Origin of the sequence: Pseudomonas sp. PDM03, assembly GCF_014852385.1 — a bacterium.
GTDB classification, from domain to species: domain Bacteria; phylum Pseudomonadota; class Gammaproteobacteria; order Pseudomonadales; family Pseudomonadaceae; genus Aquipseudomonas; species Aquipseudomonas migulae.
This window is the reverse complement of sequence record NZ_JACVBM010000011.1, coordinates 1-115,343: the sequence shown is the minus strand read 5'-3', so window position 1 is coordinate 115,343 and position 115,343 is coordinate 1. Positions and strand designations below refer to the sequence as shown.

81 protein-coding genes and 1 riboswitch (1 of these 82 running past the window's edge) are annotated in these 115,343 nt (G+C 60.0%); of the genes, 60 read left to right on the top strand and 21 right to left on the bottom strand.

All coding sequences use genetic code 11. The annotated features are described in order from the left end of the window. Together IB254_RS16765 and putA are read right to left on the bottom strand one after the other, a co-directional pair. On the bottom strand, positions 1-1,252 hold the 5' portion of the coding sequence (locus IB254_RS16765) for an acyl-CoA dehydrogenase (RefSeq protein WP_192226890.1). Its footprint begins 551 nt before the window's first position; only the first 1,252 of its 1,803 coding nucleotides appear in the window; it begins with the start codon at positions 1,250-1,252; its stop codon lies beyond the left edge, outside the window. A gap of 265 nt (positions 1,253-1,517) precedes the next feature. Further along, positions 1,518-5,471, bottom strand: coding sequence for a trifunctional transcriptional regulator/proline dehydrogenase/L-glutamate gamma-semialdehyde dehydrogenase (putA, locus tag IB254_RS16760; RefSeq protein ID WP_192418131.1), 3,954 nt, complete (start codon positions 5,469-5,471; stop codon positions 1,518-1,520). A gap of 463 nt (positions 5,472-5,934) precedes the next feature. On the opposite strand from putA, the gene putP reads away from it, so the two are divergent. The 7 genes from putP (at position 5,935) to IB254_RS16725 (ending at position 17,403) form a co-directional block, all read left to right on the top strand. After that, positions 5,935-7,419 (top strand): sodium/proline symporter PutP, encoded by a 1,485-nt coding sequence (gene putP / locus IB254_RS16755; RefSeq protein WP_192418130.1) that lies wholly within the window; start codon positions 5,935-5,937, stop codon positions 7,417-7,419. Between the two features lie 357 nt (positions 7,420-7,776). Further along, a complete protein-coding gene (locus IB254_RS16750; RefSeq protein ID WP_192418129.1) occupies positions 7,777-9,693 on the top strand; it encodes a type VI secretion system tip protein VgrG in 1,917 nt (638 codons plus the stop codon). Beyond that, positions 9,683-10,420 carry a DUF4123 domain-containing protein gene (locus IB254_RS16745; RefSeq protein ID WP_192418128.1) on the top strand — a complete coding sequence of 246 codons (738 nt, stop codon included), beginning with the start codon at positions 9,683-9,685 and terminating at the stop codon, positions 10,418-10,420. The genes IB254_RS16750 and IB254_RS16745 overlap by 11 nt, the downstream gene beginning before the upstream one ends. Next, positions 10,420-15,204: an RHS repeat-associated core domain-containing protein gene (locus tag IB254_RS29900; protein WP_192418127.1), complete on the top strand. Its 4,785-nt coding sequence runs from the start codon at positions 10,420-10,422 to the stop codon at positions 15,202-15,204. The genes IB254_RS16745 and IB254_RS29900 overlap by 1 nt, the downstream gene beginning before the upstream one ends. A 10-nt stretch (positions 15,205-15,214) precedes the next feature. Continuing rightward, the gene (locus IB254_RS16735) at positions 15,215-15,631 is read left to right on the top strand and encodes a hypothetical protein (RefSeq protein ID WP_192418126.1); all 417 of its coding nucleotides are present in this window, start codon (positions 15,215-15,217) and stop codon (positions 15,629-15,631) included. Between the two features lie 494 nt (positions 15,632-16,125). Then, positions 16,126-16,449 (top strand): hypothetical protein, encoded by a 324-nt coding sequence (locus tag IB254_RS16730; RefSeq protein WP_192418125.1) that lies wholly within the window; start codon positions 16,126-16,128, stop codon positions 16,447-16,449. Between the two features lie 117 nt (positions 16,450-16,566). After that, positions 16,567-17,403 carry a 23S rRNA (adenine(2030)-N(6))-methyltransferase RlmJ gene (locus IB254_RS16725; RefSeq protein WP_008025084.1) on the top strand — a complete coding sequence of 279 codons (837 nt, stop codon included), beginning with the start codon at positions 16,567-16,569 and terminating at the stop codon, positions 17,401-17,403. 620 nt (positions 17,404-18,023) lie between these two features. Here IB254_RS16725 and msrA read toward each other — a convergent pair. From msrA to aceE, 5 genes are all read right to left on the bottom strand, one after another. After that, on the bottom strand, positions 18,024-18,671 hold the full coding sequence (gene msrA / locus IB254_RS16720) for a peptide-methionine (S)-S-oxide reductase MsrA (RefSeq protein ID WP_008025083.1): 648 nt from the start codon (positions 18,669-18,671) through the stop codon (positions 18,024-18,026). Positions 18,672-18,873: 202 nt separating this feature from the next. Next, positions 18,874-21,567, bottom strand: coding sequence for a putative bifunctional diguanylate cyclase/phosphodiesterase (locus IB254_RS16715; RefSeq protein ID WP_192418124.1), 2,694 nt, complete (start codon positions 21,565-21,567; stop codon positions 18,874-18,876). Positions 21,568-22,227: 660 nt separating this feature from the next. Next, positions 22,228-23,622 (bottom strand): alkaline phosphatase D family protein, encoded by a 1,395-nt coding sequence (locus IB254_RS16710; protein ID WP_192418123.1) that lies wholly within the window; start codon positions 23,620-23,622, stop codon positions 22,228-22,230. Positions 23,623-23,893: 271 nt separating this feature from the next. Continuing rightward, a complete protein-coding gene (gene aceF / locus IB254_RS16705; RefSeq protein WP_192418122.1) occupies positions 23,894-25,858 on the bottom strand; it encodes a dihydrolipoyllysine-residue acetyltransferase in 1,965 nt (654 codons plus the stop codon). 11 nt (positions 25,859-25,869) lie between these two features. Further along, positions 25,870-28,515 carry a pyruvate dehydrogenase (acetyl-transferring), homodimeric type gene (gene aceE / locus IB254_RS16700; protein WP_008027850.1) on the bottom strand — a complete coding sequence of 882 codons (2,646 nt, stop codon included), beginning with the start codon at positions 28,513-28,515 and terminating at the stop codon, positions 25,870-25,872. Positions 28,516-28,899: 384 nt separating this feature from the next. Between aceE and glnE the strand changes: the two genes are divergently transcribed. The 16 genes from glnE to IB254_RS16620 all read left to right on the top strand — a co-directional run bounded on the left by glnE (position 28,900) and on the right by IB254_RS16620 (position 47,918). Further along, positions 28,900-31,839 (top strand): bifunctional [glutamate--ammonia ligase]-adenylyl-L-tyrosine phosphorylase/[glutamate--ammonia-ligase] adenylyltransferase, encoded by a 2,940-nt coding sequence (glnE, locus tag IB254_RS16695; protein WP_192418121.1) that lies wholly within the window; start codon positions 28,900-28,902, stop codon positions 31,837-31,839. A 282-nt stretch (positions 31,840-32,121) separates the two neighbouring features. Then, the gene (gene waaF, locus IB254_RS16690) at positions 32,122-33,156 is read left to right on the top strand and encodes a lipopolysaccharide heptosyltransferase II (protein ID WP_192418120.1); all 1,035 of its coding nucleotides are present in this window, start codon (positions 32,122-32,124) and stop codon (positions 33,154-33,156) included. Position 33,157: 1 nt separating this feature from the next. After that, positions 33,158-34,219 (top strand): lipopolysaccharide heptosyltransferase I, encoded by a 1,062-nt coding sequence (gene waaC, locus IB254_RS16685; RefSeq protein WP_192418119.1) that lies wholly within the window; start codon positions 33,158-33,160, stop codon positions 34,217-34,219. Beyond that, complete coding sequence (locus IB254_RS16680; protein WP_192418118.1) at positions 34,219-35,343, top strand: glycosyltransferase family 4 protein; 1,125 nt, start codon at positions 34,219-34,221, stop codon at positions 35,341-35,343. The genes waaC and IB254_RS16680 overlap by 1 nt, the downstream gene beginning before the upstream one ends. Further along, positions 35,340-36,146: a lipopolysaccharide core heptose(I) kinase RfaP gene (gene rfaP, locus IB254_RS16675; RefSeq protein ID WP_192418117.1), complete on the top strand. Its 807-nt coding sequence runs from the start codon at positions 35,340-35,342 to the stop codon at positions 36,144-36,146. Before IB254_RS16680 ends, rfaP begins: the two co-directional genes overlap by 4 nt. Continuing rightward, complete coding sequence (locus IB254_RS16670; RefSeq protein ID WP_008040356.1) at positions 36,146-36,880, top strand: lipopolysaccharide kinase InaA family protein; 735 nt, start codon at positions 36,146-36,148, stop codon at positions 36,878-36,880. The genes rfaP and IB254_RS16670 overlap by 1 nt, the downstream gene beginning before the upstream one ends. Next, positions 36,877-37,629 carry a lipopolysaccharide kinase InaA family protein gene (locus IB254_RS16665; RefSeq protein WP_192226900.1) on the top strand — a complete coding sequence of 251 codons (753 nt, stop codon included), beginning with the start codon at positions 36,877-36,879 and terminating at the stop codon, positions 37,627-37,629. Before IB254_RS16670 ends, IB254_RS16665 begins: the two co-directional genes overlap by 4 nt. Continuing rightward, the gene (locus IB254_RS16660) at positions 37,629-39,080 is read left to right on the top strand and encodes a lipopolysaccharide kinase InaA family protein (protein ID WP_192418116.1); all 1,452 of its coding nucleotides are present in this window, start codon (positions 37,629-37,631) and stop codon (positions 39,078-39,080) included. Before IB254_RS16665 ends, IB254_RS16660 begins: the two co-directional genes overlap by 1 nt. 206 nt (positions 39,081-39,286) lie before the next feature. After that, a complete protein-coding gene (locus IB254_RS16655; RefSeq protein ID WP_192418115.1) occupies positions 39,287-39,622 on the top strand; it encodes a YceK/YidQ family lipoprotein in 336 nt (111 codons plus the stop codon). Between the two features lie 174 nt (positions 39,623-39,796). Further along, positions 39,797-41,554, top strand: a complete 1,758-nt coding sequence (locus IB254_RS16650) for a carbamoyltransferase (protein ID WP_008027860.1) — start codon at positions 39,797-39,799, stop codon at positions 41,552-41,554. Further along, positions 41,538-42,668, top strand: coding sequence for a glycosyltransferase (locus IB254_RS16645; RefSeq protein WP_008027861.1), 1,131 nt, complete (start codon positions 41,538-41,540; stop codon positions 42,666-42,668). Before IB254_RS16650 ends, IB254_RS16645 begins: the two co-directional genes overlap by 17 nt. Then, positions 42,668-43,564, top strand: coding sequence for an antimicrobial resistance protein Mig-14 (locus IB254_RS16640; protein ID WP_192226904.1), 897 nt, complete (start codon positions 42,668-42,670; stop codon positions 43,562-43,564). The genes IB254_RS16645 and IB254_RS16640 overlap by 1 nt, the downstream gene beginning before the upstream one ends. A gap of 8 nt (positions 43,565-43,572) precedes the next feature. Then, positions 43,573-45,003 carry a PIG-L deacetylase family protein gene (locus IB254_RS16635; protein ID WP_192226905.1) on the top strand — a complete coding sequence of 477 codons (1,431 nt, stop codon included), beginning with the start codon at positions 43,573-43,575 and terminating at the stop codon, positions 45,001-45,003. Beyond that, a complete protein-coding gene (locus IB254_RS16630) occupies positions 45,000-45,956 on the top strand; it encodes a glycosyltransferase (protein ID WP_008027864.1) in 957 nt (318 codons plus the stop codon). Before IB254_RS16635 ends, IB254_RS16630 begins: the two co-directional genes overlap by 4 nt. 38 nt (positions 45,957-45,994) lie before the next feature. Continuing rightward, positions 45,995-46,762, top strand: coding sequence for a glycosyltransferase family 2 protein (locus IB254_RS16625; protein WP_192226907.1), 768 nt, complete (start codon positions 45,995-45,997; stop codon positions 46,760-46,762). A 4-nt stretch (positions 46,763-46,766) separates the two neighbouring features. Beyond that, positions 46,767-47,918 (top strand): O-antigen ligase family protein, encoded by a 1,152-nt coding sequence (locus IB254_RS16620; protein ID WP_008040383.1) that lies wholly within the window; start codon positions 46,767-46,769, stop codon positions 47,916-47,918. Positions 47,919-47,960: 42 nt separating this feature from the next. Here IB254_RS16620 and IB254_RS16615 read toward each other — a convergent pair whose 3' ends face one another. After that, positions 47,961-48,602: a hypothetical protein gene (locus IB254_RS16615; protein WP_008040384.1), complete on the bottom strand. Its 642-nt coding sequence runs from the start codon at positions 48,600-48,602 to the stop codon at positions 47,961-47,963. Positions 48,603-48,717: 115 nt separating this feature from the next. Between IB254_RS16615 and msbA the strand changes: the two genes are divergently transcribed. The 4 genes from msbA (at position 48,718) to hldE (ending at position 53,532) form a co-directional block, all read left to right on the top strand. Beyond that, positions 48,718-50,517, top strand: coding sequence for a lipid A export permease/ATP-binding protein MsbA (msbA, locus tag IB254_RS16610; RefSeq protein WP_008040387.1), 1,800 nt, complete (start codon positions 48,718-48,720; stop codon positions 50,515-50,517). A 185-nt stretch (positions 50,518-50,702) separates the two neighbouring features. Further along, entirely contained in the window at positions 50,703-51,407 is a 705-nt protein-coding gene (locus tag IB254_RS16605) for a sulfotransferase family 2 domain-containing protein (protein WP_192418114.1), read from the top strand. Beyond that, positions 51,400-52,005 carry an adenylyl-sulfate kinase gene (gene cysC / locus IB254_RS16600; protein WP_192418113.1) on the top strand — a complete coding sequence of 202 codons (606 nt, stop codon included), beginning with the start codon at positions 51,400-51,402 and terminating at the stop codon, positions 52,003-52,005. Before IB254_RS16605 ends, cysC begins: the two co-directional genes overlap by 8 nt. Before the next feature lie 102 nt (positions 52,006-52,107). Continuing rightward, complete coding sequence (gene hldE / locus IB254_RS16595) at positions 52,108-53,532, top strand: bifunctional D-glycero-beta-D-manno-heptose-7-phosphate kinase/D-glycero-beta-D-manno-heptose 1-phosphate adenylyltransferase HldE (protein WP_008040393.1); 1,425 nt, start codon at positions 52,108-52,110, stop codon at positions 53,530-53,532. 137 nt (positions 53,533-53,669) lie between these two features. Here hldE and IB254_RS16590 read toward each other — a convergent pair whose 3' ends face one another. The 4 genes from IB254_RS16590 to IB254_RS16575 form a co-directional block, all read right to left on the bottom strand. After that, positions 53,670-54,638: a hypothetical protein gene (locus IB254_RS16590; RefSeq protein ID WP_008040396.1), complete on the bottom strand. Its 969-nt coding sequence runs from the start codon at positions 54,636-54,638 to the stop codon at positions 53,670-53,672. A 33-nt stretch (positions 54,639-54,671) separates the two neighbouring features. Then, positions 54,672-55,484: an aldo/keto reductase gene (locus IB254_RS16585; RefSeq protein ID WP_008027882.1), complete on the bottom strand. Its 813-nt coding sequence runs from the start codon at positions 55,482-55,484 to the stop codon at positions 54,672-54,674. After that, complete coding sequence (locus IB254_RS16580) at positions 55,481-56,656, bottom strand: NAD(P)/FAD-dependent oxidoreductase (protein WP_192418112.1); 1,176 nt, start codon at positions 56,654-56,656, stop codon at positions 55,481-55,483. The genes IB254_RS16585 and IB254_RS16580 overlap by 4 nt, the downstream gene beginning before the upstream one ends. Positions 56,657-56,809: 153 nt before the next feature. Then, positions 56,810-57,142 carry a DMT family transporter gene (locus IB254_RS16575; RefSeq protein ID WP_084320936.1) on the bottom strand — a complete coding sequence of 111 codons (333 nt, stop codon included), beginning with the start codon at positions 57,140-57,142 and terminating at the stop codon, positions 56,810-56,812. A 102-nt stretch (positions 57,143-57,244) separates the two neighbouring features. Here IB254_RS16575 and IB254_RS16570 point away from each other — a divergent pair, with 102 nt between their 5' ends. Continuing rightward, positions 57,245-58,165 (top strand): LysR family transcriptional regulator, encoded by a 921-nt coding sequence (locus IB254_RS16570; protein WP_192418111.1) that lies wholly within the window; start codon positions 57,245-57,247, stop codon positions 58,163-58,165. After that, positions 58,158-59,435: a lipid IV(A) 3-deoxy-D-manno-octulosonic acid transferase gene (gene waaA, locus IB254_RS16565; protein WP_192418110.1), complete on the top strand. Its 1,278-nt coding sequence runs from the start codon at positions 58,158-58,160 to the stop codon at positions 59,433-59,435. Before IB254_RS16570 ends, waaA begins: the two co-directional genes overlap by 8 nt. A gap of 270 nt (positions 59,436-59,705) precedes the next feature. On the opposite strand, the gene IB254_RS16560 is transcribed toward waaA, so the two are convergent. Continuing rightward, on the bottom strand, positions 59,706-61,145 hold the full coding sequence (locus IB254_RS16560; protein WP_192418109.1) for a TolC family outer membrane protein: 1,440 nt from the start codon (positions 61,143-61,145) through the stop codon (positions 59,706-59,708). Between the two features lie 192 nt (positions 61,146-61,337). Continuing rightward, a riboswitch (TPP riboswitch) is annotated at positions 61,338-61,443 on the top strand. Positions 61,444-61,606: 163 nt separating this feature from the next. Between IB254_RS16560 and thiC the strand changes: the two genes are divergently transcribed. Then, positions 61,607-63,496: a phosphomethylpyrimidine synthase ThiC gene (gene thiC, locus IB254_RS16555; protein WP_192418108.1), complete on the top strand. Its 1,890-nt coding sequence runs from the start codon at positions 61,607-61,609 to the stop codon at positions 63,494-63,496. Between the two features lie 151 nt (positions 63,497-63,647). Further along, entirely contained in the window at positions 63,648-64,940 is a 1,293-nt protein-coding gene (cytX, locus tag IB254_RS16550) for a putative hydroxymethylpyrimidine transporter CytX (protein WP_008027897.1), read from the top strand. On the opposite strand, the gene IB254_RS16545 is transcribed toward cytX, so the two are convergent. Beyond that, positions 64,909-65,655, bottom strand: a complete 747-nt coding sequence (locus IB254_RS16545) for an RsiV family protein (RefSeq protein ID WP_192418107.1) — start codon at positions 65,653-65,655, stop codon at positions 64,909-64,911. The genes cytX and IB254_RS16545 overlap by 32 nt on opposite strands. Before the next feature lie 229 nt (positions 65,656-65,884). Between IB254_RS16545 and IB254_RS16540 the strand changes: the two genes are divergently transcribed. The 9 genes from IB254_RS16540 to IB254_RS16500 all read left to right on the top strand — a co-directional run bounded on the left by IB254_RS16540 (position 65,885) and on the right by IB254_RS16500 (position 75,287). Next, positions 65,885-66,502 (top strand): NUDIX domain-containing protein, encoded by a 618-nt coding sequence (locus IB254_RS16540; protein ID WP_192418106.1) that lies wholly within the window; start codon positions 65,885-65,887, stop codon positions 66,500-66,502. Then, entirely contained in the window at positions 66,493-66,945 is a 453-nt protein-coding gene (locus tag IB254_RS16535) for a DUF1249 domain-containing protein (RefSeq protein WP_008027902.1), read from the top strand. Before IB254_RS16540 ends, IB254_RS16535 begins: the two co-directional genes overlap by 10 nt. Before the next feature lie 107 nt (positions 66,946-67,052). Next, complete coding sequence (cpdA, locus tag IB254_RS16530; protein ID WP_192418105.1) at positions 67,053-67,868, top strand: 3',5'-cyclic-AMP phosphodiesterase; 816 nt, start codon at positions 67,053-67,055, stop codon at positions 67,866-67,868. A 187-nt stretch (positions 67,869-68,055) separates the two neighbouring features. Next, positions 68,056-68,664: a YqiA/YcfP family alpha/beta fold hydrolase gene (locus IB254_RS16525; RefSeq protein ID WP_008040411.1), complete on the top strand. Its 609-nt coding sequence runs from the start codon at positions 68,056-68,058 to the stop codon at positions 68,662-68,664. Positions 68,665-68,706: 42 nt separating this feature from the next. Next, positions 68,707-70,611, top strand: coding sequence for a DNA topoisomerase IV subunit B (gene parE, locus IB254_RS16520; RefSeq protein ID WP_008027908.1), 1,905 nt, complete (start codon positions 68,707-68,709; stop codon positions 70,609-70,611). Beyond that, positions 70,611-71,600 carry an esterase-like activity of phytase family protein gene (locus IB254_RS16515; protein WP_192418104.1) on the top strand — a complete coding sequence of 330 codons (990 nt, stop codon included), beginning with the start codon at positions 70,611-70,613 and terminating at the stop codon, positions 71,598-71,600. The genes parE and IB254_RS16515 overlap by 1 nt, the downstream gene beginning before the upstream one ends. Further along, on the top strand, positions 71,597-72,121 hold the full coding sequence (locus tag IB254_RS16510) for a TIGR02281 family clan AA aspartic protease (RefSeq protein ID WP_008027912.1): 525 nt from the start codon (positions 71,597-71,599) through the stop codon (positions 72,119-72,121). Before IB254_RS16515 ends, IB254_RS16510 begins: the two co-directional genes overlap by 4 nt. A 7-nt stretch (positions 72,122-72,128) precedes the next feature. Beyond that, positions 72,129-74,396, top strand: coding sequence for a DNA topoisomerase IV subunit A (gene parC, locus IB254_RS16505; protein ID WP_192418103.1), 2,268 nt, complete (start codon positions 72,129-72,131; stop codon positions 74,394-74,396). Between the two features lie 177 nt (positions 74,397-74,573). Further along, entirely contained in the window at positions 74,574-75,287 is a 714-nt protein-coding gene (locus IB254_RS16500; protein ID WP_008027916.1) for a membrane integrity-associated transporter subunit PqiC, read from the top strand. Positions 75,288-75,524: 237 nt separating this feature from the next. Here IB254_RS16500 and IB254_RS16495 read toward each other — a convergent pair whose 3' ends face one another. Further along, positions 75,525-77,045, bottom strand: a complete 1,521-nt coding sequence (locus tag IB254_RS16495) for an AhpA/YtjB family protein (protein WP_192418102.1) — start codon at positions 77,043-77,045, stop codon at positions 75,525-75,527. A gap of 135 nt (positions 77,046-77,180) precedes the next feature. On the opposite strand from IB254_RS16495, the gene serB reads away from it, so the two are divergent. Beyond that, positions 77,181-78,395, top strand: coding sequence for a phosphoserine phosphatase SerB (gene serB, locus IB254_RS16490; RefSeq protein WP_192418101.1), 1,215 nt, complete (start codon positions 77,181-77,183; stop codon positions 78,393-78,395). Between the two features lie 135 nt (positions 78,396-78,530). Here serB and IB254_RS16485 read toward each other — a convergent pair whose 3' ends face one another. From IB254_RS16485 to IB254_RS16470, 4 genes are all read right to left on the bottom strand, one after another. After that, complete coding sequence (locus IB254_RS16485) at positions 78,531-80,318, bottom strand: molecular chaperone (RefSeq protein ID WP_192418100.1); 1,788 nt, start codon at positions 80,316-80,318, stop codon at positions 78,531-78,533. 204 nt (positions 80,319-80,522) lie between these two features. Next, entirely contained in the window at positions 80,523-81,383 is an 861-nt protein-coding gene (gene asd, locus IB254_RS16480; protein WP_192418099.1) for an archaetidylserine decarboxylase, read from the bottom strand. Positions 81,384-81,401: 18 nt separating this feature from the next. After that, positions 81,402-82,217, bottom strand: coding sequence for a rhodanese-like domain-containing protein (locus IB254_RS16475; RefSeq protein WP_008040417.1), 816 nt, complete (start codon positions 82,215-82,217; stop codon positions 81,402-81,404). A gap of 39 nt (positions 82,218-82,256) precedes the next feature. Then, entirely contained in the window at positions 82,257-83,795 is a 1,539-nt protein-coding gene (locus IB254_RS16470; protein ID WP_008040419.1) for an HDOD domain-containing protein, read from the bottom strand. A 166-nt stretch (positions 83,796-83,961) separates the two neighbouring features. On the opposite strand from IB254_RS16470, the gene motA reads away from it, so the two are divergent. Beyond that, positions 83,962-84,813: a flagellar motor stator protein MotA gene (gene motA / locus IB254_RS16465; RefSeq protein ID WP_008027935.1), complete on the top strand. Its 852-nt coding sequence runs from the start codon at positions 83,962-83,964 to the stop codon at positions 84,811-84,813. 3 nt (positions 84,814-84,816) lie between these two features. After that, a complete protein-coding gene (gene motB / locus IB254_RS16460) occupies positions 84,817-85,845 on the top strand; it encodes a flagellar motor protein MotB (protein WP_192418098.1) in 1,029 nt (342 codons plus the stop codon). A 703-nt stretch (positions 85,846-86,548) separates the two neighbouring features. Here motB and rsgA read toward each other — a convergent pair. Then, entirely contained in the window at positions 86,549-87,580 is a 1,032-nt protein-coding gene (gene rsgA / locus IB254_RS16455; protein ID WP_008035286.1) for a small ribosomal subunit biogenesis GTPase RsgA, read from the bottom strand. Positions 87,581-87,687: 107 nt separating this feature from the next. On the opposite strand from rsgA, the gene orn reads away from it, so the two are divergent. From orn to IB254_RS16430, 5 genes are all read left to right on the top strand, one after another. Next, a complete protein-coding gene (gene orn / locus IB254_RS16450; protein ID WP_008035288.1) occupies positions 87,688-88,230 on the top strand; it encodes an oligoribonuclease in 543 nt (180 codons plus the stop codon). 154 nt (positions 88,231-88,384) lie between these two features. Then, positions 88,385-88,996, top strand: a complete 612-nt coding sequence (locus tag IB254_RS16445) for a trimeric intracellular cation channel family protein (protein ID WP_008035291.1) — start codon at positions 88,385-88,387, stop codon at positions 88,994-88,996. A 125-nt stretch (positions 88,997-89,121) separates the two neighbouring features. Then, entirely contained in the window at positions 89,122-93,081 is a 3,960-nt protein-coding gene (locus IB254_RS16440; RefSeq protein WP_192418097.1) for a leucine-rich repeat domain-containing protein, read from the top strand. A gap of 150 nt (positions 93,082-93,231) precedes the next feature. Continuing rightward, positions 93,232-94,227: a hypothetical protein gene (locus IB254_RS16435; protein ID WP_192418096.1), complete on the top strand. Its 996-nt coding sequence runs from the start codon at positions 93,232-93,234 to the stop codon at positions 94,225-94,227. Between the two features lie 93 nt (positions 94,228-94,320). Further along, positions 94,321-99,090, top strand: a complete 4,770-nt coding sequence (locus IB254_RS16430) for an RHS repeat domain-containing protein (protein ID WP_192418095.1) — start codon at positions 94,321-94,323, stop codon at positions 99,088-99,090. Positions 99,091-99,109: 19 nt separating this feature from the next. On the opposite strand, the gene queG is transcribed toward IB254_RS16430, so the two are convergent. Continuing rightward, a complete protein-coding gene (gene queG / locus IB254_RS16425) occupies positions 99,110-100,180 on the bottom strand; it encodes a tRNA epoxyqueuosine(34) reductase QueG (protein ID WP_008043118.1) in 1,071 nt (356 codons plus the stop codon). 63 nt (positions 100,181-100,243) lie between these two features. Here queG and IB254_RS16420 point away from each other — a divergent pair, with 63 nt between their 5' ends. The 12 genes from IB254_RS16420 (at position 100,244) to IB254_RS16365 (ending at position 115,248) form a co-directional block, all read left to right on the top strand. Beyond that, positions 100,244-101,743, top strand: coding sequence for an NAD(P)H-hydrate dehydratase (locus IB254_RS16420; protein WP_192418094.1), 1,500 nt, complete (start codon positions 100,244-100,246; stop codon positions 101,741-101,743). Continuing rightward, on the top strand, positions 101,731-102,201 hold the full coding sequence (tsaE, locus tag IB254_RS16415) for a tRNA (adenosine(37)-N6)-threonylcarbamoyltransferase complex ATPase subunit type 1 TsaE (protein ID WP_008035315.1): 471 nt from the start codon (positions 101,731-101,733) through the stop codon (positions 102,199-102,201). Before IB254_RS16420 ends, tsaE begins: the two co-directional genes overlap by 13 nt. A gap of 48 nt (positions 102,202-102,249) precedes the next feature. Beyond that, a complete protein-coding gene (locus IB254_RS16410) occupies positions 102,250-103,629 on the top strand; it encodes an N-acetylmuramoyl-L-alanine amidase (protein ID WP_404943243.1) in 1,380 nt (459 codons plus the stop codon). Then, positions 103,626-105,536: a DNA mismatch repair endonuclease MutL gene (gene mutL, locus IB254_RS16405; RefSeq protein ID WP_008035318.1), complete on the top strand. Its 1,911-nt coding sequence runs from the start codon at positions 103,626-103,628 to the stop codon at positions 105,534-105,536. The genes IB254_RS16410 and mutL overlap by 4 nt, the downstream gene beginning before the upstream one ends. Next, positions 105,536-106,507 carry a tRNA (adenosine(37)-N6)-dimethylallyltransferase MiaA gene (gene miaA / locus IB254_RS16400; protein WP_008035319.1) on the top strand — a complete coding sequence of 324 codons (972 nt, stop codon included), beginning with the start codon at positions 105,536-105,538 and terminating at the stop codon, positions 106,505-106,507. Before mutL ends, miaA begins: the two co-directional genes overlap by 1 nt. Positions 106,508-106,601: 94 nt before the next feature. Beyond that, on the top strand, positions 106,602-106,862 hold the full coding sequence (gene hfq / locus IB254_RS16395) for an RNA chaperone Hfq (RefSeq protein WP_007902656.1): 261 nt from the start codon (positions 106,602-106,604) through the stop codon (positions 106,860-106,862). A 12-nt stretch (positions 106,863-106,874) separates the two neighbouring features. Next, entirely contained in the window at positions 106,875-108,176 is a 1,302-nt protein-coding gene (gene hflX, locus IB254_RS16390; protein ID WP_008035321.1) for a ribosome rescue GTPase HflX, read from the top strand. Between the two features lie 96 nt (positions 108,177-108,272). Beyond that, positions 108,273-109,445, top strand: a complete 1,173-nt coding sequence (hflK, locus tag IB254_RS16385) for an FtsH protease activity modulator HflK (protein WP_008035322.1) — start codon at positions 108,273-108,275, stop codon at positions 109,443-109,445. Continuing rightward, positions 109,445-110,314 (top strand): protease modulator HflC, encoded by an 870-nt coding sequence (gene hflC, locus IB254_RS16380; protein WP_008035323.1) that lies wholly within the window; start codon positions 109,445-109,447, stop codon positions 110,312-110,314. The genes hflK and hflC overlap by 1 nt, the downstream gene beginning before the upstream one ends. 316 nt (positions 110,315-110,630) lie before the next feature. Then, a complete protein-coding gene (locus tag IB254_RS16375; protein ID WP_008035324.1) occupies positions 110,631-111,818 on the top strand; it encodes an ATP phosphoribosyltransferase regulatory subunit in 1,188 nt (395 codons plus the stop codon). A gap of 55 nt (positions 111,819-111,873) precedes the next feature. Then, on the top strand, positions 111,874-113,163 hold the full coding sequence (locus tag IB254_RS16370; RefSeq protein WP_008035326.1) for an adenylosuccinate synthase: 1,290 nt from the start codon (positions 111,874-111,876) through the stop codon (positions 113,161-113,163). Between the two features lie 150 nt (positions 113,164-113,313). Further along, a complete protein-coding gene (locus tag IB254_RS16365; RefSeq protein ID WP_192226926.1) occupies positions 113,314-115,248 on the top strand; it encodes a methyl-accepting chemotaxis protein in 1,935 nt (644 codons plus the stop codon). The last annotated feature ends 95 nt before the right edge of the window (positions 115,249-115,343 follow it).

The following is a 115,343-nucleotide window of genomic DNA, read 5'->3' as shown; positions in this document are numbered from 1 at the left end:
CGAGAATCTGGATCGCCAGTTCGTTGGCCTTCAGGCAAAACTCCGACGGCCAGGATTTGACGATTGGCGTCAGCAAATCCAGCAGCTCATGGGCCTGTTTGCGCTCTGCTTCGGTCGCAAGCGTCGTGGTGTCATCGAACAGTCGCGCTGCGTACAACCCAAGATCGAACGAGCCTTCGACGTAGGCTTTTTGCGTGAGCAACATGCGTTTGACGTCGGCGTGCTGAATGATCGCCACCGGCGCGGTGTTCGGGTCTTTGCTGTCCGGGACGCGGCCTTGCGGGCGCTCGCGGGCGTACTCCAGCGAATACAGGTAGCCGGCGTAACCGAGCATCACCGCGCCCATGCCGACGCCGATCCGTGCTTCGTTCATCATCTGGAACATGTAGCTCAAACCGTGGTGCGGCTTGCCCACCAGATAACCGACGCACTCACCGTTATCACCGAAGTTCAGCGCGGTGGACGTCGTGCCGCGCCAGCCCATTTTGTGGAACAGCCCGGCCAGCAACACGTCGTTGCGCTTGCCGAGGCTGCCGTCATCGTTGACCAGGAACTTGGGCACGATAAACAGCGAAATCCCCTTCACTCCGGCCGGTGCATCCGGCAACTTGGCCAGCACCATATGCACGATGTTTTCCGACAGCGGGTGATCGCCGCCGGAGATGAAGATCTTGTTGCCCTTGAGTCGATAGGTGCCGTCAGAAGCAGGCTCGGCGCGGGTACGAATATCCGACAACGACGAACCGGCATGCGGCTCGGTCAGGGCCATGGTGCCGAAGAAACGGCCGTCGATCATCGGTTGCAGGAAGCGCTGCTTCTGCTCCTCGGTGCCGAAGCTTTCGATCAGGTTCGCCGCACCCATGGTCAGGAACGGGTACGAAGTCGAGGCCGCGTTGGCTGACTGGAAGTGCGCGAAACACGCCTGGGACAGCAGTGTAGGAAGTTGCATGCCGCCGGCGTCGAAACTGCGCGCAGCGTTGAGGAAACCGGCTTCAAGGAAGGCATCCACCGCCGGTTTCACTTCCGGAATGAGAATCGCCTGACCGTCCTCGTAGCGAGGCTCGTTCTCGTCGCCCTTGCGGTTGTGCGGGGCGAAAAACTTCTCGGCAATGCTGCGAGCGGTGCCGATGGCGGCGTCGAAGGTCTCGCGATTGTGCTCGGCGAAACGCTCTCGCTGGGTCAGGCCTTCGGCGTCGAGGACTTCATACAGCTCGAAAGCCAGATTGCGGGAACTGAGCAACGTCTCGGACATGGCGGCCTACCTTTTTTTGGAATGGACCGAGTCTAGGCGTGGGGATAGAGGCTGAACAGGATGATTGATAACGGTGATAGACAGGCCAAACACGACCCTGTAGGAGCCGGCTTGCTGGCGATAGCGGTGCCTCAGATACACCGCGTTGAACTGATCGCCAGCAAGCCGGCTCCTACAGGGCCTGTGCGGTATTGCGGTTTAGTGGTTCAGGTAAAAAAATGGGCGCCGGTGAGGGCGCCCATTTTTGCAGCTGACACTCGGCGGTTTAGCCGATGGTCATCAAGCTCGCATTACCCCCCGCCGCAGCGGTGTTAACGCTCAACGCTCGCTCGATCACCAGACGCTCCAACGCAATGTTGGTCTCGCCCAGCGACAACCCGTGAACCCCGACAATCGCCCCGGCACGCTTGGCCACTTGCTGGCACACCGCACGCAACTGATCGGAATGGCCGTGATGCAGAACCGCATCAAACACCACTTCGTCCTTGTTCCAGTCGGCAACCAGCTTGATACGCGCCTGAACTTCCTTCGGCAGGCGTGCGAACAAGGCTTTGGTCAGGTCAGCTTCCGGCCATACCGCTGAGCCGCCGACAGCCAATACTGCCGCCAGTTGCGTCAGCAGGTCGCCTTCAGCTTCGGCCAGGGACAGCACGTGCTCACGCGGCAGGATCGCGTAGCTGTTGCGCTCGCCGGTCGGGCCCGCCAGCACACGGGTGATGCCGCTTTGCGATTGCGCCGCGAACTGCACGCACAAGGCGCTCAGGTCGGCAAACTTGTTGCTGTCGGCCCAGGCTTGCAGCGCGGTCAGCGGTTTGCTCATGGCATCGCGCAGACGAACATCCGGTGCAGTGGCGGCATCGCCACGAGCGAAGGATTGTTCGATTGCATCGGCAGGACGCGTCGACAGCAGGCGGTACAGGTACAACGGACCACCGGCTTTCGGGCCGGTGCCCGACAGGCCTTCGCCACCGAACGGTTGCACGCCAACCACAGCACCGACGATGTTACGGTTCACGTAGACGTTACCGGCATTGACGTTGTCGATCACCTTGGCGATGGTCTCGTCGATGCGCGTATGCACGCCCAGTGTCAGGCCGTAGCCGGAAGCGTTGATCTGACCGATCAACTGGTCGATGTCTTTGCGCTTGTAGCGCACCACGTGCAGCACCGGGCCGAAGATTTCGCGTTGCAGCTCATCGAAGCTTTCCAGCTCGATCAGCGTCGGCATCACGAAGGTGCCGCGTTTGACTTCTTCGCTGTTGGCGATGGCCACCTGGTACACGTTGCGACCTTTGTCGCGCATGGCCTGGATGTGTTTCTCGATGCCGGCCTTGGCTTCGGCGTCGATCACCGGGCCGATGTCCACGGACAGGCGCTCCGGGTTGCCGAGTCGGCATTCAGCCATGGCGCCCTTGAGCATTTCGATGACACGGTCAGCGGAATCTTCCTGCAAGCACAGCACACGCAGTGCCGAGCAACGTTGACCCGCGCTGTCGAAGGCCGACGACACCACGTCGATCACGACTTGTTCGGTCAGTGCCGAAGAGTCGACGATCATCGCGTTCTGGCCACCAGTCTCAGCGATCAACGGAATCGGACGGCCCTGTGCATCCAGGCGACCGGCAACGTTGCGTTGCAGCAGACGAGCGACTTCGGTGGAACCGGTGAACATCACGCCTTTGACCCGATCGTCACCGACCAGACGGGCGCCAACGGTTTCGCCACGGCCCGGCAGCAGTTGCAGCACGCCTTCCGGAATCCCTGCTTCGAGCATCAGGCGCACGGCTTGGGCGGCGACCAGCGGGGTTTGTTCCGCAGGCTTGGCCAGTACCGGATTACCGGCGGCCAATGCGGCAGCAACCTGGCCACTGAAAATTGCCAGCGGGAAGTTCCACGGGCTGATGCACACCACCGGACCCAACGGGCGGTGGGCGTCGTTGGTGAAATCGTTGCGGGCCTGCACTGCGTAATAACGCAGGAAGTCCACGGCCTCGCGCACTTCGGCGATGGCGTTGGCGAAGGTCTTGCCGGCTTCGCGAGCCAGCAGGCCCATCAGCGGCTGGATCTCGCCTTCCATCAAATCGGCGGCACGTTCCAGAATCGCAGCACGTTCGGCGGGCGGGGTGGCCTGCCAGATCGGCGCTGCGTTCAGGGCGCACTGGATCGCGTTGTCGACGTCTTCGACATTCGCTTCCTGTACGTAACCGACCACGTCACGCAAATCGGACGGGTTCAGAACAGGCGCAGGGGTTTCGGTGCTGGAGACGCAACCGAGCATCGGCGCGGCTTTCCAGTGGTTGTGAGCAGTGGCCAGCAGAGCGCACGACAGCGAAGCCAGGCGATGTTCGTTGGCCATGTCGATGCCGCTGGAGTTGGCGCGCTCGGCACCATAAAGATCGCGCGGCAGCGGGATACGCGGGTGCGGCAGGCCGAAGCCGCCTTCCAGCGTCGCCATCTGCTCGATGCTGGCCACTGGATCGGCCACCAGCTCCTGAATCGAAATGGACTGGTCGGCGATACGGTTCACGAACGAGGTGTTCGCACCGTTTTCCAGCAGACGACGTACCAGGTACGCCAGCAGCGTTTCGTGAGTCCCGACCGGTGCGTACACGCGGCACGGACGGTTCAGCTTGCCTTCGGAAACTTTACCTACAACCTGTTCGTACAGCGGTTCGCCCATGCCGTGCAGACACTGGAACTCGTACTGGCCCGGGTAATAGTTCTGACCGGCGATGTGGTAAATGGCCGACAGAGTGTGGGCGTTGTGCGTGGCGAATTGCGGGTAGATGACTTCCGGCACCGACAACAATTTGCGGGCGCAAGCGATGTAGGAAACGTCGGTGTACACCTTGCGGGTGTAGACCGGATAGCCTTCCAGGCCTTCGACCTGGGCGCGCTTGATTTCGCTGTCCCAGTACGCGCCTTTCACCAGGCGGATCATCAGGCGATGACGGCTGCGGCGAGCCAGGTCGATCACGTAATCGATCACGTACGGGCAACGCTTCTGGTAAGCCTGGATCACGAAACCGATGCCGTTCCAGCCGGTCAGTTGCGGCTCGAAGCACAGGCGCTCCAGCAGATCCAGCGACAGCTCCAGGCGGTCGGCTTCTTCGGCGTCGATGTTCAGGCCGATGTCGTATTGCTTGGCCAGCAGGGTCAGCGACAACAGGCGCGGGTACAACTCGTCCATCACACGCTCGTACTGCGCACGGCTGTAACGCGGGTGCAGTGCCGACAGCTTGATGGAAATGCCCGGGCCTTCATAAATCCCACGACCGTGGGACGCTTTGCCGATCGAGTGGATGGCTTGTTCGTACGACGCGAGGTACTTCTGCGCGTCGTGCTCGGTGAGGGCGGCTTCACCGAGCATGTCGTAGGAATAGCGGAAACCCTTGGCTTCGAACTTGCTCGCGTTGGCCAGGGCTTCGGCGATGGTTTCGCCGGTGACGAACTGCTCGCCCATCAGGCGCATGGCCATGTCGACGCCCTTGCGGATCATCGGCTCGCCGCTTTTGCCGATGATCCGGCTCAGTGACGAAGTCAAACCCGCTTCATTATGGGTGGCGACCAGTTTGCCGGTCAGCAGCAAGCCCCAGGTTGCGGCGTTGACGAACAGCGACGGGCTGTTGCCCAAGTGCGGCTGCCAGTTACCGGTGCTGATTTTGTCGCGGATCAGTGCGTCACGAGTGCCCTTGTCCGGGATGCGCAACAGCGCTTCGGCCAGGCACATCAGTGCCACGCCTTCCTGGGACGACAGGGAAAATTCCTGCAACAGGCCCTGAACAATTCCGGCACGGCCACCGGCGCTCTTCTGATTGCGCAGTTTCTCGGCAATCGAAGCAGCGAGCTTGTTGGTGGCGTCAGCCATGGCGACTGGCAGGCGAGCCTGTTCGATCAGCATCGGCACCACTTCCGGCTCAGGGCGACGGTAAGCAGCGGTAATGGCGGCGCGCAGCACCGATTGCGGCAAGATGCTTTCGGCGAACTCAAGGAAGCACTGGTGCGCGTGGTCGACGTGGACGTCGCCACTGTCGTCGGCTTCTTTGGCCGTCAGGCCATTGAGCTCGGTCAGGGTTGCACCACCCTCGAGTTTTTCCAGGTAATTGAAAATTGCCTGCTTGATCAGCCAGTGCGGCGTGCGATCAATCGAAGTCGCGGCGGCCTTGAGGCGCTCGCGGGTCGGGTCGTCAAGTTTGACCCCAAGGGTGGTGGTAGCCATATTTTTATCCTCATGTTTGCCACGACCGCGTGGCATCAGCTGGCGGCAAGATTAGCTGCGCGCTCTCCGAGGTGCAACCGGGTGCAACCCTTTTTTTGTCGGAATAATAGGCAGCTCGTCAGGAATTAAATTCCGGTACGAACGTACCGCTCCTGCTTGGTGCTTTTGCTTCTAGTAAACGCTCATGACTGCTCTAAAAGGGAGCAAAAACAGGCCTTTTCAAGCTAAATCCGACTAGGTGCAACTTATTCTCAAAAAATGGGTTGCACCTTATTTGTGTTGTTGAATAGGATTCGCGCCCAAGGTGCAACCGGTCAAAAAGACAGGTGCACCGGCTGATGGCTTTCCTGGGGAAACATCAGTCCTAAATGCGCGGACCCGCAAATCGTTTGATCAAACATTGTCGTTTGTCGGCGTTTTCACACTCTGCCGCTACATAAAAACAAAGCCAGGGCATCACTTAATGAGCGTTAGCAATCCAACCCTGATCACGTTCGTGATCTACATCGCAGCAATGGTGCTGATCGGCTTCATGGCCTATCGCTCCACCAACAACCTTTCTGACTACATTCTGGGCGGTCGCAGCCTGGGCAGCGTCGTGACTGCATTGTCCGCTGGTGCCTCCGACATGAGCGGCTGGTTGTTGATGGGTCTGCCGGGCGCCATCTACATGTCCGGTCTGTCCGAAAGCTGGATCGCCATCGGTCTGATCGTCGGTGCTTACCTGAACTGGCTGTTCGTCGCCGGCCGTCTGCGTGTGCAGACCGAGCACAACGGCGATGCGCTGACGCTACCGGACTACTTCTCCAGCCGTTTCGAAGACAAAAGCGGCCTGCTGCGGATCATCTCGGCGGTTGTGATCCTGGTGTTCTTCACCATCTACTGCGCGTCCGGCATCGTTGCCGGCGCCCGTCTGTTCGAAAGCACCTTCGGTATGTCCTACGAGACCGCGCTGTGGGCCGGTGCTGCGGCGACGATTGCCTACACCTTCGTCGGTGGTTTCCTGGCAGTCAGCTGGACTGACACCGTACAAGCCACGCTGATGATCTTCGCCCTGATCCTGACACCGATCATCGTGCTGCTGGCCACCGGTGGCGTCGACACCACGTTCCTGGCCATCGAAGCACAAGACGCCAGCAACTTCGACATGCTGAAAAACACCACCTTCATCGGCATCATCTCGCTGATGGGCTGGGGCCTGGGCTACTTCGGCCAGCCGCACATCCTGGCGCGTTTCATGGCGGCGGATTCGGTCAAGTCGATCGCCAACGCACGTCGCATCTCCATGACCTGGATGATCCTGTGCCTGGGCGGCACCGTCGCTGTTGGTTTCTTTGGTATCGCTTACTTCTCTGCGCACCCAGATGTGGCCGGTCCTGTGACCGAAAACCACGAGCGCGTGTTCATCGAACTGGCCAAAATCCTCTTCAATCCTTGGATCGCCGGTGTCCTGCTGTCGGCCATTCTGGCTGCTGTCATGAGCACCCTGAGCTGCCAGTTGCTGGTGTGCTCGAGCGCCCTGACCGAAGACTTCTACAAAACCTTCCTGCGTAAAACCGCCTCCCAGGTTGAGCTGGTCTGGGTCGGCCGCGCCATGGTGTTGCTGGTTGCCCTGATCGCCATCGCATTGGCCGCCAACCCGGAAAACCGTGTGCTGGGTCTGGTCAGCTACGCTTGGGCCGGTTTCGGTGCTGCGTTCGGTCCAGTAGTCCTGATCTCCGTGATCTGGAAAGACATGACCCGCAACGGCGCACTGGCAGGCATCCTGATCGGCGCGATCACCGTGATCGTGTGGAAACACTTCGAGCTGCTGGGCCTGTACGAAATCATCCCTGGTTTCATCTTCGCCAGCCTGGCGATCTACATCGTCAGCAAACTGGGCGCGCCGACTCACGGCATGCTGCAGCGTTTCGCAGCTGCCGAGGCTGATTTCCGCCTGAACAAGTGATGGGGATGAGCTGAGGCTCAACCCTTTCGCCGAACATGAAAACGGCCCGCTTCCTTTGGAGGCGGGCCGTTTTTTTTGTCTTTGGTTTGTGTTGGAGATCCCTGTGGGAGCGAGCCTGCTCGCGATGGCGTCGTGCCAGTCGACATCAAAGTTGAATGATCGGTCGCTATCGCGAGCAGGCTCGCTCCCACAGGAGGGCAGTGGTGGTTTTGAAAGGAATGTCTGTAGCCAAACATCCCGATTTTTGAAGGAAGAATCTTTAAAAAAGCACGACAAATCTGAGTTTCCTGTCCCTTCGTCAACACCCCTTGCCGCTCATGCAGAATCGCCCGCCTTCACTCTGCAGAGACACATCGGATGTTCGCTCTTGCTAATCAACCGCGTTTCACGCTGACCGTCGACGGTGACCAGCATGACCTCAAGGTGCTTGAGTTCACCGGCAAGGAAGCCATCAGCCAGCCTTATCGCTTTGACCTGGAGCTGGTCAGTGAACGGCCGGACATCGAGCTCGAAAGCCTTCTGCATCGTCAGGCATTTCTGAGTTTCGATACACAAGGCAGCGGTATTCACGGTCAGATTTTTCGGGTTGGCCAGGGCGATTCCGGTAAGCGTCTGACGCGCTATCAAGTCAGCCTGGTCCCGCGTTTGACCTACCTCGACCAGCGCATCAATCAGCGGATTTTCCAGCACAAAAGCGTGCCGCTGATCATTGCGCAAATCCTTGAGGATCATGGCATCCAGCGCGATGCGTTCGTCTTTCAGCTCGGCAGCGATTACCCCGATCGCGAGTACTGCGTGCAATACGCGGAAAGCGATCTGGCGTTCATCCAGCGCTTGTGCGCCGAGATCGGCATTCACTACCACTTTCAGCACAGCCCCGACGGGCACTTGCTGGTGTTTGGTGACGACCAGACGGTTTTCCCCAGGATCGACAAACCGACACTTTTCTCGCCTGACACCGGAATGGCGGCCGACGCGCCCGCGATCAATCGCTTCAACGTGCGGCTGGAAACCCGCACCACTTCGGTAGCCCGTCGCGACTACGACTTCCACAAACCCGGACTGCAACTTGAAAGCCGAAGCGACAACGGACAACTGCCGACGCTTGAGGATTATCACTTTCCTGGCCAGTTCACGGATCGCGAATCCGGCAGGGCGCTGTCTCAACGAACACTGGAGCGCCACAACGCCGACTACCGTCAGGCTGAAGGTCGCAGCGATGAGCCCGCGTTGGTGACAGGTCACTTCCTGGCGTTGTCGGAACATCCACGCCAGGCATGGAATGACCTGTGGCTGATCACCCAAGTCGAACACCATGGCCGTCAGCCGCAGGTGCTCGAAGAGTCAGTCAGCAGCGACGGGGCGGATGATTTCCAGGGCTATCGCAATACCTTTCTGGCGACACCGTGGGATGTTTTGTTTCGCCCACCCCTGATCGGGAAACCCTCTTTCACCGGTTACCAGACCGCCGTAGTCACTGGCCCGACCGACAGTGAAATCCACTGTGACGAGTACGGCCGCGTCAAGGTTCAGCTCGCCTGGGATCGTGACGCAAAGCGCAATGAACATTCCAGTTGCTGGTTGCGCGTCGCCACCGGCTGGGCGCATGACGGCTACGGCATCGCACTGATTCCTCGGGTCGGCATGGAAGTGTTGGTGGGGTTCCTCGATGCCGACGTCGATAAACCGATGGTCATGGGCTGCGTGCCCAATGGCGCCAACTCGATACCACTGAATCTGCCCGCCGACAAAACCCGCAGCATTTTCCGCAGCCAAAGCAGTCCCGGTGGCGGTGGTTACAGCGAATTACGCATCGAGGATCGCAAAGGCGCCGAGGAAATCTACCTGCGGGCCCAGCGAAACTGGACTCAACACGTGTTGAACGACCTGCACGTCCAGGTCGGAAATCAGCGCAGTGCGGTGATTGGTGCCAACGATAACCTGCACGTTCACGGTGACCGCTCCATCACCGTCAGCAACCAGACCCTCAAGGCGAGCGGGCAATTTCACGCCAGCGCGGGCCAGCAAATTGTCATCGACGGTGGTGCCAACGCGACCATTCAGGCGGGCGGCCACTGGATCAACATCGGCCCCGCCGGGATCTTCAGCAGCGTTCCGATTGAGTTGGGCGGTGCACCGATGCCGGCCGTGGGCGCCGCGACCAATCAACAAACACTTCTGGCGCTCAGCGCAGCACAGATTCTGACCCTGAAAAGCGACGCCCCATTCTGCGAAGAATGTGAACGCTGCAAGGGTGGTGTCTGTGCAGCCTGAGAGCTTGTCACCCCTCACTTGGCTGGAGCGCCAACCACTCGAACCTTCCGAGCAGTTGTTCGCAGTGTTCGGCAATGCCAGTTCCGCTGAGCCGTTCAACGCCTGGCAGAGATCAAGTCCGTTGCATGCGCCGAGCCCAATTTGGGCCGACACGCCTTACGCCGAGTGGGAACCGGTCATGCCCTATGTCGGAATCGTCGCTGCTGGCAGTGAGTTTCTGGACTGGGTCGCCACTACTGAGTCTCGCGATTGGGGTTGGCTGGCGGTTTCTTCTTCGTCTCAATACGTGTTGATCGAGCATCTGCGCAGCCTCACGCAAGTGTTTTTACCCAATGGCAGCGCGGTGTTTTTTCGCTTCTGGGATGGGCGTTACTTGCTGCCGATTCTTCAGTCTGCGGAGGTCGATGTCGCTCAACTGCTACCGGTCGTGGGGCGGTGCCTGATCAATGGTCAACCGCTCGACATCGGTGGAACTGCACTGAAAACCGCCGGGGTTTTTCCATGGTGGGAAATTTCCACAACGCTGTTGAAGCACCTCTGCGAACACTCAAACACCACTCGGCTGAACAACTTGCTCACGTGGTTGAGCGAGGACCGTCCTGATCTTTTCGAGGCGTTTTCCGAAAGCGTGTTGCGGCACAAAGTCGCGATCTTTCTGGAAGAGCCGGGCCTGTCGCCAGCCCCGAAATCAGCCTTGGTGGATTACCTGTCGATGGAGCTGGACTGATGGATCAGATCATACGGATCGAGCAGGAGCTCGACGGTTTCAAGGACACGCTGAGCGTGTATCGCCAGCAACTCAAGGGCTTTTTAAGTCGTAACGCCGACAAGGTCAGCCGGGCAATGGACCTGCCCTCGCTGATGGACATGGACCGGCAGATCAAACTGGGCAACACCACTACGTCGGTGAGCCGCAGTGATGACGACTTTTTCTCCAGTGTTGCGCAGTGTCCGCTAAACGGAATTCTGCAGATCGAGAGCAAGTTCGAATCGGTTTATGACGTTCCACTGGGGAACATTGATGTTGATGTGATTGCCGTTGATGGCGGCGAAAAAATCACCGTCACGCTCGATGAAAACGGCAAGGGACAATTCAGGGGCGTTGCCGGGAAGTTCTTCCGCGTGCATGTCCACAGCGCGGTGACTTCGGATCAGGTTGATGAGCTTTTCAAGTCTTATGACGGCCTGACCGGACAGCTGGAAGACTGGCTGCGCACTGAGTGGCAAGGCTTCAAGCCGCAGTGGTCACAGCAATCCGCATCCGCTTCGCTGACCGCAGCGGGTAACGGAACACTGGCAGGTGGTTGGGCAGCGATTCAGGCGGTTTGGGATGGCATCGGTGAACTCACTGACATTCTGAAAGACCCCAATGCCTTTGCCGAGAAGCTGGGTGAAAGCGCTGGCGAACTGGCCAAACTCGCAGAAAGCGCGCCAGACATGATGGAAAAAGCCATGTTGCTGGCCAGTGACGAGGCCGCATTGTGTTTGCTGGTGCGCACCGCGACGCTGTGGCTGGAGATGCTCCCGCCGACGCAACTGGCCGAGTCATCGGCCGAGGCCATTTCCAAAGTTGTCGTCGGGCTGGTCATCGACCTACTGATCGGTTTGGTGCTGAGTGTGGTCGGGGTTGGCGTTGCCTGGTTGGCAGTGCGCCTGACCAAGTACAGCGCACAGATTTTTCAGGCTGCGATGGCATTCGTGAAGTCGATGGTCACGATCATCAACAACTTCATGGGCTATGTAAGCCGCTACAAAAAAGTCGCTGCGCGGGGCGTCGCGGCCGGACCGAAAAATGGCGCCATGCACTTGCGCTGGAATGCTCGCAAGAACACCACGCTCAAACAAAACGAACACCACGACGACGCTTCGAAGCAGGCCACAAATCCCAACGGCGACAGCGCCGATTCCGCCGATAAAACCGCCACCAACAAATGCCCGGTGTCGATGGTCACCGGCGAAGAACTGCTGACCCTCACCGACGGTTCATTGAATGGAATTCTGCCATTCGACTTCACGCGGCTCTATCGCACCAGCGCCGTCGAGATTGATTGCGGCCTCGGTTTCGGCTGGAGTCACAGCCTTGCGCATCGACTGGAAATCGATGGCGATGGCGTCGTCTGGATCGACCATGAAAACCGTCGCACCGCCTTCCCGCTGCCTGGCAATGAGCGCCCGGCGATCCACAACAGCCTCTCGCGTGCAGCGATTTACTTGGGCGATGTCCCGGAAGAACTGATCCTCGCCCAGGCTGGCGACGACACGCGTTTCTATCATTTCATCAACGGTCGATTGGCTGCGATCAGCGACGGTTACGACAACCGGTTGCGCATCACTCACGACCGCCGCGACCGTATCCAGCACCTCGACAACGGCGCCGGTCGCGCCTTGTTGTTGCGCTACGACCAGCACCATTTGATTGCCGTCGACTACCAGCGTTTTGTCCCGGCGGACACGTCGGATGAAGCCTGGATAACCGAACAGACACTGGTCAGCTACCGCTACGACGAACGCGCCCGTTTGATCGAAGCGACCAACGCCGCCGGGGAAAGCGAGCGCTACGACTACGACGACCAGCACGTCATCCAGCAGCGGCAACTGGCCGGTGGGGCGAGTTTCTTCTGGGAGTGGGAAAGGTCCGGCAAGGCTGCGCGATGCGTCCGGCATTGGGCGTCGTTTGCGCAGATGGAAGCGCGCTATGTCTGGGATGACGAGGGCAGTGTCACCGTCCACAACATCGACGGCAGCGAAGAGGTTTACCAGCATGACGACCGGGCGCGACTGGTGCGCAAGGTCGAGCTGGATGGCGGCGAACACCTCAAGGCCTACGACGATAAAGGGCGGTTGATTGCCGAGCAGGATCCGCTCGGCGCCGTCACCGAATACCACTACGACGAAGTCGGACGTTTGGTGGCGCTGATTCCGCCGGAAGATGAGCCCACGTCCTACGAGTATCGCAACGGTTTCCTGCATGCCCGGTATCGCGGCAAAGCGGTCTGGAAATATCAGCGCAACGTTCAGGGCGACATCACCGAAGAGACTGATCCCGACGGCCAGGTCACCCATTATCACTACGATGAAAAAGGCCAGTTGCTGTCGATCCGTTACCCGGATGGCGGTCGCCATCTCTTCGTCCGCAATGCTTTAGGGCAACTGGTTGAAGAAACTTTGCCGGACGGTGGGTTGCGGCGGTTTTCCTACGACGCGCTGGGTCGACGGATTACCGATCAGGATGAACACGGATCGCTCACTCACTACGGGTGGGACGCCGTTGGGCGACTGGTTCAGACGACACTTCCTACGGGTGCCACCCGCGCCTTCAGCTACAACGCCTACGGAAAAATCACCGCTGAACGCGACGAGCTTGGCCTCGTTACCCGCTACGAATACGTCGATGGTTTGCATTTGGTCAGCCGCCGAATCAACCCCGACGGCACGCAGCTCAACTATCGCTACGACAACGCGCAGCTGTTGCTCACAGAAATCGAAAACGAATCCGGCGAACAATATCGCCTGGACTACACGCCTGGCGGATTGATCCGACAGGAAACCGGATTCGATGGCCAGCGCACGGCGTACACCTACGACCTCAACGCAAACCTGCTGGAAAAAACCGAATTCGGCGACGACGGCTCGCAGCGGGTTACCGTTTATGAGCGAGATTCGGCAGGGCGGTTGCTGGTTAAAACGCTGCCCGACGACATCAAGGTCGAATACCGCTACGACAACCTCGGACGGCTGATCAGCGTCGACGACGGTCACGATCATCCGCTGGAATTCGAGTACGACCGACAAGACCGTTTGATCACCGAGCACCAAGGCTGGGGCACCTTGCGTTACGGCTACGACGCCTGCGGCCAACTCAACCGCATGCGCCTGCCGGATGGCAGCAAACTCGATTACCACCACGCCAAGGGCGGCGCGCTGACCGCCATCGACCTCAACGGCGCGCCGCTCACCGCCCACCAATTCACGTTTGGCCGCGAACAACAGCGCCAACAAGGCCAGCTCACCAGCCGCTACCACTACGACGAACAGGGCCGCCTGCAAGCGCACGCCATCAATCAACAAACCCGGCCGTTGTACCTGCGCCACTACACCTACGCGGTCAACGGCAACCTGGCGACCGTCGCCGACAGCCGCCACGGCCAGCGCAGCTATTACTACGACACCCTCAACCGCCTGACCCGCGTGCGCCACACCCGCGACGACCCACCGGAAAGCTTCGCCCACGACCCGGCCGGCAACCTGCTGATGCAAAACCGCCCCGGTGTGGCTGCCGTAAAAGGCAATCGCCTGCTCATGCAAGGCGACCGCCATTACGACTACGACGCCTTCGGCAACCTCATCCGCGAACGTCGCGGCACCGGGCAAAAACTCGTCACTGAATATGCCTACGACTGCCAGCATCGCTTGGTCAGCGTCACGACCCCGGACGGACGTTGCGCGAGCTATCGCTACGACGCCTTTGGCCGACGCATCGCTAAAACCGTCGACGGCAAAACCACCGAGTTCTTCTGGCAGGGCGACAACCTCGTTGCTGAAAGCAGCCGCGAGCACTACCGCAGCTATGTTTACGAACCGGGCACCTTCCGTCCCCTGGCCATGCTCGACGGCAAAGGCCCGCGCAAGGCTTGCCCGTTTTACTACCAGCTCGATCACCTGGGTACGCCGCAGGAACTGACCGATTTTGGTGGCGAGATTGTCTGGTCTGCGAAGTACAACGCCTACGGAAAAGTTACGCGGTTAGCGTTTGGTGGGGGCGAGCAGCTCGAACAACCGTTGCGGTTTCAAGGGCAGTACTTCGATGCCGAGAGCGGCCTGCACTACAACCGGCATCGGTACTATGATCCGGAGGTGGGGCGGTACCTGACGCCGGATCCGGTCAAGTTGGCGGGCGGGCTGAACGGGTATCGGTACGCGCTGAATCCGACGGGGTGGGTTGATCCGTTGGGGTTGAGCTCGACCAACTGTCCACCGCCGAATAATAAGAAAAAGGCAGGCTGTCCGTCACCCGCAGATCCCAATAATCCTTCCGTAAATCAGGGCGTTCCAGTGCTCCCTAAGGCGACTCTCCCTGAGCCTAAAACAGAGGAGGAAGCGAAGCGTCAGGTATTAAAGTGGGAGAGAGAATATAGAATGCATTCGGTGGGAAAGCATGGTCCAGAAATAAGTGATAAAGCGATAAAGCAGAGGTCAATTGATGGGACTCATCCGACGAAGAGAGGTGTGAGAGGCCCGATCAGACCAAGCTCTCAGTTCAGTAGCTGGATGATGCAATTTCGCGCGATAGATTATGCTTTGTCTAAGATGCAAGGTGATGTACCCGAGCCAACTGGTTATGACGGTGAGCAAAATCCTTATGTTCGAATGAATTTGCCGGGTGCAGGACGTGGATACAAGCCTAATAACAAGGATTTAAATAATCCTCGTTATGTAGAAACCCTTGATAGTGCAGAAATAAAGTTTGATAGGAAGAATGTGAAGCGTCCGTTTACGGCATTTCCTCGATAGGGTAAATAAAATGTTAACGCATCCGTATGTAGATACCCCATATGAGCCTCAGCTTTCCTATATTCTTGCCGGAATATCGATCTATGACAGAGAAGAAACGCTTGGCGAAGTTTTGTGGACTTACAATCCTAATAAGCAGGAAGACAGAGAGGAGATAATAAGAAAATTCATAATTTCAGATTTTGACTATTTAACCTATCGTCACAGGTTCTTAATTTTTAAGATGCTTGACGAAATTTTGCATCAGCCAGATTTTGATTTTTCTACACAGTTCGAAAGCGACTATGACGAGTATCATGCTCTCGCTTGGGATGAAACAGAAATAGATGATCCTCGGGGCTTTTTTGAAGACATATATAGATTGGCAAGCGAAGAGTGGAAGGACGACCTTCATAAGGCCAGCCTTGAAGATCAATCAACGTGGTAAAGCTTGTTATCTCTGAGTCCGACAAATTTTATGACCGCTTCGCAGTCAATTCGCGGGCAAGCCTCGCTCCTACAGGATTGGGGTTGTTCCCATTTTTGGCGGTGTGCCTCAATTCTGTAGGAGCGAGGCTTGCCCGCGAAGGCGGTCTTACAGGCTGCGAAATTTCTGGGCAAGGTTGTCGGAAGTTTCCTTCAAGTTGTAGCGGTTTCCATGAACTGGTGCGCAGTGAGTTCCATCGATAGTCTTTGGCTGTCGCTGCAAATGCAGTGGCAGGGTGTAGGAACCCTTTGGTATTCACCGTGCATCAGCGCTGTCGGTTGATTGCGGCACTTTATTCGTGTCCGTAAGATCGTTCGCGGCGGCTGTGCGCGGGACACGCTTCGGTGTGGCTGAGTTGGTGGATCCTCAGTTTCCTACTCCCGCGTACGGCTGCCACCCAAGCCCGTAGGAAAGGCCGTTGGTAGCTTGAACTTATCCGCCGAGGTCTCTAGTAAATGAAAAATCTTCATCCCGACCCACCCTACGAAAAACCAGCCCCACCACCCGAAAACCGCTTCATGGCGCTCACCAGCAACTGCGACGACATGCCCACGCTGTTCGTCGATACCCGCGCACCGCTCGATGTCTTGTACGACGCCGCCAGCTATCGAATCCGCGCTGTCACCCAGGTGCTCGAAAACCTGTCGATGCGCGGCTCTATCGAGTGCCAGTCCTTCATCCTCAGTGACTTTGCCCTGCTCTGCGCCATTCCGTTGCGCGATGGGTGTGATGTGCTGGACGTGTTGGGGCGGCGGTTGAAGGCTCGGCCTTCCGCGTAACGCCGCTGAATGATCGTTTCCATGCGTTGCGTGGGAACGATCACTGCCCGCTCAGTCGCGAAGCCCTGACGTTCGCCTCGGTACAAGGTAAACTTCCCGGCCTTCGCAGGAGCAATCATGAATTATCGTCACGCCTTCCATGCCGGCAATCACGCCGATGTGTTCAAACACCTGACCTTGACCCGCCTCATCGCCCTGATGTCGCGCAAGGAGCAGCCGTTTGCCTATCTCGACACTCACGCCGGCATTGGTCTGTATGACCTGCAAGGCGATCAGGCGAGCCGTACCGGTGAGTACCTGGAAGGCATCGCGCGGTTGTGGGATCAGCCGGATCTGCCGGAACTGACCGCCGATTACATGAAGGTGCTGCACGACATGAACCCGGATGGCCAATTGCGCTATTACCCGGGGTCGCCGGAGTTGGCGCGCCGTCTGACGCGGCCGCAGGATCGGGTGATGCTCAACGAGAAGCACCCCGAAGACGGTGTGTTGCTCAAGGACAACATGGCCGGTGACCGTCGGGTGAAGGTGCACTTGGGCGAAGGCTGGCATGTGCCGCGTGCAATGTTGCCGGTGCAGGAGAAGCGGGCGGTGATGTTGATTGATCCGCCGTTTGAACAGCTCGATGAGATGCAGCGTTGTGCGGCGTCGCTGAAAGAAGCGATTGGCCGGATGCGCCAAACCGTGGCAGCGATCTGGTACCCGGTGAAGGACCAGCGCATGTTGCGTCGTTTTTATCAGGATCTGGCCGGCACGGGCGCGCCGAAGTTGTTGCGGGTGGAGTTGCTGGTGCATCCGCTGGACACGCCGAACAGTCTGAACGGTTCCGGGTTGGCGATCGCGAACCCGCCGTGGGGGCTGGAAGAGGAACTGCGTGAGCTGCTGCCGTGGTTGTCCAAGAAGTTGGGACAAACCCAGGGTGGGTGGCAGATGGATTGGTTGATCGCCGAATAACCACGGCAACCCCAAACCCTGTAGGAGCCGGCTTGCCGGCGATGGCGGCCGGGAGGTCAACGCTGGATTTTCCGCCGCCATCGCCAGCAAGCCGGCTCCTACAATTGGATCTGTGTCAGATCGGATTCGGTGGGTAACACCAATCAGTTGAGCGCCGAGCGCAATATCGTGACTGACACACAACCTGTAGGAGCCGGCTTGCCGGCGATGGCGGCCGGGAGATCGTCGCTGGATTTTCCGCCGTCATCGCCAGCAAGCCGGCTCCTACAATTGGATCTGCGTCAGAACAGATTGAGCGGGTAACGCCAATCAGTCCGTGTGCCGAGCGCAATCTTGTGACTGACACACAACCTGTAGGAGCCGGCTTGCTGGCGATGGCGGCCGGGAGATCGTCGCTGGATTTCCCGCCGCCATCGCCAGCAAGCTGGCTCCTACATTTTGATCTGCGTCAGAACAGATTGAGCGGGTAACGCCAATCAGTCCGTGTGCCGAGCGCTATCTTGTGACTAACAAATAACCTGTAGGAGCCGGCTTGCTGGCGATGGCGGCCGGGAGATCTTCGCTGGATTTCCCGCTGCCATCGCCAGCAAGCCGGCTCCTACATTTTGATCTGCGTTGGGTCAGATTGGGCAGGTGACGCCGGTGCCGCCAATTCCGCAGTAGCCTTCAGGGTTTTTCGCCAGGTATTGCTGGTGATAGGCCTCGGCGAAGTAGAACGTCGGCGCTTCTTCGATTTCGGTAGTGATGGTGCCTTTACCCGCCTTGGTCAGTTCGGCCTGGAACACTTTCTCGCTGTTCTTGGCCGCTTCCAGTTGCGTCGGGTTGGTGGCGTAGACCACCGAGCGGTACTGAGTGCCGATGTCGTTGCCCTGGCGCATACCCTGAGTCGGGTTGTGCAGTTCCCAGAACATTTTCAGCAGTTCTTCATAGCTGACTTTCGCCGGCTCGTAGACCACCAGTACCACTTCGCTGTGGCCTGTCAGGCCCGAGCAGACTTCTTCATACGTCGGGTTCGGCGTGAAGCCACCGGCGTAACCCACCGCGGTACTCACCACACCTTCGCGCTGCCAGAACTTGCGCTCCGCACCCCAGAAGCAACCCAGGCCGAAGATCGCAAAATCCACGTCCATGGCGAACGGGCCCAGCAGCGGGGCGTCGTGGACGAAGTGTTTTTCCGGCACGGTCATCGGGGTTTCGCGGCCAGGCAGAGCTTGTTCTTTAGTCGGGAGCACGTTTTTGTTCACCAGAATTTCCGAGCGCAGAACCATGATCAGTCCTCTCAGTCAGGTTGAAATGTAGATAGTCAGACCGCCAGTTTGCCCAATGCTGCCTGGTTACGCACTACCCAATGTGGGAGCGGGCTTGCTCCGGGCGGCGTTCCGACGAATGCGGTGTGTCAGATGACACTGTTGGTGACTGATACACCGCTATCGCGAGCAGGCTCACTCCCACAGGGATTGCGGTGTGCTGTCAGGCGAGTGGGCCGCGTGGGTAGCGCTTGAGCTTTTCGATCAGCTCGGAGCCCGGAATCGGTCGGTCGAACAGGTAGCCCTGGCCGACGTCGCAGCGGTGGCGGCGCAGGAAAGCCAGCTGTTCGGCCGTCTCGATGCCTTCAGCCACGACCTTGAGTTTCAGGTTGTGGGCCATGGCGATCACCGCGGAGGTGATTTCCATGTCGTCCTGGTTGTCCGGGATTTCGTGAATGAAGCTTCGATCAATCTTAATGATGTCGATGGGGAATTTTTTCAAGTAACTAAGCGACGAGTAACCGGTGCCGAAGTCGTCCATGGCCAGGGTCAGGCCCAGGCGCTTGAGCTGGTCGAGCTGCAAGTGGGTGTCTTCGGTGGCTTCCAGCAGCAGGCCTTCGGTCAGTTCCAGCTCCAGCAGGCTCGGCGGCAGCGCTTCTTCCTTGAGGATGTTGGCAATCGACGACACCAGGTCCGGGTCGGAGAACTGCTTGGGCGACAGGTTGATCGCCACTTGCAGATTGCCCAGGCCGGCGGCCGTCAGGTCTTTGCTCATGCGGCAGGCCTGGCGGGCGATCCATTTGCCGATCGGGATGATCAACCCGGTTTCTTCGGCGACGCTGATGAACTGGTCCGGGCGGATCATGCCTTTTTCCGGATGGTTCCAGCGCAGCAACGCTTCCATGCCCAGCAGGCGACCGCTGCGCAGGCACAGTTTCGGCTGGTAGAACACGTCCAGCTCGTTCTGCGTCAGGGCGCGGCGCAGGTTGTTCTCGACGAACAGTTTGTAACTGGCCTCGGCGTTCAGCGCTTCGGTGAACACCTGAACCTGATGCTTGCCGTTGGCTTTGGCCTTGTGCAGCGCGAGTCCGGCGTTACGCATCAGGGTTTGCGGATCGCGGCCGTGCAGCGGCGCGCAGGCGAGGCCCACGGAGCCGGTGACGCTGATCAGCTGGTTGTCGACGAACATCGGTTTGTCGAGGGTCGCCAGCAGTTGGTTGGCGACTTGCTGGCCCATCGCGAGGTCGGTGTTGTCCAGCAGCACGGCGAATTCGTTACTGGCGAAGCGCGCCAGGCTGCCGCTCGGGATCAGGCTGTTGCGCAGGCGTCGGGCCAGGCTGATCAGCAGTTTGTCGCCGGTCTGGTGGCCGAGGCTGTCGTTGATCCGCTTGAAGTTGTCGATGTCCACCAATAGCAGGCTGATCGGGGTATCGCTGTCTCGGGCGAAGCGCTCATCGAGATTACGGATGAACGCCGGGCGGTTACCGAGGTTGGTCAGGTTATCGGTGTAGGCCAGGCGCTCGATGCGCTGCTGGGCGAGTTTGGTCTGGGTGATGTCTTCGTAGATGCCGATGTAGTGCGTCAGCTCGCGGTTGTCGCCGTACACCTTGGAAATCGACAACTGGCCCCAGTAGGGTTCGAGGTTTTTGCGGCGGCTCTTGAATTCACCCTGCCAACTGTTGCTCTTGGCCAGCGCCGAGGGCGCGTCGAACAGCAGTTCGCTGAGGTTTTCCAGGGCCGGCAGTTCCGACAGCCGCTGGCCGTGGACTTCTTCGGTGGAGTACTGGGTGATCGCGGTGAAACTCGGGTTGACGTATTCCACCACGCCGTCGCAATTGACCAGCAAAAAGGCGTTGGCACTTTGCTCGACCGCACGCTGGAACAGGTGCAGGGCGCTGGTGGCGGTGCGACGGTTGTGGTTGTTGATGACCTGGGCGAACTGGTCGGCCAGCTCGCCGGCGAAGGCGATTTCATCGGACTGCCAGGCGCGGGTCGCACCGGTCTGCTCCAGACAGAGCACGCCGACCACTTGGCCATCGACACGAATGCTGGCGTCGAGCATCGCGTTCACATCACGCGGGCGCAGGCTTTCGGCCATTTCCCGGGTGCGCGGATCGCGAATCGCATTGTGGGCATCGATTGCACGGCTGCCGTGCAGCGCGTCCATGTAATCGGGGAAGCCGCTGATGTCGATTGGCGCCGGCAGGGCGTATTCCTGGGTGACGCGGTGATACGCCGAGATCGGCACCAACATCGAACCTTCGAGGTTCCACAGGCTGGCGCAGTCGATTTCGTAGATGTCACAGGCGCTGCGGGTGATCAGTTCGGCGGCTTCTTGCAGGGAATTGCCGGTGCTGTAGCGCTGGCGGGTCAGCAGCAGGATCAAGTCTTGCTGGGCGCGCACGCGGTCCAGGTGCAGGAGCTGTTCCTGTTGGGCGCGCTGATTGAGCTCCAGGGCGATCTGCAAGCGCGAGTTCTGGGTTTCGAGGTCCAGCGCCGGCAGCAACGGATCGCCTTCGAACATGCCATCGACCACCAGCAGGTAGCCGCGCAGCAGGTGTCGATTGTGTTGTTTGTAGGCTTCGCCCAGTTCCAGCAGGCTCAAGGTGCCTGCGGCGGTGTGCAAGGTGTAGCGGATCAGATAATGCGGGTTTTCGGTGAGTTGGTGCTGGACCGCGTCATGCAGCTGATAGCGCGCTTCGGGCTCCATCAGGCTGGCATAGGGCGAACCGACCAGCGCACAGAGTTCCACTGCCGGCAGGCCGAACTGTCGCTCGCAATTGGGATCGAGAAACAGCAGCGCCCAGCTGGGTTCATTCAGCCGTTCGAAACGCAGCATGCCGAGCCGCGAGGGCACCGGCAACTGCGTCACTACCTCGGCCACCATACGGCTGGCGGCATCGGGTTGGCTTTTCATGGAGGGAAACTCGCTTCGAATGTGCTGATCGCGCCGGGCTCTCGCCCTCTTTACTGTTGCCTGCGGCAAGGTTGCATCATTGCGACACCGACTGACAAGAGACATGAAGGCCAAGTGCTATAAGAATATGTCGGCCGGCGTGAACTTTTCTTCAGTAATGGCTGAAAACTAACGTATTTCGCTGGAAAAAGGGTTGCGGCTGATCGCCAGCAGGCTGGCTCCTACAGGGGAGGTGGGGGGATTTTCGATCTGCGGGGCGACACCGGACCTGTAGGAGCCTGGCTTGCCAGCGAAGGCGGCCTGAAGGGCGGCGCAGAGTTTGAGGCCGCTATCGCCAGCAAGCTGGCTCCTACAGGGGAGGTGGGGTAATTCTCGATCTGCGGTGCGACACCGGACCTGTGGGAGCCTGGCTTGCCAGCGATGGCGGCCTGAAGGGCGGCGCAAAATTTTAGGCCGCTATCGCCAGCAAGCCGGCTCCTACAGGGGAGGTGGGTAATTCTCGATCTGCGGAGCGACACAGGACCTGTAGGAGCCTGGCTTGCCAGCGATGGCGGCCTGGAGGGCGGCGCAAAATTTGAGGCCGCTATCGCCAGCAAGCTGGCTCCTACAGGGGGTCGCGTAATTTCTGTAGGAGCCGGCTTGCTGGCGATGTTTTCGGCATCACCGCAACGTAATGCTCGTCGACTGTAAAAGTTTGCCGTCGCGGTCGTGATAACTGACGCGGATCTGTTCCGGCTCAACGATCAGGTGCGCGAAATTGTCCTGGCTGATGACCTGGCTGGTCAGTTCATGCCGATAATCACCGGCGGCAGTCCGCACCAATGGCTGATCAAGGATGAAGGTGGAGGCTTTGGCGTAGGGCAGCAATTTGCTGTTGCACAGCGGCGAGGAGACGATGGTGTGCACCTCGAAGTCCGGGTCTTCGCTGTGGGTCAATCGACTGGTCAGGGAGCCGTGCACATCACCGGACACGAAGAACACGTTCTTGATGCGGTGTGTACGAATAGTCTCCAGCAGCCGTAGTCGTTGCTCCGGAAAGGCTTTCCAGGCGTCATCGCCCAGGCGTTTTCGGTCGGGGTAGAACATTACGCTGGTGACCACGAATTTGACCCGGGCCGGGCTGTGGATCAGCCATTCGCACAGGGCCTGCTCCTGCTCTTCGTCGAGAATGCGCCGGTCGCCGGCCGACAGGTTGCGTCGAGTCCGGCTGTCGGTGACAAACCATTCGATATCCCCGTTGGTGAATTGATACCAATAGCGTTTCAGGGGGGGACGGATGTTTCCATCTTCAAGCAACTCATGGGCCGGGCTATGGCTGGCTTGATACAACTCATAAGCGGCGATGGCATTGTTATAGAGAAGGTCATCGTTTTTGTTTTTGTTGGCGGGCCAGTTGTCTTCGATTTCATGGTCGTCAAGGATCATGTAAGTCGGCGTACCGGACATCAACTTTGAAATGTGCGGCTGGGAAAAAGCCATGCGGTACTTGCTGAGTATTTCCTTGTATTCCCGATCAGGTGCGATGATGTTCAAGTCATCGATATAGACTTGGTCGCCAGTCATCAACAGGGCGCTGATGGGCGTTTCGGCGCGCTGCGCCAGGTTCGTGATGGAGGCAAAGATCCGGTCGCCCAGGTGCGGGAACGAAGGTGCGCCGACCGTCATCCGCAGGTAACGGCATGACCCGACGATGTAAGCCCGTGGCGCTGCGGGATTGCTCGACTGAGTGCTGAAACGGTAGACATGCCTGGGCCATTGCAGCGGCAGTTCCTGAACCGTCTCTACGGTGTGCACGGGGCTCATGGGGCTGAACCAGCCTGCCTGGTATTCGTACTCGGTATCGGTGGCGAGATCGTTGAGGGCAAAGACGTCGCACATGTCTCGCGTGCTTGTCAGTTGTTTGAATATTGCTTTGGACCACGGTGTATCACCGCTGCGTCGATAACGAATTCCACCAAACACCAAAGTGTCTTTTTGTAACTCGCCACGTAAAAAGATGCGGGCATGTTGAGTTGTAGTGTGGCCAATAATCGGGCCGACTGTAGGTTTAAACATATTCGAATCCATTCGAGGGGGTATTAACTAAATAAGTAAGCCGACTAAATCTTTAGTTAGTCATTTGTATAACCAAGCCTAGTGGGAGGCCGGCAAAAAATATCGTGCCGAAGTGGATTCGAGTTGTGGGCTAACTCAACCACGAACGTAGGAAAGTGACTTTCTTCAAGTCAAAAAAAGCCCCGCCAAATTGGCGGGGTTGAGGTACGAGCGTGGCGCTCGGAAAACGTGAAACGCGAACGGCCCTCCGGTGAAGGAGGGCCGGCCGGTGTTACAGCAAGATGGTGCGGATGTCCGCCAGCAGGCTGCTCAGACGCTGGGTGAAGCGTGCAGCAGCGGCGCCGTTGATCACACGGTGATCGTAGGACAGCGACAGCGGCAGCATCAGTTTCGGCTGGAAGGCTTTGCCGTCCCAGACTGGCTGGATGGTTGCCTTGGAAACACCGAGGATCGCCACTTCCGGCGCGTTGACGATCGGCGTGAAGCCGGTGCCGCCAATGTGGCCGAGGCTGGAAATGGTGAAGCAGGCGCCTTGCATGTCGTCAGCGGTGAGCTTCTTGTCGCGGGCTTTGGCAGCCAGCGCAGCGGCTTCGGCTGCCAGTTGCAACAGGCTCTTCTGGTCGACGTTCTTGATGACCGGTACCAGCAGGCCTTCAGGAGTGTCGACGGCGAAGCCGATGTTTACGTACTTCTTGCGGATGATCGCCTTGCCGCTTGGTGCCAGCGAACTGTTGAAGTCCGGCAGTTCCTTGAGCATGTGCGCGCAGGATTTGAGCAGCAGCGGCAGGATGGTCAGCTTGACGCCGGCCTTCTCTGCAACGGCTTTCTGAGCGATACGGAACGCTTCCAGCTCGGTGATATCAGCCGAATCGAACTGAGTCACGTGCGGGATGTTCAACCAGCTGCGGTGCAGGCTCGACGCGCCGATCTGCATCAGGCGAGTCATCGGCACTTCTTCGGTTTCACCGAAGCGGCTGAAGTCCACGACCGGAATCGGCGGGATGCCCGCGCCGCCGGTTGCGCCGGCAGCTGCGGCCGGTGCTTCCTTGGCCTTCTGCATCATGGCTTTGACGTAAACCTGCACGTCTTCTTTCAGCACACGACCGTGCGGGCCGCTTGGGCTGACCGCGCTCAGCTCGACGCCGAATTCGCGGGCCAGTTGGCGTACCGCAGGACCTGCGTGAACCTTGGCGCCCGACTTGGCCGGAGCCGCCGCAGGTGCTGGAGCAGCAGGAGCAGCGGCGGCTGGCGCAGGAGCGCTCGGTGCCGCAGCGGCTGGAGCCGACGCCGCAGCCGGGGCAGCAGCAGGCGCAGCGCCTTTGACTTTCAGCTTCAGGATCAGGTCGCCGGTACCGACTTCGTCATCCAGCTTGATGGAAATGCTTTCCACCACGCCAGCGGCAGGCGATGGGATTTCCATGCTCGCCTTGTCGGATTCCAGGGTGATCAGCGACTGGTCGGCGGCGACGGTGTCACCGGCCTTGACCAATACTTCGATGATCTTGGCCTTGCCCGCCGAGCCGATGTCCGGGACGTGAATGTCCTGAACGCTGTCGGCAACCGGTGCGGCCGGGGCGGCAGCGGCTGGCGCAGGTGCCGCGGCAGGAGCAGCCGCCTGAGCTGGTGCGGCAGCAGCAGGAGCCGCAGCACCTGCCACTTCCAGGTCCAGAATCAGGTCGCCGGTGCCGACTTCGTCGTTGAGCTTGACGCTGATGGCTTTGATCACGCCAGCGGCAGGCGATGGAATTTCCATGCTCGCCTTGTCGGATTCCAGGGTGATCAGCGACTGATCAGCCTCGACGGTGTCGCCGACCTTGACCTGGATCTCGATGATCTGGGCCTTGCCTGCCGAACCGATGTCCGGCACGTGCACTTGCTGAACCGAAGCGGCAGCTGGCGCAGCAGCAGGAGCGGCCGGCGCTGGAGCAGCGGCCGGTTTCTCTGCGGCTTTGGCTGCAGGCGCGGCAGCCGCAGGGGACGATGCAGAGGCTGGGGCAGCGGCACCTTCGACTTCCAGCTCCAGCAGTTCGTCGCCTTCTTTCAGGCGGTCGCCCAGCTTCACTTTCAGGCTCTTGATGATACCGGCCTTCGGCGCAGGCACTTCCATGCTCGCCTTGTCCGACTCAAGTGTCAGGATGCTCTGGTCGGCTTCGATACGGTCGCCGACCTTCACAAACAGTTCAATTACTTCACCTTCACCGCTGCCGATGTCAGGTACGCGAATGAGTTCGCTCACAGAATCTCTCCTCAGCAGTCCAGTGGGTTGCGTTTTTCCGGGTTGATACCGAACTTGGCGATGGCTTCAGCCACCACTTTAGGTTCGATGTCACCACGGTCAGCCAGTGCTTCCAGGGCTGCCAACACCACGAAATGACGATCGACTTCGAAGAAGTGACGCAGCTTCTTGCGGCTGTCACTGCGGCCGAAACCGTCGGTGCCCAGGACTTTGAATTCCTTGGACGGGACCCACTGACGAATTTGCTCAGCGAACAGCTTCATGTAGTCGGTAGACGCGATGACCGGACCTTGACGGCCATTCAGGCACTCTTCGACGTAGCTCAGTTTAGGCTTCTGGCCAGGGTGCAGACGGTTGGTGCGCTCGACGGCCAGGCCATCGCGACGCAGTTCGTTGAAGCTGGTAACGCTCCACACGTCGGCGCCAACGTTGAACTGCTCACGCAGGATCTTCGCCGCTTCACGGACTTCACGCAGGATGGTGCCGGAGCCCATCAGCTGAACGTGGTGCGCCGCTTCGCGGGTGTCTTCTTCGAGCAGGTACATGCCCTTGATGATGCCTTCCTCGACACCGGCCGGCATGGCTGGCTGCTGGTAGGACTCGTTCATCACGGTGATGTAGTAGAAAACGTCCTGCTGCTCTTCGGTCATCTTCTTCATGCCGTCCTGAATGATCACCGCCAGCTCGTAGCCGTAGGTTGGATCATAGGTGCGGCAGTTCGGGATGGTGGCAGCCAGGATGTGGCTGTGACCGTCTTCGTGTTGCAGGCCTTCGCCGTTCAGCGTGGTCCGGCCGGCGGTGCCGCCGATCAGGAAGCCACGGGTGCGGCTGTCGCCGGCAGCCCAGGCCAGGTCGCCGATACGCTGGAAGCCGAACATCGAGTAGAAGATGTAGAACGGCAGCATTGGCTGGTTGTGGCTGGAGTACGAAGTACCGGCAGCGATGAAGGAGCTCATGGCGCCCGCTTCGTTGATGCCTTCTTCGAGGATCTGGCCCTTTTTGTCTTCCTTGTAGAACATCACCTGGTCTTTATCGACTGGCTCGTAGAGCTGGCCGACGGAGGAGTAGATGCCCAACTGACGGAACATGCCTTCCATACCGAAGGTACGGGCTTCGTCCGGGATGATCGGAACGATGCGCGGGCCGATTTCCTTGTCCTTGACCAGCTGCGCGAGGATCCGCACGAAGGCCATGGTGGTGGAAATTTCACGGTCGCCCGAGCCGTCGAGGATCGCCTTGAGCGTATCCAGCGATGGCGTCGGTACGCTGAAGCTCTGCGCGCGGCGCTGTGGCACGAAGCCGCCCAGTGCAGTGCGGCGCTCGCTCAGGTAGCGGGCTTCGGCGCTGTTTGGCTCTGGCTTGAAGAACGGCAGGTTTTCCAGCTCGTCGTCTTTGACCGGAATGTCGAAACGATCACGGAACAACTTCAGGCTGTCGACGTCGACTTTCTTGGTGTTGTGCGCAGTGTTTTTCGCTTCGCCGGCACCGGTGCCATAACCTTTGATGGTCTTGGCCAGGATGACGGTCGGTTGTTCTTTGTGGTTGACCGCTTCGTGGTACGCCGCGTAGACCTTGTACGGGTCGTGGCCGCCACGGTTGAGTTTCCAGATCTCGTCGTCGGACAGGTCTGCAACCATCGCCTTGAGTTCTGGCGTGTTGAAGAAGTGTTCACGCACGAACGCGCCGTCTTTGGCTTTGTAGTTCTGGTACTCGCCGTCGATGACTTCGTCCATGCGACGTTGCAGGATGCCGTCGACGTCTTTGGCCAGCAGTGGGTCCCAGAAACGGCCCCAGATGACTTTGGTTACGTTCCACTGAGCACCGCGGAACACGCCTTCGAGTTCCTGGATGATCTTGCCGTTGCCGCGAACCGGGCCGTCGAGGCGCTGCAGGTTGCAGTTGATGACGAAGATCAGGTTGTCGAGCTTCTCGCGGCCAGCCAGCGAGATCGCGCCCAGGGATTCCGGCTCGTCGCACTCGCCGTCGCCCAGGAAGCACCAGACTTTCTGCTTGCCTTCCGGGATGAAACCACGGGCTTCCAGGTACTTCATGAAGCGCGCCTGGTAGATCGCCTGGATTGGGCCCAGACCCATGGATACAGTCGGGAACTGCCAGAAATCAGGCATCAGCCAAGGGTGCGGGTAGGACGACAGGCCCTGACCGTCCACTTCCTGGCGGAAGTTGTTCATCTGGTCTTCGGTGATGCGGCCTTCCATGAACGCACGGGCGTAAACGCCTGGCGAGGTGTGGCCCTGGAAGTAGATCAGGTCGCCGCCGTGTTCGTCGGTCGGGGCCTGGAAGAAATAGTTGAAGCCGATGTCGTACAGGGTCGCGCTGGAAGCGAAGCTGGAGATGTGACCGCCCAGGTCAGAATCTTTCAGGTTCGTGCGCATCACCATGGCCATCGCGTTCCAGCGTACCAGCGAGCGAATGCGGCGTTCCATGAACAGGTCGCCAGGCATGCGTGCTTCGTGGGTAACGGGAATGGTGTTGCGGTATGGCGTGGTGATGGCGTAAGGCAATTGCGAACCGCTGCGGGTTGCGAGTTCGCCCATACGGGTCATCAGATAGTGAGCACGGTCTTCGCCTTCTTTGTCGAGAACCGATTCCAGGGCGTCCAGCCATTCCTGGGTTTCGACGGGATCGAGGTCTTGCATGGCTTGCTCCAGGGCGGAAAGGCTTCCAGAATCGGTTGCCTGAGTTTGCGACTGGCCTTGTGGGCAGACGATATAAATTCTTGGATTGCCGAGAGGTAGGATTCGGCGGCGTGTAGTTTTACTACAAATCTTCGGGCATTTCAGCTATTCGAATGTATATACGAGTAGTAAAACTACAGATGAGCGGCTTGTGGCCTCCGGCTACGTTGTGAGAATAATCGTTAAGGTTGGTCTTTTGCCAACCGAAAAAGGTGAAAGCTTGATGCTGCCTGCCAAAAATAAAGAAATTTCAGCTATTTCTAACCTTTGTTCGACAGTCGATCAGGTAGTGCAATTTGAAAATTCACTACATGCAGCCTCCTACACGCCGATCAAGGATAGACCATGAGCCTCCCTACGCTTGCTGAACTGCCCGGCATTCTCCTGCCGTTTGTCACCCGCGCCGAGCAGTCGTTCCGTGCGGCCGTCGAGGCTCTTGATGATGATCATGGCCTGTCCGCCTGGACGCCTGAGCGCTGGGCGCAATTCGCCCGCGTCACCGCCGCCAGCGACTTCGTGATTGAACAGAGCGTACGTGACCCTTTGATGTTGCTGGCGCTGGTGCAGTCCGGCGAGCTGGACCGTGGCTATGCTCCCGGCGAACTGTGCGCGCAGATTGCGGCAGCGGTGAACGCGGCTGAAACCGAAGACGAGCTCGGTCGCGCCCTGCGTCGCCAGCGCACCCGCCATCAAGTGCGGATCATCTGGCGCGACCTGACCCGTCAGGCCGATCTGGTCCAGACCTGCCGCGACCTCTCGGACATGGCCGATGCGAGCATCGATCAGGCCTATCAGTGGTTGTACTCGCGGCATTGCCAGCAGTTCGGCGTGCCCACCGGCCGGCGCAGCGGCGAGCCGCAGCAGATGGTCATCCTCGGCATGGGCAAGCTCGGCGCGGTCGAGCTGAACCTGTCGTCGGACATCGACCTGATCTTCGCCTACCCCGAGGGCGGCGAAACCGTCGGCGTGAAACGCTCGCTGGATAATCAGGAATTTTTCATCCGCCTCGGTCAGCGCGTGATCAAGGCGCTGGACCCGATGACCGTTGACGGCTTTGTGTTCCGCGTCGACATGCGCCTGCGCCCTTACGGTTCGTCGGGTGCGCTGGTGTTGAGCTTCAACGCGCTGGAGCAGTATTACCAGGATCAGGGCCGTGACTGGGAACGCTACGCGATGATCAAGTCGCGGGTGGTGGCCGGCGACCAGGTGGCCGGCGCGCAACTGCAAGACATGCTGCGCCCGTTCGTTTACCGGCGTTACCTGGACTTCTCCGCCATCGAAGCGCTGCGCACGATGAAGCAGCTGATTCAGCAGGAAGTCCGGCGCAAGGGCATGGCCGACAACATCAAGCTCGGCTCCGGCGGCATCCGCGAAGTCGAGTTTATCGCCCAGGCGTTCCAGCTGATCCACGGTGGCCGCGACCTGAGCCTGCAACAACGTCCTCTATTAAAAGTACTGAGCACGCTGGAAGGTCAGGGTTACCTGCCGCCGGCGGTGGTCAGCGAGCTGCGCGAAGGCTACGAATTCCTGCGTTACACCGAGCACGCGATCCAGGCGATTGCCGACCGCCAGACGCAGATGTTGCCGGACGGGGCGCAGGATCAGGCGCGCATTGCCTTTATGTTGGGCTTCGCCGATTGGGACGCCTTCCATGAGCAGCTGATGTATTGGCGCGGTCGCGTGGCCTGGCACTTTGGCCAGGTGATCGCCGACCCTGATGAAGAGGAAGGCACTGAAAGCGAAGTGGTGGTCGGCGGTGAATGGCTGCCATTGTGGGAGGAGGCGCAGGACGAAGAGGCCGCTTGCCGTCAGTTGGAGGAGGGCGGTTTCGCCGATGCCACCAAAGCGCTGAAAGCCTTGGCCAGCCTGCGCAGCAGCCCGCAATTGCGCGCGATGCAGCGTTTGGGCCGCGAACGCCTTGATGCGTTCATTCCGCGGTTGCTGGCCCAGGCGGTCGAGCACGCCAACCCGGATCTGGTGCTGGAGCGCGTGCTGCCACTGGTCGAAGCGGTGGCCCGACGCTCCGCGTACCTGGTGCTGCTGACTGAAAACCCCGGCGCGCTGCGACGTTTGCTGACCTTGTGCGCCGCGAGCCCGTGGATCGCTGAACAGATCACGCGCTTCCCGCTGCTGCTCGACGAATTGCTCAACGAAGGCCGGTTGTTCAAGCCGCCCTTGGCGCCGGAACTGGCCGCCGAGTTGCGCGAGCGCCTGACACGAATCCCCGAGGATGACCTCGAACAGCAAATGGAAGCCCTGCGCCATTTCAAACTGGCGCACCGTTTGCGCGTCGCCGCGTCGGAAATCGCCGGCAGCCTGCCGCTGATGAAAGTCAGCGATTACCTGACCTGGCTCGCTGAAGCGATCCTCGAACAAGTGCTGGCCCTGGCCTGGCGCCAGACCGTGGCCAAGTACGGCACGCCGCAGCGCACCGATGGCACCTTGTGCGATCCCGGCTTCATCATTGTCGGTTACGGGAAAGTCGGCGGTCTGGAACTCGGGCATGGTTCGGACCTGGACCTGGTGTTCATTCACGATGGCGATCCGCAGGCAGAAACCGACGGGCCGAAACCGATCGACGGTGCGCAATTTTTCACCCGGCTGGGGCAGCGGATCATTCACTTGCTCACCGCCCAGACCAACTCCGGTCAGCTGTATGAGGTGGACATGCGCCTGCGACCATCCGGTGCTTCGGGCTTGCTGGTGAGTTCGCTCGGGGCGTTTGCCCGTTATCAGGAAAACGAAGCCTGGACCTGGGAGCATCAGGCGCTGGTACGGGCGCGGGTGCTGGTGGGCAGTCAGGATGTCGGCCAGGCGTTCGAGAAGGTTCGCGCGGCGATATTGGGCAAAGTTCGGGATTTGCCGACCTTGCGTCAGGAGGTCAGCGAGATGCGCGCGAAGATGCGCGATAACCTTGGCAGCAAGAGCACCGCGGCCGGCACCGGGGCGAATGCCTTCGAAGCCACGGCGCCGTTCGATCTCAAGCAGGACGCAGGAGGTATCGTCGATATTGAATTTATGGTGCAATACGCGGCTCTGGCGTGGTCCGAAACACACCCGCCATTGCTGCGCTGGACCGACAATATCCGCATTCTGGAAGAGCTGGAACACGAAGGGCTGATGCCCGCCGAAGACGCCAGCCTGTTGCGCGAGGCCTATAAAGCCTACCGCTCCGCCGCGCACCGGCAGGCCTTGCAGAAGGACGCCGGGGTGATACCGGGCGACCAGTTCGCGGACGAGCGGCGGCAGGTATTGCGGATCTGGAAAGAGTTGGGACTAAGCTGAAACCGGACAGTGGCAGCACCGAATAACCCTGTAGGAGCAAGCTTGCTCGCGATGGCGGAGTGTCAGTCACCATCAATGTTGAATGTGATGGCCTCATCGCGAGCAAGCTTGCTCCTACAGTAGATCTGCGTTGTTTTGTAAATTGAGGCAGCTAAGCTGCACCGCACTGGATGTGCACCAATACCCAATGTGGGAGCAAACTCCCACAGTAGATCTGCAGTGTTTTGTAGAATTCTCGAGGCGGGGAGGCGTATGCCTCCCCGGTTCGTTTTTGGAAACCACATGAAAATTCTGATCGTTGGGCCCAGTTGGGTCGGTGACATGGTGATGGCGCAGACACTGTTTCAGTGTCTCAAGCAACGCCACCCGCAATGCGAAATCGACGTGCTGGCCCCCGAGTGGAGCCGGCCGATTCTTGAGCGCATGCCCGAAGTTCGCCAGGCCTTGAGCTTTCCGCTCGGCCACGGCGCACTGGAACTGGCGACGCGTCGGCGCATCGGCAAATCCCTGGCCGGTCAGTACGACCAGGCGATCCTGCTGCCCAATTCCCTGAAATCGGCGCTGGTGCCGTTCTTCGCCGGCATTCCGAAACGCACCGGCTGGCGTGGCGAGTTCCGCTACGGCTTGCTCAATGACGTGCGCACGCTGGACAAAGAACGTTACCCGCTGATGATCGAGCGCTTCATGGCGCTGGCGTACGAGTCCGGCCTTGAACTGCCGAAACCGTATCCGCGCCCGAGCTTGCAGATCGATCCGGTCACCCGCGAAGCGGCGCTGGCCAAATTCGGCCTGAGCCTCGACCGTCCGGTGTTGGCGCTATGCCCTGGTGCCGAGTTTGGCGAGTCCAAGCGCTGGCCGTCCGAGCATTACGCCCAGGTCGCCGAAGCGAAGATTCGCGAAGGCTGGCAAGTCTGGCTGTTCGGTTCGAAAAACGATCACGCCGTGGGCGAAGACATTCGCGCGCGGCTGATTCCCGGCCTGCGTGAAGAGTCGGTGAACCTCAGCGGCGGCACGTCCCTGGCCGAGGCTATCGACCTGATGTCCTGCGCGGACTCGGTGGTGTCCAACGATTCCGGCCTGATGCACGTCGCCGCGGCCCTCAATCGCCCGTTGGTGGCGGTGTACGGCTCGACGTCGCCGGGTTTCACGCCGCCGCTGGCCGAACATGTCGAGATCGTGCGCCTGGGCATCGAATGCAGCCCGTGCTTTGATCGCACGTGCCGCTTTGGTCATTACAACTGCCTGCGCCAGCTGATGCCGCAAGCAGTGAACGAAGCCTTGCAGCGGTTGCAGGGCACTGTGGTCGAGGTCAAATAGTTTGCGGGTTCTGCTGATCAAGACTTCTTCGCTGGGCGACGTGATTCATGCGTTGCCGGCGTTGACCGACGCATCCCGGGCGATTCCCGGCATCACGTTCGACTGGGTGGTGGAAGAAGGTTTCGCCGAGATCCCGACCTGGCACCCGGCCGTGGGCAAGGTGATTCCGGTGGCGATCCGTCGCTGGCGCAAGAACATCTGGCAAACCATCAAGAGTGGCGAGTGGAAGCGCTTCAAGCAAAGCGTTCGCGCCACGAAATATGATCTGGTCATTGACGCGCAAGGCCTGTTGAAAAGCGCGTTGCTGACCCGCTACGTCAAGGCGCCGGTGGCGGGCCTGGATAAAGGATCGGCGCGAGAGCCGATTGCTGCGCGTTTCTATGATCGACGCCTGGCGGTCGCCCGTGGTCAACACGCGGTGGAGCGAGTGCGTCAGCTGTTCGCCATCGCCCTGGGGTACGACTTGCCGAAAGGTCTGGGCGATTACGGCCTGAACGTCGAGCGCCTGGTGGAATTGCCGCGCAAGAATCCGTATGTGCTGTTCCTGCACGGCACCACCTGGGACACCAAACACTGGCCTGAAGCCTATTGGCGCGAACTGGCCGAGCGCGTTGGCTATCTGGGCGTCGGCGTGAAGCTGGCGTGGGGCAATCCGGCCGAGAAGGCCCGGGCTGAACGCATCGCCAAAGACATGCGCCACGTCGAAGTGCTGCCCAAGCTGAACCTGGCGGGCATCGGCAAAGTGCTGGCCGGCGCGCAAGCGTGCGTGGCGGTGGACACCGGTCTTGGTCACCTCGCGGCCGCACTCGATGTGCCAACGCTGTCGCTGTTCGGTCCGACCAACCCAGGCCTGACCGGCGCGTATGGCAAGGCACAGATTCACATGGCCAGCGATTTCCCCTGCGCACCCTGCCTGCAAAAGAAATGCACCTATCAACCGACGGCCGAAGATGCCCGCCGGTTTGACCTGAAATGCGAGTCGCCACTGTGCTTCACGCGTTTGAATCCCGAGCGTGTCGCGACCCGACTGAGCACGTTGTTACTGGCTGAGGAGCTGCGCTGATGCAATTGGCATTCGTCTTGTACAAGTACTTTCCGTTCGGGGGCTTGCAGCGCGATTTCATGCGCATTGCCCTGGAATGTCAGCAGCGCGGTCATCAGATTCGTGTCTACACGCTGATCTGGGAAGGCGACATCCCGCCGGGTTTCGAAGTGCTGGTGGCGCCGGTCAAGGCGTTCTTCAATCATCGTCGCAACGAGAAACTCAGCGAGTGGATGGAGGCCGATCTGGCCAAGCGTCCGGTGGACCGCCTGATCGGTTTCAACAAAATGCCAGGCCTGGACGTCTACTACGCCGCCGACGGCTGCTTCGAAGACAAGGCGCAGAACCTGCGCAACTCGCTGTACCGTCGTTGGGGCCGCTACCGGCACTTCGCCGAGTACGAGCGCGCGGTGTTCGCCAAGGACGCCAAGACTGAAGTGCTGATGATCTCCGAAGTCCAGCAGCCGCTGTTCATCAAGCATTACGACACGCCGCTGGAACGCTTCCATTTGCTGCCGCCGGGCATTTCTCAGGACCGTCGTGCACCACCGAATGCGGCTGAGATTCGTGCCGGGTTCCGTCGTGAATTCAACCTGCAGGACGACGAGTTGTTGCTGGTGCAGATCGGCTCCGGGTTCAAGACCAAGGGCGTGGATCGCAGCCTCAAGGCGCTGGCCGCATTGCCCGCTGACCTGAAGAAACGCACCCGGCTGTTTGTAATTGGCCAGGATGACCCCAAGTTGTTCCAGGTGCAGAGTGCCGCCTTGGGGCTCGGTGACAACGTGACGTTCCTCAAGGGGCGTAGCGATATCCCGCGTTTTCTGCTGGGTGCCGACTTGTTGATCCACCCGGCGTACAACGAAAACACCGGGACCGTGTTGCTCGAAGCCCTGGTGGCCGGGTTGCCGGTACTGGTCAGCGCCGTGTGCGGTTACGCCCATTACATCGCCGAGGCCGACACCGGCCTGGTGCTGGACGAACCCTTTGATCAGGCGCAACTGACGCAATACCTGACCAGCATGTTGAACGACGCTCAAGCACGGGCGGCCTGGAGCCGCAACGGTCTGGCCTTCGCCGAGACGGCCGACCTCTACAGCATGCCGCAACACGCGGCCGATGTGATTCTGGCGGAGCACGCTAAATGAAGTTGATGCTGGCTGAACCGTTCAAGAGCCTTTGGGCCGGACGCGACCCGTTCGCCGAAGTCGAAGGCTTGCAGGGCGAGGTTTATCGCGAGCTGGAAGCGCGCCGGACCTTGCGCACTGAAGTGAACGGCAATGGTTTTTTCGTGAAGATCCACCGTGGCATTGGCTGGGGCGAGATCTTCAAGAACCTGCTGACCGCCAAGCTGCCGGTGCTCGGTGCGGGCCAGGAGTGGAAAGCCATTCAGCGCCTGCAGGAGGTCGGTGTGCCGACCATGACTGCCGTCGCCTACGGTGAAAAGGGCAGCAACCCGGCGGATCAGCATTCGTTCATCGTTACCGAAGAGCTGGCGCCGACCGTCAGCCTCGAAGATTTCAGTATTGACTGGGTCAAGCAACCGCCGGAGCCCAAACTCAAGCGCGCGCTGATCGCCGAAGTCGCGCGCATGACCGGCATGATGCACCGCGCCGGGGTCAACCATCGCGACTGCTACATCTGCCACTTCCTGTTGCACACCGATAAACCGGTGACCGCCGACGATTTCAAACTTTCGGTGATCGACCTGCACCGCGCCCAGACCCGCCCGACGATTACCCAGCGCTGGCGTAACAAGGATCTGGCAGCGCTGTACTTCTCGGCCCTGGACATCGGCTTGACCCAGCGCGACAAGTTGCGTTTCCTCAAGGTCTACTTCCAGCAACCGCTGCGCCAGATTCTGTCGGAAGAAGCGGGGCTGCTCGCCTGGCTGGAAGGCAAGGCCAACAAACTCTACGACCGTAAACAGCGATACGGGGATGCGCTCTGATGTCGGGCTGGAAACTGGAACCAGCTTATAGCGAGCTGGCAGAAGATTTCGGCAGCCTTGAAGCGGTGTTTGCGCTGAAGGGCGAGCGACTGACTCACGACCCGTTGTCCGAAGTCATCCGCGTCAATCGCAATGGCGTCAACTATTACGTCAAGCGTTACGTCGGCGCGGGCAAGGGCTTGCGCCGTTATCTGGGCAAGCCACGGGTGAAAATGGAGTGGCAGAACCTCAAGCGCTTCGCCAAATGGGGCATTCCCACTGCTGAAGTGGTGGCCTGGGGGCTGGAGCGGCGCGGTGCCGCGTACGCTCGCGGGGCGATGATTACCCTTGAACTGCCGCAAACCGTAGACCTGTCCATCCTGGCTGAACGGCATGATCCAAAACTGGCGGACCGCGCCTGGGTCGATCATGTCAGTCGGCAATTGGCCGGTTACACCCGGACCATGCACGACCACCGTTTCACCCATAACGATCTGAAGTGGCGCAACCTGTTGATCGACGACCAGGCCCGGCTGTTCCTGATCGATTGCCCAAACGGTAATTTCTGGCGCGGCTTCTGGCTCAAGTACCGTATCACCAAGGATCTGGCGTGCCTGGACAAGGTCGCCAAGTATCAGCTGTCGGCGACTCAACGCCTGCGCTTTTACCTGCAATACAGCCAACGGACACGACTCAATGCCGCCGACAAAAAACGGATCCGGCACGTGGTTAGATTTTTTGAGGGACGCGAATGACTGATTTTCTGGCTGCTGAAGACCGTGCGCTACTGGAGCGCCACGGCCTCGGCAACTTCGATGCGCTTTGGGCCAGGCAGCTTGATGCTGTGGATGAGCCCAACACCGTGCGCGGTGGCTGGAGCAGCGTGTTTCGGCTGGATCTTGAAGGTCACGGCTTCTACCTCAAGCGGCAAAGCAACTACCAGATGCGCACGTTGCATGCGCCGTTTGGCGAGCCCAGTTTTGCCCGGGAATTTCGCAACATCAGTCGTTATGAAAAGCTTGGCATTCCGGCGCTGAAAGCGGCGTTCTTCGGTGAGCGCAAAGTCGATGGCGAAGTCAGGGCGATTCTGCTGACCCGTGCGCTGGACGGTTGGGATGACCTGGATTCGCTGTTGCAGCGCTGGTCGGAGTTAAGTGGCGCGCAGCACTCGGCGATTTTGCAGGCGTGTGGCGAGCTGGCTCGGCGCCTGCACGCGGCGCGTCAGGTTCATGGCTGCTTCTATCCCAAACACATTTTTCTACGGGCCACGGGCGACGGTTACCAGGCCCAATTGATCGACCTGGAGAAAACCCGGCCGCTGCTGTGGGGCCGGCGTGACCGGGTCAAGGATCTGGAGCCGTTGACGCGGCGGGCGCCCGAGTGGAGCGATGCGCAGGTACGTGAATTGCTGGCCGCTTACCTGGATCAATCGCAGGACAGTTCGCTGATCGACAGCTGGCTGGCGCGACTGACTGCGCGGCGCAGCCACAAGGAGGCGCGCTGATGCGTTTGTCCGAACTGAAAAACACCGGCCGTAGCCCGGCTCTGCCGCTGAGCGTTTCACTGGCCGATGCCGCCGGCCCTGCCGAGTTGCAATTGTTGAGTCTGTTGCGGGTGTTGCCGGGCCAGCGTTATGTCGGCGCCGGTGTCTGGCGTGGCCGCCCGGTGCTGGCCAAGTTGTTGGTCGGCACCAAGGCGGCCCGGCATTTCCAGCGAGAACTGGACGGTGTGCGCTTGCTCGCCGCTCAAGGTCTGACCACGCCGCAGCTGCTGGCCGACGGCTTGAAGGACGGCGAGGGCAGCTGGTTGCTGTTCGATTTCCTTGAAGGCGCCGAGAGCCTGGGGGATACCTGGAAACAGGTCGAGCACTTGCCGGTGCTCGCGGATGGACAAGGAGCCGTGTTGGCCGAGGCGTTGGGCGCGATCGGCCAGATGCACCGCAAAGGGCTGTGGCAGGAAGACCTGCACCTGGACAACCTGCTGCGTCAGGGCGGTCGACTGTATCTGATCGACGGCGCCGGGATCTGCAGCGAAACCCCCGGCCAGCCATTGTCGCGGCAGAAAGTCCTGGAAAACCTCGGGGTGTTTTTCGCCCAGTTGCCCAAGGCGCTGGAGCCTTTCACCGAAGAATTGCTGGTGTATTACCTGTTGAGCAATGGCGAGCATGCCTTGCCCATGGAAGCGTTGCAGAAGCAGATCGACAAGGTCCGCAGCTGGCGCCTCAAGGACTTCCTGATCAAGGTCGGACGCGAATGCACGCTGTTCAGCGTGCAGCGCGGGGCCTTCGGGTTGCGGGCGATTCGCCGCGAGGAAGAAGCGGCGATGTTGCCGGTGCTGGAGCAGGCCGATGCATTGCTCGATCAGGGCCATCTGTACAAGACCGGCGGCGCGGCGAGTGTCGGAAAAGTCGCGGTGGACGGTCGGACGCTGGTAATCAAGCGCTACAACATCAAAGGCTTTGCCCACTGGCTCCAGCGCTTCTGGCGCCCGAGCCGTGCCTGGCACTCATGGCGCGAAGGCAATCGGCTGGCATTCCTCGGTATTGCCACGCCGAAACCGCTGGCCGTGCTGGAAAAACGTTTTCTCTGGTTGCGCAGCCGGGCGTATCTGGTGACCGAGCATTTGCCGGGGCCGGACATCATCGAGCGGTTTGCGCCGTACGTTGAAAGCGGTGAAGCGCCCGAGGCAGAGCTGGTGGCGCTGGATCATTTGTTTGCAGAGCTGATTCGCGAGCGAATCAGTCATGGCGACTTCAAGGGCCACAACCTGTTCTGGCAGGAAGATCGCTGGGCGCTGATCGATCTGGACGCGATGCGTCAGCACGGCTCGCTCGCCAGCTTCGCCCCGGCGTATGCGCGGGACCGGGCGAGGTTCATGCGCAATTGGCCTGAGAGCAGCGCGCTGTATCAGGTCATCGATCAGCGGCTGCCCAAAGAAATCGCCAGCGCTGCTTGAGTTTTCTGCAGGGTCTGCGGCAAACACACATTCTGTGCCCGCTGCAGATCCTGTAGGAGCAAGCTTGCTCGCGATGGTGCCGGCACAGCCACCGGAGATCAGGCGGACAAGTTCTTATGAAATGTCCTACATGATCCCCAGACCCCATGAACTGTGCCCTGAATAGCCGCAATGCTAGTTTGCCTGACGTTCATGGAGGGCAAATCTTGACGATTAAAATGGCTGTTCTGCTCGGCACATTCTCACTGGCGCTATCTGGCTGCGGCACCGCCGTCACCGTCCTGCAAAATGACGAAGACGCGGCGCGTGACCTGCGCAAACAAAAAACCTACTGCCAGTCCATCCCGCGTATCTACAGCGGGATGGCCTACGATTTTTGTGTGCTGAATGCACCGCCGGACCCCACGGGTTTTCTTGTACCGCTGGTTTTGCTGGACCTGGCGTTGTCCGGTGCGCTGGACACCGTTGTCTTGCCGTACACGATTTACCGGCAAGGGGCCGATGGCAATCTCAGGATTTACTGGCGGCCGGGTCGCGGATGATCCTGGCCATGCGTCCTGGCCTTGGGTCATGTTTACGCCGCTGATAACCGTAGGGTCATTCCCGGCATGTTTACGCTATAATCCCGCCCTTTAGCTGTCTCTCGCCCCTTGCGAGGGCACATTAATTTTTGAGGCGCGTTGCGCCTGCATGCAGACTAAAGAGGCTAGACCCCTGTGGCATTGACGATTCTTGGCCTGTCCGGCGCCCTTAGCCATGATCCTTCCGCAGCCTTGTACATCGACGGCAAGCTGGTCGCGGCGGCTGAAGAAGAGCGCTTTGTGCGCGATAAACATGCAAAGAACCGCATGCCATACGAATCGGCGAAGTTCTGCCTCGAGCAGGCGGGCATCAAGCCGTCCGACGTTGACGTGGTTGCGATTCCGTTCGCGCCGATCAGCTTGTTCGGCAAGGCACGCTGGCATTACGCCAAGCGTTACTGGTACGCCCCGGACCGCGCCCTCGACGCGATCCTGATGGGCAACCGTCGCTACAAGCGCTATCGCAACAAGATCGTCTGGTGCCTGGAGCAACTGGGCTTCGACCCGAAAAAAATCAAGATCGAGCCCGTCGAGCATCACCTGGCTCACGCTTCCAGCGCTTACCACTGCTCCGGTTTCAAAGAGAAAACCGCGATCCTCGGCATCGACGGCAAGGGTGAGTACGCCACGACCTTCTTCGGTTACGGCGAAAACGGCAAAATCCACAAGATCAAGGAATTCTTCGATCCGGACTCCCTGGGCGGCCTGTACGGTGCGATCACCGAGTTCCTCGGTTTCGAGATGCTCGACGGCGAGTTCAAGGTCATGGGCATGGCGCCGTACGGCGACGCCAGCAAGTACGACTTCTCCCGCCTGGCCTCGTTCGAGAACGGCGAGCTGGTGATCAACACCGACTACGCCAACGTCATCGGCCTGCGCCGTTATAAAGAGAAGGGCAAGGGTTTCTACTTCTCGCCGAAGCTGATCGAGTGGCTGGGTCCCAAGCGAGAAGGCGACATCGCCGACGAGCCGTACATCCACTACGCCGCGAGCATGCAAGCGCTGTTCGAGAAACTGGCGTTGCAGATGATCGACCATTACCTGGGCGACGTGCTCAAGGAAACCGGCAAGCTGGCCTTCGCCGGCGGCTGTGCGTTGAACGTCAAGCTCAACCAGAAAATCATCGCCCGTGACGACGTCAAAGAGCTGTTCGTCCAGCCTGCGTCCGGCGATGCCGGCACCGCGGTCGGCGCGGCGGCCTACGTGTCTCACGCCCGTGGCGTGCCGGTCGAGAAGATGGAACACGTCTACCTCGGCCCGTCGTACAGCAACGAAGACGTGCTGGCAGCATGCGCCCGTCACCCGAGCAAGCCGGTATGGCGCAAGCTCGAGAACATGCCGGAAAACATTGCCAAGATCATGGTCGATGGCAACCCGGTTGCGTGGTTCCAGGGTCGCATGGAGTTCGGTCCGCGTGCCTTGGGCGGTCGTTCGATCATCGGTTGCCCGAGTGCGACCGGCGTGGCTGACCGCATCAACCACCAGATCAAGTTCCGCGAGCGCTGGAGGCCTTTCTGCCCGTCGATGCTCGACACCGTCGCACCGCAGATGATCAAGATCGATCACCCGGCGCCGTTCATGACCTTCACCTTCGAAGTGGCTGAAGAGTGGAAAACTCGCGTGCCGGAAGTCGTCCACGAAGACGGCACGTCCCGGGCCCAGGTGCTCAAGCGCGAATACAACCCGCGCTACTACGACATGATGAAGGCGCTGGAAGTGCTGACCGGAAACGGCGTGTCGCTGAACACTTCGCTCAACCGTCGTGGCGAGCCGATGATCTGCTCGCCGACGGATGCCCTGAACATGTTCTTCGGCTCCGACCTGCAGTATCTGATCATGGAAGACATCCTGGTGGTCAAAGAGGGCGCGGACGCATATGACACGCTCGGCTGAACGCCATGTGCTGCAGTTCTGTCACGGCTATGACGGGCCGTTTCTGGACTGCGCCCGGCAGTACGCCAGCCTGTTCGCGGGGACCGGATATCGAGTGACCACGGTGTTTCTGACCGGGGTTGCAGACAGCGAGGTTGCCGCGGGCTGTGCTTCCGATGAAGTGTTGTTCATGGAATACAGCTCCAAGGCCATTCGTGGCCTGAAGCTGGGTGCCATCGGCGATCTGCGCAAGATCGCCGCTTCGCGCAACTTCAGCTTCTGCATCGCTCATCGTTTCAAGCCGATCTACATCGCCTTGTTGGGCACTTCGTTGCCGGTGATCGGCGTGCATCACGCGTTTGATGACTACAAGCGCGGCACTCGCAAACTCTTCGCCCATATTTTCCGAAAGCGTCTGAGCCTGCTCGGGGTTTCCGACGCGGTGCGCGACGACATGCGCAGTTGCTTGCCGAAATGGCCGGCCGGGCGGATTCAGACACTCTATAACCGCATCGATGTGCAAACCTTGCAAGACAGCCAGGTGTCCGTTCGTGAAGCCCGGGAAACCCTGGGGTTGTCGATGGATGCCTGGGTTGTCGGCAACGTCGGGCGGCTGCATCCGGACAAGGATCAGGCCACGTTGCTGGAAGGTTTTGCGACGGCTCTGCCGGGTTTGCCGGCTAACAGCCAACTGGTCGTTTTGGGTACCGGTCGGCTGGAGCAGGACCTCAAGGCCCAGGCCCGCGAACTGGGCATTGGCGATCGCGTACTGTTCCTTGGGCAGGTGCCCGAGGCTCGGCGTTATTTCCGTGCCTTCGATGTGTTTGCCCTGAGTTCCGATCACGAGCCGTTCGGCATGGTGCTACTGGAGGCCATGGCTGCCGGCGTGCCGTTGCTCGCCACGGCGTGTGGCGGCGCGAAGGAAGTGGTGGAAGGCGTTGGCATTCTGTTCCCGTTGGGCGATGCCGGGCACCTGGCTCAAGGGCTGCACCATCTGGCCGCAATGGATGAGCAACAACGTCGCCAGTGCGCCGAGCTGATGCTCGACCGCCTGCGTGAACGCTTCTCCGACCGTGCCGTACGCGATGCTTTCTGGCGTTTGCCACACGTTACCGAACTGGCGCCGAGGGGCTGATGCTCAACCGACTACAAGGCTGGCGCGAGCGTGGCTGGGCGGTGGTCGATGCCTCGACATACGCCGAGGCCTGGCACCGTTATGGCGGCAGCGTCGCGACGCATCCGATGGTCGTCGAACGACTGGCTCATTTGGCCGGCATTCCCGTGCGCTATCTGGCCTGGGCGCAAAACGGTGACGTCCAGGCGGCCATCCCGACCTGGGGGCGCGACCTTGCCTTGTCCAAGGACGTGCTCAAGCGCAACGGTAAAAAAGGCCTGTTCGACCTCGGCAATGCCGAGCTCATCCTGCCAGCCGCTGCTGATACCCAAGCGCCCCTGCGCCATCGCGCCCGTTATCTGTCAGCACTGAATGAAGGCCGCTTCGCAGGCATCAGGTTGCAGGCTGAACAATTGGCCATGGCCCGCACTCCGGAAGAGCTGTCGAAAAAGTTTCGCTACAACCAGCGCCGCGAATTGCGCTTGCTGGAGGAGGCAGGCGGCGTGGTGCGGCCGGTCAGCGAGTTTTCCAGCCGAGAACTGGCCGCGATTTATTGCGACCTGTTTCAGCGTCGCTGGGGCTTTGCGGCCACCGGCGCCGAGCGCATGGGCGAAGTGATCGAGTTGTTGCGTGATTTGTTGATCGGCTCGGTGATTTTCCTCAACGACGCGCCGATCGCGATTCAACTGGTTTACCGCGTCGAAGCGCCGCAATGGATCAGTGTCGAGTACATCAATGGTGGCGTGGACCCGCAAACCCGTGAATTCAGCCCTGGCAGCGTGCTGAGCTTTCTCAATACGCAAAGTGCCTGGGAGCATGCGCGAGCGCTGGACAAGCCCCTGCGCTTCTCCTTCGGTCGCGCCGATCGTGAATACAAGGATCGCTGGTGCAATCCTGTGCCAGTCTTCACCGTATGAGCCAATCCATGAGCCGTAAACAGCAATTGCTCAAGCGCCATCGGCGCCAGAAACGCATCGGCCTGCTGGTCGCGCTGGTGCTGTTGATTGCCATCGGCGTGCTGGTGGCCTGGTGGTTGCCGCTGATTCTGGCGGTCCTGGGCTGGATCGCTCACGAAGCATGGTTTGCCGACCATTTGTTTTATTCGCCCAAAGACGATTACGAGTACAGCTTCCCGCCCTATACCCAACAACCCAAGGTTCACCTGGACGGTGAGCATTTGCGGCTGGATGACGGCGTCATGCTGGTGGACGACGCGACCCTGGTGCTGGCGTTACGGATCAAAAGCACCTGGCTGGGGCGCTTTCTCGACCCGATAGTGGAATTGTCGGGTGGCGACAGTCCGGACCGGCAAGTCTTTGAGCGTGGTGTGAGCGGTCTGCGTTACCTCAATCTCAGCGGCCAGGCGCAGGTTCTGTCCAAAGGCGAGCTGCGTCTGCGCGGGCGTTTCTGCCGATTGCTCGGCGAACCGGTACTCTGGGCGTTCGAACATCCGGATTACAGCAATCGGCGGGTGATGGTAATCGCGCCCCATGCCGACGATGCCGAACTGGCCGCGTTCGGCTTGTACAGCAGTGCCAGCGAAAGCTGGATCGTGACGTTGACCGCCGGTGAAATCGAGGCCGAACACTATCAGCAGATGGGGCTCAAAGGCGTCGAAGCATCCCGGTTGAAAGGTTCGCTTCGCGCCTGGGACAGTATCAGCGTGCCATTGTGGGGCGGCGTACCTCAGGAACGCTGTGTCCAGCTGGGCTACTTCTGTCTACAGTTGCCTGCCATGCAAAACGCGCCGGCCGAGGCCGTGTTGTCCCGCGAGGCGCAACTGGGCGATACCCGTTATTTTCGACGGTTCAATCCGTTCGCCCTGGGCAGTGACGTGGATGGCGTGCCGTCCTGGAACAACCTGCTGGCCGACCTGAAAGAGCTGATCGAGCGCATTCAGCCCCAGGTCATTGTCTTGCCGCATCCGCGCTTCGACCCGCACCCGGACCACCTATGTTCGCAACAAGCAGTGATGCAGGCGCTGGGTGGTACAGCCTGGCAGCCCGAGACTTTGTTGCATTACGCCAATCACCTGCACGATAACGATCGCTGGCCAATGGGTGATGCCGGTGCGGGTGTGGCGATGCCTCCGCAAATCAGTGCCGAAGAGCCATTGCGCCCTTGGTCGCTTTGCCTGTCGACCGAAAAACAGTGGCACAAGGCCATGTCGTTGGGCATGATGCACGACCTTCAGCCGCGACTACCCCTCAAGCGTTTACTCCGCCGGGCGATACAACGTTGCCTGGCTGCCAGGCAATGGCCGGCTTTCGGCGAAAACGAGTTCTTCCGTAAAGCGGTGCGACGCCATGAATTATTCTGGGTCCATGAGCTGTCGGGAAAGAGAGAGACCAATTGAAAGTTCTGTTTCTGGTGCAGAAAGAGCAGCGAGCGATCCTCGACCGGCTGTATGACGGTATCGCTGAGCAGTGCGAGTGTGACAAGCGCGAATTGACCAGTGAGGAACAGGACGACTTGCGTGGCTACTTTCGCAAGCACGTAGATGTCTCTCGCTATGACCGGATCGTGTTCTTCCTGCGCTTCAAAAAAGAAATCAGACAGGTGAGGTTCATACAGACCCTGCCCAATCTGGTTATTCTGGAACACGATGCGTACCAGAATTACATTCCGTGCAAGTACACCGGAAAGTTCAGCGCCCATTACCGCAAGTTGCCCTGGGCGCGGGTGATCAGCTCGGGTTACATGGTCAGCCAGCGCCTGTGCGATGAAGGCTTTGACGCGCATTTCGTGCCCAAGGGCTACGATCAGGCGCTGTTGCAGAACCGTCAGCGTGAACGTGACATCGAGCTGGGTTTCGTCGGCAGCCTGAACAGTGTTGCCTATGCCGGACGCAGGGCGATGCTCGAGTCCGTGGCCGAAGTCGAAAACCTGCTGATCACGCGCACCAAGTCGGGTGAGGAATACTGCGAGACGTTGAGCCGGATCCGTTATTTCGTGAGTGCCGATGTCGGCATGGGCGAATACATGATCAAGAATTTCGAGGCCATGGCCTGTGGTTGTGTGTTGTTTGCTTACGATCAGGGCGAAGAAGAGAATCGCGCATTGGGCTTTGTCGATATGCACAACATTGTGCTTTATCGAACGCGCGATGAATTGAGGGAAAAACTCGCGGTGTTGCGTGAGTCCCCGCAACTGACCGAGTCCATTTCATTGGCCGGGCAGGCTCTGGTAGAGCAGCGTTACACCTTCCGCGCCGTTGGGCATGCGATTGTCGACGCCCTGCGCGCGCCGCTACGCGAGCACGTTCCGCTGGGCTGGAAAGAAAAAATACGCTTAACGCTCGGGCTGTGAAGCCGGCGGTCAAACCACTAATGGAGCGGTGTAAATAAATGCTGTTCAGCGAGACTAGCGACATTTCGGTCGTCATCACCAGTTGCGGTCGCTTCGATCTGTTGAAGCGAACCCTGGAGACGTTTGACCGGTTCAATACGGCTCCCATCCGCAGGGTATTCATTACCGAGGACTCCGGCGACAGCGCCGTCGAGGCCTGCATTCCGGAGCACTGGCGGGCGCATACCCGGTTCTTCATCAACAATCCGCGACTGGGGCAGCTACGATCCATCGATGCGGCCTATGCCGAGGTGCAGACCTCGTGGATTTTCCACTGCGAAGATGACTGGGACTTCTACCGCGAAGGCTTTATCGAAGAGTCCCAATGCTTGCTGGAAGAAGATCCGCAAGCCTTGCAGGTGTGGCTGCGCAGCTTCAATCATGACCTCAAGGTTCACAGTCCTTATGTGTTTTTGAACGAGCGCAAAGTCAGCCACGGCATTCCTTTCTATGTGCTGGGCTCGCACAAGGCCGACTGGCAGGGCTTCTCCCTGAACCCGGGCTTGCGACGCCGTGCCGATTACCTGATTCATGCACCGTACTCCGCTTTTTCCGGAGAGAAAGACCTGTCGCGCCTGTATGCCGGCGAAAACCGCTATGCGCTGATTCTGGAGAACGACGCGGTACTGCACACCGGTTTCGGTGAGCACGTGGTGGTACCACAGGAACGGCAAAACAAGTTAAGGCGTAAACGTCTCGATCGAATCAAGCTGGTCGTGGCCCTGATTCTTGGTGTGGCAATAGGTTGGGTAGTCAATGGAATTTAGCGGCATGAAGCCAGGGAAAATCACCATCACGTCGTACTTCGGGGCAGCACTTTGCTTGTTCCTGTTGAGTTTTGTGGTGGGCTGGTCTTCGAAGTGGACCAACAACCTGTATTACGGCCTGATGGTTTTGCCTGGGCTGGTCTTTCTGGTCAAGGAGCGCGGGGCAGGCCTGTTCAAGCTCCCGTTGGCGCTGGGGTGGCTGGCGTTCCTGTTGTGGTTTCTGGTTCCGGCGACGATTGCCGGACATGCGCAGTTCTTCAAGCACATTTTCTATGTGCTGATGTTCGTGATGGTCGTGGGCGCCCTCACCAATCCACAGTTTTTCCGCAGCTCGGCCTTCGTTCGTGCGCAGTTCTGGGTCCTGACGTTGTACGTATTCAGTTCGGCGATCTACGCCTGGGTGACCGGTGAGTATGCCGTCGGCATCCGTGTCGGACTGCTTCCAGGGCGTCTGGAAAATGTCATCTATGCCAGTATCTGGCTGTTCTGTGCATTGGGGCTGGCGCTGCCGATGTGGGTCAAGGAGCGGAGGCTGATCGAAGGTGGCCTGGCTGTCTTCCTGGCGGTGTTCGCCGTGGTCTTTGTCATGCAGACACGCACCGCGTTGGTGGGCGGAGCCTTCCTGTTGGGCGCCTGGCTGCTTTACGCGCTTTACAAGAAGCCGCGGCTGGTGGGCAGTGCGATGGCGGTTGGCCTGGTGATTCTCGGTCTGTTGTTCTGGATGGTGCACAACGAGCTTTGGTTCCTGTCCCTGTGGAACCGGGGTGATTCGTACCGCATCGAAATCTTCCACATCATGATCGGCGAGTGGCGCAACTGCGGTTGGGCGCTGGGCTGCGGCATCGGTTTCCATACTGAACAGTTGCTCGATGGCACGATGCCGATCCAGCATCCGCATAATATCTTCGTGGCCATGGGACTTTACGGCGGTGCGGTGGCGTTGCTGCTGTTTGTCGGGTTGATGGTGGCTTCGCTGTGGCAAGCCTGGCGTCTGCGCGATGCGTGGGGTGTTTACCTGGCGTGTGCGTTGGTGATGTTGAACTTCGATGGAAGTTTGCTGATCGGCAACCCTGACGAGTTGTGGCCGCTGGTGTTGCTGCCTTCGGCGATGATTCTCTCGCGTGTATTGAAAGCGCGACGCCAGGCACTGGCGTAATGCCTGACCTTCGCCTCCTCCCCGGAGGCGAAGGTGTCCAGATCATTTTTGCAGGGCGATGCTCAATTCTTCCGCAGAGCAAACGCTCTGGGTCTGGCCATAATTCTGCATGAACACTTCACCGCGATCGTCGAGCAACCACTGGCGATCCTGCGGGTAACGCACCATATGCTTGAAGTTGCGCAGCCGCAGGGTCTTGCGCAGCGGACGGCGATAGACCCGCATATCGGCAATGTCGATCAAACCCAATTGATGCTCGGGCGTCAGCACGATGTTGCCCAGGTGCGCCGAGCGGAAATAGATCCCGCGCTCATGCAGGGTCGCCATGAACGCCCCCAACTGGCCGCGCAGCGGATCAGCGTCGCCTTCGTCGTCCAGCAACTGACGCAGGGTCTGACCCGGTAACGGATCGTAGTGCACGGCATCGCGCTCGATACTCGCGATGCGGTAGACCTGACGAATCGACGGGCAGGGAATGTGCCGTTCACGCAATGCATCACAATTGTCGGCAAAACGTTTGGCGTACGGATACCAGGCGGCCGACGTCAACAGACGCTTGCGGCGGAACAGCTTGAGGATCGAGCCGTCCGTCAACCGCAGCACCTTGTCTCCCGAACCATCCGCTTCAAGGACTTGTGCACCCTCGCGCAGGGCGAGGTATCGGGTGTGGTCAAGCGCTTGCATCAATACTCCGGGGTCGACGCCGTGAGGCATGGATAGCCGGCTATATTACCGCAGCTCAGCGACTAAAATGGCCTGTGTTACACTCGCGGGCTCTTTTCTCATACAACGGGTTCTCATGACTAGCCCTGATTCGCCTGCGCCGTCGAGCTTGAAGATTTACCTGCGCCTGCTGTCGTATGTGCGCCCGTACTGGGGCCTGTTTGCCATCAGTATCATTGGCTTCGTGATTTTTGCCTCGACACAGCCGATGCTGGCCGGGATTCTCAAATACTTCGTCGACGGCTTGAGCAACCCGGAAGCGGTGCTGTTCCCGAATGTTCCCTACCTAAAAGACTTGCAGTTGCTGATGGCCGTGCCGCTGCTGATCATCCTGATCGCGGCATGGCAAGGCCTGGGGTCGTTCCTGGGCAACTATTACCTGGCCAAGGTCTCCCTCGGTCTGGTCCATGACCTGCGCGTCGAGCTGTTCAACAAATTGCTGGTTTTGCCCAACCGCTATTTCGACACCCATAACTCCGGGCACCTGATTTCGCGCATCACCTTTAACGTGACCATGGTCACCGGTGCTGCTACGGATGCCATCAAAGTGGTCATTCGCGAAGGCCTGACCGTGGTGTTCCTGTTTGCCTACCTGTTGTGGATGAACTGGCAACTGACCCTGGTGATGCTGGCGATCCTGCCGATCATCGCAATCATGGTCAGCAGCGCCAGCAAGAAATTCCGCAAGCAAAGCAAGAAGATCCAGGTGGCGATGGGCGACGTGACGCACGTGGCTTCCGAAACCATTCAGGGCTACCGTGTGGTGCGCAGCTTCGGCGGCGAAAGCTATGAAGAGCGGCGCTTTGCCGAAGCCAGTCAGGGCAACACCGACAAGCAATTGCGCATGACCAAGACCGGCGCGGTCTACACGCCAATGCTGCAGTTGGTGATCTACACCGCCATGGCAGTGCTGATGTTCCTCGTGTTGTTCCTGCGCGGTGATGCCACCGCAGGTGACCTGGTGGCCTACATCACCGCCGCCGGCCTGTTGCCGAAACCGATTCGCCAGTTGTCGGAAGTCAGTTCGACCATCCAGAAAGGCGTCGCCGGTGCCGAAAGCATTTTCGAGCAACTGGACGTCGAGCCTGAGATCGACACCGGCACCGTCGAGCGCGATCGCGTCAGCGGTCACCTGGAAGTGCGTAACCTGAGCTTCACCTACCCAGGCACCGACCGTGAAGTGCTGAAGAACATCAGCTTCACCGCGGCACCGGGGCAAATGATCGCGCTGGTGGGGCGTTCCGGCAGCGGCAAGTCGACCCTGGCCAGTCTGATTCCGCGTTTCTATCACCATGAAACCGGCGAAATCCTGCTCGATGACGTAGAAATCGAAGATTACCGTCTGCGTAATCTGCGTCGGCATGTGGCGCAAGTGACGCAGCATGTGACCCTGTTCAACGACTCCATTGCCAACAACATTGCCTACGGCGACCTCGCCGGTGCGCCGCGTGAAGACATCGAAAAGGCCGCCGCGGACGCTTATGCGATGGACTTCATCTCGCAAATGCCGCAAGGCCTGGACACTCAGGTCGGCGAAAACGGCGTGTTGCTGTCCGGTGGTCAGCGTCAGCGTCTGGCGATTGCCCGGGCCTTGTTGAAGAACGCACCGTTGCTGATTCTCGACGAGGCGACCTCGGCGCTCGATACCGAATCCGAGCGGCACATTCAGGCGGCGCTGGATCAGGTCATGAAAGGTCGCACTACGCTGGTGATCGCTCACCGCTTGTCGACCATCGAGAAGGCCGATCTGATCCTGGTCATGGACCATGGGGAAATTGTCGAGCGCGGCACCCACGCCCAGCTCCTGGCGCAAAACGGCTACTACTCGCGCCTGCATGCGATGGGGCTCGATGCACCGGCAGAAAACATCGCCTGACCCGACGCGAGGGTGAGCCTGGCTCACCCTCGCGCTCACCGACGTGCAATGCGTCCGGTGAATTGTATCCAGACCTTTACCTTTCTTGACCAAACCTGAATAAATCTCGGCAACGCGCTTGTTAAGGTTCCTGAACGAACTTTGACTTCAATCGAGGGGGCCATCCCCTTCGCGCGGGTGCTGCAATGTTGCAACGTTATCTCTGGAAGCTGTTGCCCAAGGCGCAACGGCAATTCTTGCTGGGGCGTCTGTCGGTCGTGGACCGTCAGGTGGTCAATCGGTCGATGTCGGCCAACCTATGTTATCCCCAGCCTTTCACACAGCGTTCCTGTCTGTTCATTCACGTCCCCAAATGCGCCGGGAGCAGTGTCTGTGCGGCGCTGTTCGATGGCTGGAGCCCGGGGCACTTGCCCTTGTACTGGTACGAACAGCAATTTCCCGAGCAGTTTGCCGACAGTTTCAAGTTTGCTTTTGTTCGCGATCCGCTGGAAAGGGCGTACTCGGCCTACGCTTTTCTGCGGGGCAATGAGCTGAGCCTGCGCGACCGACCCGCGCAAAAACTGGTCAGCCACTACCGCGATTTCGACGATTTCGTCGCTCGCTGGCTGCACCCGGAAACGATCCAGCGGCAGCTGCATTTCGCTGCGCAAACGGATTTTCTCACCGACTCCCTCGGGCACCTGGCACTGGATTTCATCGGCTATCAGGAACATCTGGAGCGCGACTTTCAGCGCGTGTGCGAGCAGGTGGGCGACGCGGTGCCGCTGCCGCACATCAACAGCTCGCAGCAGCGGCGCACGGCGCCTGCCCGTGACTTCTGCTCAGTGCGCACCCGCCGGTTGGTACGGCGGGTGTACCAGCGCGATTACGAGATGCTTGGTTATGAATGAGGCGCTGTCGATGTCAGTCCCCGAGATCAGGCCTTATGCGTTGTCGCTGTCGATCAACGACCGTGCCGCGATCAAATCGCAGCGGCCGCGTTGCCTCTGGCTGACGGGGTTGTCCGGCGCGGGCAAGTCAACGCTGGCCAATGCCCTTGAGCTGCAACTCAACGAGCTCGGGCGGCATACCTTTGTGCTCGATGGTGACAATCTGCGCGCCGGTCTGTGCCGTGACCTGGGGATGGGGGCTGAGTGCCGTCGGGAAAATATTCGGCGCATGGCCGAGGTTGCGCGCCTGATGGTCGATGCCGGCCTGATCGTGATTGTTGCGGCGATTTCGCCGTTTCGGGCCGAGCGTGAAGCGGCGCGGCGCCTGTTCGCCGAGGGCGATTTTATCGAGGTGTATGTGAGCACCTCGTTCGCGGTGTGCGCGCAGCGCGACCCAAAAGGCTTGTACCGGGCGGCCCGGCAAGGACGGATCAAGGATTTCACGGGGATCGACAGTCCCTACGAGGCACCGTTGTGCGCCGAGTGTGAAATCGACACGCAAACGCTGGAGATGGCAGACGCTTGCCGGCGGTTATCGGGTTTGTTGCTCAATAAATGAGCAATAAACCCCGCAAAATCATCCCGTTGCAGCCGCCACACAAGCCCACGCCAACCCTGTGTTAATATCCCGCCCCTGTTCATTCTGTATGTGGGTTGCTCCATGAAGTTGTCCATGCCGCGATTCGATCAAGCCCCTGTCTTGGTGGTCGGCGATGTCATGCTCGACCGTTACTGGCATGGTGGTACCTCACGGATTTCCCCTGAGGCGCCGGTACCCGTCGTCAAAGTCGAGCAAATCGAGGACCGCCCGGGCGGTGCCGCGAACGTTGCCCTGAACATTGCCGCCCTCGGCGCACCGGCCTCGCTGGTCGGCGTGACCGGCGACGATGAAGCCGCCGACAGCCTGGCCAACAGCCTCAAGGGCGCTGGCGTACGGGCGTTGTTCCAGCGCATCGCGCACCAGCCGACCATCGTCAAGCTGCGGGTCATGAGCCGTCACCAGCAACTGCTGCGTATCGACTTTGAAGAACCCTTCGCCACCGACGCGTTGGCGCTCAGCGAGCAAGTCGATGAACTGCTCGAAGGCATCAAAGTGCTGGTGCTGTCCGACTACGGCAAAGGCGCGTTGAGAAATCATCAAGTGCTGATCCAGGCCGCCCGTGCCCGTGGCATTCCGGTGCTGGCCGATCCCAAGGGCAAGGATTTCTCGATCTACCGGGGTGCGAGCCTGATCACTCCGAACCTCAGCGAATTCGAGACCATCGTCGGCGGTTGCGCCGATGAGCATGAACTCGTGAGCAAGGGCGCGCAGCTGATGCACGACCTCGACCTCGGCGCCTTGCTGGTGACCCGCGGCGAACACGGCATGACCCTGTTGCGCCCGGATCATCCGGCGTTGCACCTGCCGGCTCGGGCCCGTGAAGTGTTCGACGTGACCGGTGCCGGCGATACTGTGATTTCCACCCTGGCGGCGGCGATTGCCGCGGGCGAGGAATTGCCTCACGCCGTGGCCTTGGCCAACCTGGCGGCAGGCATCGTTGTCGGCAAGCTCGGTACGGCGGCCATCAGCGCCCCGGAACTGCGTCGCGCCATCCAGCGTGAAGAAGGTTCCGAGCGCGGTGTGCTGGGGCTTGAGCAGTTGTTGCTGGCGGTCGATGATGCGCGTGCGCATAAAGAGAAGATCGTCTTCACCAATGGCTGCTTCGACATCCTGCACGCCGGCCACGTGACGTACCTCGAACAGGCACGCGCTCAAGGCGATCGTCTGATCGTTGCGGTCAACGACGATGCTTCGGTCAGCCGCCTGAAAGGGCCGGGTCGTCCGATCAACAGCGTCGACCGTCGCATGGCGGTACTGGCAGGTCTTGGTGCGGTGGATTGGGTGATCAGCTTCCCTGAAGGCACCCCGGAAAACCTGCTGCGAGAGGTCAAGCCGGACGTGCTGGTCAAGGGCGGGGACTACGGGATCGACCAGGTCGTCGGTGCGGACATCGTGACGGCGTATGGCGGAACGGTAAAAGTGCTGGGGCTCGTGGAAAACAGTTCCACGACCGCGATAGTCGAAAAAATCCGCAAGTCCGAGTGATACCAAACTTTTGTAGGAGCTGGCTTGCCAGCGATGGGCTCAAGGGCGCCGCGTTTACTCAGTAGACACGCGTCATCGTTAACGACCATCGCTGGCAAGCCAGCTCCTACAGGGTTAGGTGTACGCCTGCTGGGTTTTTAGGAACTGACCTTCTTGCGCGGCACGATCTTTTTCAGCAATTGCTTCGCCTTCCCGCGCAAGCGCGCCAAACCGGAATCTTTCCCCGGCGGGTTCAAGCCTTGCTGGCGCACCCAATCCTTCCAGCGAATCCGCTCATCGCGCACCAGCCAGCCTTGCTGCTGGGCAAAACTCTCTGCCAGATACAGACCGCGTGTACTCGCCGGGTAAAGGTGATCCTTTTTCAGGGTATACAACTCGGCCATTGGCTGGCCGTCCTGCAACGGCATCAGGTACAGATCGGGGCGCTTGCGGTCGAGGCGCGCCACCAGTTGATCGCCCTCCAGTCGCTCGTCGACATGAAACAGGCTCAGGGATTTGGCTTCCTTGGGCACGTCCAGGCGCAAGTCATAGATCAGTTGCAGTGACGCGGTCGGCAGGTGCACGTAGGCGCGCGGTCGTTCGATCAACTGCAGGTTGGCGCAGCGCACTGGCCGCGCCGAGCCGGATAGCGGCGTCAGCCGAAACGGCAACGCTTCGCGATAATGCAGCGCGGCGGAGTAGGGCGCCGGCAGCCAGGTGTCGTTGAAACGCCCGCCGAGCCAGCCTTCCGGCGTTTCCAGCAGGCACTCTTCGGCAATCTCCTGGATGGCGGTGTGCAGCGGCAGGTTCAATTCGTGGGCCGGCACGTAACCGGAGATCAGCTTGAGCACCACGTCGCCACGGTCTTGCCGACGTTGACGTACCAACACCCAGTAATCGCGATTCTGCCAATGCAGGGTCAGGCGCACCGAAACCCCGAGATTGGCCAGCTCCACGGCGAACCGTTCGCTGTCAGCCACCGTCACCGGGCGGCGACGTTGCAACGTCTGGGAAAAATTCAGCGGCATCCCGACGCTTTGATAACTCAGGCCTTCGGGAGTCGCTTCGACGAATAACGGCAGGGTCTTGAAGTTGCTCGGGTTCTTTCTAATGAGCGTACGCGGCATGTCGGCTCCTGCTTAAGGCCGCGTGGGGCGGCATCAGTTGCTACGTAGGACCTGGGCAACGGTCGCGACGTTGTGGGCGAGGTGCAGCGGATTGATGGTCCCGACAATAGCACTGGCCACACCCGGATGTTCAAACAACAACTCGAAACTGGCGCGCACCGGATCCACACCTGGACTCAGGCAGACGTGACCGCTGGCGAGGGCTTTTTTGACCAGGATGGCTTTGCCGTGATCAGCAGCATAGTCAATGACCGGCTTCTCGTTCCGTTCGTTCAGATTGTAGGTGACCATGGCGCAATCACCTTGTTCCAGAGCCTTCAAACCGCCTTCGACGGTTTTGCCGGAGAAACCATAGCCACGAATCTTGCCTTCGGCCTTGAGCGCAGCGAGGGTCGCGTAGACTTCGCTGTCGTTGAGGATCGCCAGGTCGTTGCCGTCGGAGTGCACCAGCACCAGATCGATAAAATCGGTTTCCAGACGTTGCAGGCTGCGTTCCACCGAGAGCCGGGTATGCGCGGCGCTGAAATCGTGGCGGGACTGGCCGTCGGCAAATTCTTCGCCGACCTTGCTGACGATCACCCAGTCCTGGCGTTGGCCGCGCAACAACGGGCCGAGTCGTTCTTCACTGCGGCCATAGGCCGGGGCGGTGTCGATCAGGTTGATGCCCAGGTCGCGCGTGAGTTTGAGCAGCATGCGCGCTTCGTCATCGTCGGGGATCTGGAAACCGTTGGGGTATTTCACGCCTTGATCGCGGCCGAGTTTGACGGTGCCCAAACCCAGGGGCGAAACCATCAGGCCGGTGCTGCCCAGCGGGCGATGCAGGTCGTGCAGGGTTGGCTGGCTCATGGTAGCAGTTGCTCCCAGGCCGGGACGCCCATCGGCGGCTTCGGCAACTCGGGCAGCGGCGCGGGGTGGCTTGGCTGGATGCCGTCGCGTTGCAATGAGCTGATGACACGGTCGGCAAAGTCCGGCGCGAGCGCCAGTTTGGTCGGCCAGCCGACCAGCAAACGGCCTTCTTCGGCCAGGAAGGCGTTGTCCGGTCGCGTCAGGCCCGATTGCAGCGGCTCGGCGCGGTCCACGCGCAAGGTCGCCCATTGCGCGGTGCTCAAGTCGATCCATGGCAGCAATTGGCCGAGTTCTTTTTGCGCGGTGGCGATTTGCTCGGCCGGTTCGCGGGCAACCCCTTCGGCCTCGGCGATATCGCCACCCAGGTACCAGACCCATTGGCCATCGGCGGCCGGATGGGTGGTCACGGTGATGCGCGGCTTGGTGCCGCCACCCAGGCAATGGGCGTACAGCGGTTTGAGGCCGGGGCCTTTGGCGATGATCATGTGCAGCGGTCGACGTTGCATGGCGGGCTTGGTCAGCCCCAGTGCTTCGAGTAGCGCTGCCGTCCCGGCACCGGCGCTCAAGATGATGCGTTGGGCGCGGATTTCACGCTCGTCGACCTTCAGGCCGACCAGAACGCCAGCTTCCAGCAACGGCTCGATCGTCTTCCCGGCGAGCAAGCCGTCACCGGCCAGGTCGGCGAGGCGCTGAATCAGGCTTGGCACGTCGATCACCAGTTCTGCCAGGCGATAGACCTTACCCTTGAAGCGCTTGTCTTGCAGGGCCGGCGGCAATTGGTCGCCTTTGACCTGATCGACGCGGCCGCGCACGGCTTTGCTGGCGAAGAAGCTGGTGAGGTTGCCGGCGATCGTACCGGGGGACCAGAGGTAATGGGCTTCGGACAACAGGCGCACACCGGACAAATCCAGTTCACCGTCACCGGCCAGCGCTTCACGCCAGCGGCGCGGCATGTCGGCGATGGCTTCCGAGGCGCCGGTCAGGGCGCCATGCAGCGCGTACTTGGCGCCGCCGTGGATGATGCCTTGGGACTTCAGGCTCTGCCCGCCACCGAGGGTGGCGCTTTCCACCAGCACGGTCGAAAAACCCTGGCGGCGCAGGCGCGCGTTCAGCCAGAGGCCGGCGACACCAGCGCCGACAATCAAAACGTCGGTGGAAATAACAGATGGCATGCAGCGACCTCAGTGTTCAAGACGAGGGCGCAGTATACAAGGCATCTCAACGATCTGTTGTAGAGCGATCTGTAGGAGCTGGCTTGCTAGCGATAGCGGTGTGTCAGACACACCGCGCTGTTTGGATCGCCAGCAAGCCGGCTCCTACAATTGTCAGTGCCCGGCGGTTTTGGAGAAGAGCTGGATGACCACAACGCCGAGCACGATGAGCGCCATCCCGAGCATCGCCGGTACATCCAGCTTCTGCCCGTAGATAAACAGCGCCGCGACGCTGACCATCACGATCCCCATGCCGGCCCACACCGCGTACGCCACACCCACCGGCACGCTGCGCACCACCAGTGTCAGCATCCAGAAGGCAATGCCATAACCGACGATCACCAGAATCAGCGGCAGCGGCGTGCTGATGCCTTTGACGGCTTTCATCGAAACAGTGGCGATTACTTCAGCGCAGATGGCGATGGCCAGGTAGTAGTAAGCGGTCATGGGTGCATCCTCGTGTGAAGTGTTGCTTTATGAGGTCGGCATTTTAGAGGTTGCTCAGATGGGGTAAAGTCATTACCTATCTGTGCGGGAGATGGGTTGGTCATGAACATTCAATGGAATCTGGAGCAGTTGCGTTTGTTCGTCAGCGTTGCCGAGCAGCGATCGTTTTCCGCTGTGGCGCGAGACCAGCGCAAGGCGCAGTCGGCGGTCAGCAGTTCGATAGCGCTGTTGGAAGAAGACCTGGGTGTGAGCCTGTTCGCCCGCAGCAGCGGCCGGCAGCCGAAACTCACTGAGGCTGGCAATGCGTTGCTTGATGAGGCGCGGGAAGTACTGCGTCAATGCGAGCGTCTGAATGGTCGGGCGCTGGCAATGACGCGTGGGCAGGAGGCTCGCCTGCGCGTGGCTCAGGATGAGGCGATGCCGTATCAGCCGATCATTGAAAGTTTCGAAGCCCTGGCGGAACAGTTTCCCAGCCTTGAAGTGCAATTGACCAGCGCTGCCCAGGGCGATGTGGCGCGCAAGCTGGTGGCGCGCCGGGCCGATCTCGGTCTGTTGTTTTATCACGATCAGATTCCCGAGGCGCTCGAACGGCGAGTGCTGGGCAGCGTCGAAATGGTCACGGTGTGCGGCGTCGGGCATCCATTGGCAACGCAGGCTCCGGTCGATTGCCAGCAACTGGCGCAGCATCGGCAGTTGCTGATGTCGACCCAGTCCAGTGTGTATCCCGGCAGCGAGCCGGCCAGCCCGCAGGTCTGGCGGGCCGACAGTTTCTACGTGATGGCCGAATGGCTGGTGCGTGGCCTCGGCTGGGCCTGGTTGCCACGGCACGTGGTGCAGTATCCGGCGTATCAGGGGTTGATGGTCGAACTGGCCAGCGAATGGACGCCGCCGGCGCTGGTGGTGGAGCTGGTCTGGCGCCGCGATGAACCGCTCGGCCCGGCGGCTCGTTGGCTGGCGGAACGTTTTGCCGTGCACTTGCAGGCGATCGGCGAAAAAACCGATAAACTCCGCCGCCATGAATAGAACTCTCTACACCGCGCTGTTTTACCTGGGGCTGCCACTGGTAGCGATTCGGCTGTGGCTGCGCTCGCGCAAGGCACCGGCGTATGCCAAACGCATCGGCGAGCGGTTCTCGCTCGGGCTGCCGGCGATGAAGCCGGGCGGCATCTGGGTGCACGCGGTGTCCGTGGGCGAGAGCATTGCCGCAGCGCCGATGATTCGCGCATTGCTGCAACGTTATCCCGCGCTGCCGATCACCGTGACCTGCATGACGCCGACGGGCTCCGAACGCATCCATGCCTTGTTCGCCAACGAGCCGCGCATCCAGCACTGCTATTTGCCTTACGACTTGCCATGCGCGGCGGCGCGGTTCCTTGACCGAGTCCGGCCAACGCTGGCGGTGATCATGGAAACCGAACTCTGGCCCAACCACATTCACCAATGCGCCAAACGCGGGATTCCTGTGGCGCTGGCCAACGCACGACTGTCCGAGCGTTCCGCCAAAGGCTATGGCCGCTTCGGTAAATTGACTCAGCCGATGCTCGCCGAAATGAGCCTGTTCGCCGTGCAGACCGAAGCCGAGGCCCAGCGTTTTCGCGATTTGGGCGCCCGGGCAGAAACGGTTGAAGTGAGCGGTTCGATCAAGTTCGACCTGACCATCGACCCGCAACTGCTCCAGCGTGCGACCGAGTTGCGTGGGCAATGGCGGGCGCAGGAGCGTCCGGTGTGGATCGCCGCCAGCACTCACGACGGTGAAGACGAAGTGGTGCTGGCGGCGCATCGTCAGCTTCTCGATAGTCACCCTGATGCGTTGCTGATTCTGGTGCCGCGTCATCCGGAGCGTTTCAACGCGGTGTTCGACCTTTGCAGGCAACAGGGCTTCGCCACGGTGCGTCGTTCCTCCGGCGAACCGGTCACCACCGATACGTCGGTGTTGCTCGGCGACACCATGGGCGAGTTGCTGTTTTTGTATGCCCTGGCCGACAGCGCGTTTGTCGGCGGCAGTCTGGTGCCGAACGGTGGCCATAACTTGCTGGAACCCGCCGCGCTGGCGAAACCGGTGCTCAGTGGGCCGCACTTGTTCAACTTCCTCGAAATCGCCGCGCAGTTGCGCAGCGCCGGGGCGTTGCAGGAAGTGGAAGATGCCGAGGGTTTGGCGCTGGCGGTGCAGCGGCTGTTCGAATTGCCGCGCGATGCGCAGCGTATGGCAGACGCGGGGCTGAAAGTGATGCGCACCAATCAGGGCGCGTTGCAGCGGTTGCTGGATGGGTTGGATCGATTGATCAATCGCTGACCTGTAGGAGCCAGGCTTGCCGGCGAAGGCGATTTCGAAAACGCCATCGCCAGCAAGCCGGCTCCTACAGGTTTTGCGTCCCCCTCAAAATCCCCGTCATCCCGCGATTCTGTAGGAGCCGGCTTGCTGGCGATGGCGTCATTGAAGTCGCCATCGCCGGCAAGCCGGCTCCTACAGGTTTTGCGTCCCCCTCAAAATCCCCGTCGTCCCCGATTCTGTAGGAGCCGGCTTGCTGGCGATGGCGTCCTCAGAACCGCCATCACCCGCCCATTACTGCCCCGGTTTTGCCTTTAACTGCTCAGCCGCAGCCTTGGCCAGGTCCGGTGGCAGGAAGTCCTTGTCCGGGTTGTAGTCAGCTTTGAGATAGCGTTTCAGGTCCTGCAAATCCCCCGGGTTCAGCGTGCCGGCGGCTTGCTTCAGGCGCAGGTTGTCGAGGATGTAGTCGTAGCGGGTGTTGTTGTAATTGCGCACCGAGGTGTACAGCTGACGCTGCGCGTCGAGCACATCGACGATGTTGCGCGTGCCCACCTGATAACCGATTTCGGTCGCTTCCACCGCGCTCTGGTTGGAGATGATCGACTGCTTGCGCGCCTGTACCTGCTCGACATCGGTGTTCACCGCGCGGTGCAGGTTGCGGGTGTTTTCCACCACTTGCCGACGCAGCCCTTCACGCTGTTGTTCGGTCTGATCCAGGCGCGAGTACGACTCGCGAACCTGCGAACTGGTCAGCCCGCCGCTGTAGATCGGGATGTTCAATTGCAGCGCCAGCGTGCGTTGCTCGACGGGACCACCATACGGCTGGCCGAAGCCGTTCGGGTTGCTGAAGCCCAAGGCATCGTTGTCGCCTTTCTCATACTTGGCCACCGCATCCACCGTTGGTGCGTGGCCGGCCTTGCGCTGCTTCAGGGTTTCTTCGGCGGCGCTGACCGCGTAGTTGCTGGCCAGCAGATTCAGGTTCTGTTTGGCGGCGGTGTCGACCCAGGCCTTGGCGTCGTTCGGCGCCGGCGGCAGGATCGGCAAGGTGTGGACGATGCCCTGAATCGAGTTGTACTGACGGTTGGTCAGGGTGATCAACGCTTCAAACGCATCATCCACCTGACGCTGCGCAACGATCCGGTTGGCCCGTGCGGTGTCGTAACTGGCTTGCGATTGCAGCACATCGGTCTTGTCCGACAGGCCGACATCGAAGCGTTCGTTGGACTGGTCGAGCTGACGCTTGAACGCCGCTTCTTCAGCCTTGGTCGAGGCCAGGTTGTCCTGGCTGCGCAGCACGTTGAAGTAGTCCTCGGCGGTTTGCAGGATCAGGTTCTGCTCGGTCGCCGAGAGTTGCAGGGCGGCTTGCTCATTAACGTCCTTGGCGGCCTGGTACTGGAACCAGCGATCGGCACGAAACAAAGGCTGAGCCAACGTTGCCTGATAGGAATTGGCGCTACGGTTGGCAACGGCCGACGGTTGATCGATATCGGTGCGCACGTTGGCCAACTGGGCGCCACCGGAAATATTCGGCAGCAAGCCGGCGCGCGCCTGGGGCACGACTTCTTTTTGCGCGCCGTATTGGGCGCGGGCGGCGGCCAGGTCGGCGTTGTTGTCCACCGCTTCCTGGTAGACGCTGACCAGATCGGTCTTGGTCGATAAGGGCGCTTCTGCTGCCCAGGCCATTCCATTGGAAGCACAAGACACGGCAAGGGCCAGTGAGAGTTTGCGCAGCATGAGGCCATCCCTAAAAATTACACTGATAATTTGAGCGCCAAAGGTACGGCGCAGCCCACTCAGCGTCAATGCGCGACATGGCCGTTGCGAGTGTAGTTGCGCATACGTGCGGCAACAATCGTCTGATTGCGCCATTCATCATGGTGTTTACTGCGGTGTTGGCGTTCTTTGTCAGTTGTGTCTAGACTGGCCGGGTTCTTGTCGGGGTGCCTTGCTGTGAGGCTGAGATCGAATAATTTCGGATCCCGTTGAACCTGATCAGGTTAGCGCCTGCGTAGGGAACAAGATTTCTCGTCACCCGGCGAGTCCTCTTGTGCTTCGTCCGGGATGTTGTTCGACAATCGAACACCCCTCGAGCACTGAGCACAGCACTGCTGGTTTTCCCAGCGCCCGTGCGTCCATTCGATTACAGGTTCGCTCCGACAAAAATCCACTGCCTGGATGTGTTCGGAGAGCCCGTGATGACGATAAAACCAAAAAACATAACGAACCTGAGTGACTCGGCCCAAGTCGATCAACAATCGGTTCAACCGTTTACCCGCTCGCAAAAAATCTACGTTCAGGGCTCCCGCCCGGACATCCTCGTGCCGATGCGCGAAATCAGCCTTGATGTGACCCCGACCGACTTTGGCGGTGAGATCAACGCGCCGGTTGTCGTGTACGACACCTCGGGTCCGTACACCGACCCCAACGTGATCATCGACGTGCGCAAAGGCCTGGCCGATGTGCGTTCGCCATGGATCGAAGCCCGTGGCGACACCGAGCGTCTGCCCGGCCTCAGCTCGAACTTCGGCAAGGAACGCCTCGCCGATCCGGAGCTGACCAAGCTGCGATTCGCTCACGTGAACAACCCGCGCCGCGCCAAGGCCGGTGGCAACGTCACGCAAATGCACTACGCGCGTCAGGGCATCATCACGCCCGAGATGGAATTCGTCGCCATCCGCGAAAACATGAAGCTTGAAGTTGCCCGTGCCGCTGGCCTGCTGGATCAGCAACACGCCGGCCACAGCTTTGGCGCCAGCGTGCCGAAAATCATCACCCCCGAATTCGTTCGTGAAGAGATCGCCCGCGGTCGCGCGATCATCCCGGCCAACATCAACCACACCGAACTGGAACCGATGATCATCGGCCGTAACTTCCTGGTGAAGATCAACGGCAACATCGGCAACAGCGCACTGGGTTCGTCCATCGAAGAAGAAGTGGCGAAACTGACCTGGGGCATTCGCTGGGGCGCGGACAACATCATGGACTTGTCCACCGGCAAGCACATTCATGAAACCCGCGAGTGGATCATCCGCAACTCGCCAGTGCCGATCGGCACCGTGCCGATTTATCAGGCCCTGGAAAAAGTCGGCGGCGCTGCCGAAGACCTGACCTGGGAGCTGTTCCGCGACACGCTGATCGAACAGGCCGAGCAGGGCGTCGATTACTTCACCATTCACGCCGGCGTGCTGTTGCGCTACGTGCCGCTGACCGCCAAGCGTGTGACCGGCATCGTTTCCCGTGGCGGTTCGATCATGGCCAAGTGGTGCCTGGCGCACCACAAAGAAAACTTTGCTTACACGCATTTCGAAGAGATCTGCGAAATCATGAAGGCCTACGACGTCAGCTTCTCGCTGGGCGACGGCCTGCGTCCGGGCTCGATTGCCGACGCCAACGACGCCGCGCAGTTCGGTGAGCTGGAAACCCTCGGCGAGCTGACCAAGATTGCGTGGAAGCACGACGTGCAAACCATGATCGAAGGCCCGGGCCACGTGCCGATGCAGTTGATCAAAGAGAACATGGACAAGCAGCTCGAGTGCTGCGACGAGGCGCCGTTCTACACCCTCGGCCCGCTGACCACCGACATCGCACCAGGCTACGACCACATCACCTCGGGTATCGGTGCGGCGATGATCGGCTGGTTCGGTTGCGCGATGCTTTGCTACGTGACGCCGAAGGAGCACTTGGGCCTGCCGAACAAGGATGACGTGAAGACCGGGATCATCACTTACAAGATCGCCGCGCATGCCGCCGATCTGGCGAAGGGACACCCGGGCGCGCAGATTCGCGACAATGCCTTGAGCAAGGCGCGATTCGAGTTCCGTTGGGAAGACCAGTTCAACCTGGGCCTCGATCCGGACACCGCACGTTCGTATCACGATGAGACGTTGCCGAAGGATTCGGCCAAGGTCGCGCATTTCTGTTCGATGTGCGGGCCGAAGTTCTGCTCGATGAAAATCACCCAGGAAGTCCGCGAATACGCGGCCAACCAGCGCATCGAAACCGTCGACGCCGAAGTCGCCCGGGGATTGGCGGAACAGGCAGAGCGGTTCAAGCAGGAAGGCAGTCAGCTGTACAAGAAGGTTTGATCTGACCTGAAAGGGTGGGGCCTGCAAAGGCCCCATCGCCAGCAGGCTGGCTCCCACATTGGATCTGTGGCGTTCACATGTCCCCTGTGGGAGCCAGCCTGCTGGCGATAGCGATCCACACAACAACAAATGTTCCTCTGAGATAACACCCTTGAGCATTCAACCCAGCACTTATTCACCCGACATCGCGGTGCCGACCGACAAACGTGTCTTCGGCGGCCGCGATCTGTTTTCCCTGTGGTTCTCCCTCGGCATCGGCCTGATGGTTTTGCAGACCGGCGCATTGCTCGCGCCAGGTCTTGGCCTGTCCGGTTCGCTGCTGGCGATCTTCCTCGGCACGCTGGTCGGCGTTCTGCTGCTGGCCGCTGTCGGCGTGATCGGCAGTGACACCGGCCTGTCGTCGATGGCCGCGCTCAAACTCAGCCTCGGTGCAAAAGGCGCGAGCCTGCCAGCGGTGCTGAACCTGCTGCAACTGATCGGTTGGGGCTCGTTCGAAATCATCGTCATGCGCGACGCTGCCAGCCTGCTCGGCGCGCGTGCGTTCAGCGAAGGCAGTCTGTTCTCCAGTCCGCTGCTCTGGACGTTGTTCTTCGGTGCCTTGGCGACCTTGCTGGCCGTCAGCGGTCCGTTGACCTTCGTGCGCCAGATCCTGCGCAAATGGGGCATCTGGCTGCTGCTGGCCGCGTGCATCTGGCTGACCTGGAACCTGTTCGCGAAAGCCGATCTCGCCGCGTTGTGGGCGCAGGCCGGTGACGGTTCGATGCCGTTCGCCGTGGGCTTCGACATTGCCATCGCGATGCCGCTGTCGTGGCTGCCGCTGATCGCTGACTACTCGCGTTTCGGCAAACGTGCGAAAAATGTGTTCGGCGGGACGGCGATTGGCTTCTTTATCGGTAATTTCTGGCTGATGAGCCTGGGCGTGGCTTACACCCTGGCGTTCGCGCCGAGCGGTGAAGTGAATGCCTTGCTGTTGGCGCTGGCCGGTGCCGGCCTGGGGATTCCGCTGCTGCTGATTTTGCTGGATGAGTCGGAAAACGCGTTTGCCGACATTCACTCGGCGGCCGTTTCCAGCGGGATTTTGCTGCGCTTGAAAGTCGAACACCTGGCGTTGGCCATCGGTGTGGTCTGCACCCTGATCGCCTTGCTGGCGCCATTGGCCCAGTACCAGAACTTCCTGCTGTTGATCGGTTCGGTGTTTGCGCCGCTGTTTGGTGTGGTGCTGGTGGATCACTTCATCCTGCGCAAGCGTTCGGCTCAAGTGGCTTCAGCCGCATTGCGCTGGCCGGCGCTGCTCGCCTGGCTGGGCGGGGTCAGCACCTATCACTTGCTGGCCAATCTGTATCCGGACATCGGCGCAACCCTGCCGTCGTTGATTCTGGCAGGGCTGCTGCAACTCGTGCTGGGTCGGGCCTTCAGTTACGGCCGGGAAACAGCTCGGGCTTGATGATGCCGTTCAGGCGAGGGTAAGGGATCTTCAGTTCGACGTGGCCCAGCGCGTAAGGCGCGATGGTGCTCACGTCGTACTTGAGGATCACCCCGCCGTAGGTCAGCGCTATGTTCTGGGTTTTCTGGAACGGCCAGCTCTTCACGAACTCCGGTTCCTGATCGAGCTTGGTGCTGATCAACCAGCTGTTGTGCGCAACCTGCGCCGCTTTCCAGAACGCCTCTTCCTGACCTGGCACCAACATGTCGGACAAGGTCAGCACTTTATGCTGCTGGCGCGAATAGTTGATAAAGCTGCGGCCCGGCGCGCCATGTGCACCGCCGGTGTCCAGGTAGCTGGAAAATTCGACGATCACCAAGCCGTCATGCTGCTCACGTACTTTGGCTTGCAAGTAGCTGCTGTAGCGCGGGCCGGCGGTGCGCAAAAACTCATCGCGATAGGCCGCCAGCGTCGGTGCCACCGGGGCATCGGGCGAGGTGCGGGTCATTTGCAGCAGACGTTTTTCGACAATGCCGTCCAACTGTGGCTCGGCGGGGAAGCGCAGCGTATCGATGTTCACCAGTGGGCATTCAGGTGTCGTGCAACCCGGTTTCAGCTGTTCAGATGCATCGCGGGTAGTCTCCAGCGGCGCCCGGTAGTTGGGCTGGAACAGGCTTTGGCAAGCGCCCAGGGTCAGGGCGATTGCGGCCATGGAGGCGATTTTAAAAAGCGACATGGGCGTCCTTCGTAAAACAGGGAAAGGCAAAAAGTTATCCGCTTCGACTCTCAACGAAGCGGTCAGTTCGCCACTAAGCTAATTAGAGTTGGTTTCGCCCTCACCGTCTATCCCGCTGACTGGAAAGGGGCTGCATCAAACGGCGCGGGCGCGTTAGGATGGCGCGAAGTCGAGGTTGCAAGTAACCAAAAGGAGCCTCGGATCGGACTAGCAGTAAACGAGGATTGTCATGACTGATTTTGCCAACGCCATTCCGACCGCCGTTGATATCGTTCGGCGCGAAAAGTGCTACGAGGGCTTTTACAAGCTCGATCGCGTGCACTTGCGCCACGAGTTGTTCGCCGGTGGCATGAGCCGCGAAATCAATCGTGAAGTGTTTGTTCGCCACGATGCGGTCTGCGTGTTGCCCTACGACCCGCAGCGCGATGAAGTGGTGTTGATCGAGCAGTTTCGCGTCGGCGCCATGGGCAAGACCGACAATCCCTGGCTGATTGAACTGGTCGCTGGTCTGATCGACAAGGATGAAGTGCCGGAAGAAGTTGCTCACCGCGAAGCGCAGGAGGAAGCTGGGCTTGTATTCGGGACGCTCTGGCCGATGACCAAGTATTTTCCATCGCCGGGTGGCAGCAATGAATTCGTGCATTTGTTCCTGGGGCGTTGCGAGACAACCGGGGTCGGCGGCCTGCATGGGCTGGAGGAAGAAGCTGAAGATATCCGCGTCACGGTCTGGGCGTTCGAGGATGCCCTGCAAGCCGTACGCGACGGACGAATTGCCAACGCGGCCAGCATCATTGCCTTGCAATGGTTAGCTTTGAACCGCGCTGAAGTGAGGGGGTTATGGTCGTAAACAAGTTGCGCGATCGCTACCGGGTGGACCTCGTGGGGCTGCAAGCCTCTTGCGAGGCCAACTACGCGCGCCTGATGCGACTGCTGCCGGACATGCGCAACGAACCGGCGGCGCGGCGCATTGCCGTGACCCACGGCGAGCAGATGCTCGGCGTGCTGGCCCTTGAAGTGCTGCAGGTCTGTCCATACACCACGACCTTGCAAGTGCGCCAGGAACACAGCCTGCCGTGGCTTCCGGTGCCGCAACTGGAAGTGCAGGTCTATCACGACGCCTGCATGGCCGAAGTGGTCAGCGCCGAACATGCACGACGCTTTCGCGGGATCTATCCTTACCCGAACGCCTCGATGCACCAGCCGGACGAAAAGGCCCAGTTGAATATGTTCCTGGGTGAATGGCTGAGCCATTGCCTGGCGTGTGGGCACGAATACGCCGTTGTGCGTTGAGCTCGCTAGATGTGAACTGCGTCAGCTTCTCGGATTTCCTCTTTCGTTCGTCCCCCAGCATAATCGCGGCATTCCACTTATCCCGTGTTTAGCCCTGGGAGAACGCCTTGCCAAGCGTATCCACTTTGACCCCCGCCGATTCGGCGTTGCTGGTGCAACTGTCCGACAGCCATCTGTTTGCCGAAGCGGACGGCACGTTGCTGGGCATGAATACGCGCGACAGCCTGCAAAAGGTCATCGAGCTGGTCAGGCAGCAACAGCCGCAGATCGATCTGATCATTGCCAGCGGCGATCTTTCCCAGGACGGGACGCTGGAGTCGTATCAGCAGTTTCGCGACCTGACCCGGCAACTCGATGCGCCGGCGCGCTGGATTCCCGGCAATCACGACGAACCGCAGATCATGGCCAAAGCCGCCGTGCACAGCGCGCTGCTGGAACCGGTGGTGGATGTCGGCAACTGGCGCGTCACGTTGCTCGACTCGGCGGTGCCGGGGTCGGTGCCCGGGTATTTGCAGGATGAACAGTTGCAGTTGCTGGCGCGCTCGCTGAGCGAGGCGCCGGAGCGCCATCATCTGGTGTGCTTCCATCATCATCCGGTGTCGATCGGGTGTGCGTGGATGGAGCCGATCGGGTTGCGCAATCCCGAAGCACTGTTCGCCGTGCTGGACCGGTTTCCGCAAGTACGTGCGGTGCTTTGGGGGCACGTGCATCAGGAAATCGATCAAGTGCGTAACGGCGTACGTCTGATTGCCTCGCCCTCGACCTGCATTCAGTTCGAGCCGGGCAGTGAGGATTTCAAGGTCGGCGAGCAGGCGCCAGGGTATCGGTGGTTGCGGTTGTTGCCCGATGGTCGGCTCGAAACCGGCGTAGAGCGCGTGACCGGGTTCGACTTTCAGGTCGATTACGGCTCCAACGGCTATTGAATATCTGCGGTGCTGCCATCGCCAGCAGGCTGGCTCCCACAATGAGTCCGCGTCGTGCACAAGTCCCTGTGGGAGCCAGCCTGCTGGCGATGGCGGCCGCTCAGACGACATGAATTCCACGGATATCCCCGATTCCCCCGACACCCTGTAAACTCCGCCTTCTTTACCCGACGCACAGGGAGTTCAAATGTCCGGTTCGATCCTTTATATCCACGGTTTCAACAGTGCGCCTTCGTCAAAAAAGGCCACTCAGTTGATCGAAGTGATGGAGCGTCTGGGCTTGAGCGATCACCTGCGCGTTCCGGCCCTGCATCACCATCCGCGCGAGGCCATCGGTCAGCTCGAACAGGCAATTTCGGAGCTTGGCCGGCCACTGCTGGTCGGCAGCTCACTCGGCGGCTACTATGCGACTCACCTGGCCGAGCGCCATGGCTTGAAAGCCCTGTTGATCAACCCCGCCGTCAGTCCGCACCGGATGTTCGACGGGTATCTGGGGACGCAGAAAAACCTGTATACCGATGAGGCCTGGGAATTGACCCACGACCATGTGACGGCCCTGGCCGAGCTGGAAGTGCCGGCGCCTCAGGACCCGCAGCGGTATCAGGTGTGGTTGCAGACGGGCGACGAAACGCTGGATTATCGCCTCGCCCAGCAGTATTACCGGGCCTGTGCCTTGCGCATCCAGGCCGGCGGCGACCATAGTTTCCAGGGTTTTGCCGGGCAATTGCCGGCAATGCTGAGTTTTGCCGGCATCGGCGCAGATTTGTATCAGGCGATTGATTTCACTGCACTGTGAGTCATCACCTCTATTTAATAGAACATTTGACGACGAGACCCCATGGCCACTCCCAGCGCTAGCTCTTATAACGCAGACGCCATCGAAGTCCTCTCGGGCCTCGACCCGGTGCGCAAACGCCCCGGCATGTACACCGACACCAGTCGGCCGAACCACCTCGCCCAGGAAGTCATCGACAACAGCGTCGACGAAGCCTTGGCCGGGCATGCGACGTCGGTGCAGGTCATCCTGCACGCCGATCACTCCCTGGAAGTCAGCGATGACGGCCGTGGCATGCCGGTGGACATTCACCCGGAAGAGGGTGTGTCGGGCGTTGAACTGATCCTCACCAAGCTTCATGCGGGCGGCAAGTTTTCCAACAAGAACTACCAGTTCTCCGGCGGTCTGCACGGGGTGGGTATTTCGGTGGTCAACGCCTTGTCGACCGAAGTCCGGGTGCGCGTGAAGCGCGACGGCAACGAATACCAGATGACCTTCGCCGACGGTTACAAGAAGACCGAGCTGGAAGTGGTCGGCACCGTTGGCAAGCGCAACACCGGCACCAGCGTGTTCTTTGCGCCAGACCCGAAGTACTTCGACTCACCGAAATTCTCCATCAGCCGCCTCAAGCACGTGCTCAAGGCCAAGGCCGTTCTGTGCCCGGGGCTGCTGGTCAGTTTTGAAGACAAGGCCACCGGCGAGAAAGTCGAATGGCATTACGAAGACGGCCTGCGCTCCTACCTGGTGGACGCGGTCAGCGAATTCGAACGCCTGCCGGACGAGCCGTTCTGCGGCAGCCTGGCCGGTAACAAAGAAGCGGTCGACTGGGCGCTACTGTGGTTGCCGGAAGGTGGCGACAGCGTGCAGGAAAGCTACGTCAACCTGATCCCGACGGCCCAGGGCGGTACGCACGTCAACGGGTTGCGTCAGGGCTTGCTCGATGCCATGCGCGAGTTCTGCGAATTCCGCAGCCTGCTGCCACGCGGCGTGAAGCTGGCGCCGGAAGACGTCTGGGAACGCATCGCCTTCGTCCTGTCGATGAAAATGCAGGAGCCGCAATTCTCCGGCCAGACCAAGGAACGCCTGTCGTCCCGCGAAGCGGCGGCGTTCGTGTCCGGCGTGGTCAAGGACGCGTTCAGCCTGTGGCTCAACGCTCACCCGGAAACCGGCATGCTGTTGGCGGAGCTGGCGATCAACAACGCCGGCCGTCGTCTGAAGGCCAGCAAGAAGGTCGAGCGCAAGCGCATCACCCAAGGCCCGGCACTGCCAGGCAAGCTCGCCGACTGCGCCGGGCAGGACCCGATGCGTTCCGAGCTGTTCCTGGTGGAAGGTGACTCCGCCGGCGGTTCCGCCAAGCAAGCGCGGGATAAAGAGTTTCAAGCGATCCTGCCGTTGCGCGGCAAGATCCTGAACACCTGGGAAGTCGACGGCAGCGAAGTGCTGGCCAGCCAGGAAGTGCACAACATTGCCGTGGCCATCGGTGTCGATCCGGGCGCGGCGGACATGAGCCAGCTGCGTTACGGCAAGATCTGCATCCTCGCCGACGCCGACTCCGACGGTCTGCACATTGCCACGTTGCTGTGCGCGCTGTTCGTCCAGCACTTCCGCCCGTTGGTGGATGCCGGTCACGTCTACGTCGCGATGCCGCCGCTGTACCGAATCGATTTGGGCAAAGAAATTTACTACGCCCTCGACGAAGCTGAGCGTGACGGCATCCTCGATCGTCTGGTGGCCGAGAAGAAACGCGGCAAACCGCAGGTCACCCGATTCAAAGGTCTGGGGGAAATGAACCCGCCGCAACTGCGCGAAACCACCATGGACCCGAACACCCGGCGTCTGGTGCAGCTGACCCTGGAAGATTTCGAAGCGACTTCGGAAATGATGGACATGTTGCTGGCGAAGAAGCGCGCCGGTGATCGTAAATCCTGGCTGGAATCCAAAGGCAACCTGGCCGAGGTTCTTGGCTGATGCGGGTTGGCTTTGCCCTGGCGTGTGCGTTACTTCTGACCTCGGCTTCGGCGTTTGCCGAGCCGGCACCGGAGTTGCGTCTGTTGTCCGAGCATCCCGTCGAGGGCATGCGCGGCGGCAACCTGTCGGGGCTGGCCCAGTGTGGCAAGAATCTGTGGGCCGTTTCCGATCGCGACGACGATCAGATCTACCGGCTCGAAACCGGCGACACGGTCTGGCAGGCTGAAACCGTGCGCATCGGTGTACCGCCGGTGCCGGACAGCGATTTGCCCTGGGGTTTGCGTTCGCGGACCTGGGTGGCATCGTTCGTGCGTGGCGGGGACCTGGATTTCGAAGGCATCACCTGCGACAGCGCCGGCAATCGCTACATCGTCAGCGAGTCCCATGCCGCGATTCTGCAAGTGCCGCCCGTTGGGCCGACGTCCTGGCTGAAGATTTCGCCGATGCTGGTTCGCGAGGCGCGGGCCAGCGGTATGTTGTTGCACTTCAACGCATTGTTCGAGGGCCTGGCGATCAATCCGGAGGGCGACCAGTTATGGTTGGCCGCCGAGCGCGAGCGCCGAGGACTGCTGTTGATCAAGCGTCAGCAAACGGTCTGGGATTGCGACGGCGGCTGCGTGCTGCTGAGTGAAGCCGGGATGGAAATGCAGCCGGCGAAATTTCCCAAGGCCAGAGCGGTGTCACGGGATTTTGCCGATCTGTCGTTGTTCAACGGCAAGCTGTTCACCCTTGAGCGCAACGCGTTCGAGATTTGTCGCCGTGACGCGGTGACGGCCAAGGTCGAGCGTTGCTGGTCGTTTGCCGACGAGGCATTGCTGGAGAACCGTCGTTATCCACAGGGCTATGGCCTGACGGAAGCGCTGATCGTCGACGCCGATGGCGCCTGGGTCGGCATTGATAACAACGACGGTGCCCGTGCTGATGGCGAGTATCGCCCGGTCGTCTGGCGCTTTGCCGCGCCGGAAGGTGGCTGGAGTGCCAAGCCATGACGCCGCAAACACCAGGCAAACGCGCCGGTCGGGTGTTCATGGTGCTGGCCTGGTGCGCAGCGCTATTTCTGGCGACACGGTTTTTCGGCCAATGGGAGGAGCGGCAGCAAAATCCCAACGTCGTCGTCAGCTCGGAACAGGGCGAAGGTTTTATCGAAGTGAAACTGGCCAGCAACACCCAGGGGCACTTCGTCGCCAGCGGCCAGATCAACGGTCAGTCGGTGGATTTCATGCTGGATACCGGGGCGACCGATGTGGCGATCCCGGCAGAAATGGCCGAACGGCTGAAACTTGAACAAGGCTTCGGGGTGACCCTGAGCACCGCCAACGGTCGCACCGAGGGTTATCGAACCCGTGTCGACCGGCTGCAACTGGGCGACATTGTGCTGCGTGATGTGCGCGCCATCGTTGTGCCAGGCCTGGATGGCAAGCAAGTGCTGCTCGGTATGAGCGCGCTGAACAAACTTGAATTTACCCAGCGCGGTGGCACCATGCTGCTGCGCCAGACAACGAACCGATGAGGCCCGCATGAGCGACTCCCTTGATCTCAGCCTGGACGGTGTAGAACGCCGGTCACTGGCTGACTTCACCGAAAATGCCTACCTCAACTACTCCATGTACGTGATCATGGACCGTGCCTTGCCGCATATCGGCGACGGCCTGAAACCGGTACAACGCCGCATCATTTATGCGATGAGCGAGTTGGGGCTGGACGCCGATTCCAAGCACAAGAAGTCGGCGCGTACCGTCGGTGACGTGCTCGGTAAATTCCACCCGCACGGCGATTCTGCCTGTTACGAAGCCATGGTCCTGATGGCCCAGCCGTTCAGCTACCGCTACACGCTGGTCGACGGCCAGGGTAACTGGGGTGCGCCGGATGATCCCAAGTCCTTCGCCGCCATGCGATACACCGAAGCGCGGTTGTCGCGTTATTCCGAAGTGCTGCTCAGCGAACTGGGCCAGGGCACTGCGGACTGGGGCCCGAACTTCGACGGCACACTCGACGAGCCATTGGTGTTGCCGGCACGTTTGCCGAACATCCTGCTCAACGGCACCACCGGCATCGCCGTGGGCATGGCCACCGACGTTCCGCCGCACAACCTGCGCGAAGTCGCGACCGCCTGCGTGCGTTTGCTCGATGAGCCAAAAGCCACGGTCGAACAGCTCTGCGAACACATTCAGGGCCCGGATTACCCGACCGAAGCGGAAATCATCACCCCGCGCGCCGACCTGCTGAAAATGTACGAAACCGGCAAGGGCTCGGTGCGCATGCGCGCCGTGTACCACATCGAAGACGGCGACATCATCGTCACCGCACTGCCGCATCAGGTGTCCGGCGCCAAGGTTTTGGAACAGATCGCGGCGATGATGCAGGCCAAACCGTCCAAGGCCCCGCAGATCGCTGACCTGCGCGACGAATCCGACCACGAGAACCCGTGCCGGATCGTGATCATTCCCGGCGCACGGAAAAACTTCGACCACGATGCGTTGATGCAGCACCTGTTCGCCAGCACCGAGCTGGAGTCGAGCTACCGGGTCAACATCAACATCATCGGCCTGGATGGCAAGCCGCAGCTGAAGAACCTGCGTGCGTTGCTGGTTGAATGGCTGGAGTTCCGCGTTCAAACCGTGCGTCGTCGCCTGCAATTCCGCCTCGACAAGGTTGAGCGTCGCCTGCACCTGTTGGACGGTTTGTTGATTGCCTACCTCAACCTGGATGAAGTGATTCACATCATCCGCACCGAGGAGCATCCGAAAGCCGCCCTGATCGCGCGTTTCGCCCTGAGCGAAATCCAGGCCGAGTACATTCTCGACACCCGTTTGCGTCAGTTGGCGCGACTGGAAGAAATGAAGCTGCGCTCCGAGCAGGATGAACTGCTCAAGGAACAAGCCAAGCTGCAAGCCCTGCTGGGCAGCGAAGCCAAGCTGAAAAAGCTGGTGCGCACCGAGCTGATCAAGGACGCCGAAACCTACGGCGACGACCGTCGTTCGCCAATCGTCGAGCGCGCCGAGGCCAAGGCCTTGACCGAGCACGATCTGCTGCCGAACGAGAAAGTGTCCGTAGTGCTGTCGGAAAAAGGCTGGGTCCGCTCCGCCAAAGGGCACGAAATTGACGCCACCGGGCTTTCCTACAAGGCCGGGGACGGTTTCAAGGCCTTGGCGGCCGGGCGTTCCAACCAGTTTGCGGTGTTCATCGACTCCACCGGTCGCAGCTATTCGGTGGCCTCGCACACCTTGCCTTCGGCCCGTGGCCAGGGCGAACCGTTGACCGGTCGTCTGACGCCGCCGCCAGGCGCGACGTTTGAATGCGTGCTGATGCCGGAAGACGATTCGCTGTACGTGATCGCCTCCGATGCCGGTTACGGTTTCGTGGTCAAGGGCGAAGACTTCCAGGCCAAGAACAAGGCGGGTAAGGCGCTGCTGAGCTTGCCGAACAACTCGAAGGTCATTCTGCCGCGCCCGGTGGCGGATCGTGAGAACAACTGGCTGGCGTCGGTGACCACCGAAGGTCGCTTGCTGATCTTCAAAATCAGCGATCTGCCACAATTAGGTAAGGGCAAAGGCAACAAGATCATCGGGATTTCCGGTGAGCGTGTGGCCAGTCGCGAAGAATATGTCACGGACATCGCTGTGCTGCCGGATGGAGCCACCTTGGTGCTGCAGGCCGGAAAGCGTACCTTGTCACTGAAAGCGGACGACCTCGAACACTACAAAGGTGAGCGTGGACGTCGTGGCAACAAACTTCCAAGGGGCTTCCAGAGGGTAGATGCGCTGCTCGTCGAAAACCTCAATTAACCGCGCTAGAGCGCTCGATCTACGATTTAACGCGTAGATCGACGCTTTGCCGCTGGAGTCGGAACGCATATTCACGGATGATATGGCCTTTCCAAGCGCCGGCGTGGCCGAGCGTTCTTCATATTTATTGAGTATTTTCACTGTGGTGTGCCTTGTGGCAACCACCTGGATGGGACGATGACTGCTCTGCGCCTTCCTTTTATTTTGATGCTCGCCGGCGTTCTTGGCCTGGCGGGTTGCAGCGTTCACCAACCGGTGTCGCTGTATCAGCTGGACAGCGGAAGTCCGGCTCAGCCTGCGCAAAGCGCGGGCATGGCGGTATTGCTCGGCCCGGTAACGGTTGCCGATTACCTGCAGCGTGAAACGCTGTTGCAGCGTCAGCCGGATGGCAGCCTTCAGGCCTCGACCGATGGTCGTTGGGCCGGCAGCCTTTCTTCCGACATCGATCAACTGTTGCTGCGTCAGGTAGCGGGTCATCTGGACAGTCAGCGTGTGGTGCTAGCGCCGGCGAGCGTGGGCTTCACGCCGGATGTTCAGGTACTGCTGACCATCACGCGCCTGGACTCGGGCGAGTCGCAACCGGCAATCCTCGATGCTCAATGGCGTTTGATCGACCGTCGCGGGCAAGTTCGCGATAACCGCATCGTTCATCTGCAAGAACAGCACGCGGGCGGTACAGCGGCGCAGGTTCAGGCTCAGGGTGTGTTGTTGCAGAAACTCGCCGAACAGCTGTCGATCGCGCTCAAGCCATTGGCCAATCAGCCACCGATTGCAGAAGCGCCAAAAAAACCGGCGGCCAAGCCTGTGGCTCCGGCGACAGAGCAAGAGAAACAGCCGAAGATCCCGATGGCTGCACCGATCCGGACCGATATGGAAGTGTTCCGCTTCTAAGGCTGGATGGATTCAGAACAAGGCCCGCATTGATGCGGGCCTTTCTGTTTCTGTCAGTTGGAATCTCCATTGCTTGTTCTGGCCCAATCGCCAGCAGGCTGGCTCCCACAGGGGGCTTGTGTATGCCGCAGATCCAATGTGGGAGCCAGCCTGCTGGCGATGGGGCCGGTACAGGCCACAAAAAAGCCCGCAGACGATCACTCATCTGCGGGCTTTTTTCACATCTGGGCTTAAGGCTTACGCCCGACGCTCATGCATCCGCGCCAACTGCCGCTCCAGCATCGACGGATAAGGCTCCATCAGCCGCTCCACGCAGCACGCACCCTCAGGGCTGGCAATCGGGCGGATCCGCGCGCGCTGGCGAATCAGCGCGTCGTCACTGATCTTGCGCTCCACCAGCAGCAGATTGCGGCTGTGTTGCGACAGGGCCAGGGCGTCCTGGGCTGTTTCGGTCAGCAACAGGTCGATCTGACTCAGACCGAACAGCTCATCACCCAGGGTCACGCCCAGCTGCAATTGCAGGGTGATGCCGCTGTCGGCGACTTCGATCTGCAACTGATGGCCCAGGGCTCGCAGCAACTCGCCGCAGCAGATGGCGTTGGTCAGGTAGTCGTCGCCGCTGTCCTCGGTGTGGAACACCATCAGCGTGCTGCCATCGTTCAGGCTGTGCAGTTCGCCCTCATAGAGCGAGGCCGCCTGATCAAGGCAATCGCGATAACGTTTGAGCAGTTCTTCCAGGCGCGCCCGGGGCAGGCGGCGCAATTGATCCTGGGCGCCCAGCTGCACGGCCAGCACTGCGCTGTGTTGCGGCACGTTCGATACCGGCGCTCTGACTACTGGTTTCGCGGCTGTCGATTCGTCACGCAAATCGGCGAACGCATCGTCGTCATCTTCGTCTTCGACGGTGCTGACGATGTGCCGTGGCGCAGGTTTGAGGCCGGTGACAGGCTTGGTCTCGTCGAAACTTGGGTCGCGCAGGTTGCGCACTTCGAAGGACGGCTCGGCGTCATCGTCGTAATCGACGTCGTCGAACTCAGGTTCCGGTGCGGGCTCAGGTTCGGCCGGTTCCGGCGCGAAGTTGGCGTGCAGCTGGCGAGCCAGGTCGCCGATTTCATCCTGACGGTCGGTGGCCGGGGTGTATTCGTCGATGTTGCGCAACCACACGCGCAATTGCAGCAGCGGCGTGGAGATGTGCCGACCCAGGCGCAGGCTCAAGGCCAGCGACAGTGCCAACAGAATCGCACTCAAGATGCCCATGCTTTGCAGGCTGATGGTCATCGGCTGCTGGAATTGATCCATGTCCAGGCTGATGCGCAGTTGCCCGGCGGTCACGTCCTGGAAGGTGATCTTGCTCTGGTACATGCCCTCGGCTTCGCCCAGCAGGCCGTGCTTGGGGCGCTGACCGGCTTCGGCGAGGATGCGGTTATCCACGCTATAAATGGCGGCGTGGGCCACCAGCTTGTTCTTGGTCAGGTTGTTGAGCAGCACGTTTAGGCTGAGGATGTCGTTGGACACCAACAGCTCAGTGGCGGACGTGGCGGTCTGCGTGGTCAGGCTTTCGCCCAGCGCATCTGCCTGCTCGTGCATGGCCTGCTTGAACTGCAAACCCATCACGCAGGCGTAGATCACCAGGGCCAGAGCGACCAGGATCACGTTATGGCTGGCGATGCGCAATGCAATCGGTACACGGCGGTGGCGCAGTGCACGGAAGATCAGCAGAAAGAAGTTATCGGTTTTAACTGGCGTGGGCCGGTTCACTTGAGCTCGGCTCTTTTGTCCGTGAAGTTGACGCGCAGTATAGCGACAGGCCCTAGACCGGCAAAGCGCTCACGGTGCCCGATGGTCACTGAAAGTGGGTAGAATGCGGTTTTTTTCCACCTGCGGGGGTGCGCCTTGCGCGAAATCGTCCTGATAAACATCACTGGTGAGGACCGTCCGGGTCTGACCGCGGCCATTACCGGCGTTCTGGCCCAGGGTGGTGTGAACATTCTCGACATCGGTCAGGCGGTGATCCACGACACCTTGTCGTTCGGCATCCTGGTTGAAATTCCTGACACCGAGCAAGGCAAGTCGGTGCTCAAGGACATCCTGTTCAAGGGCTATGAGCTTGACCAACAGGTGCGATTCACGCCGGTCTCCGAAGAGGATTACCAGCAATGGGTCGGTAATCAGGGCAAAAAACGCCACATCGTGACGCTATTGACCCGCAAAGTGACTGCCGGGCAATTGCAGGCTGTGAGCTCGATCACCGCCAAATATGGCCTGAACATCGACCACATCGATCGCCTGTCCGGGCGCATGCCGTTGGATACCCCGGCCGATAAAGGCAAGGGTTGCATCGAGTTTTCCGTGCGTGGCGAAGCAGCAGATCCGCAAGCGTTGCGGGCCGAGTTCCTCAGCGTCGCCCAGGAATTGAACGTCGACATCGCCTTCCAGGAAGATTCGCTGTTCCGCCGCAACCGTCGTCTGGCGGTGTTTGACATGGACTCGACGCTGATCGAGGCCGAAGTCATCGACGAACTGGCCAAGGCGGCCGGTGTGGGCGATAAGGTTTCAGAGATTACCGAGCGGGCGATGGCCGGCGAGCTGGATTTCCGTGCCAGCTTCAAGGAGCGTCTGGCGTTGCTCAAAGGGCTGGATGTCAGCGTGCTGGATTCGATCGGTGCCTCGCTGCGCCTGACCGAAGGCGCCGAAACCCTGTTCGCCGAACTCAAGCGTCTGGGCTACAAGACCGCGATTCTGTCGGGCGGCTTCACCTACTTCGCCAAGCAATTGCAGGCCAAGCTGGGCATTGACTACGTGTTCGCCAACGAGCTGGAAGTGGTCGATGGCAAGGTCACCGGCGTGGCGGTCGAGCCGATTGTCGATGCGCAGCGCAAGGCGGATCTGCTGAAGGAGCTGGCGCACAAGGAAGGCTTGCGTCTGGAGCAGACCATTGCGGTCGGCGACGGCGCCAACGATTTGCCGATGCTGGCGATTGCCGGGCTGGGCGTGGCATTCCGCGCCAAGCCGCTGGTCAAACAGTCGGCGAAGCAGGCGATCTCCACGTTGGGGCTGGATGGCGTGCTGTATCTGCTGGGCTTTCGGGATCGTGATGGGCAGCTCTAAAGTCTCCGTTGCCTGAGCCTGCCCCATCGCGAGCAGGCTCGCTCCCACACTTGACCGAGTTCTTTCAGGAGGAATGCGGTCGAATGTGGGAGCGAGCCTGCTCGCGATGGGGGCGACACGGTCTTACAGATTCAATCAAAGCGTCTGCCACAACGAATCAAACTCTTCCTCGACACCAACCACGCCGCTCCCCGCGGCGTTGTCGTTTCTGGCGGCCTCAAGCGACCGATACGCAAACTGATTGAAGCTGTTGGTGCTCGACACCCGCCGATCCAGTCCGGCCCGGCGCTCCTCGCCGTTGGTGTTGATCAGCACTTTGTGGCCTTCCTGGAACGGCAGGCGCGGAGCGAGCAGGGTGGCCGGTAAATCTATCGCGCTGATGGCCGGCAGCAACAAGCCGCGCAGGTAGTGGCTGTGGTCTTCCCGGGTGCGCACCAGTTGCAGGCCACAAGGTTCGGCGTATGGCGCGACTTGCTCGATGCCCATCTGCGTTCCGCCGCCGCGAACCTGGCGGATCCAGCGCACCACCGCAATGCTCCAGCCTGCGCCCGCCGTGTCCTCGATGCCGACCATCTCGCCAGCCTGTAGCTCGGCCGGCACTGCGTCAGGCCAGGCCAGGCAATAACCGCCCGGGCTGTGATTGATCACGGGCAGGACGTACTTCGGAAAGTGGCGGTTGCGGTCGCTGGCTTCGTGGCTGTCGTCATTCTGCAGCTGCCGGTATTCGATTTCTTCGTAGGGCAGCAACGCGTCGGCGGTGCCGTGGGGCGCTGCGTCGAAGGCATGGCTCCATTGGTCTTTTTCCCGGAGCGCGGGCGATATCGCCGTGAACTGCGCGCGGCGGGCGCCGGGGTGTTTCAGGATTTCGCTGAACGGACGCTGCCCGCCCAGATAGAAATGCAGTGCGCTCATGCCCACGCACAAGGTCAAGGTGCCTTGACTGGCGGTGCGCTGGAAACTGCGCTCGACCGCCTGCCCCCACGCGGCACTCAGGTGTTGCAGCGTATCCAGGCTCAGGCCTGCCGGCGCCGGGAGTGGCGACTCGCCGTCGTTTTTTTCCAAATGGGCGTCGATGGCTGCGACCAGCGGCTGCGGATCGAACCCCAGCAAACGCTCTTGTTGCCCGGGCCGGAATTTCGAGCGGTAACGCGGCCCGATGTCGAGTTCCGGGGCGATGGCAAACAATCCATCGGCCGGTGTTTCCGGTTGCAGCTTGATCAGTTTGCTCCACGGCTCCAGCACTTCGGCGAGCCGCGCGATCTGGTTCTGGCGCAGTTGATTGCAGCGTGCGGCGCCCACTAGCATGGCGACTACATACGTCTGTTCGATGCTCAGGTTTTGCGTCTGGCTCGCCAATTCATCGCGCAAGTTCAGATGCTGCAGCCGAAGGCTACAGGCGATTCGATACAGCTGATGCAGCTCCAGCCACACGCCTTCCGGCACCGGGCAATAGAGTTGGGTGGCGCGGATCAGTGACCCGTTGAGGCAATGCATCGCCCGTTGCAACGCCTTGGCCAGCAGCGGCGCACGGTCCTTGCCGAAGCGCGGCGTGATGCGCACGACAATCTGTTTATAACCGATCGCCAAGTGGCTTTGCAGCGCCTGGCAGAGGTTGGCGATTTTGCTTGAACGCTCGTCGAGGGCAATCGACTGGTGCAGGAAATGCCGCTCCAGGTGTTTGCAGACGTAATACACCTCGGGCCTTAGCAGTTCGAGCAATTGCAGGCGATTGTCGCTGGGTGTCAGCAACTGGTTCAGTTCGCTCAAGCCCTGATAGAGCTGGCGAGCGGTTTCACCGATGTTGGCTTTGGGCAGGTTGGCGATCCAGCGCTTGAGGTCGCGCGGGGTGGCTTCGCAGAACGACAGGCGCAACTGTGCGGGGACAGGGGCGCGCAGCTGAAGGTGGGGACTGGTCTCATTCATGCGTTGGACAAACTCCAACCGGGAAATGGGCAGTGAATGACCAGACTTTAGCAGCTATGTCCCGGGGGAGGGCGACGTTGAATGATTTCTGTAGGAGCCAGCTTGCTGGCGATGGTCGTTAACGATAACGCGCCGGGTCTGACACCCCGCGTCGTTCTCAGGTTCATCGCGAGCAGGCTCGCTCCCACAGGTGATCGAGGTGGATCAGGCTTTCGGCAGGCCCATGCCCTGGCCCATCTGCACCGGCGAACCGGCCACCAGTTCTTCAGCCCACTGCACTTGATCCGGGCCGAACAGCACAACAGCCGTCGAACCCAGTTTGAAACGACCCAGTTCCGCACCTTTCTCCAGATGGATCGGCGCACGGGCAGCTTCGTCGTAGCGGAAGGTTTTCAGCTCGCGTTTCGGTGGAGTTACCAAACCAGCCCACACGGTTTCGATCGACGCCACGATCATCGCGCCCACCAGCACCACGGCCATCGGCCCGCGCTCGGTGTCGAAAATGCACGCAACACGCTCGTTGCGGGCGAACAGTTCTGGAACGTTTTCCGCAGTGGTCTGGTTGACCGAGAAAATCCGCCCCGGAATGTAGACCATCTCGCGCAGCGTGCCGGCCAGCGGCATGTGCACGCGGTGGTAGTCCTTCGGCGACAGGTAAATCGTCGCGAAATCACCGCCCATGAACGGCGCAGCGTTGGCCGCGTCGCCGCCCAGCAGTTCCAGCACGCTGAAGCTGTGGCCCTTGGCCTGGAACACGCGACCGTGCTCGATCGGGCCGAGCTGGCTGACCGCGCCGTCGGCCGGGCTGAGGATGGCGCCCGGGGTTTCGTCCAGCGGACGAGCGCCGTCTTTCAAGGCGCGGGTGAAGAACGCGTTGAAATGCTCGTAAGCCGTCAGGTCTTCGACCAGGGCCTGGGACATGTCCACCTGATAACGCTTGGCGAACCACGCGGTGAACGCATTCTTGAACCAGCGCACACGGCATTCGGCGATGCAGCCGGCCAGTCGCGAGAGCAAGTGGTGGGGCAGCAGGTATTGGCTGAGGATAAACAAACGCTTATTCATTAACTGTCCTTAAAAACCTTAAATCTCTACAGGCGTATCGGGATGGTTACCCCATTCGCCCCAGGAGCCGGCGTAGCCTTTGACCCGCGGATAACCGAGGGACTTGGCCACCAGATAGGTGAAGCCAGAACGGTGGTGAGTCTGGCAGTGGGTAATCACTTCTTTGTCTTTGCTGATCCCGAGTTGTTCGAGGATCTGCGGCATGTCCGTGCGGATGCGCAGGTTGCGCGTCCGGTCCATGCCTGCGGTCCACTCGAAGTTGACCGCGCCGGGAATGTGTCCGCCCTTGGCTGCCAGGACTTTCTCGCCGGAGTACTCCAGCGGCCCGCGCGCATCCCAGATCGCCAGGTCGGCGGCGCCGAGACGGCTTTGCAGGTATTCGCGGGTGGCGGTGGGTTCGTCGTGCAGGGTCAACGCAACCGGGCCGCCGACCGCGGGCGGGATCTGGATCGACATGGGCGAGCCTTCCGCCAGCCATGCCGTCAGACCGCCGTCGACATAGTGATACTTGTGGTGGCCGATGACATCCAGCAACCAGATAAAACGCCCGGCCCAACCGCCGCCCTCGTCGTCATACACGACGTAGACCGCATCGGGGTTGTGGCCCAGCTCGCCGAACAACGCTTCGAGAGCCGCTTGCGGCGGCATCAGGCCCGGCGCCGGTGGCTGGCCGAGTTGCGTGCGTTTCGGATCGACAAAGCGCGCGCCGGGAATATGCCCTTCGGCATAGCGGGCACTGCTGGTCAGGTCCACCAGAATCAGATCGCGGGCGTCGAGGCGAGAGAGCAAGTCGCTCGGCTCGATCACCAGCGGCAAGCCAGAGAAGTCAGACATGTGAGGTCTCCAGAGCACAAAGGGGAGGATTGTAGCGGGTCATTGGCCGCGATGGCTAAAGGTGTGCAGGGCTTTCTCGATGCACTGCGCGGTTTTGCCAAAGGCTTGCACGGTAATTTCAGAGAACGGCCCGCCGCCCTGGTCCGCCACCACGATCATGATCACGCGGCCGTTGTTGACCAGCGAGCGCAACAGCAGGTGTTCGCCACCGAACTGTGAGCGCAGGCTGGCCGGCAGCAGCGCCGAAAATTGTGCGTTGTTGGCCGGGGTCAGGCGTACCTGGGCTTGCTGCGAGAGCAGGCGTTGCAGCACGGTGCTTTGGCTGACCACGAAATTCAGGCCGGCCGTTTCTTTCGGCAACCCGGCAATCTGGTGCACGCGCAGATTGGCGTGCGTGCGGTCGGCCATCAGGATCATCACCCGGCGCATGCCACATGCAACCAGTGCATCGCGGGCCGAGTTGGTCAAGTGCATGGCATTGGTGAAACGACTCGGCTCCACCAGCAGCTCGGCGCATTGTTTGCGCCACTTGGCCAGGTCCTCGGCGGTCGGTGCCGGGGCCGGCAGCAGACCGGCGTGAACACGGTTCATACCCTGCGGCCAGAGCAGCGCGACGGCGGGGTGCCAGAGGTCTGGCATGGCGTGCTGGCGCGCACTGTTGGCGGCCTGCTGGTGAAGTTGTTGCTGCACTTCGTCCATCGGCATTTGCAGGTAAAGGCTGGTCAGGTACTGCCAGCGCTCACTGTGCGGACAGTCCCAGGCGTGCTGTGCCGACAGCGCCAGACCGTTGGCCAGCAACACCGTGTTGGCCGGCTGATTGAGCCAGCGGCGCAACGTTGGATCGTCATCGAGACGGTTCTGCTGGCGCAATGGATGATCGCTGTCGCGCGCGATGCGCAGGACTTTCACCAGTTCCCGTTGCTCATTGAGTAACAGCTTGTAACCCTGCTGCACCCAGTTCGGCAGGTGCCAGATTTCCACCAGGGCCTGACCGATTTCCAGCAGGCGTACGCCGAATAATTGTTTCTCGACTTTACGTGCGGACTCGCCCTTATGGATGACCCGCAGCTCCCATTCTTCGAGCAATTGCGGATGGGTCAACGCCAATGGCCACAGCGGCGATAAAAACAGCAGGCTGCCCCAGTGGATGTCCTGCCACAGCCGCGCCAGGCGAGCGGCGAAAAAGCCGTTGGCCTGTTGCGTCGCGTGCTGGCTGATCATCTGCAACTGGCGCAGGGCCACGGGAATGTCCGATTCCGGCATCGCGGGCAGCCGTGCGAGCAGTTCTTCGGTGCGCTTCAAACCGAGGCGATTGATCGCCACCTCAAGGTTCTCCGCAGGCTCGGTCATGCTGCCGTGGGTGTGCCGGTTGGCTTCACGAATCACGCTCAAGGCCAGGGCGGGGCTGTCCTGCATCAGCTCGGCGATATCGCGCAACGAGCTGCGGTTATCGCCGATGGCCTTGCAGACCCGGTCATGGCTGCCTTGCGGAACGGGCAGGTGCACGCCGTCCAGAAGCTTTACCCAGCCTTGGAGAGTGTTTGGTTTTGGAGTTGGAACGTTCGTTTCGTTAGCCATGGTTGGACGCGATCATCGTCTGCATTACCTATGCCCGAAGTGGGCCAAATTGGCTTTTCGCCTGAACTGGCTATAGTCTGGCGCAGTTTTGCCGATAAGTAGAAGAAGAGATTTTTTAACTTCCGAATATGACCTTGAACCCGACTCAGTAAGTGCTCTCCTACCTATGGCTAAAATAATCGGCATCATCGTCGTATTCGCGAGCGTGCTCGGCGGATACGTGCTTTCCCACGGCAAGATTGCCGCCCTGATTCAACCCTTCGAGGTGATGATCATCGGTGGCGCGGCCCTTGGTGCATTCCTCCAGGCCAACCCCGGTTACATGACCCTGCACGTGCTCAAGAAGTCCTTGAGCATGTTCGGATCGCGTTTCAATCACGGCTACTATCTTGAAGTGTTGGGGCTGATCTACGAGATCCTCAACAAGAGTCGCCGCGAAGGCATGATGGCCATCGAAGGCGACATCGAAGATGCCGCCGCGAGCCCGATCTTCGCCAAGTACCCGTCAGTGCTCAAAGACGAGCGCATGACCGCGTTCATCTGCGATTACCTGCGCATCATGTCCTCCGGCAACATGGCTCCCCATGAGCTGGAAGGCCTGTTCGACATGGAACTCTACAACCTCAAGGAAGACCTCGAACACCCGTCCCACGCGGTGAACGGCATCGCCGACGCCATGCCCGGCTTCGGTATCGTCGCGGCGGTATTGGGTATCGTGGTGACCATGGCGTCCCTGGGCGAAGGCGACCAGAAATCCATCGGTCTGCACGTGGGTGCGGCACTGGTCGGTACCTTCTTCGGTATTCTCGCGGCGTACGGTTTCTTCGGTCCACTGGCCCACTCCCTGGCCCACGATGCCAAGGAAGAACTGAACGTCTACGAAGCCATCAAGGCCTCGCTGGTGGCTTCGGCTTCCGGCATGCCGCCATCGCTGGCGGTAGAGTTCGGGCGCAAGGTTCTGTACCCGGCGCACCGTCCTAGCTTCGCTGAGCTGGAACAAGCGGTTCGCGGTCGCTAAGTCATGGAAAATAATCAGCCGATTATTATCAAGCGCGTCAAGCGCATCGCCGGCGGGCATCACGGGGGCGCCTGGAAAATCGCCTTCGCCGACTTCGCGACGGCGATGATGGCGTTCTTCCTGGTGTTGTGGCTGCTGTCCACCGCGACACCGGAACAGAAGCTCGCCATCGCCGGTTACTTCAAAGACCCGATCGGCTTCTCCGAAAGCGGTACGCCGTACATCATCGATCTGGGCGGCACGCCGACCCTGGCGCCGGAAAACACCCTCAACCCCGAGGTGAAATCCCAGCCGCAGCCGGACAAGGTGACTGTCGACGCCGAACAGGTCGAAGGAATGGCCGAGATGGTGGAGAAGGAACGCCTCGAACTGTTGCTGCAAGAACTGCAGAACAAGGTCGAAGAGAATCCGCAACTGAAGAAATTCAAGGACCAGATTCTGTTCGAGATCACGCCGGACGGTTTGCGCATCCAGATCGTGGACGCCGAAAACCGGCCGATGTTCGACTCCGGCAGTGCGCGCCTGAAACCGTACTTCGAAGACATCCTGCTGGCCATGGCCGACACCATCAAAGCGGTGCCGAACAAGATCAGCATCAGCGGCCACACCGACGCCAAGCCTTACAGTGGCCAGGGTGATTTCGGCAACTGGGAGCTTTCAGCCAACCGTGCCAACGCTGCACGTCGTGCGCTGGTGGCGGGCAGTTATCCGGAGCAGCAGATCGCACGCGTGGTCGGTTATGCCTCGTCGGCATTGTTCGATCGCGAGAACCCGCTCAACCCGGTCAACCGCCGCATCGACATCATCGTGCTGACCAAAAAAGCCCAGCGTGCCATCGAAGGTTCACAAGGCGCGGAGCCGACTCCGGAGCCGACGCAAGGGCAGGGCGGCCCGGGTGAAGTGCCGGCCACGCCAGCTGATCCGAACGCATTGCCGGTGGATAAAGAACCGTTGCCGGCGCATGAGCTTCGCGAGCGATTGAATCTGTTCGATGACCCGGCACCGAAACCGGCCGAACCGCCGAAGCAGTGACCCACAAAAAAGCCGACAGCGATGTCGGCTTTTTTTGCAGCTTTTACTGGCCACTTCATTTTCAGTGCGAGCGCGGTCCCTTGTAGGAGCCGGCTTGCTGGCGATGGCGGCCTTATGGCTGGCGTGGGTTTTTTGGTGTGTACATATCCATTCCTGCGGTAACGGCCGCCTATGGTTTCGCTCTTACAGCGAGTCACTTTGGAAAAGCCCCAAAGTAACCAAAAGGCTCTTGCCCCTTTCGTTCGGTGGCTCGCTAATGCTCGCCATGCCCTCGCTCCGGTCCTGCTCCGTGGGCCCGCCGCCATCGGCCATCCATGGCCGGGGGCGGCTAACCCGGCGTCCATGCCGGGTTGCCCACTGCGCAGAACCTGCGCTCGGCCTCTCGAGGGGGCGCTCAGATCAAAAGCGGAAGGCGAGCTAACGCTCGGCCTGATGAGTGGTGAGAAGCGAAAGCAAACGCGATTCCCTGTAGGCGCCGGCTTGCCGGCGATAGCGGTGGGTCAGGCAATAAGTACGTGACTGAACGGACGCAATCGCCGGCAAGCCAGCTCCTACAGGTATTGCGCTCGTCCCGGTGTCGCCAAACTACGTCGAATTTGCAGGCACCAGGACAGCCATGACACTTTGGATGTGCAGGGCTGTGCACCGAAAATGAGAAAGCCGCGAGATGATCGCGGCTTTTTTTGTGTCTGAGGGAGTCGGCTTAGTAACTGCTCTCCGGCAAACTCGCGATGATCGAGCGATAGCTGTTCATCCGTTGTTGCTGTACGCGGCCTTCTTCCAGTGCCTTGAGCAAGGCGCAACCCGGTTCGCGGTCGTGCTTGCAGTCGCGGAAGCGGCAGGTGCCGATCAGGTCGTTGAACTCGATGAAACCGGCTTCGACGTCGGAACGGCTGACGTGGCCCAGGCCGAATTCGCGGATGCCCGGGGAGTCGATCAACTCACCGCCACCGGGGAAGTGGAACAGCCGCGCGGTCGTGGTGGTGTGAGTGCCCTGGCCGGACAGTTCGGACAACGGGCCGACGCGGGTTTCGACTTCCGGCAGCAGGCTGTTGACCAGCGACGACTTGCCGACGCCGGACTGGCCGACGAATACGCTGATGCGTCCGTCCAGTTGCTCCTGAAGTTGTTCCATACCATTGCCGTGGTGCGCCGACACTTCCAGCACCGGATAGCCCAGCGTGCGGTAAACCGCGAGCAAGGCATTCAGCGCCGGGGCGTTCTGCTCGTCGATCAGGTCGAATTTGTTCAGTAGCAGCAACGGCCGAATGCCGGCGTGCTCCGCAGCGACCAGATAGCGGTCGATCAGATTCGCGTGAGGCTCGGGCAGCGGCGCGAAGACGATGACGATCATGTCGACGTTGGCTGCCACCGGCTTGAGCTGGCCACGACTATCCGGGCGGCAGAGTTCGGTTTTGCGCGGCAGTTGCGCCACGATCACCCCGATGCCCTGGTTGCCGGCACGCCAGACCACCTGATCGCCGGTCACCAGCGCAGGCAGGTTGGCGCGCAAGTGGCAGCGGAACACCTGGCCGGCCAAATCGCCATCAAGGGCTTCGACTTCGACCTGCACACCGAAGTGCGCGATCACCAGGCCGGTCTGTTCCGGACCCAGGTCGCCACCCTCAAGTGCCTCGACAGCCGAGGACTCGCGTTTGGCGGCGCGGGCAGCGCGTTCGCCCTGAATCTTTTCGATGCGCCAGTTTTGACGACGATTGAGTTGGCGTTTGGCCATGGGTGTTCCGTATCAAGAATGCAGCGATTAGGTAAAACGGCCGCGAGTTTAGCACGCCCGGCCACCTCCCTAGGCTAAACTGCGCAGCATTGCCTAGGAGCCGACACATGCAAAACCCGCAGAATCTGATCTGGATCGACCTGGAAATGACCGGTCTGAACCCTGATACCGACGTCATCATCGAGATGGCCACCATCGTCACCGATAGTGATCTGAACACCTTGGCCGAAGGCCCGGTGATCGCGATTCACCACAGCGATGAAATCCTCGCCGGCATGGACGAGTGGAACACCCGTCAACACGGCGGCTCGGGCCTGACCCAGCGCGTGCGCGACAGCCGCATCAGCATGGCCGAAGCGGAAGCCGAGACCATCGCTTTCCTGGAGAAGTGGGTGCCGAAGGGCAAGTCGCCGATCTGTGGCAACAGCATTTGCCAGGATCGCCGCTTCCTTTATACGCACATGAAATCCCTGGAAAGCTTCTTCCACTACCGCAACCTCGACGTCTCGACTCTGAAAGAGTTGGCCGCACGCTGGGCGCCGGACGTGCGCGACAGCTTCAAAAAGGGTAGCACCCACCTGGCGCTGGACGACATCCGCGAATCCATCGCCGAGCTGCAGCACTACCGCAAGCATTTCATCAAATTCTGATTGGCAATACGGTCCCTGTAGGAGCCGGCTTGCTGGCGATGGTGTCCTCAGGGGCCCCATCGCCGGCAAGCCGGCTCCTACAAGTGTGAGGCGCCCCCTTTTGGTGCTGCACCTAAATGGCTAGACTGCGCGCCTTCCTGCAAGGACCGCCACCATGTTGCTGATGCTTTACCTGATCGCCATCACCGCCGAAGCCATGACCGGCGCACTGTCTGCCGGCCGTCGCGGCATGGACTGGTTTGGCGTGGTGCTGATCGCCTGCATCACGGCGTTGGGCGGCGGTTCGGTGCGCGACGTACTGCTCGGTCACTACCCGCTGACGTGGGTCAAACACCCGGAATACCTGGTGCTGACCTCGGTTGCGGCCATGGTCACTGTTTTCACTGCACGCTGGATGCGCCATCTGCGCTCACTGTTTCTGGTGCTCGACGCCGTGGGGCTGGTGGCGTTCACGCTGATCGGCTGCATGACCGCGCTGGAAATGGGCCACGGCATGCTGGTGGCCTCGGTCAGCGGCGTGATCACCGGGGTGTTCGGCGGCATCCTGCGCGACATCTTCTGCAACGACATCCCGCTGATCTTCCGCCGCGAGCTCTACGCCAGCGTCTCCTTCGCGGCGGCGTGGTGCTACATGCTGTGCATTTATCTGCAACTGCCCGGTGAACAGGCCATTCTCATCACGCTGTTTGGTGGCTTCTTGCTGCGGTTGTTGGCGATTCGTTTTCACTGGGAAATGCCGAAGTTCGTTTATAACGACGAGCAATGAGCGGCAATGCTTACGTTCGTCAAGAACGGCACGAATGACCTATAAAGCTGCGGTATATATGTAGCGTTTGTCAGGCAAGTAATTAAATAAGCTGTGGTTTTCCACTGTTTAAAAAGGTTACTTGCATGTCTGATTCAGACTCGACAAACGCGCAGCCCGACGCGCATCAAACGTTGATAATAAAGTCGATTCCCGACTGGTTGATTCGTGCGCCTGTCGAAAGACGCCTGGCATTGAAAAACGCCGCGGTTGTTTTTCCTGACTGGTACCGCTCGGCAACCGCCGCCAGTCATGAGGCCTTGAGGCAGGCAACTCAACGTAGTTGGGTTTCGCAAACCCGGGTGGACCGCCTGTTCGAAGGCCTTGCCGACGCTCGCGAATTTGCCGAGCCATTGCTGACTCAGGCCCTGAAAATGCAGTTCGAGATAGAACTGGATGTCAGGAAAACGTACCTGCGACTCTATGTCCCCAAAGATTTACCGGTCCGCTATGAAGTGACGACGATTTCACTTCTGGATGCTGCCTTGCATAACTTCGAAATGAAGGAGACGGCAGCGCATTACTTTGACAGCGCTTCATGTTTTATCACTGAGCCCGATGCGGCCGGACAGTTCGATATCCTTCAAATTAACAGTCGCTTGTCTGTCGCGGCATTTGCCTCGCTGTGCCGACAACTTGATATCGGAGGGCGTTATAAACAGCAACTTGAGGCGCTGTTATTACCTGCGGATGCTGCGGCCAGGGCGATGCTGGCAAACAAAGTCATTACCAGTCAGCAAGATCGATTCAGGGTGGCAACACTCCTGGCGCGAATGAAAGGAGACATTGGGCAAGCTGAACAGATGCTGTTACCGGGCCTGCTCACAGAGCAAAAAATATCGATGCCTGGCGCAAAAGCGCTGCGCTTGTATCAACTGAGCCTCCTGGGAACGGCGTTGACCGGCATCGTGCTGTTCTCGGCGGACCCAGAGCATTCTCGCGAAGTTGAACCGGTGATTGCCTACATCCCCGATGACCCAGTGCACCCGCTGAAAACCTATGCCTCCACCCGCGAATTCGTGGACGAACTGACCCGGCAATTGCGCTCTTCCGATTACCAGCGTTTTTTTGCCCGATTTGTCGCTCACGACCAACGAGGCACCTTTTTCGCCACGTTGCTTAATTTGCTCAACGCCGCAGCCCCCGATGTGCGCCCCAACCTCAGGATGCAAACACAGCGCGTGGGTCCGCAATTGTGGACCTGGCTGTACCAATCCAGGCTGAACCAGATCCTTAATGACGCGCGCGCCATGGCCGTGTCTACCGCAGACGAAGACCGAAAGTCGCGTTGGGAGCAATGGGACCGCCTGGAAAAAGTCGCCACCGTTGTGCTGGAAGTCGCGACGCTGGCGGCGATTCCGTTCGTGCCGTTTCTCGGCGAGCTGATGTTGGCCTATACCCTGTACCAACTGCTGGACGACACGTTTACCGGCATCCTTGATTGGGCCGAAGGGCAGTTGATCGAAGCGTCGGCGCATTTGCTGTCCATTGCTGAAATGGTCGCCCAGTTGGGCGCGTTTGCCTTGGGCGGCCTGGCAGTCGGCAAATTGCTGTCCGTCGCCCCCGGCGCTTTCGTCAACCGCTTGGAAGTCGTTGATATGGGCGCGGGCCAGCAACGATTGTGGAATCCCGATCTGAGTGCGTATGAGCGTGCGGTGCGCTTGCCGGCCGACTCCCGGGCCGATGCGCTCGGTTTGCATCGGCATCAGGGCGCGAGCGTGCTGCTTCTGGATGGCAAAGCCTATGAAGTGGTGCCCGAGACTGACGGGGATGTCTATCGCATTCGCCACCCGGACAGGCCGGATGCCTACAAACCACAACTTGCTCACAACGGCGCAGGAGCGTGGGCGCATGAGGTTGAGCGCCCCATGGAGTGGCGGCGCGCACAGCTGTTTCGTCGCCTGGGACATTCGGTGGCCGAGTTTTCGGATGTCACGGCTGGACGCATTCTGGCGGTGAGCGGCATAGACGAGGCGGTGCTGCGCGACATGCACGTTCATACCCGACGCCCCCCGGCCTTGCTCGAAGACACCATCCGGCGCTTCAAGCTCGATCAGCAGATTCAGACGTTCATCGCGCAGATGCAAAGCACCGATTCGCGGGTGTATTTGAAAGCCGATCCGCAGATGCAGGTGCAACTGCTGCAAGCTCAGGGCGTCAATGTGCAGGACAGCCAGCTGCGCAGCGGCAATCTCGTTCAAGGCATGGTTGAAACGCTTGAGGATACGCAGCTGAAAAAACTGCTGGGTGAAAGCCCTGCGTTTGGCGATTCATTGCCAGGGATCGACGTGCGGGCCGCCCGGCTGCGCCTCAGAATCGCGGGTTGGGCGCAGGAAAGTCGCGTCAGTTTGTTTGAGGCAAGTGAGCGCCATTTTGAGCTGAGCAGTGATGAAAACACCCGGCAGATACGCCGGATTTTTCCTGATCTGCCCAAAACCATCGCTGAAGAATTATGGCGTCATGCAGAGGTTGCCGATCGTCTGCACATGCAGCGCAACCTCGGGATCACCCGGCGAATGGCGCATGAAGCGCTGTTCTATCTACGGGAAGTGCGCCTCAGCAGGGCGTACGAAGGGCTTTATCTGGAGACGAGTGCAAATCCGGACTCCGACAGGTTGGCGCTGCATGGGCTCGAAAACCTGAACGGCTGGTCGCCAGAGGTGCGCATCGAAGTGCGTGACGGCAGCATTGACGGTGAGTTAGTGGACAGTATCGGTGGTCCCGAGGCCCCGATCCGCAAAGTCCTGGTCAGAAAGAATGGCCAGTACCAGGCCTACGATGGCTTCGGCAAGGAGCTTCACGCACTCGACGAGCTCTACGGCGCCGTCCAGCATGCCCTTCCCGACGCTCAACGCCGGGCGTTGGGTTTGCCACATGTCGGTCAGGGCACGGGGCTCCGACAGGCAGTCCGACAACAAACACTGATGCCTCGCTCGCAAGCCCGGGCGTTGCTGGGGCAGCCGCCTTTGGAGGCGGACGCTCGTTCGCCCATGGGGCTGGCCGTGGGGCGTTCCGGCTATCTGTTGGGCGGTGGCGATTTTGTACCGGCGCCGGCGCGTTCCGTAGGGCAGCGGCTTCAAGCGCTGTACCCGACGCTCTCCGAGGAAGAAATGACGACGCTACGCAGCGAGCGATTGATCGGGGAGCCGGTGTTGGCCGTTGCGCGACTGGAGAGTGAATACGTCACGTTGGTCAATGAATTGGAAATGTGGAGCCATGACGTGCCGCCCCGTCATCCGGCCACGGGATCGATGCTCACAGACAATGAGCTCTCTATTCAACGCCAGGGCAGAAAACTGTTCGCGCAGGAGTTGCAGGCGAATTGGAGTCGCAGACTGACGACGGCCAACCGCTACACACCGACCACGCTTGATTACGATCTGGATATACTCGGTGAGTTACCGGTGTTGTCGGCAGACTTCAGCCATGTTCGTGAATTGTCTTTGAGCAGCAACGCCGGGTTGGGTGGGCATTCCTTTCTCGCGAGCTTCCCGGGTGTGCGGTACCTGACATTGTCAGGCTTCGCGCTGGATACTTTGCCCATGGAAATCTATCAGATGAGGGAGCTGGTGACGCTGACCCTTGATGACTGTGCTATCGAACTGAATGAGGCTGCGGTCGAAGGCCTCGCGCATATGGAAGATTTGACGCTTTTACACCTGGACCACAACCCGCTTGGCTTGACTCCCGATGTTCGCCACATGAGCAGGCTGGACAGTCTTTACTTGAAAAGCACAGGTTTGATGGAGGTGCCTGTCGGATTGTTCGATCTTGAGCAGTTGGCATTTGCCGATCTGAGGTTCAATCAGATCACAACGTTGCCGGATGAGTTGTTTGAAGTTTCAGATGTGCGAGAGGTTAATTACAACTTGCTGGGTAATCCGTTGAGTGAAGCCTGCAGGTCGCGTATTGAGAATTATATTGAGAACTCAAGTCTTGATAAAAAGATAATGATTCAATTTGATGGTGCGCTGGACGAAGAGGTCGACTGGCAGGAAGCGCCTGATTCGGATGACAGTGGAGTTGATGAGGGCGATTCTGATTGAGTCGGCTGTAATGCTTTGTAAGTGATTGCTTGGGTTGAGAGTTGCATGTTTAAGTTTGTGGTAATTACTGCGTTGAGGCGTTGATTCTTTCTTGTTATTAATCGGTGATGCGACCCGTTGAGCCGATTAATAACCAGCAAGGAATGCGTCATGAGTAATGTTCAAGGCTTGACTGCTTCGGTAGAAAGTAACAAACCATCCATATCCGGATTATCAAGACTGGAAGTCCGCTTCGAAGCCCCCGGTGTCGAATCAAAAAAAGTGTATGCCAATGGACGGATGCAAGTTCGCGTCTGGGTATTCGTCGAAGCGGTAGATGAAAATGGTGATGCGGTTGAAATTGACCTTTCCCCACTTCAATTCTCCGCAAAGCTGATTCATTTCCACAATGGTCAGCCATTGGAAGGGGAGGTGTATCAGGATCTAGCACTGACGGGCTGGAATGCCAGTCGCTACGAAAACGGGTACACCCATGACATGCCCGGAGGCGTTCAGTCCGGTAGCGCAGGGAGCAGCAGCGGAACGCCCGTCGAGTTCTGGGTTTCGTCGTCAATCGACGGGCAAGCACAAATCGCGGCTGAAGTGACGGTGCAGGGCAAGGTCTACCGAAGCAATAACACCCTGAATCCGGATGGCCGGAAAATTTCCAGAAGTGTTGTGATTCATGCGGAAAAAAGCCCTGTTTATGGCGTGGAGCAGTTTACGTGGCAGTCGCATGAACTCCGTGGATCGTTTGAAGGTGATCTGCTGTTTCGATACCACTTAGGGCTTTATCCCGGCGGCAAGCAAATAAAACTGCTGCGTTGGGAAAGTCGTCAGTACGAAGTCGGTGGTACCTACCCAGTTTTATTCTGTGATACAGGCTTGATTCTGGGGCGGGATGCGCCGAGGTCCTTCGTGGGAGTCATTGCTCCTTCTCGGGCAACAGAGTTGGATGTCTATGTTTCTGAGTGGCGCAAGGTTGAAGTAAATCAGCGTTCGGGGGAGCTGACAGTTATAAAGGGTGTGCCTCCACAGTATGTTTACACTAATAAAGTGAGGGTTGAATCTTTTCACTTTACCGCTTTCGATGAGTTTGGTAGTGCGCACAATTTGTCGATAGAGATCGATATTCCTAATGATGAGTTTGTGTTGAGAAGAGGCTGAGAGTCAATTGAGTCAAAGCTTTTATTAATGCATGTGCGCAGCTGATGTGCTGCGTGATGATTCAATGTTCATGAGTTTTAGGGGTATCTGATAATGACAGTCACTGAAGTGGCGGGCGTCTATTCCAACGCGTTTAATTTTGATGAGTTTCTCGCCGGCGGAGTCGATCCCCGTACCGGTATTTACACCTGTTCGTTGATGTTGGGTGACATCAAGTCCGCAGACTTGAACGGTCCCTCTTTGCCAATCAGCTTGTCCTACAGTCCACTCAACAGTACCGACAGCGGTTTCGGCACCGGTTGGTCGATGGCAATGACCCGTTACGACGCGGGCAATGAAATACTCGGTTTGTCCGGTGGCGGAAGTTTCAAGACGAAGCAGACAGCCACCCACCTGGTCTTCGATGAGTTGAAACTTGAGACGCTCAAGGTCGAGCGGTCTGGGCCAGGGCGTTTTGACGTCATCCATAAAAATGGCATGCGTGAAGAGCTGAAGATCTTTGAGGGCAGCGATGTAGCGGTGCCGATGAGGATCGTTGGCGCCAATGGCGCTGCCATCACGCTCGACTACACCGCCATCGACGGGCAACCGGCGCTGGTCGCCGCGCGGGATTCACAACGTACGTTGCTGAATATCTCCCGTGCCAGGGGCAAGGTTACGCTGACGCAATACCCCGGCACCGAATGTGAAGCCAGCTTTGTGTTGTCGCTCGCTAACAACGCGGTGGCTTCCATTGATTTGCCCGTAGGCGGGTCCTGGTTTCTGACCTATGAACCTTTCGGCAATCTCCAGTGCCTCACCCAGGTCGATTCGCCGTTAGGGGCGCGAGAGATCATCGGGTATCAAGAAGCGGGGCATCAATTCCCGCCCGGTTCGCCGATTCGCTCCATGCCTTATGTGATCTCCCATACCGTGTACCCACGGCAGAATCAGCCCGCGATCACAAAAAATTATGAGTTCTCGCAGAAGAATTTTCAGGGCTTCGATGACGACGGCAGGCGATGGTCCCCGGACGGTGACGCGCTCTACAGGAACTCGTCGGGCTATGAGTATTCTTCGACCGAAAAACTGATGGCGGGCACAAAGGTCCACAGCTCCACGGTGCGCACCTACAACAAATATCATCTGCTGGTTTCGCAGGTGACGACCTGTCAGCAGATGATCACCACCCGGTCCACGGTGTACCACATCGATTCGGGCAAGAGCTTTCTCGAGCAACCTGCGCAGTTTCGATTGCCCAAAGTCCAGACGTTACGCTACGAAAACCGCACCGCCGGGACATCGCGCGAAGAGCTTACCCACACCGAATTCGATGGGGCAGGCAACCTGCTCAAACAGGTCGGGCCGGATGGCGTCACGACCCTGTCCGAATTTTATCCCGCTGCCGGAGCGGAGGGATGCCCTGCCGACCCATTGGGATTTGTCCGGTTTGAGAAGCAGAGAACCATCATCCCGGCATCGCAAGCATCGGATAAACCAAGCGCCGCCTCGACGGTGATGCGTTATCGCTATGCCTTGCACGCCTCGTTACAAGGTTCGCCGGTGACCGCCGTGCAGCCTGTCGAGGAGAGCTTTTATGAGCTGAACGCAGACGTTGAAATTCTGCGTTCGAAAACACAACGGGTTTACGTCAATCAGCCAGATGACCCGCTACGCCATGGCTTGCTGCAAAAACAAACCGTCACGCAAAACGCCTTGGCAACGGTTACCGAGTTTTCCTATGTGCTCGACAACAACCGGCTTGAAATTCAGAGCACCCTCAAGGGGGTTGATGGCACCGTCAAAACTGCGGTTCAGACACTCTCATCGCTCAACGGCATGAAGTTGGGCGAGCGCGGCGAAGACCAGGGTGCGGTCGCCTACACGTTCGATGCCATTGGTCGGCCCCTGAGCGAAACGTTTTCGTCGGGCATGGCCAACACGGCCACCCGCCGCATGGTTTATCAGGCGGCCAGCAATAAAGCACCGGCGACGATGCTCACGACAGATCTGCTCGGCGTTCAGCAAAAAGTCGTGTACGACGGCCTCGGGCGCGTCGTCGCAGTCGAAGAGCAGGATTGCGATAACCCGGACGAAGTGGCCAGAACCCAATTGCTCGTTATCTATACAGCGCGCCACGATGCGCTAGGCCAGTTAGTGGAGCAAACGCACTCTGACTGGTGGGACGGGGTTGCCCGTCCGGTCAAGACCGGGTTTGTCTTCGATGGCTGGGGACAGGTCAAGACCACGCTTCACGCTGACGGGCGCAAGGAGCATTGCACAATCGACCCTGTGGCCCGCACTGAAACCCGCTGGCTTGAGGGCATGGGCAAGTCCGTCACCAGCCTCAATGCTTTCGGGAAGCCTGATCGTATCGAGTCGTTCAATATTGCGGGTGAAACCCAAGGCGCAATCGTTCATGGCTATGACGGCATCGGCCGAGCCATCAGCCAGACCGATCCTGTCGGCAACACCACCACCTATGAGTACGACGTGTTCAATCGGTTGCGGCGCAGCGTCTTGCCCGACGGGAACACCGTGCAGACCGACTACGCGCTGCACAGCCAGGCGTCGCTTGCCACTGAAGTGAAAGTGGCGGGCCAAAGCCTTGGCCGGCAGGCCTTCGATGGCTTGGGCCGCTTGAGCGAAAGCACCGTGGGTGGGCGCACGGTCACTGCGGGCTACGCGGCAGGATTCACGCAACCGATCTGGCAGAAAAGCGCCAGCGGTGAAAAAGTCGAGTTCGTTTATGCGCGTGATTTCGGCGGGCGCGTGACGCAACGCAAGGCGACCGGACTGGACGCCGAATTTACCTACAATCCGCTGCACGGTCAGTTAGCCAGTTGTGTCGAGCAAGAGTGGGAAACGCGTTTCGAATATCACCCCTCCGGACGCCTGAAAAGTGAAACCACTGCGCACGCGGGCGTGGACCGGACGGCGTCGTACACGTACACGTTCGGTGGCCGGCCACTGACTTGCGTCGATGTGCTCGGTCAGGCACACAAGACGGAGTACGACGAGTGGGGGCGGGCAAAGTCGTTTGAGCAGAATTCGCTCAAGGCTGATTTCATCTACAACGCTGTGGGCCTGCTGGAGCGGGTCGACTCGCAGGATACGCAGGCCAAGCGTTCCATGACGACCCGCCTGGTCTACGACGATCAGGGGCGAGAAATTTCGCGCAGCTTTGAGGTCAAGGACGCTGCTACTCAGACCCTGAAATCGAGTTACGACCTCGCAGGCAAGCTGACGCAGAAAGTGCTGGGCATCGGTGAAGACGTGCTGCGCGACGAACGCTTCGACTACGACGTCCGAGGTCGACTGGGCCACTACACCTGTAGCGGAACGCTGCGGCCACGCGACCCCTTTGGCAAAGACATTATCAAGCAGACCTACGTTTACGATGCGCTGGATAACATCGTCAGTTTGCAAAACGATTTTCCCGGTGGCAGCAACACCACGACCTTCACCTACAGCGCTGTCGATCCCACGCAACTGATCGAGGTTCAGCACTCTCACGCCGATTATCCGCCGCCGGTTACGCTGCAATATGACGCCAACGGCCAAATGATCCAGGACGATCAGGCTCGTACGCTGAGCTACGACGCACTGGGGCGATTGACGCAAATCGCTACGGCATCCGGGGCGGTGATGCGCGGCTATCACTACGATGCGCGCGATCGTTTGGTGGAGCTGTCACAACCCGGCGGGCCGGGTGCCCAGCGCTTCTACCATGACGGGCGGGTGATCAACGAGATCAGCGGTGCTGACCGTCGTACCTGTGGGCGCCAGTCCGGTTTGTTGCTGGGGGAGCAGCAACAGGGCGCGGGCGCTGGATTGACGCTGTTTGGCACAGACCTGCAGCAAAGCGTTTTGATCGCCGAGTCCGGCACTCAACGCGACGAAGTTGCCTACAGCCCCTACGGATATCGTCCTGCCGAAGGCGGGATATTCAGCCAGGCAGGATTCAGCGGTGAGCAGCTTGATCCGTTGACCGGGCTCTATTTGCTGGGCAATGGTTACCGGGCATACAGCCCGACGTTGATGCGCTTCCTCAGCCCGGACAGCCTGAGCCCGTTTGGTGCGGGTGGATTGAACCCATACGCCTACTGCCTCGGTGACCCGATCAATCGGCTTGATCCGACCGGGCATGTTTCCTGGCAGTCTGCCTTGGGCGTTGGCCTTTCGCTGTTCAGCATTGCGACCAGCATCCTGACCTTCGGCACAACCACGCCGCTGGCGGTCGCTAGCCTGACGTTGGCGCTGGCTTCCGGGATCGCCGGCATTGCGAGCGAGATTGCCCACGAAGTGATGCCGCAATCGGAGCTGGGTGATGTCCTCGGCTACGTGAGCCTGGGGTTGGGGCTGGCGTCTTTTGCGGCCGGCGCCGGGGCGGCCGCTCAGGGCGCCGGCAAGGTCGCGGGAGCATTCCGGTCAGGCTTGAACGGCGATGCACGAGGAGCGGCGAAAGCGATGGCCAGCGGGATGGGAGGAAGAAGCGCAAGGGCTGGATCATCTACTCAGTCCGCAGAGGCATCCTCCGCAAAGTGGGCTTACAAGACTTACAACGCGCAGCGCAACATTCCGGGTTTTGAGTCACTGGATGATGCGAGCAGGGCAAAGTTTTTCCGGTTCAAGGACGCGATCAAGGATGAGGGGATGACACCGGGCCAGGCAGCCGAACTGCTAGGCGGAAAAACCTACTACAACGAAATGGTGCCGTTCAAATCACCCAACCCCAAGCAGCTCATCGAGCCTGGATACTTCAATGACAGCGGTTATACCGAGATCAGGCTCAACCAGGGAATGCGTCTGTTTTTCTATGTGAACAAAGACACTCGGACAGCGACCATGTTCAAGTTTGGCCATACGCAAAAGGGAGGCTGACGCCGGGTGGGGTGCAAAATCAGGCGTTGCGCAGTTCATGCTGACGCAACGCCCACTCCACATGCTCCCTAACCAACTCCGACGGGTATTCCCGTCGCGCCTTCAATGCTTCCAGCACCGGAATCGTTGAAGGCGCATTCCCCAGGCCCACCGCCAGATTCCGCAACCAGCGCTCATAACCCGCCCGACGCAGCGGCGAGCCTTCGGTGCTGCTCAGAAACCGGTCTTCATCCCACATGAACAGCTCCGCCAGTTCAGCGTTGTCCAGGTTGTGCCGTGGCTTGAAGTCGCTTTCGCCGGACGGACGGGCAAAACGGTTCCACGGGCAGACGATCTGGCAGTCATCGCAGCCGAACACCCGATTGCCGATCAATGGCCGCAGATCCTCCGGGATCGCGCTTTTCAGTTCGATGGTCAGGTAGGAAATGCAGCGTCGGGCGTCCAGCACATAGGGGCCGACGAAAGCGTTGGTCGGGCAGATGTCGAGGCATGCGGTGCAGCGGCCGCAATGTTCAGTGGCGTGCGGAGGATCTTCCGGCAGCGGCAGATCGACAAAGAGCTCACTGAGAAAGAAGTAACTGCCGGCCTTGCGATTCAAGACCAGTGTGTTTTTGCCGATCCATCCAAGGCCGGCCTTTTCGGCGATGGCTTTTTCCAGCACCGGTGCACTGTCGACAAACGCGCGGTAGCCGAACGGGCCGATGACCGCCTGAATCTTTTCTGCCAGTTGTTGCACGCGTTTACGGATCAATTTGTGGTAATCGCGGCCCAAGGCATAACGCGACACGTAGGCTTTTTCCGGTTGAGCCAGCAATTGCGCCATTTGGGTGTCGCCCGGCAGGTAATCCATGCGCAGGGACACCACCCGAAGCGTGCCGGGCACCAGCTCTTCCGGGTGTGAGCGTTTGCTGCCATGGGCGCCCATGTAGTCCATCTCGCCGTGGTAACCGGCTTCGAGCCAGCGTGCCAGGTGCTGCTCATGCTCGGCCAGATCCAGGCCGCTGATGCCGACTTGCTGAAAGCCCAGCTCGCGGCCCCAGTCCTTGATGGATTGGGCGAGGGCGGGCAGGTCTGTGGTAATAGCGGGCATGAGGCGAGAGAAACCGGAGCTGAGGTGCGTATAATTCTGCCAGACATCGGAGCCCGAAGACGCATGCCGCACACTAAAGATGATTTACCCGACGTGCTGTACAGCGCCGCGCAAGTGCGAGCGCTCGATGCGAGCCTGATTGCGGCCGGTACGCCGGGCTTCGAATTGATGCAGCGAGCGGCGCGGGCAACCTGGCGTGCGCTGGTCCGGCACTGGCCGACGGCCAACGAACTGACGGTGGCCGCAGGCCACGGCAACAACGCCGGTGATGGTTATCTGGTCGCGGTGTTAGCCAAGCGTGCCGGCTGGCATGTGCGCGTGCTGGCGGTCGGTGATCCCCAGCGTTTGCAAGGCGATGCTGCCTTGGCCCACGCCGAGGCCCTGTCCGAAGGCGTCGCCGTTCAAGCCTGGAGTGCACAGTCGGAGTTGCGTGGCGTTGTATTGGACGCCTTGCTCGGCACCGGCCTGACAGGCAAGGTGCGCGAGCCTTACGCCAGTGTCATCGCGGCGATCAATGCCAGCGGCCTGGCGGTTGCGGCGGTGGATATTCCGTCGGGCCTTTGTGCGGATACGGGAAGCGTGCTCGGTGCGGCTGTCCGGGCGGACCTGACCGTGACCTTCATTGGTTTGAAGCTGGGCCTGTTCACGGGTGACGCGGCGGACGTGGTGGGTGAGTGGGTCTTTAATGATCTGCAAGCTTCGCCTGAGTCTTTGAGCGGGATCGCCATCAGTGCTCGTCGTCTGACGGCCGGTAACTTGCCGCGTCTGGCAGGGCGTGCGCCGACCGCCCATAAAGGCAAATTCGGCCATGTCTTGCTGATTGGCGGTGATCGCGGTTTCGGCGGTGCCATTTTGCTGAGTGCACAAAGTGCGCTGCGCAGTGGCGCCGGCATGGTGTCGGTGGCCACTCGCAGCGAGCACGTGCCGGCCGCACTGGCCAGAATTCCCGAGGCGATGGTGCTGGGCACTTCCTCGGCGAATCAGCTGATGGGTTTGCTGCAAAAGGTTTCCGTGCTGGTGGTCGGTCCGGGCTTGGGGCAGGCTTCGTGGGGACGCAGTCTGCTGTCGGCGGCGGCCAATGCGCTGCTTCCACAAGTCTGGGACGCCGATGCGTTGAATATGCTGGCTGACGAACTCGTGAGCCTGCCCAAGGACTGCGTGATCACGCCGCATCCGGGGGAGGCGGCACGGTTGCTCGGGATCAGTACCGCTGAGGTTCAGGCCGACCGTCCGTCCGCTGCTCACGCATTGAGCAAAAAATATACAGCTGTAGTGATTCTGAAAGGCGCCGGCAGCCTTATTGCCAGTCCCGACGGCCGCCTGGCGGTGTGTCATCAAGGCCATCCGGCCATGGCCGCTGCCGGTCTGGGCGATGTGCTGGCCGGTCTGGTCGGCGCGTTGCTGGCCCAGGGCATGGACGCGTTCGATGCGGCCTGCCTCGCCGTCTGGCTGCACGCCAATGCCGGCGCACAACAAGGTAAATCGGGCCGTGGGCTGGCGGCCAGTGATCTGATTCCAGCCATTCGTCAGTTGTTGGAGGAGCAAGCACCGTGTCTGAAGTAACCCTGTACCTGGCTGATGAAGAAGCGATGACCGCGTTTGGCGCCCGCATCGCGAAAACCACCGAAGGGCACGGTCTGATATTTCTGGAAGGGGATCTGGGGGCGGGGAAAACCACGTTGTCCCGCGGCATCATCCGGGGGTTGGGGCATGAGGGCGCGGTAAAAAGTCCGACGTTCACCCTGGTCGAGCCCTACGAGATTGGCGACATCCGCGCCTTCCATTTCGATCTCTATCGTTTGGTCGACCCTGAAGAACTGGAGTACCTCGGCATCCGCGACTACTTCGAAGACGATGCCTTGTGCCTGATCGAGTGGCCCGATAAAGGTGCAGGCTTTTTGCCAAAGCCCGACCTGACCATTACCATTAGCCCGCAAGACAGCGGGCGTTCGCTGAAAATTTTGTCCCAGGGCTCGCGTGGCGAGTCGTGGTGTGCCGCTTTGGCATTGGAAATCAATTAAATGATGGGGTCAGGTATGCGCTTTCGCGCGATGGTAGCTGCCGTAGGGATGTTGTTTTTGGCGGTGACCGTCGACGCTGTGGCCGAAACGAAGGTCAACAGCGTCCGTCTGTGGCGGGCGCCGGACAACACACGGTTGGTGTTCGACCTGACCGGGCCGGTGCAACACAGCGTTTTTACCCTGACAGCCCCGGACCGGCTGGTGATCGACATCAATGGCGCCACCCTCGGTGCGCCGCTGAACGTGTCCACCGCCAACACCCCGATCACCGCCATGCGCTCGGCCCAACGCACGCCGACCGACCTGCGGGTGGTCATCGACCTGAAAAAAGCCGTCACGCCGAAAAGCTTCACCCTGGCGCCGAACGCCCAGTACGGCAACCGCCTGGTGGTCGATCTGTTCGATAACGCCGCCGACGCCGCGCCGATTCCTGCGCCGACCAACGTCGCGACCGTCGCGCCGGTACCGGTCACCCCGGTCGATCCCCCGGTCAAGCTGCCGCCCGCACCGGCCGGCAAGCGCGACATCATTGTCGTGATCGACGCAGGTCACGGCGGCGAAGACCCGGGCGCCTCGGGCTCTCGCGGTCAGCGTGAAAAAGACGTGGTGCTGGCAATCGCTCGCGAATTGCAGCGCCAGGTCAACGGCATGAAAGGCTTCCGCGCCGAACTGACTCGCACGGGCGACTACTTCATTCCGTTGCGCGGCCGTACCGAAATCGCTCGCAAGAAGGGCGCCGACCTGTTCGTTTCGATCCACGCCGATGCCGCGCCTTCGGCCGCCGCGTTCGGTGCCTCGGTGTTCGCCCTGTCGGATCGCGGCGCCACGTCGGAAACCGCCCGTTGGCTGGCCGACAGTGAAAACCGCTCCGACTTGATCGGTGGTGCCGGCAACGTCAGCCTCGACGATAAGGACCGCATGCTCGCAGGCGTGCTGCTCGACTTGTCGATGACCGCCTCGTTGACGTCCAGCCTGAACGTCGGCCAGAAGGTTTTGAGCAACATCGGTCGTGTTACACCTCTGCATAAACAGCGCGTGGAACAAGCCGGGTTCATGGTGTTGAAGTCGCCGGACATCCCGTCGATCCTGGTGGAGACCGGGTTCATCTCCAACGCCAACGAAGCCTCGAAACTCGCGGCGTCCAGCCACCAGCAAGCGCTGGCTCGCTCGATCAGCAGCGGCGTACGCCAGTTCTTCCAGCAGAATCCGCCACCGGGCACTTACATCGCGTGGCTGCGCGATTCCGGGAAAATCGCCCAGGGGCCGCGTGATCACCGGGTGAACCCGGGTGAAACCCTGGCGATGATCGCTGTGCGTTATCAAGTGTCCCCGGCCACCTTGCGCAGCGCCAACAACCTGAAAACCGACGAGCTGAAAATCGGTCAGACCCTGACCATTCCCGGCACCGAACTGGCATCCAAAGAATGAATCAGGCCGTGATCAACAGCGCTCGCATTGAGCTGCTCAGCCCACGACTGGCGAACCAGATTGCCGCCGGCGAGGTGGTCGAGCGCCCGGCTTCGGTGATCAAGGAATTGCTGGAAAACAGCCTCGACTCCGGCGCCAAGCGCATTGACGTCGATGTCGAGCAGGGCGGCGTCAAGCTGCTGCGGGTGCGCGACGATGGCAGCGGCATTTCTGCCGATGACCTGCCGCTGGCCCTGGCCCGTCACGCCACCAGCAAGATCCGCAACCTGGAAGACCTTGAGCAGGTGATGAGCCTCGGGTTCCGTGGTGAGGCACTCGCCTCGATCAGCTCCGTGGCGCGCTTGACCCTGACCTCCCGCACCCGCGATGCCGATCAGGCCTGGCAGGTCGAAACCGAAGGCCGGGACATGGCGCCCCGCGTGCAGCCAGCCGCTCATCCGGTGGGCACCTCCGTGGAAGTGCGGGATCTGTTCTTCAACACCCCGGCGCGGCGCAAGTTTCTCAAAACCGAAAAAACCGAATTCGATCACCTGCAAGAAGTGATCAAGCGTCTGGCCCTGGCGCGCTTCGACGTGGCGTTCCACCTGCGCCACAACGGCAAAACCATCCTCAGCCTGCATGAAGCCCATGACGACGCGGCCCGCGCCCGGCGTGTGGCGGCGATCTGCGGTTCGGGGTTCCTGGAACAGGCGCTGCCGATCGAAATCGAGCGCAATGGCCTGCATTTGTGGGGTTGGGTGGGCTTGCCGACCTTCAACCGCAGCCAGGCAGACTTGCAGTATTTCTTCGTCAACGGCCGCGCCGTGCGCGACAAACTGGTGGCCCACGCGGTGCGCCAGGCCTATCGCGACGTGCTGTTCAACGGTCGGCACCCGACTTTCGTGCTGTTTTTCGAAGTTGATCCGGCCGGTGTCGACGTTAACGTGCACCCGACCAAACACGAAGTACGCTTCCGTGACGGGCGCATGGTCCACGATTTCCTCTATGGCACTTTGCACCGTGCCTTGGGCGATGTGCGACCGGATGATCATCTGGCGGCACCGGTGGCGACCGCCATCGTTCGTCCGAGCGGCCTCGAAGCCGGTGAATTCGGTCCGCAAGGCGAAATGCGCCTGGCGGCCAATGCGCTGCTGGAGCAGCCCCAGGCGCAACCGTCGTTCAACACGCCGGCAGGCTCGGGCGCTGGTGCCGGTTATCAGTATCAATACACGCCGCGTCCTCAGTCCGGCGTGCCTGCGGCTGAAGCCCAGGCAGCGTATCGCGAGTTTTTTGCGCCGCTGCCGGAAGCCAATGCTGTCGCGCTGCCGGCCGGTCAGGACGATATTCCACCGTTGGGTTACGCATTGGCGCAACTCAAGGGTATCTACATCCTTTCGGAAAACGCCCAAGGCCTGGTATTGGTGGACATGCACGCCGCTCATGAGCGGATCATGTACGAACGCCTGAAAGTCGCTATGGCCAGCGAAGGCTTGAGCGGTCAGCCGCTGTTGGTTCCGGAATCTTTGGCGGTGAGCGAGCGCGAAGGCGATTGCGCCGAAGAAAACGTCGCGTGGTTCCAGCGTCTGGGCTTTGAGTTGCAGCGTCTCGGCCCGGAAACACTGGCCATTCGACAGATTCCGGCCTTGCTCAAGCAGGCGGAAGCCAATCGATTGGTTAGCGACGTGCTGGCGGATCTGATGGAATATGGCACCAGTGACCGGATTCAGGCGCACCTGAACGAATTGCTTGGCACCATGGCTTGCCACGGCGCGATTCGGGCGAATCGGCGTCTGGCCCTGCCGGAAATGAACGGTCTGCTGCGTGACATGGAAAACACCGAGCGCAGCGGTCAATGCAACCATGGCCGACCGACCTGGACCCAATTGGGCCTGGACGATCTGGACAAACTGTTCCTGCGCGGTCGTTGATGAGCCAGCTCCCTCCTGCGATTTTCCTGATGGGCCCGACCGCAGCGGGCAAGACCGACCTGGCCATCGAGCTGACCAAAGTCCTGCCTTGCGAGCTGATCAGCGTCGATTCTGCGCTGGTCTATCGCGGCATGGACATCGGCACCGCCAAGCCCTCGAAAGAGATTCTGGCCGAATTTCCCCATCGTCTGATCGATATTCTCGACCCGGCAGAGAGCTATTCCGCCGCAGATTTCCGCCGTGACGCCCTCGAAGCGATGGCCGACATCACCGCGCGGGGCAAAATTCCGCTGCTGGTGGGCGGCACAATGCTCTATTACAAGGCTTTGGTCGAAGGCCTGGCGGACATGCCAGCGGCCGATCCTGAAGTGCGCGCGCAGATCGAAGAAGAAGCTGCACGCCTTGGCTGGCAAGCCCTGCACGACCAATTGGCGATCATAGACCCGGAATCGGCAGCGCGTATTCACCCGAACGATCCGCAGCGACTCAGTCGAGCGCTGGAAGTTTATCGTGTCAGCGGTCAGAGCATGACCGAGCTTAGACTGAGACAATCTGCGCAAAGTACTGAAGCAGCCGCTTCGGGACTGCAACAATTGCCCTATACTGTCGCGAACTTGGCCATTGCTCCGGCAAATCGTCAGGTACTGCACGAGCGAATTAAACAAAGATTCACTTTAATGTTGGAACAGGGATTCATCGACGAGGTCGTAGCCCTGCGTAAGCGAAGTGACCTGCATTCCGGGTTGCCGTCTATACGTGCAGTAGGCTACCGACAAGTCTGGGACTACCTGGATGGCAAGCTGACGCAAGCCGAGATGCAGGAGCGTGGAATCATTGCCACGCGCCAATTGGCAAAACGTCAGTTCACCTGGCTGCGCAGTTGGGCTGATTTACACTGGTTGGACAGCCTGGATTGCGACAATCTGCCGCGCGCCTTGAAATACCTGGGGACCATCTCCATATTGAGCTGAGTCCTTGCAATTGCCGTCTATCCTTGGGGGTGTGGCGGCCACAAGCCATCTGTTTACCTATTTTTTATATTGAATCCTTAAAGGAGTGCGGCACATGTCAAAAGGGCATTCGCTACAAGACCCTTACTTGAATACTTTACGTAAAGAGAAAGTTGGGGTGTCCATCTACCTGGTCAACGGGATCAAACTGCAAGGCACGATCGAGTCTTTCGACCAGTTCGTTATCCTGCTGAAGAACACCGTCAGCCAGATGGTTTACAAACACGCTATCTCTACAGTGGTGCCGGTTCGTCCAATTCGTCTGCCTAGCGCAACCGAATCCGAAGCAGGCGACGCTGAGCCAGGTAACGCCTGATAGGAGTCTCCTTTGTTCTTTGAGCGCCACGGTGGTGGTGAGCGAGTGATCCTCGTTCACTTGGATGGACAGGACCCTGAGGCGCGCGAAGATCCGCAAGAGTTTCAGGAATTGGCTAATTCGGCCGGCGCCGAGACCGTTGCGTTTTTTAACGTGCCGCGTCATCGGCCAACCGCCAAATTCCTGATCGGTAGCGGCAAGGTCGAGGAGCTACGCGACCTGGTCCATGCCGAAGAAGCCGATCTGGTGATCTTCAATCACACGCTTACGCCCAGTCAGGAACGTAACCTCGAACGTGTTTTCGAGTGTCGCGTGATCGACCGCACCGGTCTGATTCTCGATATTTTCGCCCAGCGCGCCCGTACCCATGAAGGCAAGCTCCAGGTAGAACTGGCCCAGCTTGACCACATGAGCACCCGGCTGGTTCGTGGCTGGACTCACCTTGAGCGTCAAGGTGGCGGTATCGGCATGCGTGGCCCGGGTGAAACCCAGCTGGAGACCGACCGTCGCTTGCTGCGGGTTCGCCTGCGACAAATCAAAGGCCGACTGGAAAAAGTGCGCAGCCAGCGCGAACAGTCGCGACGTGGCCGTACGCGTGCGGATATCCCTACCGTGTCTTTGGTGGGGTATACCAACGCCGGCAAATCCACGCTCTTCAATAACGTGACGAAATCCGACGTGTACGCGGCTGACCAGTTGTTTGCCACGCTGGACCCGACCTTGCGCCGTCTGGAGCTGGCCGACCTGGGGCCGATTGTCCTGGCCGACACCGTGGGTTTCATTCGTCACTTGCCCCACAAGCTGGTCGAGGCATTTCGGTCTACGCTCGAAGAGTCGAGCAACTCCGACCTGCTGTTGCACGTGATCGATGCGGCCGAACCGGATCGCATGTTGCAGATCGAGCAGGTGATGGTGGTGCTGGGCGAGATTGGTGCCCAGGACTTGCCGATCCTCGAGGTCTATAACAAACTCGATTTGCTTGAAGGCGTTGAGCCACAGATCCAGCGCGACGAAAGCGGCAAGCCTCAACGGGTCTGGTTGTCGGCGCGTGATGGCAGTGGTCTGGAATTGCTCGAACAAGCCATTGCCGAGTTGCTGGGCAGTGAGATGTTTATCGGTACCTTGCGCTTGCCGCAACGATTCGCTCGACTGCGTGCGCAGTTCTTCGAACTCGGAGCGGTGCAGAAAGAAGAACACGACGAAGAAGGTGTCAGCTTGCTGGCCGTTCGATTGCCACGCTCGGAGCTCAATCGGCTGGTCAGCCGTGAAGGCGTTGTGCCGACAGAGTTCATCGAACAACACACTTTGCAATAAAAGCCTGAGAAAGCGGTTGTGCCGCGGTGACAGGCATTCTGTAGCATTGGTCGGCGCGCCGTGGGTGCGTCTTTGCTTTATCAGATGGAGAGCGCTATGGCTTGGAATGAGCCGGGTGGCAACTCGAATAATCAGGATCCTTGGGGTGGCAAGCGTCGCAATAACGGCGACCGCAAGGGACCACCGGATCTCGACGAGGCCTTCCGAAAGCTGCAGGAAAGCCTGAATGGGTTGTTCGGTGGTGGTAAGAAACGCGGTGATGACGGCGGTGGTCCGGGCAAGAGTGGCGGCTTTGGCGGCCTGCTCGGCATCGGCCTGGTCGTGTTGGCGGCCGTGTGGCTGTACAGCGCGGTCTATGTAGTCGACGAGCAGGAGCAAGCCGTGGTGCTGCGCTTCGGCAAGTACTACGAAACCGTCGGCCCGGGTCTGAACATCTATTTCCCGCCGATCGATCGCAAGTACCTGGAAAACGTCACGCGTGAGCGTGCGTACACCAAGCAGGGTCAAATGCTGACTGAAGACGAAAACATCGTCGAAGTACCGCTGACCGTGCAGTACAAGATCAGCAACCTGCAGGACTTCGTGCTGAGCGTCGATCAGCCGGAAATCAGCCTGCAGCACGCGACCGAAAGTGCCTTGCGCCATGTGGTGGGTTCCACCGCGATGGACCAGGTGCTGACCGAAGGTCGTGAATTGATGGCCAGCGAGATCAAGGAGCGTCTGCAACGCTTCATGGATACCTATCGCACCGGCATCACCGTCACCCAGGTCAACGTACAGAGCGCAGCGGCACCGCGTGAAGTACAGGAAGCCTTCGATGACGTGATCCGCGCCCGTGAAGACGAGCAGCGTTCGCGCAACCAGGCTGAAACCTATGCCAACGGCGTCGTGCCGGAAGCCCGTGGTCAGGCCCAGCGCATCATCGAAGATGCCAACGGCTACCGTGACGAAACTGTCTCGCGCGCCAAGGGTGAGGCCGATCGCTTCACCAAACTGGTCGCCGAGTACCGCAAGGCACCTGAAGTCACCCGCCAGCGTCTGTACCTGGACACCATGCAGGAAGTCTTCAGCAGCACCAGCAAGGTTCTCGTGACCGGCAACAAGAATGGCCAGAGCAATCTGCTGTACTTGCCGCTGGACAAGATGGTCGAAAGTGGTCGCAACACCAGCACTTCGGTGACCGGTGCGGCAGCCACCAGCAATGAAGCGAATGCGCGTGCGGCAGCTGATCTGCAGCAACAGCCTGCACGTACCAGGGAGAGTCGCTGATGAGCAATAAATCGCTGATCGCCCTTATTGTCGGCGTCGTCGTGGCGATCGCAGCCTGGAACTGCTTCTACATCGTGGCTCAGACCGAGCGTGCGGTGTTGCTGCAGTTCGGTCGCGTGGTTCAGACCGATGTTCAGCCGGGCCTGCATGTGAAAGTGCCTTACGTTAACCAGGTGCGCAAGTTCGACTCGCGCCTGATGACGCTGGATGCACCGACACAACGCTTCCTGACGCTGGAAAAGAAAGCAGTCATGGTCGATGCCTACGCCAAGTGGCGCGTGAAGGACGCTGAGCGTTACTACACCGCGACTTCCGGCCTCAAGCAGATTGCTGACGAGCGTCTTTCCCGTCGTCTGGAATCGGGCCTGCGTGACCAGTTTGGTAAACGCACGCTGCACGAAGTGGTGTCGGGTGAGCGCGATGCGCTGATGACCGATATCACCGCTTCGCTGAACAAGATGGCGGAAAAAGAGCTGGGCATCGAAGTGGTCGATGTTCGGGTCAAGGCCATCGATCTGCCGAAAGAAGTAAACCGCAGTGTGTTCGAGCGTATGAGCTCCGAGCGTGAGCGTGAAGCTCGCGAGCACCGCGCCAAGGGTAACGAGCTGGCAGAAGGCATTCGTGCCGACGCCGATCGTCAACGCCGCGTGCTGCTGGCTGAAGCCTATCGTGAATCCGAAGAGGTTCGCGGTGATGGTGATGCCCAGGCCGCTGCGATCTACTCCAAGGCCTACGGCCAGGATCAGGAGTTCTACGGTTTCTACCGTAGCCTGCGTGCCTACCGTGAAAGCTTCGCGAACAAATCCGACGTCATGGTCCTGGACCCAAGCAGTGACTTCTTCCGTTACCTGGAAAAAGCCAAGCCTTGATACGACGTTGACCTGAATCATCCCCCGCCTGGCGGCTAAAGCCTCGGGCGGGGTGATCCTTTGGGAAAACGTGTGTATGATGCGGCAGCCGGGAAATTCCCGGCTTTTTTGCGTCTGCACGTTTGATTGCTGTTGTTTATGCAGGCGCCCGAGTTGAATGACTCGACAGGTTTTTCGAGGAAAGTGATTGGCGAAGCTTATTTTCAGGCTTTTCGCCGCGTTGTTTATGGGTGGCTTGTAAACAAAGCCGATCATTTTCTGCTTCACTCAAGGCTCGCCCATAGGCTTGCCGCCCGGACCATAGGGGAATGGCGTAATGGCAACGGTAGACCGCTGGCTGCTGCCAGATGGCATCGAAGAAGTACTGCCACCGGAAGCGGCGCGCATTGAAGTCGCGCGTCGTCAGGTGTTGGATCTGTTCCAGAGCTGGGGTTACGAGTTTGTCGTGACTCCCCATATCGAGTACCTGGAATCCTTGCTGACCGGCGCGGGCCAGGACCTCGATCTGCGTACCTTCAAGGTCATCGACCCGCAATCGGGCCGGCAGATGGGTTTCCGTGCCGACATCACGCCGCAAGTGGCGCGCATCGATGCGCATACCCTGCGTCGCGAAGGTCCGAGCCGTCTGTGCTATGCCGGCAGCGTGCTGCACGCTCAGCCACGCGCCTTGTCGTCCTCGCGCAGCCCGATTCAACTGGGCGCCGAGTTGTACGGCGATGCCAGCCCGAGCAGCGACGTGGAAGTCATCAGCCTGATGCTGGCCATGCTGCAACTGGCCGACGTGCCGGAAGTGCACATGGACCTCGGTCATGTCGGCATCTACCGTGGCCTGGCCCGCGCGGCCGGTTTGTCCGGTGAAGTTGAACAACAGTTGTTCGATGCGTTGCAACGCAAGGCCATCGACGAGGTCATTACCTTGACCGAAGGTTTGCCTGCCGATCTGTCGGGCATGCTGCGTGCGTTGGTCGATCTGTGTGGCGGCCGTGAAGTGTTGAGCGCTGCTCGCGAGCGTCTGGCGAATGCGCCGGCACCGGTTTTGGCGGCACTGGACGATTTGCTGGCGATTGCCGAGCGTTTGTCCGTGCGTTTCCCGGAACTGCCGCTGTACTTCGATCTGGGCGAGTTGCGCGGCTACCACTACCACACCGGTGTGGTGTTCGCGGTGTTCGTGCCGGGCGTTGGTCAGTCCATCGCTCAGGGCGGTCGTTACGACGACATCGGCGCTGACTTCGGTCGCGCTCGTCCGGCAACCGGTTTCTCTACCGATTTGAAAACCCTGGTGACCCTGGGGCGTGCTGAAATCGAGCTACCGTCTGGCGGTATCTGGATGCCTGACAGTACGGATGCAGCACTCTGGCAGCAGGTTTGCCAGTTGCGCAGTGAGGGTCAGCGTGTCGTTCAGGCATTGCCTGGTCAACCTTTGGCCGCCGCCCGTGAAGCGGACTGCGACCGGCAATTGATTCAGCAGAACGGGCTTTGGCAAGTATCGCCACTGGCTTCTTGAGTTTTCCTGCCGGCCCTTGGCCGGCACCAAGTTTGCGCGAATGAGGACAAGTGTTATGGGTAAGAATGTCGTAGTCCTGGGCACCCAATGGGGTGATGAGGGCAAAGGCAAGATCGTTGATCTGCTGACCGAACATGCTGCCGCCGTAGTGCGCTACCAGGGTGGCCACAACGCTGGTCACACCTTGGTGATCGATGGCGAAAAAACCGTCTTGCACCTGATCCCGTCGGGCGTGCTGCGCGAAGGCGTGCAGTGCCTGATCGGCAACGGCGTGGTGGTTGCCCCCGACGCTCTGCTGCGGGAAATCATCAAGCTGGAAGAGAAAGGCGTACCGGTGCGTGAGCGTCTGCGTATCAGCCCGTCCTGCCCGCTGATCCTGTCCTTCCACGTTGCGCTGGACCAGGCCCGTGAAAAGGCCCGTGGCGAGCTGAAGATCGGTACGACCGGTCGCGGCATCGGCCCGGCCTACGAAGACAAGGTTGCGCGTCGTGGCTTGCGTGTCGGCGACCTGCTGAACATGCCGCGCTTTGAAGACAAGCTGCGTGAACTGGTGGATTACCACAACTTCATGCTGGTGGGTTACTACAAAGAGCCGGCCATCGAGTTCGAAAAGACCCTGGCCGAATGCAAAGAATACGCTGAGCTGCTCAAGCCGCTGATGCTGGACGTGACGGCCGAGCTGCACGACCTGCGTCGCGCCGGCAAAGACATCATGTTTGAAGGCGCCCAAGGTTCGTTGCTGGACATCGACCACGGTACCTACCCGTACGTGACCAGCTCTAACACCACCGCTGGCGGCGTTGCTACCGGTTCGGGTGTTGGCCCGATGTTCCTCGACTACATCCTGGGCATCACCAAGGCTTACACCACGCGTGTAGGTTCGGGTCCGTTCCCGACTGAACTGTTCGACGAAGTCGGTGCGCACCTGGCCAAACAAGGTCACGAGTTCGGCGCGACTACCGGCCGTGCCCGTCGTTGTGGCTGGTTTGACGCTGTTATCCTGCGTCGCGCTATCGATGTGAACAGCATCTCGGGCATCTGCCTGACCAAGCTGGACGTACTCGACGGTCTGGAAACCATCAACATCTGCGTCGGCTACAAAGATGCCGAAGGTAACGCTGTTGCCCCGACTGACGCTGACAGCTACGTAGGTCTGCAGCCTGTGTACGAAGAAGTGCCGGGCTGGACCGAATCGACCGTGGGTGCCAAAGCCCTGGAAGAGCTGCCAGCTAACGCACGCGCCTACATCAAACGCGTCGAAGAGCTGATCGGTGCACCTATCGACATTATTTCGACGGGCCCGGACCGCAACGAAACCATCGTTCTGCGTCACCCGTTCGCTTAATAAGTCGTTGATGTAAAAAACAAAGGGCCCTTAATCGGGCCCTTTGTCGTTTATGCCTGTTGGACGGCATGACCTTTGCTGTGATCTTCATTAAGAGCGCGTCTTCTGGCGTGCCATCAATTTAATGGCGTCAATGCAGAGGGATATCAAGTGTCGGCGGTTCTCTCATTGTTACAAAGCCGTCTATTGCGGCCTGTGTTCGTTACCCTTGGTATCGCCCTTTTGGTGCAGGTGCTGGTGGCTGTTGCTCTGACGCGGAGCACAGTGACTGCGCTGGAAGCTGATTTGGGTGTGCGCCTGGGTGCCGACAGTCAAAAACTTTCCGGCGAGCTGGAGCAGGCGGGACGTGAAGTCACGTCGAGCCTCGACAACCTCTCCACCAGCACGCGTCAGCGCCTCACGGCCGGTTTGTCTTCGCGGCTGAAGGACGAGCAGGTGCAGCTGCGTGCGACCCTGGAAAAGGACCTGAAGGACTCTGCCAATGATATGGCGCAGCTTCTTGCTTCCGTCGCGCCCCGCGCCATGTGGGACAGCGACGTCCCCACCTTGTCCGAATTCGCCCGCCGGGCCCAGCGCAATCCCAACGTGCTGTTCGTGATCTATGACGACGCAACGGGGCAACACCTGACGCGCTACCTCAATCGCGAAAACCCGATCAACAAGGCCCTTCTGGAGAAAGGCCAGGGCGAGCGTGCGCTGGATAAAGTGCTGGATGCGGCGAAAAACGATCCATCGGTCTACTACGTCGAAGCCTCGATCAACCCAAATGGCGTGGAAATCGGCAAAGTCTTGATGGGCGTCTCCACTGCCTCGGTGGAAACCGATCTGGTGGCGCTGGACAAGCGTTTCTCTGCACTGATCTCCAGCAGTGATCAACTGGTCGGCGACAGTCTCAAGGGCGCGGCGGCTGATAGCGCCACGGCAATGCGGGCGCGTCTGACGTCTGCTCAGTCCACCGCCTCGGAAATGAAAGCCAACACCACCAGCACCGTGCAGGAAGCCGCGGCGACCTTGCGCTGGCGCATCGGTATGGGCCTGGCATTGGTCGGTTGCGGTGTGCTGCTGTTGCTGGCGGTCGTTTTGGGTCGTCGCGTAGTCAATCGCTTGAAGCTGCTGATTGCCGCGATGGACGACCTGGCGGCGGGCGAGGGCGACCTGACCAAGCGCGTGCAGATCAACAGCAAGGACGAAATCGGCGACATGGCCTCGGCGGTCAATCGCTTTGTGGATAAGTTGCAGCCTATCGTGCGCGAAGCGGGCGATGTGGCCCAGCGTACCGGCGTGGAAATCGGCGCCATGACCCTGCGTAACGCAGGTGCCGATGCGGCGGCGGGCATGCAGCGTGACGAAGTGGCCGAGAGCCTGCGCGCGCTGTCGCAAATGGCTGATGAAGCACAGTCCGAAAGCCACGCAATGCAGGCAGCCTTGAAGCAAGTGGTGGACATCCGTTCGGCCACCGATGAAAACACCCGGACCTCGGCGAAAGTCGGCAGCCTGATCGAAGCGTTGGCTGGGCAAGTCGATACCGGCGCGAAAGTCATCGAGCGACTGGCGCAGCAAAGTGAGCAGATTGAAGTGGTGCTGACCGTGATTCACGGGATCGCCGAGCAAACCAATTTGCTGGCGCTGAACGCTGCCATTGAAGCGGCGCGTGCCGGTGAGACCGGTCGCGGCTTTGCCGTAGTGGCGGACGAAGTGCGGGCACTGGCGAGCAAGACCCAGAGTTCCACGGGCGACATTCAGGCGCACATCGTGGCGTTGCAGCAAGGTGCGCGTGAGGCGGTGGAAGTGATCGGCCAGGCCGGGCGTCAGGCCAGCGAGGGTTTGCTGGTGTTGCGTGACAGTGCGCAGTTGCAGCAATCGGTGCAGGTGTCGGTCGAGCAGGTGCATGCTGCGATAGGTCTGGCGACGCAAGCAGCGGCTCATCAGGCGCAAGGCGCGCAAGCGGTGCGGGGGCGGGTTGAAACCATTCATGCACAGGCTGAGAAGGCGGCACAGGCGGTGGTGGAAACCACGGCCAGCGGCAAGGTGCTGGATGGCCTCGCGGCGCAGTTGAAGGCGAGCCTAGGCCAGTTCAGGGCTTAAGATTTGTATTGGCGGGTATGACGCCTTCGCGGGCAAGTCGGATCGCCGCACCGCTCGCTCCTACAAGGGTTGTGTAACCCCCTGTAGGAGCGAGC

What these genes read in the sequence shown, in the direction of transcription:
- IB254_RS16715 (WP_192418124.1), bottom strand. Translation starts at nt 21,567, where the DNA reads ATGAAAAGCCAACCCGATGCCGCCAGCCGTATGGTGGCCGAGGTAGTG.
- IB254_RS16515 (WP_192418104.1), top strand. Translation starts at nt 70,611, where the DNA reads ATGCGGGTTGGCTTTGCCCTGGCGTGTGCGTTACTTCTGACCTCGGCT.
- IB254_RS16570 (WP_192418111.1), top strand. Translation starts at nt 57,245, where the DNA reads ATGAACATTCAATGGAATCTGGAGCAGTTGCGTTTGTTCGTCAGCGTT.
- IB254_RS16535 (WP_008027902.1), top strand. Translation starts at nt 66,493, where the DNA reads ATGGTCGTAAACAAGTTGCGCGATCGCTACCGGGTGGACCTCGTGGGG.
- mutL (WP_008035318.1), top strand. Translation starts at nt 103,626, where the DNA reads ATGAATCAGGCCGTGATCAACAGCGCTCGCATTGAGCTGCTCAGCCCA.
- IB254_RS16615 (WP_008040384.1), bottom strand. Translation starts at nt 48,602, where the DNA reads ATGCAAGCGCTTGACCACACCCGATACCTCGCCCTGCGCGAGGGTGCA.
- IB254_RS16645 (WP_008027861.1), top strand. Translation starts at nt 41,538, where the DNA reads ATGACACGCTCGGCTGAACGCCATGTGCTGCAGTTCTGTCACGGCTAT.
- IB254_RS16735 (WP_192418126.1), top strand. Translation starts at nt 15,215, where the DNA reads ATGTTAACGCATCCGTATGTAGATACCCCATATGAGCCTCAGCTTTCC.
- miaA (WP_008035319.1), top strand. Translation starts at nt 105,536, where the DNA reads ATGAGCCAGCTCCCTCCTGCGATTTTCCTGATGGGCCCGACCGCAGCG.
- waaA (WP_192418110.1), top strand. Translation starts at nt 58,158, where the DNA reads ATGAATAGAACTCTCTACACCGCGCTGTTTTACCTGGGGCTGCCACTG.
- IB254_RS16500 (WP_008027916.1), top strand. Translation starts at nt 74,574, where the DNA reads ATGACTGCTCTGCGCCTTCCTTTTATTTTGATGCTCGCCGGCGTTCTT.
- waaF (WP_192418120.1), top strand. Translation starts at nt 32,122, where the DNA reads ATGAAAATTCTGATCGTTGGGCCCAGTTGGGTCGGTGACATGGTGATG.
- orn (WP_008035288.1), top strand. Translation starts at nt 87,688, where the DNA reads ATGCAAAACCCGCAGAATCTGATCTGGATCGACCTGGAAATGACCGGT.
- IB254_RS16545 (WP_192418107.1), bottom strand. Translation starts at nt 65,655, where the DNA reads ATGTCGCTTTTTAAAATCGCCTCCATGGCCGCAATCGCCCTGACCCTG.
- IB254_RS16375 (WP_008035324.1), top strand. Translation starts at nt 110,631, where the DNA reads ATGGCAACGGTAGACCGCTGGCTGCTGCCAGATGGCATCGAAGAAGTA.
- IB254_RS16430 (WP_192418095.1), top strand. Translation starts at nt 94,321, where the DNA reads ATGACAGTCACTGAAGTGGCGGGCGTCTATTCCAACGCGTTTAATTTT.
- IB254_RS16475 (WP_008040417.1), bottom strand. Translation starts at nt 82,217, where the DNA reads ATGTCTGACTTCTCTGGCTTGCCGCTGGTGATCGAGCCGAGCGACTTG.
- IB254_RS16590 (WP_008040396.1), bottom strand. Translation starts at nt 54,638, where the DNA reads ATGCCGCGTACGCTCATTAGAAAGAACCCGAGCAACTTCAAGACCCTG.
- aceE (WP_008027850.1), bottom strand. Translation starts at nt 28,515, where the DNA reads ATGCAAGACCTCGATCCCGTCGAAACCCAGGAATGGCTGGACGCCCTG.
- hldE (WP_008040393.1), top strand. Translation starts at nt 52,108, where the DNA reads ATGAAGTTGTCCATGCCGCGATTCGATCAAGCCCCTGTCTTGGTGGTC.
- motB (WP_192418098.1), top strand. Translation starts at nt 84,817, where the DNA reads ATGGAAAATAATCAGCCGATTATTATCAAGCGCGTCAAGCGCATCGCC.
- cysC (WP_192418113.1), top strand. Translation starts at nt 51,400, where the DNA reads ATGAATGAGGCGCTGTCGATGTCAGTCCCCGAGATCAGGCCTTATGCG.
- putA (WP_192418131.1), bottom strand. Translation starts at nt 5,471, where the DNA reads ATGGCTACCACCACCCTTGGGGTCAAACTTGACGACCCGACCCGCGAG.
- msrA (WP_008025083.1), bottom strand. Translation starts at nt 18,671, where the DNA reads ATGGTTCTGCGCTCGGAAATTCTGGTGAACAAAAACGTGCTCCCGACT.
- thiC (WP_192418108.1), top strand. Translation starts at nt 61,607, where the DNA reads ATGACGATAAAACCAAAAAACATAACGAACCTGAGTGACTCGGCCCAA.
- IB254_RS16470 (WP_008040419.1), bottom strand. Translation starts at nt 83,795, where the DNA reads ATGGCTAACGAAACGAACGTTCCAACTCCAAAACCAAACACTCTCCAA.
- IB254_RS16625 (WP_192226907.1), top strand. Translation starts at nt 45,995, where the DNA reads ATGCTGTTCAGCGAGACTAGCGACATTTCGGTCGTCATCACCAGTTGC.
- glnE (WP_192418121.1), top strand. Translation starts at nt 28,900, where the DNA reads ATGAGCCTCCCTACGCTTGCTGAACTGCCCGGCATTCTCCTGCCGTTT.
- IB254_RS16445 (WP_008035291.1), top strand. Translation starts at nt 88,385, where the DNA reads ATGTTGCTGATGCTTTACCTGATCGCCATCACCGCCGAAGCCATGACC.
- IB254_RS16580 (WP_192418112.1), bottom strand. Translation starts at nt 56,656, where the DNA reads ATGCCATCTGTTATTTCCACCGACGTTTTGATTGTCGGCGCTGGTGTC.
- IB254_RS16585 (WP_008027882.1), bottom strand. Translation starts at nt 55,484, where the DNA reads ATGAGCCAGCCAACCCTGCACGACCTGCATCGCCCGCTGGGCAGCACC.
- IB254_RS16710 (WP_192418123.1), bottom strand. Translation starts at nt 23,622, where the DNA reads ATGTTTAAACCTACAGTCGGCCCGATTATTGGCCACACTACAACTCAA.
- IB254_RS16525 (WP_008040411.1), top strand. Translation starts at nt 68,056, where the DNA reads ATGTCCGGTTCGATCCTTTATATCCACGGTTTCAACAGTGCGCCTTCG.
- IB254_RS16420 (WP_192418094.1), top strand. Translation starts at nt 100,244, where the DNA reads ATGCCGCACACTAAAGATGATTTACCCGACGTGCTGTACAGCGCCGCG.
- putP (WP_192418130.1), top strand. Translation starts at nt 5,935, where the DNA reads ATGAGCGTTAGCAATCCAACCCTGATCACGTTCGTGATCTACATCGCA.
- IB254_RS16485 (WP_192418100.1), bottom strand. Translation starts at nt 80,318, where the DNA reads ATGAATGAGACCAGTCCCCACCTTCAGCTGCGCGCCCCTGTCCCCGCA.
- IB254_RS16440 (WP_192418097.1), top strand. Translation starts at nt 89,122, where the DNA reads ATGTCTGATTCAGACTCGACAAACGCGCAGCCCGACGCGCATCAAACG.
- IB254_RS16635 (WP_192226905.1), top strand. Translation starts at nt 43,573, where the DNA reads ATGAGCCGTAAACAGCAATTGCTCAAGCGCCATCGGCGCCAGAAACGC.
- hfq (WP_007902656.1), top strand. Translation starts at nt 106,602, where the DNA reads ATGTCAAAAGGGCATTCGCTACAAGACCCTTACTTGAATACTTTACGT.
- hflC (WP_008035323.1), top strand. Translation starts at nt 109,445, where the DNA reads ATGAGCAATAAATCGCTGATCGCCCTTATTGTCGGCGTCGTCGTGGCG.
- IB254_RS16410 (WP_404943243.1), top strand. Translation starts at nt 102,250, where the DNA reads ATGTTGTTTTTGGCGGTGACCGTCGACGCTGTGGCCGAAACGAAGGTC.
- IB254_RS16540 (WP_192418106.1), top strand. Translation starts at nt 65,885, where the DNA reads ATGACTGATTTTGCCAACGCCATTCCGACCGCCGTTGATATCGTTCGG.
- IB254_RS16435 (WP_192418096.1), top strand. Translation starts at nt 93,232, where the DNA reads ATGAGTAATGTTCAAGGCTTGACTGCTTCGGTAGAAAGTAACAAACCA.
- queG (WP_008043118.1), bottom strand. Translation starts at nt 100,180, where the DNA reads ATGCCCGCTATTACCACAGACCTGCCCGCCCTCGCCCAATCCATCAAG.
- IB254_RS16640 (WP_192226904.1), top strand. Translation starts at nt 42,668, where the DNA reads ATGCTCAACCGACTACAAGGCTGGCGCGAGCGTGGCTGGGCGGTGGTC.
- IB254_RS16510 (WP_008027912.1), top strand. Translation starts at nt 71,597, where the DNA reads ATGACGCCGCAAACACCAGGCAAACGCGCCGGTCGGGTGTTCATGGTG.
- parC (WP_192418103.1), top strand. Translation starts at nt 72,129, where the DNA reads ATGAGCGACTCCCTTGATCTCAGCCTGGACGGTGTAGAACGCCGGTCA.
- parE (WP_008027908.1), top strand. Translation starts at nt 68,707, where the DNA reads ATGGCCACTCCCAGCGCTAGCTCTTATAACGCAGACGCCATCGAAGTC.
- IB254_RS16725 (WP_008025084.1), top strand. Translation starts at nt 16,567, where the DNA reads ATGAATTATCGTCACGCCTTCCATGCCGGCAATCACGCCGATGTGTTC.
- hflK (WP_008035322.1), top strand. Translation starts at nt 108,273, where the DNA reads ATGGCTTGGAATGAGCCGGGTGGCAACTCGAATAATCAGGATCCTTGG.
- IB254_RS16620 (WP_008040383.1), top strand. Translation starts at nt 46,767, where the DNA reads ATGAAGCCAGGGAAAATCACCATCACGTCGTACTTCGGGGCAGCACTT.
- IB254_RS16750 (WP_192418129.1), top strand. Translation starts at nt 7,777, where the DNA reads ATGTTCGCTCTTGCTAATCAACCGCGTTTCACGCTGACCGTCGACGGT.
- IB254_RS16575 (WP_084320936.1), bottom strand. Translation starts at nt 57,142, where the DNA reads ATGACCGCTTACTACTACCTGGCCATCGCCATCTGCGCTGAAGTAATC.
- IB254_RS16665 (WP_192226900.1), top strand. Translation starts at nt 36,877, where the DNA reads ATGACTGATTTTCTGGCTGCTGAAGACCGTGCGCTACTGGAGCGCCAC.
- IB254_RS16605 (WP_192418114.1), top strand. Translation starts at nt 50,703, where the DNA reads ATGTTGCAACGTTATCTCTGGAAGCTGTTGCCCAAGGCGCAACGGCAA.
- IB254_RS16730 (WP_192418125.1), top strand. Translation starts at nt 16,126, where the DNA reads ATGAAAAATCTTCATCCCGACCCACCCTACGAAAAACCAGCCCCACCA.
- IB254_RS16680 (WP_192418118.1), top strand. Translation starts at nt 34,219, where the DNA reads ATGCAATTGGCATTCGTCTTGTACAAGTACTTTCCGTTCGGGGGCTTG.
- motA (WP_008027935.1), top strand. Translation starts at nt 83,962, where the DNA reads ATGGCTAAAATAATCGGCATCATCGTCGTATTCGCGAGCGTGCTCGGC.
- msbA (WP_008040387.1), top strand. Translation starts at nt 48,718, where the DNA reads ATGACTAGCCCTGATTCGCCTGCGCCGTCGAGCTTGAAGATTTACCTG.
- rsgA (WP_008035286.1), bottom strand. Translation starts at nt 87,580, where the DNA reads ATGGCCAAACGCCAACTCAATCGTCGTCAAAACTGGCGCATCGAAAAG.
- IB254_RS16370 (WP_008035326.1), top strand. Translation starts at nt 111,874, where the DNA reads ATGGGTAAGAATGTCGTAGTCCTGGGCACCCAATGGGGTGATGAGGGC.
- IB254_RS29900 (WP_192418127.1), top strand. Translation starts at nt 10,420, where the DNA reads ATGGATCAGATCATACGGATCGAGCAGGAGCTCGACGGTTTCAAGGAC.
- rfaP (WP_192418117.1), top strand. Translation starts at nt 35,340, where the DNA reads ATGAAGTTGATGCTGGCTGAACCGTTCAAGAGCCTTTGGGCCGGACGC.
- IB254_RS16670 (WP_008040356.1), top strand. Translation starts at nt 36,146, where the DNA reads ATGTCGGGCTGGAAACTGGAACCAGCTTATAGCGAGCTGGCAGAAGAT.
- asd (WP_192418099.1), bottom strand. Translation starts at nt 81,383, where the DNA reads ATGAATAAGCGTTTGTTTATCCTCAGCCAATACCTGCTGCCCCACCAC.
- IB254_RS16560 (WP_192418109.1), bottom strand. Translation starts at nt 61,145, where the DNA reads ATGCTGCGCAAACTCTCACTGGCCCTTGCCGTGTCTTGTGCTTCCAAT.
- IB254_RS16660 (WP_192418116.1), top strand. Translation starts at nt 37,629, where the DNA reads ATGCGTTTGTCCGAACTGAAAAACACCGGCCGTAGCCCGGCTCTGCCG.